This window comes from Streptomyces sp. NPDC012794 (assembly GCF_042901085.1).
Taxonomy (GTDB): domain Bacteria; phylum Actinomycetota; class Actinomycetes; order Streptomycetales; family Streptomycetaceae; genus Streptomyces.
This window is the reverse complement of record NZ_JBIBCI010000001.1, coordinates 334,252-447,368: the sequence shown is the minus strand read 5'-3', so window position 1 is coordinate 447,368 and position 113,117 is coordinate 334,252. Positions and strand designations below refer to the sequence as shown.

At 72.9% G+C, this 113,117-nt stretch carries 96 protein-coding genes and 2 pseudogenes (2 of these 98 only partly in view); 45 read left to right on the top strand and 53 right to left on the bottom strand.

Annotated elements, in window-relative coordinates:
* Both ACFY7H_RS02060 and ACFY7H_RS02055 read right to left on the bottom strand, forming a co-directional pair.
* On the bottom strand, window positions 1–303 hold the start of the coding sequence (locus tag ACFY7H_RS02060) for a S1 family peptidase (protein ID WP_388931694.1). Its footprint begins 1,344 nt before the window's first position; 303 of the gene's 1,647 nt are visible here — the first part of the coding sequence; it begins with the start codon at window positions 301–303; the stop codon falls past the left edge of the window.
* A gap of 115 nt (window positions 304–418) precedes the next feature.
* The gene (locus tag ACFY7H_RS02055) at window positions 419–943 is read right to left on the bottom strand and encodes a hypothetical protein (protein ID WP_388931691.1); all 525 of its coding nucleotides are present in this window, start codon (window positions 941–943) and stop codon (window positions 419–421) included.
* 933 nt (window positions 944–1,876) lie between these two features.
* On the opposite strand from ACFY7H_RS02055, the gene ACFY7H_RS02050 reads away from it, so the two are divergent.
* On the top strand, window positions 1,877–5,245 hold the full coding sequence (locus tag ACFY7H_RS02050) for an ALF repeat-containing protein (protein WP_388931688.1): 3,369 nt from the start codon (window positions 1,877–1,879) through the stop codon (window positions 5,243–5,245).
* A gap of 518 nt (window positions 5,246–5,763) precedes the next feature.
* On the opposite strand, the gene ACFY7H_RS02045 is transcribed toward ACFY7H_RS02050, so the two are convergent.
* A complete protein-coding gene (locus ACFY7H_RS02045; protein WP_388931686.1) occupies window positions 5,764–5,988 on the bottom strand; it encodes a hypothetical protein in 225 nt (74 codons plus the stop codon).
* 519 nt (window positions 5,989–6,507) lie between these two features.
* Here ACFY7H_RS02045 and ACFY7H_RS02040 point away from each other — a divergent pair.
* Window positions 6,508–6,990 carry a hypothetical protein gene (locus ACFY7H_RS02040; RefSeq protein ID WP_388931683.1) on the top strand — a complete coding sequence of 161 codons (483 nt, stop codon included), beginning with the start codon at window positions 6,508–6,510 and terminating at the stop codon, window positions 6,988–6,990.
* Between the two features lie 27 nt (window positions 6,991–7,017).
* On the opposite strand, the gene ACFY7H_RS02035 is transcribed toward ACFY7H_RS02040, so the two are convergent.
* A complete protein-coding gene (locus tag ACFY7H_RS02035; RefSeq protein WP_388931680.1) occupies window positions 7,018–7,212 on the bottom strand; it encodes a hypothetical protein in 195 nt (64 codons plus the stop codon).
* Window positions 7,213–7,234: 22 nt separating this feature from the next.
* On the bottom strand, window positions 7,235–9,034 hold the full coding sequence (locus tag ACFY7H_RS02030) for a cellulase family glycosylhydrolase (RefSeq protein WP_388931677.1): 1,800 nt from the start codon (window positions 9,032–9,034) through the stop codon (window positions 7,235–7,237).
* 468 nt (window positions 9,035–9,502) lie between these two features.
* On the opposite strand from ACFY7H_RS02030, the gene ACFY7H_RS02025 reads away from it, so the two are divergent.
* Window positions 9,503–11,920 (top strand): ABC transporter, encoded by a 2,418-nt coding sequence (locus ACFY7H_RS02025; RefSeq protein ID WP_388931674.1) that lies wholly within the window; start codon window positions 9,503–9,505, stop codon window positions 11,918–11,920.
* Between the two features lie 16 nt (window positions 11,921–11,936).
* On the opposite strand, the gene ACFY7H_RS02020 is transcribed toward ACFY7H_RS02025, so the two are convergent.
* From ACFY7H_RS02020 to ACFY7H_RS02005, 4 genes are all read right to left on the bottom strand, one after another.
* Window positions 11,937–12,602: a hypothetical protein gene (locus ACFY7H_RS02020; protein ID WP_388931672.1), complete on the bottom strand. Its 666-nt coding sequence runs from the start codon at window positions 12,600–12,602 to the stop codon at window positions 11,937–11,939.
* Window positions 12,603–12,811: 209 nt separating this feature from the next.
* Entirely contained in the window at window positions 12,812–13,552 is a 741-nt protein-coding gene (locus ACFY7H_RS02015) for a succinate dehydrogenase/fumarate reductase iron-sulfur subunit (protein WP_388931670.1), read from the bottom strand.
* Window positions 13,549–15,510 carry a fumarate reductase/succinate dehydrogenase flavoprotein subunit gene (locus ACFY7H_RS02010; RefSeq protein WP_388931667.1) on the bottom strand — a complete coding sequence of 654 codons (1,962 nt, stop codon included), beginning with the start codon at window positions 15,508–15,510 and terminating at the stop codon, window positions 13,549–13,551. The genes ACFY7H_RS02015 and ACFY7H_RS02010 overlap by 4 nt, the downstream gene beginning before the upstream one ends.
* Window positions 15,511–15,512: 2 nt before the next feature.
* Entirely contained in the window at window positions 15,513–16,217 is a 705-nt protein-coding gene (locus tag ACFY7H_RS02005) for a succinate dehydrogenase (RefSeq protein ID WP_388931665.1), read from the bottom strand.
* 94 nt (window positions 16,218–16,311) lie between these two features.
* Between ACFY7H_RS02005 and ACFY7H_RS02000 the strand changes: the two genes are divergently transcribed.
* Entirely contained in the window at window positions 16,312–17,190 is an 879-nt protein-coding gene (locus tag ACFY7H_RS02000) for a LysR family transcriptional regulator (RefSeq protein ID WP_267037533.1), read from the top strand.
* Window positions 17,191–17,384: 194 nt separating this feature from the next.
* Window positions 17,385–17,927, top strand: a complete 543-nt coding sequence (locus ACFY7H_RS01995) for a GNAT family N-acetyltransferase (protein ID WP_388931661.1) — start codon at window positions 17,385–17,387, stop codon at window positions 17,925–17,927.
* Between the two features lie 57 nt (window positions 17,928–17,984).
* Here ACFY7H_RS01995 and ACFY7H_RS01990 read toward each other — a convergent pair whose 3' ends face one another.
* Together ACFY7H_RS01990 and ACFY7H_RS01985 are read right to left on the bottom strand one after the other, a co-directional pair.
* Window positions 17,985–19,487 (bottom strand): class I adenylate-forming enzyme family protein, encoded by a 1,503-nt coding sequence (locus ACFY7H_RS01990; protein WP_388931658.1) that lies wholly within the window; start codon window positions 19,485–19,487, stop codon window positions 17,985–17,987.
* Window positions 19,488–19,538: 51 nt separating this feature from the next.
* Complete coding sequence (locus ACFY7H_RS01985; protein ID WP_388932257.1) at window positions 19,539–20,189, bottom strand: TetR/AcrR family transcriptional regulator; 651 nt, start codon at window positions 20,187–20,189, stop codon at window positions 19,539–19,541.
* 133 nt (window positions 20,190–20,322) lie between these two features.
* On the opposite strand from ACFY7H_RS01985, the gene ACFY7H_RS01980 reads away from it, so the two are divergent.
* Window positions 20,323–21,390, top strand: coding sequence for an FAD-dependent monooxygenase (locus tag ACFY7H_RS01980; RefSeq protein WP_388931655.1), 1,068 nt, complete (start codon window positions 20,323–20,325; stop codon window positions 21,388–21,390).
* Window positions 21,391–21,486: 96 nt separating this feature from the next.
* Here ACFY7H_RS01980 and ACFY7H_RS01975 read toward each other — a convergent pair whose 3' ends face one another.
* Window positions 21,487–23,682, bottom strand: coding sequence for a putative bifunctional diguanylate cyclase/phosphodiesterase (locus ACFY7H_RS01975; protein ID WP_388932254.1), 2,196 nt, complete (start codon window positions 23,680–23,682; stop codon window positions 21,487–21,489).
* A gap of 293 nt (window positions 23,683–23,975) precedes the next feature.
* Window positions 23,976–24,806: an SAM-dependent methyltransferase gene (locus tag ACFY7H_RS01970; RefSeq protein WP_388931653.1), complete on the bottom strand. Its 831-nt coding sequence runs from the start codon at window positions 24,804–24,806 to the stop codon at window positions 23,976–23,978.
* Window positions 24,807–25,142: 336 nt separating this feature from the next.
* Between ACFY7H_RS01970 and ACFY7H_RS01965 the strand changes: the two genes are divergently transcribed.
* The 3 genes from ACFY7H_RS01965 (at window position 25,143) to ACFY7H_RS01955 (ending at window position 27,534) form a co-directional block, all read left to right on the top strand.
* Window positions 25,143–25,814, top strand: a complete 672-nt coding sequence (locus ACFY7H_RS01965) for a hypothetical protein (protein ID WP_388931650.1) — start codon at window positions 25,143–25,145, stop codon at window positions 25,812–25,814.
* 67 nt (window positions 25,815–25,881) lie between these two features.
* Window positions 25,882–26,652 carry a hypothetical protein gene (locus tag ACFY7H_RS01960; RefSeq protein WP_388931648.1) on the top strand — a complete coding sequence of 257 codons (771 nt, stop codon included), beginning with the start codon at window positions 25,882–25,884 and terminating at the stop codon, window positions 26,650–26,652.
* A gap of 189 nt (window positions 26,653–26,841) precedes the next feature.
* On the top strand, window positions 26,842–27,534 hold the full coding sequence (locus ACFY7H_RS01955) for a hypothetical protein (protein ID WP_388931645.1): 693 nt from the start codon (window positions 26,842–26,844) through the stop codon (window positions 27,532–27,534).
* Window positions 27,535–27,722: 188 nt separating this feature from the next.
* On the opposite strand, the gene ACFY7H_RS01950 is transcribed toward ACFY7H_RS01955, so the two are convergent.
* Entirely contained in the window at window positions 27,723–28,223 is a 501-nt protein-coding gene (locus ACFY7H_RS01950; protein ID WP_388931643.1) for a hypothetical protein, read from the bottom strand.
* 353 nt (window positions 28,224–28,576) lie between these two features.
* Between ACFY7H_RS01950 and ACFY7H_RS01945 the strand changes: the two genes are divergently transcribed.
* Window positions 28,577–29,242 carry a class F sortase gene (locus ACFY7H_RS01945; protein ID WP_388931640.1) on the top strand — a complete coding sequence of 222 codons (666 nt, stop codon included), beginning with the start codon at window positions 28,577–28,579 and terminating at the stop codon, window positions 29,240–29,242.
* 87 nt (window positions 29,243–29,329) lie between these two features.
* On the opposite strand, the gene ACFY7H_RS01940 is transcribed toward ACFY7H_RS01945, so the two are convergent.
* On the bottom strand, window positions 29,330–30,202 hold the full coding sequence (locus ACFY7H_RS01940) for a polysaccharide deacetylase family protein (RefSeq protein ID WP_388931638.1): 873 nt from the start codon (window positions 30,200–30,202) through the stop codon (window positions 29,330–29,332).
* Between the two features lie 91 nt (window positions 30,203–30,293).
* On the bottom strand, window positions 30,294–33,596 hold the full coding sequence (gene lysX / locus ACFY7H_RS01935; protein ID WP_388931635.1) for a bifunctional lysylphosphatidylglycerol synthetase/lysine--tRNA ligase LysX: 3,303 nt from the start codon (window positions 33,594–33,596) through the stop codon (window positions 30,294–30,296).
* Window positions 33,597–33,656: 60 nt separating this feature from the next.
* On the opposite strand from lysX, the gene ACFY7H_RS01930 reads away from it, so the two are divergent.
* Window positions 33,657–34,118: a universal stress protein gene (locus ACFY7H_RS01930; protein WP_388931632.1), complete on the top strand. Its 462-nt coding sequence runs from the start codon at window positions 33,657–33,659 to the stop codon at window positions 34,116–34,118.
* A gap of 55 nt (window positions 34,119–34,173) precedes the next feature.
* Here ACFY7H_RS01930 and ACFY7H_RS01925 read toward each other — a convergent pair whose 3' ends face one another.
* The gene (locus tag ACFY7H_RS01925) at window positions 34,174–35,352 is read right to left on the bottom strand and encodes a CapA family protein (RefSeq protein WP_388931629.1); all 1,179 of its coding nucleotides are present in this window, start codon (window positions 35,350–35,352) and stop codon (window positions 34,174–34,176) included.
* Between the two features lie 380 nt (window positions 35,353–35,732).
* Between ACFY7H_RS01925 and ACFY7H_RS01920 the strand changes: the two genes are divergently transcribed.
* Window positions 35,733–36,266: a sigma-70 family RNA polymerase sigma factor gene (locus ACFY7H_RS01920; RefSeq protein ID WP_388931626.1), complete on the top strand. Its 534-nt coding sequence runs from the start codon at window positions 35,733–35,735 to the stop codon at window positions 36,264–36,266.
* 256 nt (window positions 36,267–36,522) lie between these two features.
* Window positions 36,523–36,984: a hypothetical protein gene (locus ACFY7H_RS01915; RefSeq protein WP_388932251.1), complete on the top strand. Its 462-nt coding sequence runs from the start codon at window positions 36,523–36,525 to the stop codon at window positions 36,982–36,984.
* Window positions 36,985–37,045: 61 nt separating this feature from the next.
* On the opposite strand, the gene ACFY7H_RS01910 is transcribed toward ACFY7H_RS01915, so the two are convergent.
* From ACFY7H_RS01910 to ACFY7H_RS01895, 4 genes are read right to left on the bottom strand one after another with little or no spacing between them, the layout of a single operon-like run.
* A complete protein-coding gene (locus ACFY7H_RS01910; protein ID WP_388931623.1) occupies window positions 37,046–37,426 on the bottom strand; it encodes a hypothetical protein in 381 nt (126 codons plus the stop codon).
* 27 nt (window positions 37,427–37,453) lie between these two features.
* Entirely contained in the window at window positions 37,454–38,314 is an 861-nt protein-coding gene (locus ACFY7H_RS01905; protein ID WP_388931620.1) for an Fpg/Nei family DNA glycosylase, read from the bottom strand.
* Between the two features lie 51 nt (window positions 38,315–38,365).
* A complete protein-coding gene (locus tag ACFY7H_RS01900) occupies window positions 38,366–40,429 on the bottom strand; it encodes a SpoIIE family protein phosphatase (protein ID WP_388932249.1) in 2,064 nt (687 codons plus the stop codon).
* Window positions 40,430–40,436: 7 nt separating this feature from the next.
* The gene (locus ACFY7H_RS01895; protein WP_388931618.1) at window positions 40,437–41,774 is read right to left on the bottom strand and encodes a DUF6777 domain-containing protein; all 1,338 of its coding nucleotides are present in this window, start codon (window positions 41,772–41,774) and stop codon (window positions 40,437–40,439) included.
* A gap of 210 nt (window positions 41,775–41,984) precedes the next feature.
* Here ACFY7H_RS01895 and ACFY7H_RS01890 point away from each other — a divergent pair, with 210 nt between their 5' ends.
* On the top strand, window positions 41,985–43,424 hold the full coding sequence (locus ACFY7H_RS01890; protein ID WP_388931615.1) for a lipase maturation factor family protein: 1,440 nt from the start codon (window positions 41,985–41,987) through the stop codon (window positions 43,422–43,424).
* On the opposite strand, the gene ACFY7H_RS01885 is transcribed toward ACFY7H_RS01890, so the two are convergent.
* The 3 genes from ACFY7H_RS01885 to ACFY7H_RS01875 form a co-directional block, all read right to left on the bottom strand.
* Window positions 43,410–44,393 (bottom strand): NAD-dependent epimerase/dehydratase family protein, encoded by a 984-nt coding sequence (locus ACFY7H_RS01885; protein ID WP_388931613.1) that lies wholly within the window; start codon window positions 44,391–44,393, stop codon window positions 43,410–43,412. The genes ACFY7H_RS01890 and ACFY7H_RS01885 overlap by 15 nt on opposite strands.
* Before the next feature lie 180 nt (window positions 44,394–44,573).
* Window positions 44,574–44,750, bottom strand: a complete 177-nt coding sequence (locus ACFY7H_RS01880; RefSeq protein ID WP_388931611.1) for a hypothetical protein — start codon at window positions 44,748–44,750, stop codon at window positions 44,574–44,576.
* A gap of 550 nt (window positions 44,751–45,300) precedes the next feature.
* Window positions 45,301–46,776 (bottom strand): SDR family NAD(P)-dependent oxidoreductase, encoded by a 1,476-nt coding sequence (locus tag ACFY7H_RS01875; protein ID WP_388931608.1) that lies wholly within the window; start codon window positions 46,774–46,776, stop codon window positions 45,301–45,303.
* On the opposite strand from ACFY7H_RS01875, the pseudogene ACFY7H_RS01870 reads away from it, so the two are divergent.
* Window positions 46,658–47,773, top strand: a pseudogene (locus ACFY7H_RS01870) (DMT family transporter); the annotation flags it as partial. The gene ACFY7H_RS01875 and the pseudogene ACFY7H_RS01870 overlap by 119 nt on opposite strands.
* On the opposite strand, the gene ACFY7H_RS01865 reads toward ACFY7H_RS01870, so the two are convergent.
* The 5 genes from ACFY7H_RS01865 to panD all read right to left on the bottom strand — a co-directional run bounded on the left by ACFY7H_RS01865 (window position 47,695) and on the right by panD (window position 51,393).
* Window positions 47,695–47,868: a hypothetical protein gene (locus ACFY7H_RS01865; RefSeq protein ID WP_388932296.1), complete on the bottom strand. Its 174-nt coding sequence runs from the start codon at window positions 47,866–47,868 to the stop codon at window positions 47,695–47,697. The pseudogene ACFY7H_RS01870 and the gene ACFY7H_RS01865 overlap by 79 nt on opposite strands.
* 25 nt (window positions 47,869–47,893) lie before the next feature.
* Window positions 47,894–49,240 (bottom strand): transglycosylase family protein, encoded by a 1,347-nt coding sequence (locus ACFY7H_RS01860; RefSeq protein WP_388931606.1) that lies wholly within the window; start codon window positions 49,238–49,240, stop codon window positions 47,894–47,896.
* 760 nt (window positions 49,241–50,000) lie between these two features.
* On the bottom strand, window positions 50,001–50,621 hold the full coding sequence (locus ACFY7H_RS01855) for an arylsulfatase (RefSeq protein ID WP_388931603.1): 621 nt from the start codon (window positions 50,619–50,621) through the stop codon (window positions 50,001–50,003).
* A complete protein-coding gene (locus ACFY7H_RS01850) occupies window positions 50,615–50,956 on the bottom strand; it encodes a GNAT family N-acetyltransferase (RefSeq protein WP_388931601.1) in 342 nt (113 codons plus the stop codon). Before ACFY7H_RS01850 ends, ACFY7H_RS01855 begins: the two co-directional genes overlap by 7 nt.
* A gap of 17 nt (window positions 50,957–50,973) precedes the next feature.
* Window positions 50,974–51,393, bottom strand: coding sequence for an aspartate 1-decarboxylase (gene panD / locus ACFY7H_RS01845; protein ID WP_388931599.1), 420 nt, complete (start codon window positions 51,391–51,393; stop codon window positions 50,974–50,976).
* Between the two features lie 141 nt (window positions 51,394–51,534).
* Here panD and ACFY7H_RS01840 point away from each other — a divergent pair, with 141 nt between their 5' ends.
* The 6 genes from ACFY7H_RS01840 to ACFY7H_RS01815 all read left to right on the top strand — a co-directional run bounded on the left by ACFY7H_RS01840 (window position 51,535) and on the right by ACFY7H_RS01815 (window position 56,522).
* Complete coding sequence (locus ACFY7H_RS01840) at window positions 51,535–51,843, top strand: hypothetical protein (protein WP_388931596.1); 309 nt, start codon at window positions 51,535–51,537, stop codon at window positions 51,841–51,843.
* Window positions 51,844–52,297: 454 nt separating this feature from the next.
* Window positions 52,298–53,713 carry a sensor histidine kinase gene (locus ACFY7H_RS01835; protein WP_388931594.1) on the top strand — a complete coding sequence of 472 codons (1,416 nt, stop codon included), beginning with the start codon at window positions 52,298–52,300 and terminating at the stop codon, window positions 53,711–53,713.
* Window positions 53,714–53,733: 20 nt separating this feature from the next.
* Window positions 53,734–54,123 carry a roadblock/LC7 domain-containing protein gene (locus tag ACFY7H_RS01830; protein ID WP_388931591.1) on the top strand — a complete coding sequence of 130 codons (390 nt, stop codon included), beginning with the start codon at window positions 53,734–53,736 and terminating at the stop codon, window positions 54,121–54,123.
* 38 nt (window positions 54,124–54,161) lie between these two features.
* Complete coding sequence (locus tag ACFY7H_RS01825) at window positions 54,162–54,476, top strand: DUF742 domain-containing protein (protein ID WP_362055927.1); 315 nt, start codon at window positions 54,162–54,164, stop codon at window positions 54,474–54,476.
* Entirely contained in the window at window positions 54,457–55,080 is a 624-nt protein-coding gene (locus ACFY7H_RS01820; RefSeq protein WP_388931588.1) for an ATP/GTP-binding protein, read from the top strand. Before ACFY7H_RS01825 ends, ACFY7H_RS01820 begins: the two co-directional genes overlap by 20 nt.
* A complete protein-coding gene (locus ACFY7H_RS01815) occupies window positions 55,077–56,522 on the top strand; it encodes a cytochrome P450 (protein WP_388931584.1) in 1,446 nt (481 codons plus the stop codon). The genes ACFY7H_RS01820 and ACFY7H_RS01815 overlap by 4 nt, the downstream gene beginning before the upstream one ends.
* A gap of 20 nt (window positions 56,523–56,542) precedes the next feature.
* Here the strand turns inward: ACFY7H_RS01815 and ACFY7H_RS01810 are convergent, their stop codons facing one another.
* Window positions 56,543–57,655 carry a hypothetical protein gene (locus ACFY7H_RS01810; RefSeq protein WP_388931581.1) on the bottom strand — a complete coding sequence of 371 codons (1,113 nt, stop codon included), beginning with the start codon at window positions 57,653–57,655 and terminating at the stop codon, window positions 56,543–56,545.
* Between the two features lie 745 nt (window positions 57,656–58,400).
* Between ACFY7H_RS01810 and ACFY7H_RS01805 the strand changes: the two genes are divergently transcribed.
* Window positions 58,401–59,594, top strand: coding sequence for a threonine aldolase family protein (locus tag ACFY7H_RS01805; protein WP_388931578.1), 1,194 nt, complete (start codon window positions 58,401–58,403; stop codon window positions 59,592–59,594).
* 393 nt (window positions 59,595–59,987) lie between these two features.
* Here the strand turns inward: ACFY7H_RS01805 and ACFY7H_RS01800 are convergent, their stop codons facing one another.
* The 3 genes from ACFY7H_RS01800 to ACFY7H_RS01790 form a co-directional block, all read right to left on the bottom strand.
* Window positions 59,988–60,650 carry a DUF6098 family protein gene (locus ACFY7H_RS01800; RefSeq protein ID WP_388931575.1) on the bottom strand — a complete coding sequence of 221 codons (663 nt, stop codon included), beginning with the start codon at window positions 60,648–60,650 and terminating at the stop codon, window positions 59,988–59,990.
* Window positions 60,651–60,775: 125 nt separating this feature from the next.
* Window positions 60,776–61,324 (bottom strand): DM13 domain-containing protein, encoded by a 549-nt coding sequence (locus ACFY7H_RS01795; protein WP_388931573.1) that lies wholly within the window; start codon window positions 61,322–61,324, stop codon window positions 60,776–60,778.
* 169 nt (window positions 61,325–61,493) lie between these two features.
* Window positions 61,494–64,055: a DUF6185 family protein gene (locus ACFY7H_RS01790; protein WP_388931570.1), complete on the bottom strand. Its 2,562-nt coding sequence runs from the start codon at window positions 64,053–64,055 to the stop codon at window positions 61,494–61,496.
* Window positions 64,056–64,292: 237 nt separating this feature from the next.
* On the opposite strand from ACFY7H_RS01790, the gene ACFY7H_RS01785 reads away from it, so the two are divergent.
* The 4 genes from ACFY7H_RS01785 (at window position 64,293) to ACFY7H_RS01770 (ending at window position 67,703) form a co-directional block, all read left to right on the top strand.
* Window positions 64,293–64,676, top strand: a complete 384-nt coding sequence (locus ACFY7H_RS01785; protein ID WP_388931567.1) for a hypothetical protein — start codon at window positions 64,293–64,295, stop codon at window positions 64,674–64,676.
* 71 nt (window positions 64,677–64,747) lie between these two features.
* Window positions 64,748–65,374, top strand: coding sequence for a hypothetical protein (locus ACFY7H_RS01780; RefSeq protein WP_388931564.1), 627 nt, complete (start codon window positions 64,748–64,750; stop codon window positions 65,372–65,374).
* A 213-nt stretch (window positions 65,375–65,587) separates the two neighbouring features.
* Window positions 65,588–66,307: a DUF4142 domain-containing protein gene (locus tag ACFY7H_RS01775; RefSeq protein WP_388931562.1), complete on the top strand. Its 720-nt coding sequence runs from the start codon at window positions 65,588–65,590 to the stop codon at window positions 66,305–66,307.
* A 4-nt stretch (window positions 66,308–66,311) separates the two neighbouring features.
* Window positions 66,312–67,703: a DUF1996 domain-containing protein gene (locus ACFY7H_RS01770; protein ID WP_388931559.1), complete on the top strand. Its 1,392-nt coding sequence runs from the start codon at window positions 66,312–66,314 to the stop codon at window positions 67,701–67,703.
* Between the two features lie 129 nt (window positions 67,704–67,832).
* On the opposite strand, the gene ACFY7H_RS01765 is transcribed toward ACFY7H_RS01770, so the two are convergent.
* On the bottom strand, window positions 67,833–69,083 hold the full coding sequence (locus ACFY7H_RS01765) for a PucR family transcriptional regulator (RefSeq protein WP_388931556.1): 1,251 nt from the start codon (window positions 69,081–69,083) through the stop codon (window positions 67,833–67,835).
* A 454-nt stretch (window positions 69,084–69,537) separates the two neighbouring features.
* Here ACFY7H_RS01765 and ACFY7H_RS01760 point away from each other — a divergent pair, with 454 nt between their 5' ends.
* The 5 genes from ACFY7H_RS01760 to ACFY7H_RS01740 all read left to right on the top strand — a co-directional run bounded on the left by ACFY7H_RS01760 (window position 69,538) and on the right by ACFY7H_RS01740 (window position 75,472).
* A complete protein-coding gene (locus ACFY7H_RS01760) occupies window positions 69,538–70,536 on the top strand; it encodes a hypothetical protein (RefSeq protein ID WP_388931553.1) in 999 nt (332 codons plus the stop codon).
* Window positions 70,533–71,984 carry an NADH-ubiquinone oxidoreductase-F iron-sulfur binding region domain-containing protein gene (locus ACFY7H_RS01755; RefSeq protein ID WP_388931550.1) on the top strand — a complete coding sequence of 484 codons (1,452 nt, stop codon included), beginning with the start codon at window positions 70,533–70,535 and terminating at the stop codon, window positions 71,982–71,984. Before ACFY7H_RS01760 ends, ACFY7H_RS01755 begins: the two co-directional genes overlap by 4 nt.
* A 153-nt stretch (window positions 71,985–72,137) precedes the next feature.
* Window positions 72,138–73,157, top strand: coding sequence for an SCO0930 family lipoprotein (locus ACFY7H_RS01750; RefSeq protein ID WP_388932246.1), 1,020 nt, complete (start codon window positions 72,138–72,140; stop codon window positions 73,155–73,157).
* A gap of 107 nt (window positions 73,158–73,264) precedes the next feature.
* Entirely contained in the window at window positions 73,265–73,711 is a 447-nt protein-coding gene (locus ACFY7H_RS01745; protein ID WP_388931547.1) for a hypothetical protein, read from the top strand.
* Between the two features lie 189 nt (window positions 73,712–73,900).
* The gene (locus tag ACFY7H_RS01740) at window positions 73,901–75,472 is read left to right on the top strand and encodes an alpha/beta hydrolase (RefSeq protein WP_388931544.1); all 1,572 of its coding nucleotides are present in this window, start codon (window positions 73,901–73,903) and stop codon (window positions 75,470–75,472) included.
* Window positions 75,473–75,589: 117 nt separating this feature from the next.
* Here ACFY7H_RS01740 and ACFY7H_RS01735 read toward each other — a convergent pair whose 3' ends face one another.
* The 7 genes from ACFY7H_RS01735 to ACFY7H_RS01705 all read right to left on the bottom strand — a co-directional run bounded on the left by ACFY7H_RS01735 (window position 75,590) and on the right by ACFY7H_RS01705 (window position 85,561).
* Window positions 75,590–76,330 (bottom strand): class I SAM-dependent methyltransferase, encoded by a 741-nt coding sequence (locus tag ACFY7H_RS01735; protein WP_388931542.1) that lies wholly within the window; start codon window positions 76,328–76,330, stop codon window positions 75,590–75,592.
* Between the two features lie 141 nt (window positions 76,331–76,471).
* Entirely contained in the window at window positions 76,472–76,885 is a 414-nt protein-coding gene (locus ACFY7H_RS01730) for a PaaI family thioesterase (protein WP_388931539.1), read from the bottom strand.
* A 56-nt stretch (window positions 76,886–76,941) separates the two neighbouring features.
* A complete protein-coding gene (locus ACFY7H_RS01725) occupies window positions 76,942–78,966 on the bottom strand; it encodes an FAD-dependent oxidoreductase (RefSeq protein ID WP_388931536.1) in 2,025 nt (674 codons plus the stop codon).
* Window positions 78,967–79,258: 292 nt separating this feature from the next.
* Window positions 79,259–82,282 (bottom strand): alpha-mannosidase, encoded by a 3,024-nt coding sequence (locus ACFY7H_RS01720; protein WP_388931533.1) that lies wholly within the window; start codon window positions 82,280–82,282, stop codon window positions 79,259–79,261.
* 122 nt (window positions 82,283–82,404) lie between these two features.
* A complete protein-coding gene (locus ACFY7H_RS01715) occupies window positions 82,405–83,247 on the bottom strand; it encodes a carbohydrate ABC transporter permease (RefSeq protein WP_388931530.1) in 843 nt (280 codons plus the stop codon).
* Window positions 83,244–84,137 (bottom strand): carbohydrate ABC transporter permease, encoded by an 894-nt coding sequence (locus ACFY7H_RS01710; RefSeq protein ID WP_388932242.1) that lies wholly within the window; start codon window positions 84,135–84,137, stop codon window positions 83,244–83,246. Before ACFY7H_RS01710 ends, ACFY7H_RS01715 begins: the two co-directional genes overlap by 4 nt.
* Before the next feature lie 89 nt (window positions 84,138–84,226).
* Complete coding sequence (locus tag ACFY7H_RS01705) at window positions 84,227–85,561, bottom strand: ABC transporter substrate-binding protein (protein ID WP_388931527.1); 1,335 nt, start codon at window positions 85,559–85,561, stop codon at window positions 84,227–84,229.
* Window positions 85,562–85,887: 326 nt separating this feature from the next.
* Here ACFY7H_RS01705 and mdlC point away from each other — a divergent pair, with 326 nt between their 5' ends.
* Genes mdlC through ACFY7H_RS01675 form a run of 6 tightly spaced genes read left to right on the top strand, consistent with a single transcriptional unit; the run spans window position 85,888 to window position 93,831 of the window.
* On the top strand, window positions 85,888–87,498 hold the full coding sequence (gene mdlC / locus ACFY7H_RS01700) for a benzoylformate decarboxylase (RefSeq protein ID WP_388931524.1): 1,611 nt from the start codon (window positions 85,888–85,890) through the stop codon (window positions 87,496–87,498).
* A 56-nt stretch (window positions 87,499–87,554) separates the two neighbouring features.
* Complete coding sequence (locus ACFY7H_RS01695) at window positions 87,555–88,970, top strand: FAD-binding oxidoreductase (RefSeq protein WP_388931522.1); 1,416 nt, start codon at window positions 87,555–87,557, stop codon at window positions 88,968–88,970.
* Window positions 88,967–90,319, top strand: coding sequence for a cytochrome P450 (locus ACFY7H_RS01690; RefSeq protein ID WP_388931519.1), 1,353 nt, complete (start codon window positions 88,967–88,969; stop codon window positions 90,317–90,319). The genes ACFY7H_RS01695 and ACFY7H_RS01690 overlap by 4 nt, the downstream gene beginning before the upstream one ends.
* Before the next feature lie 12 nt (window positions 90,320–90,331).
* Window positions 90,332–91,696 carry an alpha/beta fold hydrolase gene (locus ACFY7H_RS01685; protein WP_388931515.1) on the top strand — a complete coding sequence of 455 codons (1,365 nt, stop codon included), beginning with the start codon at window positions 90,332–90,334 and terminating at the stop codon, window positions 91,694–91,696.
* Window positions 91,697–91,705: 9 nt separating this feature from the next.
* On the top strand, window positions 91,706–93,622 hold the full coding sequence (locus ACFY7H_RS01680; protein WP_388931513.1) for a peroxidase family protein: 1,917 nt from the start codon (window positions 91,706–91,708) through the stop codon (window positions 93,620–93,622).
* Complete coding sequence (locus ACFY7H_RS01675) at window positions 93,619–93,831, top strand: hypothetical protein (protein WP_388931511.1); 213 nt, start codon at window positions 93,619–93,621, stop codon at window positions 93,829–93,831. Before ACFY7H_RS01680 ends, ACFY7H_RS01675 begins: the two co-directional genes overlap by 4 nt.
* An 81-nt stretch (window positions 93,832–93,912) precedes the next feature.
* On the opposite strand, the gene ACFY7H_RS01670 is transcribed toward ACFY7H_RS01675, so the two are convergent.
* The 3 genes from ACFY7H_RS01670 to ACFY7H_RS01660 form a co-directional block, all read right to left on the bottom strand.
* Window positions 93,913–94,272: a hypothetical protein gene (locus ACFY7H_RS01670; protein WP_388931508.1), complete on the bottom strand. Its 360-nt coding sequence runs from the start codon at window positions 94,270–94,272 to the stop codon at window positions 93,913–93,915.
* A 125-nt stretch (window positions 94,273–94,397) separates the two neighbouring features.
* The gene (locus ACFY7H_RS01665) at window positions 94,398–95,318 is read right to left on the bottom strand and encodes a serine/threonine dehydratase (RefSeq protein WP_388931506.1); all 921 of its coding nucleotides are present in this window, start codon (window positions 95,316–95,318) and stop codon (window positions 94,398–94,400) included.
* 25 nt (window positions 95,319–95,343) lie between these two features.
* The gene (locus ACFY7H_RS01660; protein ID WP_388931504.1) at window positions 95,344–96,000 is read right to left on the bottom strand and encodes a TetR family transcriptional regulator; all 657 of its coding nucleotides are present in this window, start codon (window positions 95,998–96,000) and stop codon (window positions 95,344–95,346) included.
* 213 nt (window positions 96,001–96,213) lie between these two features.
* On the opposite strand from ACFY7H_RS01660, the gene ACFY7H_RS01655 reads away from it, so the two are divergent.
* The 3 genes from ACFY7H_RS01655 to ACFY7H_RS01645 all read left to right on the top strand — a co-directional run bounded on the left by ACFY7H_RS01655 (window position 96,214) and on the right by ACFY7H_RS01645 (window position 99,960).
* Window positions 96,214–97,899, top strand: a complete 1,686-nt coding sequence (locus tag ACFY7H_RS01655) for a ricin-type beta-trefoil lectin domain protein (protein WP_388931501.1) — start codon at window positions 96,214–96,216, stop codon at window positions 97,897–97,899.
* A gap of 206 nt (window positions 97,900–98,105) precedes the next feature.
* On the top strand, window positions 98,106–98,285 hold the full coding sequence (locus ACFY7H_RS01650) for a hypothetical protein (RefSeq protein ID WP_388931498.1): 180 nt from the start codon (window positions 98,106–98,108) through the stop codon (window positions 98,283–98,285).
* A gap of 67 nt (window positions 98,286–98,352) precedes the next feature.
* Complete coding sequence (locus ACFY7H_RS01645; protein WP_388931496.1) at window positions 98,353–99,960, top strand: molybdopterin-dependent oxidoreductase; 1,608 nt, start codon at window positions 98,353–98,355, stop codon at window positions 99,958–99,960.
* A gap of 249 nt (window positions 99,961–100,209) precedes the next feature.
* Here ACFY7H_RS01645 and ACFY7H_RS01640 read toward each other — a convergent pair whose 3' ends face one another.
* Entirely contained in the window at window positions 100,210–101,010 is an 801-nt protein-coding gene (locus ACFY7H_RS01640) for a hypothetical protein (RefSeq protein WP_388931494.1), read from the bottom strand.
* A gap of 141 nt (window positions 101,011–101,151) precedes the next feature.
* Here ACFY7H_RS01640 and ACFY7H_RS01635 point away from each other — a divergent pair, with 141 nt between their 5' ends.
* Window positions 101,152–102,075 (top strand): SDR family oxidoreductase, encoded by a 924-nt coding sequence (locus ACFY7H_RS01635; protein WP_388931492.1) that lies wholly within the window; start codon window positions 101,152–101,154, stop codon window positions 102,073–102,075.
* Here ACFY7H_RS01635 and ACFY7H_RS01630 read toward each other — a convergent pair.
* A pseudogene (locus tag ACFY7H_RS01630) lies at window positions 102,066–102,636 on the bottom strand (class I SAM-dependent methyltransferase); the annotation flags it as partial. The gene ACFY7H_RS01635 and the pseudogene ACFY7H_RS01630 overlap by 10 nt on opposite strands.
* Before the next feature lie 230 nt (window positions 102,637–102,866).
* Here ACFY7H_RS01630 and ACFY7H_RS01625 point away from each other — a divergent pair.
* Complete coding sequence (locus tag ACFY7H_RS01625; protein WP_388931489.1) at window positions 102,867–103,610, top strand: TetR/AcrR family transcriptional regulator; 744 nt, start codon at window positions 102,867–102,869, stop codon at window positions 103,608–103,610.
* 156 nt (window positions 103,611–103,766) lie between these two features.
* Here the strand turns inward: ACFY7H_RS01625 and ACFY7H_RS01620 are convergent, their stop codons facing one another.
* Complete coding sequence (locus ACFY7H_RS01620; RefSeq protein ID WP_388932239.1) at window positions 103,767–104,843, bottom strand: enoyl-CoA hydratase/isomerase family protein; 1,077 nt, start codon at window positions 104,841–104,843, stop codon at window positions 103,767–103,769.
* A gap of 131 nt (window positions 104,844–104,974) precedes the next feature.
* Entirely contained in the window at window positions 104,975–106,015 is a 1,041-nt protein-coding gene (locus ACFY7H_RS01615; RefSeq protein WP_388931487.1) for a saccharopine dehydrogenase family protein, read from the bottom strand.
* A gap of 120 nt (window positions 106,016–106,135) precedes the next feature.
* Between ACFY7H_RS01615 and ACFY7H_RS01610 the strand changes: the two genes are divergently transcribed.
* Entirely contained in the window at window positions 106,136–107,107 is a 972-nt protein-coding gene (locus ACFY7H_RS01610) for a helix-turn-helix domain-containing protein (RefSeq protein WP_388931485.1), read from the top strand.
* 16 nt (window positions 107,108–107,123) lie between these two features.
* On the opposite strand, the gene ACFY7H_RS01605 is transcribed toward ACFY7H_RS01610, so the two are convergent.
* Window positions 107,124–107,603, bottom strand: a complete 480-nt coding sequence (locus ACFY7H_RS01605; protein ID WP_388931483.1) for an ATP-binding protein — start codon at window positions 107,601–107,603, stop codon at window positions 107,124–107,126.
* Between the two features lie 15 nt (window positions 107,604–107,618).
* A complete protein-coding gene (locus ACFY7H_RS01600; protein ID WP_388931480.1) occupies window positions 107,619–107,984 on the bottom strand; it encodes an STAS domain-containing protein in 366 nt (121 codons plus the stop codon).
* 521 nt (window positions 107,985–108,505) lie between these two features.
* On the opposite strand from ACFY7H_RS01600, the gene ACFY7H_RS01595 reads away from it, so the two are divergent.
* The gene (locus tag ACFY7H_RS01595; RefSeq protein ID WP_388931478.1) at window positions 108,506–109,978 is read left to right on the top strand and encodes an amino acid permease; all 1,473 of its coding nucleotides are present in this window, start codon (window positions 108,506–108,508) and stop codon (window positions 109,976–109,978) included.
* A 123-nt stretch (window positions 109,979–110,101) separates the two neighbouring features.
* On the opposite strand, the gene ACFY7H_RS01590 is transcribed toward ACFY7H_RS01595, so the two are convergent.
* Together ACFY7H_RS01590 and ACFY7H_RS01585 are read right to left on the bottom strand one after the other, a co-directional pair.
* A complete protein-coding gene (locus tag ACFY7H_RS01590; protein ID WP_388931475.1) occupies window positions 110,102–111,214 on the bottom strand; it encodes a glutamate--cysteine ligase in 1,113 nt (370 codons plus the stop codon).
* Window positions 111,215–111,276: 62 nt separating this feature from the next.
* On the bottom strand, window positions 111,277–111,813 hold the full coding sequence (locus ACFY7H_RS01585) for an isochorismatase family cysteine hydrolase (RefSeq protein ID WP_388931473.1): 537 nt from the start codon (window positions 111,811–111,813) through the stop codon (window positions 111,277–111,279).
* A 134-nt stretch (window positions 111,814–111,947) separates the two neighbouring features.
* Here ACFY7H_RS01585 and ACFY7H_RS01580 point away from each other — a divergent pair, with 134 nt between their 5' ends.
* Window positions 111,948–112,184, top strand: coding sequence for a hypothetical protein (locus tag ACFY7H_RS01580; RefSeq protein WP_388931471.1), 237 nt, complete (start codon window positions 111,948–111,950; stop codon window positions 112,182–112,184).
* Here ACFY7H_RS01580 and ACFY7H_RS01575 read toward each other — a convergent pair.
* A protein-coding gene (locus ACFY7H_RS01575; RefSeq protein WP_388931469.1) for an NAD-dependent epimerase/dehydratase family protein crosses the window boundary here: on the bottom strand, window positions 112,162–113,117 show its 3' portion. Its footprint extends 79 nt past the window's final position; the window shows 956 of its 1,035 coding nt (coding positions 80–1,035); the start codon falls outside the window, past its right edge; it ends in the stop codon at window positions 112,162–112,164. The genes ACFY7H_RS01580 and ACFY7H_RS01575 overlap by 23 nt on opposite strands.

Sequence of the window (113,117 nt, the reverse complement as noted above, 5' to 3'; positions counted from 1 at the left end):
GTCGCCCAGGGTGACGACGGACTTCATCGCCGGCTTGCCGGCCGGAACCGAGGAACCGGGGGTGCTTGCGAAGCAGCTGGCGGCCGTGATGATCCAGTTGTCGTCGAGCAGGGCTCCCGTGCAGCCACGGGAGTTGGTCTCGTCGCCGATGACCAGCCTCACTACGGCCTTGTTCGTGAACTGGTCCGGAGCCTCGGGGCCGGCTACCGCGAGGGCGGGGACGGCCGAGATCAGTCCTGCGGTGATCGCCGTGGCGGAGAGCAACGCGGTGATCCGCGCCGGGCGCGAAAGAGGTGCGAGCATGGTCTTCCTTCGGTGAGCGGGTGCATGGGGATGCGATCGAGTGCCGGCCGGACGCGGAGCCGGACGCCATGCCTGGCGGCGGTCCCGGCTAACCCCTGCCAACGGGGTACGAGCACTACTTGGAGGTCCGGATCTCCATGAGCATGAACTCGCGGCCCTGCTCGTCGGCACTCTCGCCGACGGCGGTCCAGGAGTTCTTGTTCACGTCCCACGTCTTGTCCTCCTCACCGACCTTCATGTCGACCTGGGCGGAGTAGTCGTTGCCCTTGACGGCGAAGACGGAGGGGATCTGCAAGGTCAGGTAGCCGGTCGTGCCGGTGACCTTGAAGCAGATCTTGTCCTTGGCGCGGGACCAGACCTCGAGGAGGTCAGTCGCGCTCGCGCAGTCGGCGAGGAGGATGTGGCCGTCACCACGTTTGAGAGTGATGTTCTGCTCGGCGAGGATCTTGTCGGCGTTCGGGTAACCGAAGTCCTCAATGCCGTAGCCAGGGCCTTCCTCGGCGATGCCCTTCATCGCGGTGGAGTCCGTGACATCGCTTCCCGCGGCGGCACCGTTGGCGCCCGTGATCGCCAGCCATGCCAGCACTCCGCCGACCGTGGCCGCGGCCACCGTGCGGACGAGTTTCTTGCGTGCCTTCATCCCTACCCCAGTCTTCGGTTCCGGATACTGCCCCGGAAAATTCCATACGGATGCGAAGGCTCATGCCCAACCAACAAGGGATGCGCCAAAGACCGGCGATCCCTCATGGGAAGCCCCCAACTTCCGACGGGATCTTAACCGCACACCCCGAGTGAAAATCAAGGCCAGAAACGGAGTTGAAAGTCCGCGGACCCATTTCGCACACATCGCCTTCGGGCGTTGGCCCCAGGGCGGCATCTCGCTTCTCCCCGTGGCGCGATCGGTCCCTTTTCTGGCATGCACTGTCCTAGGCCATGGACGTGCGAGGTCATATGGTGGCGTCGTTCTGAGGCGACAACCGTAGGCCCAAGTGCTCCGCGGCAACGCCTGCAAAAGCATCTTTCATTGGGGGCCTCTGCAGTGACCTTCGCCTTATGAGGGAGACCCATGAGGTTCACCCGAGCGGCCTTCGTACCGACCACTGGCGCCGTGGCCCAGGCCCGTCACTGAAGGGACCGGCTGCGCGTCTCGGCACGGAGGTCACCGAGAGCGGTGCGGTGCGGCCTCTTCTCTCGCAACGCTGATTCCGAGGGGTGGATCGACGCCGCGCCGTTTCAGGCGTCTACGGTGACAGCAGTTGCCAGTCGCCAAAACAGCCTTGCAGGTGAACCCACCTTACAGTTGATCACCCACCTCGTGCTGGGATTGTCCACCCGATGACCGGCCAGACCTGCCCCACCGGTTAATGGAGGGCCTGTAGTGCCGTCAAACGGGTGTTGATGACGCATCATCTTGCGACTGGTCATACCCGTCCGCGCGGCTCAGGGTCGGAATGCGTGCCACTCCGACCCGTCATGCGCCCACGTTCCGATGAGTGAATCGCGACTCTTGTCTTGCTGCCCTGACCCAAGCCGAATTGTGCCGTGCGCCAAGGGCTCACAGTAAAGGACCGTTATGGACACAACCTACTGGAGCAGGCGGCGCATTCTCGGCGCCATCGCGGCCACCACCGCCGCCGTCACCGCTTCCAGCCTCGTTCTCAATCCCACGGCGGCATGGGCCGACACCGTTCCTCCCCAGGACGACCCCTTCCTGCTGCCCGACACTGACCGAGCCAAGGTCGTCAAGGCATGGGTGCTGGGCGGTCCGGCCGTCCGTGCTGCCGCCGCTGCCGCGCTGACCGGGTCCGAGGCCGATGTGCAGAACTTTCTCGCCGTCAAACTGGCGTCCGAGACCGCTGCGGACAAGCGCGCCGCGCTCCTGAACAGTCTCGCGGTGGCCGGCAAGGGGACCCGTCGTGAGGCGAGCGCCGCGCTCAACGGTGGAGACTCCGCCATCACCGCGTTCCTCGCGGGCGGTTTCACGTCCGCCCACGTGGAGGACCTACGGGTGGCCACCGCCACGGTCATGGCCACCAGCGGAAAGGCGGTGACCAAGGCGGGTAACGCCGCCCTCACCGACGGGTCCCTCGCCGTGATGGAGAAGTTCCTCACCGAGGGCCAGTTCACCGCCCGCCTGGAGGACTTGCGTGTCGAGACCTCCAAGCTCTTGATGCTGGCGGGCCCCGAGGTGCAGAAGTACGCCAACAGGGCGCTGTCGGGTGCGGAGTACGAGATCGAGTGGTTCCTCGACACCGGCCAGCACATCGCCCGCGCCCGGGACCAGGAGCGGTCCAAGATCGAGGAGCTCCTCGCCGTAGCCCAGCGTGAGGGCAAGACGGCCGAAGCGAAGACGAAGCAGGCAGAAGAGGCCTCCGCCCGGGCCGTGGAAGCCGCGGCCAAGGCCAAGGAAGCCGCGGAGGCCGCGGAGGCCGAGGCCCGTCTGGCCGAGAACGACGTGGTGAAGGCCGCTCAGGCGGCACGCAAGGCGGCCGTAGCCGCGAGAGGAGCGTCCGACGCGGCTCGGATGGCCACCAATGCCGCCCATGCGGCCATCCAGGCTTCGCATCGCGCCGCGAACGCCGCGATGGCCGCGAGCCAGGCGGCAGCCGCTGCGGGCACCGCCGCTTCAATGGCGTACAGGGCGGCCATCGACGCCTCCAAGGACGCCGCGCTCTCCGGCAAGGCCAAGGATGCCGCCGTCTTCGCCCGGAACGTCGCCGCCAAGGCCCGGGCCACGGCGGATCAGGCCGAGCAGGCCGCCAACGTCGCGCAGCAGTGCGCCGACATCGGCGCCAACGCCGCCGGCGCGGCACGCCAGGCCGCCGCAACGGCGGAGGCGGCTCGGAGGTCCGCGGAGCAGTCGTCCGGTGTGGCTCAGTCGGAGGCCGCGGAAGCCACGCGTCAGGCACAGATCGCCACCACAAACGCCGCGATCGCCACCAACGCCGCCGGGACGGCGCAGGCTCTCGCGAGCGCAGCCTCGGCCGCCGCGCGTAACGCCCGGAACGCCGCCTACAGCGCGGCCGCCCACGCGATCAAGGCCGCTGAGGCCTGCGACTGGGCCGTCACCTACGCCGGCCAGGCGGTGGACTACGCGAACAAGTCCACAGAGTTCGCCAACGAGGCGACGAAGGCCGCCGACAAGGCCACGGCAGCGGTCGTCGAGGCGATCGCTGTGGAGAAGAGCGCGCGCGAGGCCGAACTGCAGCGGCTGGACCACGAAACGCATCGGGCGATCGAGGAAATGCGCCTGTTCGCACAGTCCGACCTCCGCTGGAAGGCGGAGACCGAGGCGAAACGCAGCCAGGCGGAGCAGGCGTCCCAGGCGACGAAGGACCTCATCACGCAGGCAGAAACTGCGCTGCGGGCCGGAAACCTCACAGCGGCCGCCGCCGCGGGCCGCAAGGCGGCCCTCGCCGTCATGGACTCCCACGGCGTGTGGTCCCGGGAGGCGGCGCAGTTCGCCCTGGCCGGTACGGACGCGGACGTTCACGCCTGGGTCGACAGCGACCGGCAGATCGCCCAACGGCAGGACGACCGGGAGACCACCGTCCACCTTGCCCGGATCTCTTCCTCGAAGGTCGCCTTCGCCGCGACCGAGGCACTCAAGAGCACAGACCCGGGCGCTGCCACGACGTTCCTCCGCACCGGTGCCATCCAGGCGGCGGGGGCAGACAACCGCGTCATTGTCGCGCGTTTGCTGGCGCAGAAGCCCGGCCGCGCGGTGACCGAGGCCGCCAACGCCGCGATGGACACGGGAACACCCGAGGCGCTGCACAAGTTCCTAGCCGTCACGTTCGAGAAGGCGCAGCAGGAGGACGACGCGGTAGCCATTGCGACCCTCCTTCAGACCGCGGGCCCCTACACCAAGGCCCATGCCCAGGCAGCTCTCGAGGGCCCCGCTTGGATGCGCCGGAAATTCATGGCCTCCGTCCAGTACGAGACCGCTCAGCTGGACCACGACTTCGCCACTCATGTCGCGGCGATGCAGGGTGCCATCGCCGCCGCCGCGAGGATCGCCGACAAGGCTCAGGAGGATGCCGCCCGCGCCCAGGAAGCCGCGGCCACGGCGCGCAACGCCGCCGCGGAAGCGGTGGAGTGGGCAGGGAAGGCGCAGCAGGCGGCCACTCGGGCCGTCGCCTCCGCCGAGCAGGCGAACGCCTTCGCGAACCAGGCCGAGGCGTCCGCTCGCAACGCTCAGGCCTCGGCCGACCAGGCGAAGCAGGCAGCAGTCGCCGCCCGCGTCGCCGCCCGCTCGGCGAACTTCTCCGCCAACCAGGCCATCAAGTCCGCTCGGACCGCGATCTCCTTCGCCGCCAGCGCGAAAGCGTCGGCGACTGAGGCCCGTGCCTCCGCGATCCTGGCCGGCAGGAACTCGGCGGAGGCGGCCGGCGCGGCCGGTGAAGCTCGCCTGGAAGCGGTGCTCAAGCGAGAAGCGCAAGACAGGGTAGAAGCCGAGCTCGCCGCAGAGACCATGGCGATGGCGGAGGCGGCCAAGACGAACCCGGCCGACGCCCCCGAACACGACGAGGTCGTGTGGGGTGTATCCACGTCGGAGTGGAAGGACGCTGCCCACAACGCCCATGAAATGGCCTTCTTCGCCGGCGTCGGCAGTATCGCGGCCGGTGCCGGCGGTGTGGCTATCGGCTTCACCGGATACGGCCTTCCCGTCACCCTGGCTCTGGAGCAGGTGGCGCTCGTCCTGAGCGCGACCGCCGTCGTCTTCGACTTCGCGGCCGCGTTCTACACCGGGATGGGCTACGGATTCGGCACCGAAAAGTTCCGGAGATCCCTCGGCATCGCAGGGCTCAGCCTCATCACCTTCGGTAAGGGCAGAGTGATCGCCAACCTGGCGAGGGAGGTCCCCCACGCGGCCAGGGAGCTCACAAGCGCCGCATATGACGGCTTCAGCGCGATCGTCAACCGGCTGACCTCTCACTGAGCGGAAGACCCTTCGAGGGGGCGGCGGGCATGCCGAAGTCCCCTCGAAGGGCCGGCACCGGAGCGTTCTCGTCCTCGTCTCGTGTGCTCGCTGGCGCGGACCGGCGCCGGCCGTCCCGCGCAGACAACCCACGGACCGGCGCCAGTCCCGCGCCGGTCTCTGCTGCCGCGTCGGGTCGGTGGCCGCAGCCGCGAGCCCAACGCCAGGCTGCGCAGACGGAGCGACGGTGAAGCGCGGCGACCTGAGCAACCCGTACGGCGTGGCGGCAGAAACAGCCGGGCCTAGGACTTGTCCGGGCGATTATGTGACTACTCCGCGCCCGACCCCCGAGGCGGCCGACGGCACAGGCGGTCACCGCGGCCGGCACCTCGGTCAACGCACCCATGGCCTCCGCCGGGCGTTCCCAAGTGTGGGTACTGGAGGAAGGGGCGGCCGGGCGGTATGCCTGCACCGCGTCGCCCGCTACCGCCTGCGGCGGGGAACGCAGACATGGCGGCGCTGTGCCGCGCCGTCCGGACTCAGCGCTTGATGATGACGTAGATCTTTTCCGGCTCGCGTAGCGCCATCAGGCCCCCCGAGACCAAGCAGGCGATGAAGGAAACCAGCATCCCCTGCGGCGTCCACGTGACGATCGAGATGATCAGTCCGAGGAAGCTGAGCCCCAGCATGTACGGGGACAGCCACACGAGCAAGCCTAGGATGACGAATCCGATGACGATGTCGAACCAAAGCATGCCGGTCATCTCTGAGTCCCCCACAATTTCTCACGTACTTCACCTCATCGTATTACCCGGTGTGACGGGACCATCCAGTCCCCCGAACTCAGCCAACGGCCAGACCCTGGTCGCCCTGGCCGTCGGGCCGTACTGCCGCTTCCGCACCGGGACCGCACCGCCCGAGCCGATCTACACGTTCACGCCGGCGGCCTGCGCCAGCATCGGTTCCACCGGTGGCGGGAGATGCCGTTTCGCATCCCGGCCGGCCTCAGTCCCTGCGGCTGGCTACCGTTCCCGCACAATGACCGCCAAACCTTGATGTGATCGGCCGGACAGATCCCAGCAGGTCCTGCCGAAGCTGACGTTCCACCAACAGTCCGTCCCAGTCGACAACCGGCGCCGACACCTCCGCCTGACCTGCGACGATCATCCGGAATCCAGACAAACGGGCGGTGATCAGGCCCGGATCACCCGGTCAGCGGCCTCGTCCGAGATCAGCCGCACCCCGCTGTGCGGTCCTTGCTGGGCAGCAGGGATGATGCCTCCGTGGCGACCGCCCTCGAGCTCTTCGCGGACTACTTCCAGGTCCACGTCCTGGACGAGGGATCCGAAGGTGATTTCAGCGGCGTGTGGACCGAACAGACCGTCGTGGACGGACTCGGCGTCATGGAAGATGCCCTGGCCATCGGCACCGCCGTCAACGACACCGTGGCGGTCAGCGTCCATGTCCTCGCAGATCAGCCGCACTACGACAGCGACGACTTCGACCACATCGTCGAGGCGAGCCTCCATGTGCCCTCGGGACGGCTGATCGTGATGGGCTGCACCGACTACCTCGACGACGCGGCACGGTTCGAAGTGCCCGCAGGCCGGACCCGAGCCCGAGCCTCTCGGCGGAACCTCGCCGCTGCCGTCCGCCGGCTCGAGTCGGACGAGGAGCCCGAGGCGACCGAGGAGGTCCGGCTGCAGACCTGGCCCGCTCCGTTCTCCGTACCGCACATCGTCAAGCGATGGACCCAAGCGCAGTAGCCTCCGACTCGGTACGGCTCTTCGTGCTCACCGCGTCTGGTTGGCCTCGGTCGCCTCGATGCCTTCGGTGCGCAGGTGGCGGGTCAGGGCGGCGCCGTATGAGCCGGTGCACTCGACGCCGGCCCGCCGCAGCACGCCGAAGGATCGGGCCCCGTGGCGGAGTCGGCGATAGCCGGCGGCGGTCGCGGGGAAGCTGCGACCGTCCAGGGCGGAGCCGAGCACCGTAAGTTGGCAGTGGCTGTAGTCAGGTTGTGGTGCAGGTCCTGCCGCCGAGGGTGAAGGTGGTCGGGGCGGTGTTCGTGGCGCCCCTGTTGGCGATGAAACCGAGAGTGACGGAACCGCCGGCGGTGATGGTGTCGGTGTAGGAGGCGGGGGTCACGCTCACGGAGCTGCCTGTCTGGGTGGGGGTACCGCCCCACATGTTGTTGATGGTCTGGCCGTTGGTGAAGGTGAAGCCGAGCTTCCAGTTGCTGACGGCGACGGCACCGGTGTTGCGGATGGTGATCTCGCTCTGGAATCCACTCCCCCAGTCCCCCACCAAGCGGTAGCCGACGGAGCAGGTGCCCGCAGGGGTGACGGCGGTGGTAACGGTAACGGTGGCCGAGCGGGTGGAGCGGTTGCCGGCCGCGTCCTTGGCGTAAACGGCGAAGGTGTAGGCCGTGTTGCCGGACAGCCCTGTGACCGTGGCCCGATTGGACACCGAGCCGGCCACCTGTGTCTCGGTGCCGCCGGTGACAAGGACGACGTCGTAGCCGGTGACACCCACGTTGTCCGTGGAGGCCGCCCAGCTCAAGGTCGCGGAGGCGGCCGTCACCTCGGAGGCGGTGGGGGTCCCCGGAGCGGTGGGCGCAGCGGTGTCACCGCCGGGATCACCGGGCGTCTGGCTGAGCAGGTGCGCCTTGAACCCCTCACCGTAGGTGCGGGTCGGTGTGCCGTTCCAGTCCTCGATGAGCACATTGCCACCGCTGCAACCCCAAGGGTTCCAGGTCCAGGCCGTGTACCCGACCGTGTTGGCGTCCGCCCAGGCCATCACCTGGTCGATGTAGTCATGGGCGCAGGCGTTCTGACCGATCTCGCCGGCCTGCACCGGTACCTGGGCGGCGACCGCTCCGATGTTGCTGTCCCAGCAGGAGGCGGTCACGCAGCCGTTGAAGTTGTAGGAGTGCCATGAGGCCATCAGATTGCCGGTGGGGTCGGCCGGCTTGAATTCCAGCCACCGACTCAGGTTGTTCGTCCACTCCAGACCGCCCGACATGATCACGTTGGTGGCACCGGTGGCGCGTACCGCGTCGACGAGGGTCTGCATGCCGGCGACCGGGTAGGTGATCCCGGCGCAGGTGCCGCCGTCACGCAGACAGGTCCATGCGGCCGTGGCGTCGGACCAGTTGTTGGCCGCGTCCGGGTACGGCTCGTTGAACAGGTCGAAGATGACCGCTCCGTTCCCCTTGAACATCGTGGCCACCTCGGACCAGAACGTGGGGGTGTAGCGCGCGTCCGGCATCGGCTTCTGACAGGTGGCCGCGACGTCCGGGCACCCTCCGCCGGGACCGGTGTACTCGCCCCAGGTCCAGTGCAGGTCAAGGATCACGTTGATGCCGTTGGCCACGAGGAGGTCCGCGTAGGTCTTGACCGCCTGCTGGTACGCCGCCGCGCTGGGCGCTGTCGGAGGTAGGTTCCCGGTGCCCAGCCAGCACTCCTCGTTCAGCGGGAGCCGGACTGAGTTGATCTTCCATGCCTTCATCGCGTCGACGGCCGCCTGGTCCGTCGGCCCGTCGAATATCTCCTTGCCCTGAACACATCCGAACTCCCCGCCGGACCGGTTGACGCCCAGTGGGCGGAACGTGGCATTGGACCCGGTGACCAGGCGGTTGCCCGACACGTGCAGTGCCGGTGCCGCGGCGACCGCCGATGCCCTGCCGTCTGCGGCGGACTGACCGGCGGGCGGCGAGGCGACCGCGGAGGCCGGGCCGCCGAATCCGGCCGCCGAACCCGCCAGAAGCACTCCGACAACGCCAAAAGCCCGAAGGGCTCCTCGCATGCTCATCACACTCTCCCTCAACGCACCTATATGACCGATCACGCCATATGGGCGCCGCCCGGCGAGAGACCAGCCTCGAAAGCGAGTTCCACGGTGGCAATGCGCCTTTACCTGGCTGGATGACCTCCGGTCCTGCACATGACACTGTTCCGACGGGTGTGGGAGCGCTCCCATAACCAGTGAGCGTAGACGCGCCGGGCTACCGGACGGAAGCTCTCTGCAGGACTTGTTTCTGACGTTCATGAGGGCCTCACCGCCTCAGCGCACCTGCGGGTGCCCAGGCTGATCGGCCGCCCCAGGGTCACACCGGACAGTGGCGCGGCCCGGCCGCTCGCTTCGACAAGGACGCCACCACCTGCCTCGCCGGACGCCACCTCACCACCGTCTTCATCTGGTCGGCGCGATGGTCCGAAGGAGAGGGTCTGGACACCGGTCGTGCGCTGCCGGTCCACAGGGAGCCGTAAACTGGGACGAATGCACCACTCCCCCGATGTGCCCGCCGGGCCCGAACGGCCGGGCGCCGCCGCCCGAGACCCCTGCGTACGGGTGCGCGGCGCCCGGGAGCACAACCTGCGCGGGGTCGACGTGGACATCCCGCGCGACACCCTGACCGTCTTCACCGGCGTGTCCGGCTCCGGGAAGAGTTCCCTGGCCTTCGGCACCCTCTACGCCGAGGCCCAGCGGCGCTACTTCGAGTCGGTCGCCCCGTACGCCCGGCGGCTGATCCACCAGATCGGCGCCCCGAAGGTCGACTCGGTGACCGGGCTGCCGCCCGCCGTCTCCCTGGAGCAGCGCCGGTCCGCTCCGGGCTCGCGGTCCTCGGTGGGGACGGTGACCCTGCTCTCCAACTCCCTGCGGATGCTGTACTCGCGGGCCGGAACCTACCCGCCGGGCGCCGAGCGGCTCGACTCCGACGCCTTTTCCCCCAACACGGCGGCCGGCGCCTGCCCCTCCTGCCACGGGCTGGGCCGGATCCACCGCACCAGCGAGGAACTCCTCGTACCGGACCCCGGACTGTCGATCCGCCAGGGAGCCGTCGCCGCCTGGCCGGGAGCCTGGCAGGGCAAGAACCTGCGCGACATCCTCGAGGTGCTCGGCCACGACGTGGACCGGCCCTGGCGGGAGCTGCCCGCGAAGGACCGCGAGTGGATCCTGTTCACCGAGGAGCAGCCGGTGGTCACCGTGCACCCGGTGCGCGACGCGGCCCGGATCCAACGGCCTTACCAGGGCACGTACACGAGCGCCCACCGCTATGTGATGCGGACGTTCGCCGACACCAAGAGCGCCACCCTGCGGGCGCGCGCGGAGAAGTTCCTCACCGATGCCCCGTGTCCGGCGTGCGCGGGGCGCAGGCTGCGGCCGGAGGCGCTGGCGGTGACGTTCGCGGGCCGGACGATCGCGGAGACGGCGGCGCTGGCGCTGAGCGACCTGGACCGCCTGCTGGCCACGGCTCCGCTGGAGGGGGAGGCGGCGCGGGTGCTGGCCGGGGACCTTCGGGCACGGATCGCGCCCGTGGCGGAGCTGGGGCTCGGCTATCTGAGCCTGGACCGGACCGCGCCCAGCCTGTCGGCGGGCGAGCTCCAGCGGCTGCGGCTGGCGACCCAGCTGCGGTCGGGCCTGTTCGGGGTGGTGTACGTACTGGACGAGCCCTCGGCGGGGCTGCACCCGGCGGACACCGAGGCGCTGCTCGGCGTTCTGGAGCGGCTGAAGCGGGCCGGGAACACCGTCTTCGTCGTGGAGCACCAGCTGGACGTGGTGCGCCGCGCGGACTGGGTGGTGGACGTGGGGCCGCTCGCCGGGGAGCACGGTGGACGCGTGCTGTACAGCGGGCCGCCCGGGGAGCTGGCCGCCGTCGCGGAGTCGGCGACGGCACGGCACCTGTTCGCTCCGGCCGCGCCCCGGGGCCGGGAGCGGCCCCCGCGCGCGGCCTCCGGTGCCGTCCGGCTGACGGGCGTCGACCGGCACAACCTGCGCGGTGTGGACGTGGAGTTCCCGCTGGGGGTGTTCACGGCGGTGACGGGGGTGTCCGGTTCGGGGAAGTCCACGCTGGTGGGACAGGTGCTGGCGGGCGAGGTCGCCGGGCGGCTCGGGGAGGCGGACTTCCCGGTGCGGCGGCTGGTGGAGGTGGACCAGAAGCCGATCGGGCGGACGCCCCGCTCCAACCTGGCCACGTACACCGGCCTGTTCGACGTCGTGCGCAGGCTCTTCACGGCCGCTCCGGAGTCCAGGGAGCGCGGCTGGAAGGCCGGCCGGTTCTCCTTCAACGTGCCGGGCGGGCGCTGCGAGACCTGCCAGGGCGAGGGCTTCGTCTCGGTGGAGCTGCTCTTCCTGCCCCGTACGTACGCCCCGTGCCCGGGCTGCGCGGGCGCCCGGTACAACCCCGAGACGCTGGAGGTGCGTTACGCGGGGCTGAACATCGCGGAGGTGCTGGGTCTGACCGTGGAGGCGGCGGCGGGCTTCTTCGCGGAGGTCCCGGCCGCGGCGCGCAGCCTGCGGGCGCTGGAGGACATCGGCTTGGGCTACTTGCGGCTGGGGCAGCCCGCGACGGAACTGTCGGGCGGGGAGGCGCAGCGCATCAAGCTGGCGACGGAGCTCCAGCGGCTGCGCCGCGACCACACCCTGTACCTGCTGGACGAGCCGACGACGGGGCTGCATCCGGCCGATGTGCGGGTTCTGCTGCGGCAGTTGCACGGGCTGGTGGACGCGGGGCACTCGGTGGTGGTCGTGGAGCACGACATGGAGGTGGTGGCGGAGGCGGACTGGGTCATCGACCTGGGGCCGGGCGGCGGCGCGGAGGGCGGCCGGATCACGGCCGCCGGTCCGCCCCCGGCGGTGGCCGCCTCGCCGGACGCCCGCACGGCCCCCTACCTGGCGCGGGCGCTGGGTCTGTAGGGGGCTCCGGGGCGGATCAGGCGTCTCCGGGCAGGAGGTCCTGCGGCAGTTCGCGGAAGGCCCATGCGCCGCGGGTGCGGGTCAGGGTCCAGACGAGGTCGTAGCGGTCGGGCCAGACGGCGGGCACGCCGAGGACCCGGTGGGCGCCGAGGGCGCGGATCAGGCGGGGGATCCCGGCGGGCTCCCAGCACACGAGGACGGGCGTCCGGGCCTCCAACGCGGCCCGGGCCAGGTCCGTTTCGGCTCCGAGGGCGTACCGCGCGTTTACGGGGACCCGCAGGGCGGCGGCCAGGGGCGCCAGGGTCTGCCTGCACCGGGCGGGGGCGGATTCCGGCCCGCCGGTCGCGAACAGCGCGGCGGGCCGGGGCAGCCGGGCACTGTGGGCGGGGCCGAAGAGCCGGGGCAGCTCGTCGGCGCGGCGGCGGCCCCGTCCGGCGAGGAAGCCGGGGTCCTCGTTGCCCTCGTCGTCCTCGCCGGTGGCTCCGGCGTAGGGCTTCTCCGCGTGCCGGATCACCATCACGAGGGCGTCCTTGCCGGGGGCCTGCCCGCCGGGGGCGGGGCGGGGCGCCCTGTGGCGGGTGGCGGTGTCGTGGGCCGTGCAGCCGGCCGGCGCCAGGCAGGCGAGGGCGGCGGCCAGCGCGGTGCGGCGGCGCGGTCCGGACCCGGCGGGGGCGTGGGGCATGGGGTCCACTGAACCCCACGCGCCGGACCGGGCCGGGGCGCGGCGCGGCGTACCGGCTGTACGAGCGCCCGGTCGGCGGATCGGGTCAGCCGATCGGCCCAGGCCGGGGGCGGGGGCAGGGGCTCGGGCCAGGGTTCGGGGTCCGGGGCCGGGCTCCTGCGGGGGCTGGGCGGCACACGGGCGCGGCCGCCGCCCCTCCGCAGGGAGCGTCAGGTCTTGCGCAGGGCCCGCAGCCACTCCTTGTTCATCGCGGCGATCGACGGCAGCGGAATGCCCTTGGGGCATGCCGTCGCGCATTCTCCCGTCAGGGTGCAGCCGCCGAATCCCTCGCCGTCCATCTGCGCCACCATGTCCAGCACCCGCGTCTCGCGCTCGGGCGAGCCCTGCGGGAGCACGTTCAGGTGGTTGATCTTGGCTGAGGTGAACAGCATCGCGGAGCCGTTGGGGCAGGCCGCCACGCACGCGCCGCAGCCGATGCACTCGGCGTGCTCGAAGGCGTGGTCGGCGGCCGGCTTGGGCACGGCCGTGGCGTGCGCCTCGGGGGCGGAGCCGGTCGGCGCGGTGATGTAGCCGCCGGCCTGGATGATGCGGTCGAAGGCGCTGCGGTCCACCACGAGGTCCTTGACCACGGGGAAGGCCGAGGCGCGCCACGGTTCGACGTCGATGGTGTCGCCGTCGTCGAAGGACCGCATGTGGAGCTGGCAGGTGGTGGTCCGTTCGGGGCCGTGGGCGTCACCGTTGATGACGAGGCTGCACGCGCCGCAGATGCCCTCCCGGCAGTCGTGGTCGAAGGCGACCGGGTCCTCGCCGCGCAGGATGAGGTCCTCGTTGAGCGTGTCGAGCATCTCCAGGAAGGACATGTCCTTCGAAATGCCGTCGACCTCGTAGGAGGCCATGGCGCCGGGGGCGTCGGCGTTCTGCTGGCGCCAGACGCGCAGGGTGAGCTTCATGCGTAGCTCCGCTGGGTGGGGTGGACGTACTCGAAGACGAGGTCTTCCTTGTGCAGGACGGGCGCGGCCCCGGTGCCGGCGTACTCCCAGGCGGCGACGTAGCCGAACTCCTCGTCGCGGCGGGCGGCTTCGCCGTCCGGGGTCTGGGATTCCTCGCGGAAGTGGCCGCCGCAGGACTCGGCGCGGTGGAGGGCGTCGAGGCACATCAGTTCGGCGAGTTCGAGGTAGTCGACGATGCGGTTGGCCTTCTCCAGCGACTGGTTGAACTCCTCGCCGCTGCCGGGGACCTTGATACGCCGCCAGAACTCCTCGCGGATCTCCGGGATGCGGGCGAGGGCCTTGCGCAGGCCTTCCTCGGTGCGGGCCATCCCGCAGTACTCCCACATGAGTTCGCCGATCTCCCGGTGGAAGGAGTCGGGGGTGCGGTCGCCGTCGACGGCCAGCAGCCGTTCGAGCCGCTCGCGGGTCTCGCGTACGGCTTCCCGCGCCTCGGGGTGGGTGTCGTCGACCGCGCCGGTGCCCTCCCCTGCCGGGCGGCGGGCGAGGTAGTCGCTGATGGTGGAGGGGAGGACGAAGTAGCCGTCGCCGAGGCCCTGCATCAGCGCGGAGGCCCCGAGGCGGTTGGCCCCGTGGTCGGAGAAGTTGGCCTCGCCGATGGCGAACAGGCCGGGGACGGTGGTCTGGAGGTCGTAGTCGACCCACAGTCCGCCCATCGTGTAGTGGACGGCCGGGTAGATCCGCATCGGGACCTCGTACGGGTCCTCCGCGGTGATCCGCTCGTACATCTCGAAGAGGTTGCCGTACTTCTCGGCGACCTTGTCCCGGCCCATGCGGCGGATGGCGTCGGCGAAGTCGAGGTAGACGCCCTGGCCCCCGGGGCCGACGCCGCGGCCCTCGTCGCAGACGTTCTTCGCGGCGCGGGAGGCGATGTCGCGCGGGACCAGGTTGCCGAAGGAGGGGTAGATCCGCTCCAGGTAGTAGTCGCGTTCGGCCTCGGGGATCTGGGCGGCGGGGCGGGTGTCGCCCTTGGCCTTGGGGACCCAGATGCGGCCGTCGTTGCGCAGGGACTCGCTCATCAGGGTGAGCTTGGACTGGTGGTCGCCGGTGCGCGGGATGCAGGTGGGGTGGATCTGGGTGAAGCAGGGGTTCGCGAAGTAGGCGCCGCGCCGGTGCGCCCGCCAGACGGCGGTCGCGTTGGAGTTCATGGCGTTGGTGGAGAGGTAGAAGACGTTGCCGTAGCCTCCGCTGGCCAGGACCACCGCGTCCGCGTAGTACGTGTCGATCCTGCCGGTGATCAGGTCGCGGGCGACGATGCCGCGCGCCACCCCGTCGACGGTGATCAGGTCGAGCATCTCGGTACGGGCGTGCATCTCCACGTTGCCGGCGGCGATCTGCCGGGACAGCGCCTGGTAGGCGCCGAGCAGCAGCTGCTGGCCGGTCTGGCCACGGGCGTAGAAGGTGCGGGAGACCTGGACGCCGCCGAAGGAGCGGGTGTCGAGGAGGCCGCCGTACTCGCGGGCGAAGGGGACGCCCTGGGCCACGCACTGGTCGATGATCTCGACGGAGATCTGGGCGAGGCGGTGGACGTTGGACTCGCGGGCGCGGAAGTCGCCGCCCTTGACGGTGTCGTAGAAGAGCCGGTGTACGGAGTCCCCGTCGTTGCGGTAGTTCTTGGCGGCGTTGATGCCGCCCTGTGCGGCGATGGAGTGGGCGCGGCGCGGGGAATCGCTGAAGCAGAACTGGACCACGTGGTAGCCCTGCTCGGCGAGGGTCGCGCCGGCGGCACCGCCCGCCAGGCCGGTGCCGACGACGATCACGGTGTGCTTGCGGCGGTTGGCCGGGTTGACCAGCTTCGCCTCGAAGCGGCGGCGGTCCCAGCGTTCGGCGATCGGGCCCTGGGGGGCCTTGGTGTCGCGGACGGGGGCGCCGGTGGTGTAGGCGGCGTACTCGGTGCTCATGGTCAGCTCACCACTCCGGTCATGACGGCGAGGGGCACGGACACGAAGCCCGCGAAGAGGACGAGGGCCAGGACGTTGGCCAGGGACTTCAGCGCCCGGTCGCGCCGGGCGTTGCCCGCGCCGAGGGTCTGGGCGGCGCTCCAGAAGCCGTGGCGCACGTGCAAGCCGAGTGCGGTCATCGCCACGATGTAGATGGTGTTGCCGTACCAGGTGGAGAAGGTCGAGAGGACGTTCTCGTAGGGGTGGCCGGCCCAGGCGCGCTCGTTGACGGTGAGCGTGGTGAAGTCGAGGAGGTGCCAGACGATGAAGAGGCCGAGGATGACGCCGCCCCAGCGCATGGTGCGGGTCGCGTAGCCGGCCCGGCGGCGCTTGCGGGCGTACTTGACGGGGCGCGCCCTGATGTCGCGGCGGCTGAGCTGGTAGGCACAGACGGCGTGCGCGACGACGGCCGCGACCAGGATCACGCGGACGATCCACAGGGCCCACTCGTGGTGCAGGAAGGGGGAGCCGAGCGTGCGCAGCCAGTGGGCGTAGCCGTTGAACTCGTCCGCCCCGAAGAAGATCTTGAGGTTGCCGAGCATGTGCGCGACGAGGTAGCCGAGCATGACCAGGCCTGATGCGGCCATCACGGACTTCTTGCCGACGGTGGAGTCCCAGAGCGTGCGCGTGGTGGACGGCCGTCGTGCCGTCCGCGTTGCCAGAGCCATGGAATGACCGTAAGGACGAAGGCACCGAGAGGTCCAAGACATGGTGGAGCTGATCGCGATAGGTGCAGCCTATGGTGGGCGGTAGCCTGGGGGCATGCAGTTCCAGCAGCTGGTCTATTTCGTGGCCGTCGCCGAGACCCGGCACTTCACGCGCGCCGCCGAGCGCGAGCACGTGGCCCAGCCGTCGCTGTCCCAGCAGATCAAGGCGCTGGAGCGCGAGCTCGGTGCCGAGCTGTTCAGCCGGGCGCGCGGCAACATCGCGCTGACCGACGCCGGCGAGGCGCTGCTGCCGCTGGCACGGCGCATCCTGGCGGACGCGGACACGGCACGGCTGGAGGTGCAGGAGCTGGCGCAGCTGCGGCGGGGCCGGGTGCGGCTGGGGGCGACGCCGAGCGTGTGCACGGGCCTGCTGCCGGCCGTGCTGCGCGCCTTCCACACGGCCCACCCGGGCATCGAGCTGCTGATCGAGGAGAGCGGCTCGCTGGACCTGGTACGCGAACTCGCCCGCGGGGTGCTGGACCTGGCCCTGATCGCGCTGCCGCTGCCGCCGTCGGCGCCCGCCCTGACCACGGTGGAACTGCTCACCGAGGACCTGGTGGTGGTGTCGTCCGCGGACCTCCCGCCCCCGGCGGGCGGCGGGGAGCTGACCATCGCCGACCTGCGCGAGGAGCCGATGGTGATGTTCCGCCACGGCTACGACCTGCGGGACCTGACGGTGGGGGCGTGCCGGGCGGCGGGCTTCGAGCCGGTGTTCACCGTGGAGGGCGGGGAGATGGACGCGGTGCTGGGCTTCGTACGCGCCGGGCTGGGCATCGCGGTGGTCCCGGCCATGGTCGTGGACCACGCCGGCCCGGGCCTGCGCGCCACCCCCCTGGCCGGCTCCCCGCTGCGCCGCACCATCGCCCTGGCCCACCGTACGGACGTCGCGCCCCCGCGGGCGGCCCGGGAACTGAAGCGGATCCTGGTCGGCTGAGACGGCCCCCGGCGGGCGGCGGCGGCTCGCGCGGGGCGCGCGGCAGGTGGCGCGCGGGGCGGCGGGCGCAGGCGGCTCACACGGAGCGGCGGGCGCAGGGGCCGCCGCGCGCAACCCCGCCGGCGCGGCCGCTCATTGGTTTGCCGACGGTTAATGGTTTGCCGCCTGCCAGTCCGGCCGGATAGGAAGCTCCTATGCTCATAGGCGGCAAGGTCGGGCTCAGGGCCCGGCACGACGATGACATCCCGGTCCTGCGGGCCGAGCTCTACGACGACGTGGTCAACTCCTCCCGGGCCGAAAGCGGGCCGTGGCGACCGATCACGCCCGGCTCGAAGGATCCGCGGCTCGTGGTGGACGACACGAGGGAGGGAAGCGTCCAGTTCTCCGTGGTGGAGCTGGACGGCGACACCCTGGTCGGCACCGCGACGCTGTGGGGCATCGACAACCACAGCCGGTCCGCGCACATCGGGCTGGGACTGCTTCCGTCCTGCCGGGGCAAGGGCTACGGCACCGACGTGGTCGCGGTGCTGTGCCACTACGGCTTCGTCGTGCGCGGCCTGCACCGGCTGCAGATCGAGACGCTGTCGGACAACGCCGCGATGCTGCGCTCCGCCGAGCGCAACGGTTTCGTACGGGAGGGCGTGCTGCGCTCCTCGGCCTGGGTGCTGGGAGAGTTCCTGGACGAGGTGGTGCTCGGGCTCCTCGTCCACGACTGGAAGCAGCACGCGCGGCGATAGGACGGCGTCCGGCGGACCACGGCCGGGCCGGCCCTGCTCCGCCGGAGCTTCCTCGGGTCATGCGGGTGGCGGGGACGACGCGGTCGCGGCGCGCCGTCGCAGCCGCTGTTTGTCGGGCTTGCCCCGGTCGGTCAGCGGGATCTCCCGTTCCCAGAACACGGTGGTCGGCCGGTGCGCCGGGGCCAGCTCCCGCTCCACCAGATCACAGGCCTCGGCCGCGGACGTCCCGCTCGGCTCACGGCCGGGGACCGGGACCAGGAAGGCGCACAGCTCCTCGCCGGTGACCGGGCTGGGACGCCCGACCACCACCGCCTGCGCCACGGCGGGATGCCGTGCGAGGGACGCTTCGACGGGCAGGCAGTAGATGTTGGCTCCGTTGACGATGACCATGTCCTTGACCCGGTCGTCGAGGTAGAGGTAGCCGCCCTCGCCGACGTGCCCGACGTCCCCGGTGCGCAGCCACCCCTCACGCAGGACTTCGGCCGTCAGGTCAGGCTGGTTCCAGTAGCCGGCCATCACCGTCCCCGAGCGGACCCACACCTCTCCCCTGTGTCCGGGGGGCAGTACGTCGCCCCCCTCGTCCCGCACCTGGAGCTCCACCCCGGACGCGGGCCGGCCCGCCGACGCCAGCAGCTCGGGGCGGCCGGCCACCGCCGCGTCGTGGTCGGCGGGGGTGAGCCGGCTGATCACCCCCGCCTCGTTCATCCCGTAGCCCTGCCGCCACTTCACGCCCCATCGGGTCACGGCCTCACCCAGACGTGCGGGGAGGACGGGCGAGGCGCCGTACGAGACCGCCTCGAGTCCCGGAATCCCCTGGGCGGTCGCCGGGTCGTCCAGCAGCCGGTAGAGCATCGGCGGCGTCAGGTACGTGGACACCCGCCCCAGGCGCCGGCAGGCGGCCGCGAACTCCCGCGGCTCGAAGGGATCGAGGATCTCCGCCCTGCCGCCGGCCCGCAGCTGCTCCAGGCACCGCCCGCCGGAGCGCTGGGCCAGGGTGGTGACCGAGAGGTACACCGACTCGGTCCACCGGGCCCCGCGGCCGCTGTCCCGCGCGGCCAGCGCGCCGAAGGTCGAGGCCACACCCTTGGGGCGGCCCGTGGTCCCGCCGGTGTACATCACGCGGGCGAGGTCCTCCTCCCTCGCACGTACCGGCACTTCGGCGGCCTCCCGTTCGGCCGCCGCCGCGAGCAGCCGGTCCAGGCGGAGCCGCGGGGCACCGCTCTCCGGCACCGGGACGTCGTGCACCACCAGGGCCGGCCGGCAGTCCCGCAGGATGAAGTCCACCCCGTGCACGGCCGGACCGCCCACGACCTGGGTGAGCCGCGCGCCCAGCACGTGCGCCGCGATCCGCACGAGGAGTGCCTCCGGCCGGTTGCCGCCCGTCACGCAGGCCAGCCCTGTGCCCCGCCGGACACCGGCCTCGTCCAGCGCCCCGGCCAGCCGGTACACCGTGTCCAGCACTTCGGAGAACCGCAGGAAGTCCGCCCCGGCCCCGATCGCGGGCCGCTCCCCGTACCGCTCCAACGCCCCGATCAGCTCGGTGACATACCTGGCGCCCATGCGCGCTCCCGCCTCCGCGATTCGAGTCACCGGCGATCCCGTGCGCCGGTGTCAGGAGGGTATGAACGGCCCGAGGGTCCGGTCGAGTCCGTCGGCCAGCATGGTGAAGGCACGGTCGGCTTCGGCGACGGCGGCCGGGTATGCCTCGTCGGCGCTCTGCCCCGCCGAGAGCCGGTGCCAGTTCTCCCGGCCCAGCTCCTGTCGGACGGTCACCAGGTGCCGGGCCGCCAGCCGGGCGGTGAACGGGGGAATCTCTTCCGCCTCCAGGACCGCCGCGAGCAGTTCCACCTCGCGCGCCGTGTAGTGGGCGAGCCGGGTCTCCAGGCTGGCGGTCGAGTACAGCAGCCCCTGGAACGCGAGGACGTTCGGGTGGTCGCAGAGCCCGGTGATCGGGTCCCGCTCGGCGAGGGCGGCCAGGAAGTGCTCGTGGACCGCCCGGACCGGGGTCAGGCCCGCCGGACGGTCGCGCACGATGCGCGCCGCCTCGTCCTGATGGTCGGCGAACCGGTCCAGCACCAGGTCCTCCTTGCTCGGAAAGTACCGGAACAGGGTGGGCTTGGAGACCTCGGCCGCGGCGGCGACGTCGGCCACCGACACGGCGTCGAAGCCGCGCTCCAGGAAGAGCTCGAGCGCGGTGGCCGCCAGCTGGTTCTTCGTCCGCAGTTTCTTCGTCTCGCGCAGCCCCGTGGGCGCAGCCGTCATGTTCTCCATGCCTCCAGCGTGGCACGAAAGAACAACCAAGTCAATTTCGTTACCGGGTTGCATTTTTGTCCGGGTCGCGCTTTCCTTGAGTCATCGACCCACCGAGGGCACCGAAGGACGAGAGGACATTCCGATGACCGACGTACTGATCGCGGGCTCCGGCCCCACCGGACTCACCCTTGCCTGCGACCTGGCCCGCCGGGGCATCCCGGTCCGTGTGCTCGACCAGCGACCCGGCCCGCACCGCGAATCCCGCGGCAAGGGCCTCAACCCGGAAAGCCTCCAGGTCCTCGCCGGACTCGGTCTGGGCGAGCGGCTGTCCGCGGCGGGCATCCGGGGGCTGGTGCTGCGCAAGTACTTCGACGGCTCGTACGTCAACGACAGCCCCTCCGGGGGCGGCCTCTTCATCGGCCAGTGGCAGATCGAGGGGATCCTGCGCGAGCACCTCTCCGCCCTCGGCGTCCGCGTCGAGTACGACGCCCGGGTCACCGGGATCGACCAGGACGGGGAGGGGCTCACCGCGCGGCTGGCGGACGGCCGCTCGATCCGCGCCGGGTACCTCGCCGGATGCGACGGCGGCCACAGCACGACCCGCAAGCTCCTCGGCATCCCCTTCGAGGGGACCACGGACGAGACCCAGCTGATGGTGATCGGTGACGTCGAGGCCCCGGGGCTGAGCCGCAACCGCTGGCACCAGTGGTTCACCTCGGACGGCGGGGCCGTGATGCTCTGTCCGATACCGGGGACGCCGTCGTTCCAGCTCCAGGCCTCACCGGAGCTCGACGAGGACGGCGCGCCGGTGCCGCCGTCGCTGGAGGGCTTCCAGCGGCTCTTCGACCGGCACGCCCGGATGGAGGGCATACGGCTGACCCGGGCGACCTGGATCTCCACCTGGCGGGTCAACGTCCGCATGGCCACACGGCTGCGCGAGGGCCGGGCCTTCCTCGCCGGGGACGCCGCCCATGTCCACTCCGTGGCCGGCGGGCTCGGAATGAACACCGGCATCCAGGACGCGGTGGCCCTCGGCCGGACTCTGGGCGCGGCCCTCACCGGGGAAGCCGGGGCTCAGATGCTCGACGTGTACGAGGCCGAGCGACTGCCGGCGGCCGCGCGGGTGCTGGCGGACACCTCCGAGCGGCACCGGCGGGTCATGGCCGCGGTGCGCGAGCCCGGCCGGGGAACGGAGGCCGGCATGGGCTGATCCGGGCGGGCCCGCCGGGCGCAACCCCGGCCGGGCCGGCGGACCCGGCGGCACCCTCGCCGGGGCCGGCCGGGACGGCGCCGGCCGGGTCCCGGTTCAGGGGGTGGGGACGGCATCCGAGAGGGTGAGGGCGTGGATCCGGTCCGGGGCGCCGGGGCGGGCGTAGTACCAGCCCTGGGCGGTGTCGCAGCCGAGGGCACGGAGCTGGGCCGCCTGGACGCCGGTCTCCACCCCCTCGACCGTGACCGCCAGTTCGAGGCTGTGGGCCAGGGCGACGATGCCCTCCACGATCTTGACGTCGACGGGGTTGGCCGGCTGCTGTTGCATCCCCTGGGTGAAGGAGCGGTCCAGTTTCAGGACGCTGACGGGGAGACGGCGCAGGTTGGCCAGGTTCGAGTAGCCGGTGCCGAAGTCGTCGAGGGCGATGTCCACGCCGAGCGCGGCGAGCCGGCGCAGTGGTTCGAGGAGCTCGTCGTCGGCGCCGATCAGCGCCGATTCGGTGACCTCCAGGCACAGGGCGCCCGGAGCCAGCCCGAAGGTCTCCAGCACGCGGACGGTGTCGGCGACCAGACCGGGATGGTGGAGCTGGGTCGGCGAGAGGTTGACGTTGACGCGCAGGGCGGCCCCGCCGTGCTGGCGCTGCCAGTTGCGGGCCTGGCGGACGGACTCCTCCAACACCCAGCGGCCCAGCGGCACGATCAGCCCGGTCCGTTCGGCGAGCGGGATGAAGCGGTCCGGGCCGAGCACCCCGTACTGGGGGTGCGACCAGCGCACCAGCGCCTCCGCGCCGTGGACGCTGCCGTCGTGCATGTGCACCAGGGGCTGGTACTCGATGAAGAATTCGCCGCGTTCCAGCGCCGCCGGCAGGGCGTTGGTCAGGCCGTGCCGGGTGATGGCACGGGCGTCCGCCTCCGCGTCCGCGAACTCGAAGCGGTTGCCGCCGGCCGCCTTGGCCCGGTACATGGTGATGTCCGCGCTGCGCAGCACCTCCGCCGGGGTGCGCTCCCCCGCGCGGCCCTCGACGATGCCGATGCTGCCGCGCACCGACAGCTCCCGGCCCTCCAGCCGGATGGGGGTGGACAGCGCCGACAGGATGCGCACCGCCAGGTCGGTCACCTTGTCCCCGGGATCCTCGTCCGTGCCGGCGGCGGGCCCCGTGGTGAGGGCCACGAACTCGTCGCCGCCGAGGCGGGCCACGACCTCGCCCGGTCCGGTGGCGCAGCTCTGCAGCCGGTCGGCGACCTCCACCAGCAGCCGGTCCCCCGCCGAGTGGCCGAGGCTGTCGTTGACCGCCTTGAAGCCGTCGAGGTCCAGGTAGCACAGGCCGAAGCGGCTGCCGGGGGCGCCTCCCAGCGCCTTCTCCAGCCGCTCGAAGAAGAGCGTCCGGTTGGGCAGCCCGGTGAGGGCGTCGTGGGTGGCCTCGTAGCGCAGCCGGAGGTTGAGGAGCCGGCGTTCGGTGGTGTCCTCCATCAGGGCCAGCTGGTACTGGGGCACGCCGTCGGCGTCGCGCAGCAGGGACACCGTCAGGTTGGTCCACAGCACGGTGCCGTCGTGCCGGTAGTAGGGCTTCTCGACGCGGTAGTGCTCGCGTTCCCCGCGGACGAGTTCCCCGTACATCCGCCAGACGTGGGGGGTGTCGTCGGGGTGGCCCCATTCGCTGACGTTCCGGCTGCGAACGTGGCCCTCCAGGCCGCCGAACATCTTCAGCAGGGCGTCGTTGACCTCGAGGACGTTGCCCTCCAGGTCGGCGATGCCGATGCCGACGGCCGCTCCCTCGAAGACCGCCCGGAAGCGTTCCTCGCTGGCGTGCAGGGCCTGCTGGGCGTCGCTGCGGGCCGTCAGCGCGGAACGGGCGATGGCCTCCTGCTCCCGCAGGGTGCGCTCGCGCAGGGCTCGGGCGAAGCCGGCGGCGATGCCGTGCTGGAGCCGGGCGCAGCGGGACCGGTACTCCTCGGTGCTGTCCGTGCCGGCGCCGTCGGGCCCTTCGGGGCCGCAGTAGAGCACCAGGTAGGACTCGACCACCCCGAGCGTGCCGGCGAGCGCCTCCGGGTCGGTGCAGTGCACGGCGACGAGCTCGGCGCCCACGCGCTGCGCGACGGACGCGTCGAAGGGACGGGCGTGCAGGGCCTCGGTCAGGGTCCGGGCGAGGGGCACGAGGTGCTGTTCGAACTCGGGGCGGGTCAGGGACGTCGCGGTGACGGGGAAGATGGCCCGGCCCCAGATGGTGGCGAAGCGGGCGATGCGGTCCTCCAGCCCGCTGCGCGGCTCGCGCAGCGGCGCACGGCCCTCCAGCGGGCCGGCCGGCGGGGCGGTGTCCGCAGGGCGGCCCTGCGCGGACCCCGGCCGCCCGGCGGGCGCCGCCCCGGCAGCACCGGGGCCGGCCGGGCCGGGCACAGCAGCTCCGGGGCCCACGGAGCCGGAGGCGCGAGGACCGGAGGCGACAGGAGCGGAGGCCATGGGACCGGAGCCGGCCAGACCGGAGCCGGCACCCGAGCCCATGGGGCCGGAGCCGACCGGGCCGGGGCTGACAGGGGCACGGCCCGCGGGGCGGGGGCCGGCGGGCGGGGGCGTCGGAGCGGGGAGTCTCACGCCTTGCGTCCCACGCCGCCGTAGCCCGAGAACGCGTACGGGTCCTCGGGCTCCTCGCCCTCCTCGAGCGGCCCGATGCGTTCGGGGCGCCAGTCGGGCATGGACACCAGGCCCGGCTCCAGCAGCTCGAAGCCGTCGAAGAAGCCGGTGATCTGCTCGTGGCTGCGCATGACCAGCGGATTGCGGATGTCCCGGTAGACGCCGACGGCGCCGCCCGCGACCTCCTCGGTGAGCGGAATGCCCTCGTAGGAGGCGTGGGTGAGGATCAGCAGGCTGCCCGGCGCCAGCGCGTCGCGCAGCTCGGCGACGGAGTCGTACGGCTGGTCGGTGTCCTCAAGGAAGTGCAGGACGGCGACGAGCAGCAGGGCGACGGGCCGCTCGAGGTCCAGCAGCCGGCCCACCTCGGGCGAGCCGAGGATGTCCTGCGGCTTGCGCAGGTCGGCGGGGACGACGCCGGTGCGGTCGTCCCCGGCCAGGACGGCCCGGCTGTGGGCGACGGCCACCGGGTCGTGGTCCACGTAGACCACGCGGGCCTCGGGGCTGGCGGCGCGGGCGACCTCGTGGACGTTGCCGAAGGTCGGGATGCCGGAGCCGATGTCGAGGAACTGGGTGACGCCCTCGGCCACGGCGTGGCGGACGGCACGGCGCATGAACGCCCGGTTGGCCTGCATGATCTTGGGCAGGCCCGGCATGAACTCCATGGCGCGGCGGGCCGCCTGGCGGTCGACCTCGAAATTGTGGGAGCCGCCCAGGTAGTAATCGTAGATGCGGGACACGCTGGGCACCGATATGTCGATGCCCGGCGGGGCCCAGGCGGGGCGTTCCATCGGGGTCTCCAAGCCTCGTCATGCCATGGTCGGGCGGGGTCGTCCGGGGGGTGGGACGGTGGTCGGACTGCTGTCCGAGCCGAATGTACTGATCATTTCCCAACAGGGCGAGCAAAAGCGGAAATTGGCGGTCCGTTCTTGGTCACACACCAAAGGCACGTGCGGCCCCCGTCACCGATGAAGGAGAAACCGACAAATACCATTTGAGATTTCGACTGCGAACGATCAGAAGCGACCCAAAGCTGGCTCAAACATCTACGCTCCATGCTCCACCCGATCAGGCGAACCGACACCGCGCTCCGCGTGCGCGGGCGCGCGCGGGCCCATGCTCGCCCAGTGAACAGAGCCTGTGCCAGACGCCTGCTGGCGGTCCCGGTCCTGCTGTGGGCGGCGCTCGCCACCACACCGGCCCTGGCCGATAGCTGCGCCTACGCGACGATCGGCACCTTCGACGGCGGACCCGCCGCCGAGCTGTACGCCTACGCCGGCAGCGGCGGCGCCGGGGCCGGCCGGGGTGGCGGACATCACGGCGGTCACGGCCACGGCCACGCCTGCGGCCACCGCGGCAAGGGCCACTCCGGCGCGCACCACTGCCCGCCCCCTCCCCCGCCCTGCCCGCCCAAGCCGACTCCCAAGCCGCCGCCACCGCCGCCGCCCACGCCGCCGCCCACGCCGCCGCCGCCGAAGCCCACCCCGCCACCGCCGTCCGAGCCGGCTCCCGCGCCGCCCGTACCGGCCCCGAAGCCGCCACCGGCGCCCAAGCCGCCGCCGCCCCCGCCCCCGCCACCGCCACCGGTGCGCGCCGCCCCCGCCGCGCCGCCGCCGAAGCCCGCGCCCGAGCCGCCGGCACCGCCATCGGCGACGGCTCCCACGCCCAGGCCGGTGGCCCGTCCCGCGTACCACACCCGCGCCCGCAAACCGCTGGAGCATCACATCTCACCGGTCACCTTCACCCTCATGACCGCCGCCCCGGCCGTGCTCGCGATCGTCGCGCTGCGCCCGCGCTAGGCCGCCCACTCGCCCACCGCCCGCTCGCCCACCGCCACTGCCCACCGCCCACCGATTGGGAGTCGTCTTGTCGGAATGGCTCGTCCTGTCCCTCGCGATGGCCGCGGCCTGCGCCGTGGTGCTGTCCATCGCCTTCTTCAACCACCGCAGGATCGGCGAGGACGACGATCCGAACGAAACCCCGGACGTCATCGAATACATGACGATGATGATCGGGGTGATCTACGCGATCGTCCTGGGCCTGGCGATCGCGGGTGTCTGGGAGGCCCGCGGGGCCGCGCAGGAGTACGTACGCCAGGAAGCCCAGGCCCTGCACGAGATCAGCGTCCGCTCCCAGGTCTACCCGGCCGAGGTCCGTACGAAGATCCGCTCCGACGTCGACGCGTACGTGACCTACGTGGTCGAGACGGAATGGCGGAAGATGGCCGACAGCGGCGTCATCACCGAGCGCAGCGGGGAGCTGCTGGAGACGATCCGCAGGGACGTCACCGACTACGAGCCGCGCACCGACCACGAGGGGCAGGCCTACCAGCCGCTGGTCGACCAGGTCGCGCTCGTGGACGACGCCCGGAACTCGCGCGGCCAGAGCGCCGGCGCCACCATGCCCGGCGTGGTGTGGTTCGGGCTGATCGCCGGGGCCATGGTGACGGTGGGTCTGATCTTCACCCTGCAGATCCGCCGTTCCTTCCGCGAAATGCTGCTGGCCGGCCTGTTCAGCGCGCTGATCGCCTTCCTGCTCTTCCTCATCTGGGACTTCGACGCGCCCTTCGGGCGGGGGATCTCCGCCACCGCCGAGCCCTTCCTCGCCCAGTTCCCGCACCTGGGGCTCACACACTGAACGCGCGCCCGCTCCCGGGAAACCGGGAGCGGGCTCCCGTCGCCGGTTCGGCCTACGGCCGTGCCCCATTCGCCCGTTCCTGATCGCGGGTCGCCGGACCGGCGCCTAGCGTGGCGGACATCGAGGTGCACGACCCCCCACGTGCGGAAACGCTGCGCGACTGCTCCTCGGGGATCCGGAGGACCCACCATGGGTGCGATACGCGGCTCCGCCACCGTCCTGCTCAGCGCCGGCGCCTTCCTCGCGTTCGGCGCGTTCGGCGTGCCCGCCGCCGTGGCGGCCGAGGCCGCGCCGGTCACCTCCTTCGGCTTCGCCGTCACTCCCTCCACGATCGCCCCCGGCGGCCAAGTGGTGCTCTCCGTCACCGGCTGCGACGCCGCGTACGCCACCGCCTCCTCCGGCGTTTTCGACACCGTGAGCATCGCGCGCGGGCAGACCGCCCGGGTCACGGTGGACCGCGACGCCCGGCGCGGAGCCCTGTACTCCGTCACCTTCACCTGCAACGGGGAGAACGGCTCCGCCGACCTCACCATCACCGGCGGTACGACGACGCCCACCACCAGCTCCACCACCGGCGTCCGGCCCACCCCCACCACGGGCACCACCGCCGGCGTCCGGCCGCGCACCACCACCCCAACCCCGGCGCGCACCACCCCCACGCCCGCCCGCACCGCCCCGGCCGCACGGATCCCGCCCACCGCGCGCGGCTCCGCCGAAACCTCCCGCAGCGCCGCGGCCACCCTCGGGGTGCGGGGCGGTCTCGGCGGCAGCGTGGCCGGGACGGACGCCGTGGAGCTGGGGGCGGGCGCCGCGCTGTTCCTCGCCGCCGCGGGCGGAACGGCGTACGCCCTGCGCCGCCGCCGGCCGGCCCGCGGCCACTGAGCCCGCGCCGCGCCTCTTCCCCAGAGCTCCGGGAGCGCCCGCGACCCCCAGAAGCCCCGGACACCCCAGGAACCCCCTGAGTCCACAAGCCCGTGGAAGCCCCGGAAGCCCCCGCCCCGCCGCGGAACCACCGGTCGCGCCCCGGGTCGCGGACCCGGGGCGGCCCGTGGCCGCGGCGCGCGGGCGCGTCAGCCCCGGGAGCCGACCGGACGGCGGCGGCGGATCACGTGCGCGCCCGCGCCGACCGCCGCGATGCCGACGAGCCCGGCGCCGATGGCCGTCTCGGCGGCGGACGGGCCGATGGATCCGCCGACGCCGCCCTGCGCCCCGTTGCCCCGCAGGATCGTGAACCGGTGCGTGGCGACCAGGCTGTTGTCGTGGCACTTGACCGACAGCGTGTGGTTGCCGGGCGAGGCGTGGTTGAAGATCCGGACGGTCGCGAAGCCGATGGAGCCGGCCGACAGGTTGGTCTGCGGAAAGTTGCCGTTCGACCAGACCGTGCCGCCGTGGCCGCAGCCCGCGGCGCTGACCTGCATCGAGGCGCCCTGGTGCACGGAGTACGGGTTGACGGTGACGTTGCTGGGCCCGTTGCCGCCGCCCTGCGGCGGGTTCGCGCCGGCGAACGGGGCACTGAGGCCGATCGCGGCGCAGGCGCCCGCGGTCACGGTGAGAGCGCGCAGAACACGCATGGTGGAACCTCCATCGGGAAGCGCCCCGGAGCGGTGGCCCGGGCAGATCGACGAGAACGCCTCCCATCACGAACCCTCGGGGCACTGCGCAACCAGCGCATTTCCGTCTTTGGGCCGCCCGGTTGAGCGACACGCCGGAGCGCGTGGAGATCATCTGACGGATCCGCAGGTCATGAGCCGTCAGTCATTTATGTGACGAATACCTGGATGGACGCACCCCGACCGGACGTACCACCCGTTCGTCCCTTCCCCGATCGCCGTCCCGGGCGTGCACCCTTAGCGTGCGTGAAGAAGGGCGTACCGGGGAGGGACTGGAACGCGGGTCGGGACCCCCGCGTCGGGAAGGGAGAGCCATGACCGAGGACGAGTACGAGCAGCGGCCGAGGAGACGCTCCCCCTGGGGAGCGCTCGCGCTGGTCATGCTCAGCGGCCTCGCCATGATGAGGAACGGGGCGAACGCCGAGGACGGGCCGCCTCAGCCCGCCGCCGCGGCGGCGGTCGCCGCGCGCGCGGACCACCTGCCGGCCGCGGCGCCCACTCCGCCGGCGGACTTGGAGGTGCTGGAGCACTCGTCGGTCCAGCGGATCCGGATTCCGACGATCAACGTGGACGCGCCCGTGATGACGGTCGGGCTGGACGCGGAGGGCTACATCGACGCCCCGCCGCCCCAGGACCGCAACCTGGCGGGCTGGTACCTCAACGGCATCTCGCCGGGCCAGCAGGGCTCCTCGGTGATCGTGGGCCACGTGGACAACGCGCAGGGCCCGGCGGTCTTCTACGGGCTCGGCTCGCTCAGGCACGGGAGCCGCATCGAGGTGGAGCGCTACGACGGGCGGACCGCAGTCTTCGAGGTGTACGGGGTGGAGGTGTTCTCCAAGGAGGCCTTCCCCGGCTCCCGGGTGTACGGGGACACCGGCCATCCGGAGCTGCGCGTGATCACCTGCGGTGGCAGCTACTCCAAGGCCAAGGGTTACGACGGCAACGTGGTCGTCTTCGCCCGGATGGTGGCGGCCCGCTGACGGAACGATTCACCAATGCCCCCGGCGGCCCCGCGCTCCCCCGGGCCGCCGGGGAAGCGCGCCGCCGGGGAAGCGCGCCGCCGGCCCTCAGCGGGCCGGCAGCGTCATCCGGTAGCCGCGCCCGAGCAGCTGGGGCAGGTACGCCTCCAGCGCCCGGACGGTCTGCGAACGGTCGCCGCCGGCGTCGTGGTTCAGCACGATCACCCCCGGCCCGGCGCCCGAGAGCACCCGGGAGATGATGGTGGCGCTCCCCGGCTCCTTCCAGTCGAGGGTGTCCAGGGTCCAGGCGAAGGGCTCCATGTTGAGCTCGGCGCCGATCTCGAAGGCGGCCCGGTTCCACGCCCCGTACGGTGCCCGGAACCACAGCGGGGCCTGCCCCACGGCTTGCTGGACGACCTCGCTGGTGCGCCCGATCTCGGCTTCGAGGGCGGGCCGGCCGAGCGTGGGGATGAGCGGATGCGTCCAGGTGTGGTTGCCGATGACGTGGCCCTCGGCGGCCATCCTGCGCAGCAGGTCACGGTTCTCGGTGGCCATCTCCCCGCAGACGAAGAACATCGCGCGCACCCCGTACCGGGCGAGGGTGTCGAGGACGGCCGGGGTGTAGCGGGGGTCGGGGCCGTCGTCGAAGGTGAGCACCATGGCGCTGCCCGTGCTCGGGTCGGCCGGCAGCTCCAGGATGGGCCGGGTGCGGACGGCGGGCTTGGCGACGGGGGGCCGGGCGGGGCCCTCGGCGGTCATGGGCCGCAGCCGGTACGACTTGTCCGGGGGCCCTTGGGGGCGCAGCCCGGGTGCTCCGGGCGCGGGTGCGCCGGGGGCGCCGGGAGCGGGGCCGCCGGCCGTGACCCCGCCCCCGGGGCCGTCCTCACCGGCGGTGAGCAGTCCGGAGGCGGCGGCGATTCCGAGGAAGACGGCGGTGCGCAGGAGCACGCGTCGTCCCACTGTCGGCTCGTCATTTTTCATTATTACTACGTATCAACGACATCGCGGAAGATGTCGAGGGGCGCGGACGCGCCCCGCTCCCGTCACCCCCTCGGACCAGCCGCCCCGCCGATCAGCCCTGCCGTACCAGGGGGAACGGCAGGGTCTGGCGGATCGTCAGACCCGTGAGGAACATGACGAGCCGGTCGACGCCGATGCCGAGGCCGCCGGTGGGCGGCATGGCGTACTCCAGGGCGTCGAGGAAGTCGTTGTCGAGTTCCATCGCCTCCGGGTCACCCCCCGCCGCCAACAGTGACTGGGCGGTCAGCCTGCGGCGCTGCTCGACGGGGTCGGTCAGCTCCGAGTAGGCGGTGCCCAGTTCGGTGCCGAAGGCCACCAGGTCCCAGCGCTCGGCGAGCCGGGGGTCCTTGCGGTGCTGCCGGGTCAGCGGCGACACCTCGGTCGGGAAGTCCTTGTAGAAGGTGGGCAGTTGGGTCCGCTCCTCCACCAGCCGCTCGTACATCTCCAGCACCACGTCGCCCCGGGTGTCCCCGGGCGCGTGGGGAACGTGTGCCCGGTCGCACAGCCCGCGCAGCACGTGTTCCTCCGTATCGGCGTCGACCTCCTCGCCGAGCGCCTCGCTGATGGCCCCGTACATCGTCTTGACCGGCCAGGGCCCGGAGATGTCGTGGACGGCGAGCTTGCCGCCCGGGCCCGCCCTGTGCGCGACCGGCGAGCCGAAGGCGGCCGTCGCCGCACCCTGGATCAGCTCCCGGGCGAGGTCGAGCATCACGTCGTAGTCGGCGAAGGCCTGGTAGGCCTCCAGCATCGTGAACTCGGGGTTGTGCTTGTAGGAGACGCCCTCGTTGCGGAAGGTGCGGCCCATCTCGAAGACCTTCTCCATGCCGCCGACACACAGCCGCTTGAGGTACAGCTCGGGCGCGATGCGCAGGTAGAGGTCGAGGTCGTAGGCGTTGATGTGGGTGCGGAACGGCCGGGCGTTGGCCCCGCCGTGGATCTGCTGGAGCATCGGCGTCTCGACCTCCAGATAGCCGCGGTCGAGCAGCCCCTGGCGCAGGGCCTGCACCGCGCTGGAGCGGGCCCGTACGACGTCCCGCGCGTCGGGGCTGGCGACGAGGTCGAGGTAGCGGCGCCGGACCCGGGCCTCCGGGTCGGCCAGGCCCTTGCGCTTGTCGGGGAGGGGGCGCAGGCACTTGCCGGTGAGCTGCCAGGCGCCGACCACCACGGACGGCTCCCCGCTGCGGCTCGCGCCGACCTCGCCGGTGGCCACCACGTGGTCTCCGAAGTCGGCCTGGGCCGTGAAGGCGTCCAGCACGTCGGAGCCGGACTCGTCACGGGTGAACATCAGCTGGGCGTCGCCGGTCCAGTCGCGCAGCACGGCGAAGACGACGCCGCCGAGGTCCCGTACGACCATCACCCGCCCGGCGAGGGTGACCCGCTCGCCGGTGCGGCTGCCGGGGGTCCGGCCCGGGTGGGAGGCCCTCAGCTCGGCGGCGGTGTGGGTGCGCTGCGGGATCCCGACCGGATAGGGGTCGGTTCCGGCGGCCCGGATCCGGTCCAGCTTGGCGTGGCGCACCCGGACCTGCTCGGGCAGCCGTTCCGCCGGGGTCCGCTCGCCGCCCTCCCCGACGAGGTCGAGGCCCAGGGAGTCGATGGAGGGCAGCCCGGCGGTGTTGGCGGGGGCGGTAAGCCCCTTGGCGTGGCCGTTGCCCCACAGCTTGCGCATGCTCGGTACGGAGACGAAGCCCTCGGCGATGCCCGAGGCGAGGCTGACCCGGGCGAGCGAGCCGGCGTCCTGGTAGCACAGGAACCTCGGGTACCACTCGGGGCCGTACTTGACGTTGGAACGGTACAGGGCCTCCAGCTGCCACCAGCGGGAGAAGAACAGCAGCAGCCGGCGCCACAGCTTCAGCACCGGTCCCGCGCCGATCCGCCCGCCCTCCTCGAAGGCGGCGCGGAACACGGCGAAGTTGAGGGAGATCCGGCGCACCCCGAGGCCGGGGGCGGCCGCGCACAGCTCGGCCACCATGAACTCCATGACCCCGTTGGGGGCGGAGCGGTCGCGGCGCATCAGGTCCAGGGAGATGCCGTCCCTGCCCCAGGGGACGAAGGAGAGCAGGGCGATCAGCTCGCCGTCGGCGTCGAAGGCCTCGACCAGCAGGCAGTCCCCGTCCGCGGGGTCGCCGAGCCGGTCCAGGGCCATGGAGAAGCCGCGCTCGGTCTCGGTGTCCCGCCAGCGGTCGGCCCGGTCGACGATGGTCCGCATCTCCTCCTCCGTGAGGGCCGAGTGGCGGCGGATCACGGTGGTGGCCCCGGCCCGCCGGACGCGGTTGACGGCCTGCCGGGTGACCCGCATGTCACGGCCGTCGAGGTCGAAGTGGGCGACGTGCAGGATCGCCTCGTCGCCGAGCTGGAGGGCGCTCAGGCCGGAGCGGGCGTACGCGGTCGCCCCGTCCTCGGAGGCGCCCATCACGGCCGGCTGCCAGCCGTGGCGGCGGGCGACGGCCAGCCAGGCGTTGATGGCGGGGGTCCAGGCGCCGGGGTCGCCGACCGGGTCGCCGCTGGCCAGGCAGACGCCGGCCTCGACGCGGTAGGTGACGGCGGCCTTGCCGTTCGGGGCGAAGACGACGGCCTTGTCGCGCCGGGTGGCGAAGTAGCCGAGGGAGTCGGCCCGTCCGTACGCGCCCAGGAGGGCCCGGATCCGGGGCTCCTCGTCCCCGTGCAGGGCGGCGGTCAGCCGCTGCGAGCGGAACAGGGTCGAGGCCGCGTTCAGCAGGGCGAGGGCGCCGAAGAGGCCGAGCAGGAAGGAGAGCGGGCGGGCCGGGCGGCCGTCGAACTGCCGGGCGGAGAAGAGCCCGCCGAAGACCTGCTTGGCGGCCCAGTCCAGCCACTGGCCCTTCGGCAGGGTGCCGGGGAACAGGGCGACGAGGGCCCAGCCGAGGAGAACGGCACCGAGCAGCCCGAGGCCGAGCACGAGCATGGCCCGCCAGACGGCGCCGGGGCGCGAGGCCGCGTAGAACTCCCCGCGGGCGGCCACCAGGATGCCGAGCGCGGCCACCGCGAGGACCATCGAGGGGCCGCCGACCCAGAAGTCCCCGTCGGCGATGATCAGCAGGTCGACCAGGATCAGCAGCGCCAGGTAGGTGACGACGATCCACCAGGCGATCTTCTTTCGGGTGCCGAGGGCGGCGGCGAGGAGGAAGAGGAAGACGGCGTACGCGAGGTTCTCGCTGACCGGCACCACGAAGTCGTCGAGGAAGCGGACCACGGGCCGCAGCAGCCCGCGCAGCGTCGGAGAGAGCGCCAGCAGCGCGCACACCAGCCCGAGCGCCCCGAAGAACGCCCCGAAGGCGTCCGGGACCCGGTGCAGGAAGCGGTTGCGGGTCCCGCGGGTCTCCTCCAGCGTGGCACTCATGCTTGGCACTGTAGGGAGGCCCGCGCCGGTCCGCGCGCCGAGCCCGATAGCCTCGGGAGGGTGACGGAGCACGTGGATTCGGGATTCGAGCGCGGTACGGACGGGCCGAAGGTGATCCTCGCCGGGATCGACGGCTCGGAGTCCTCGCTGCGGGCGGCGGCCTACGCCGCGGGGCTGGCCCGGCGGCAGAACGCGCTGCTGGCCCTGGTGTACGTCCAGCCGCTGATGGCCGCCGGGGCCTCCCTGGGCGCTCCGGTGGCGGGCACGACCGGGGAGATCGCCGAGGGCATCGCCGCCGAGGTCCGCGCCTCGGCCGAGCGGCTGAAGGGCGTCTTCGAGGTGCGCTGGCAGTTCCACACCTTCCGCGGGGATCCGTACGCGGGCCTGGTGAGCGCAGCGGAGGAACTGCGGGCCGACGCGGTGGTGGTCGGCGCGTCCGAACGGGCCGGCCACCGCCTCGTGGGCTCGGTCGCGGTCCGCCTGGTCAAGGCGGGCCGCTGGCCGGTGACGGTGGTCCCGTAAGGGCCGCCGACGGCACCGGGGAGCCGGCCGGGCACCGGCCCACGCGCGCGGCGGGCTACCGGGCCCGTTTCAGGCCGTCCTTGGCGGCGCCGCGGCTGAGCACGGCCTCTGTGACGGCCTCGTCGGCGCTCTCGTACTCCTCGTCGCCTGGGTCGGCGGCGAGGGCGGCGGGCAGGTTGACGACCCTGCCGAGGGACAGGTCCATCATCTGCGGGACGAACTCGGCCTTCACCACCTGCCAGCGCTGGCCGGGGGCGGCGGGCGGGGCGAAGGTGAAGCGGCCGATGGAGCCGTAGTTGCCGCGCATGTCGCGCGCGCCGGAGTGGTTGAACATCTCGCCGGCGACCTGGTCGCCCATGCCGTAGACGATCCAGGTCCCGTTGACCTTCTCGTAGGCCTGCGGGACGTGCGCGTGCGTACCGAGGATCATGTCGATGTCGGGGCGGCCGCCGCTGTGCGACGCGGTGAGCGCCTTCCCCAGGGAGAGCTGCGTGCCGTCGGGTTCGGTCTGCCATTCGGTGCCCCAGTGGAGGCTGACCAGCACCACGTCCGCGCCGGCCTTCCGCGCGGCGCGCGCATCCGCGATGATCTTGTCCTGGCGCATCAGGCCGACCGCCCAGGGCCGGCCGTCCGGCATGGGGTAGCCGTTGGTGTCGTAGGTGTACGCGAGGTGCGCGACCTTCGCGGAGCCGGCCGCGTAGAGCGTGGTGCGCGCCGCCTCGGCCGCGGTGCGGGCGGAGCCGGCGTGGCCGAGGCCGACCTTGTCGAAGCGGTCGAGGGTCCGTTCGATCCCCTCGGCGCCGTCGTCCAGGGTGTGGTTGGAGGCCGTGGAGCAGCCGTCGTACCCGGTGTCCTTGAGGGCGTCGGCGACGGTGGGCGGGGAGACGAAGGCCGGGTAGCCGCTGAAGGGACCGTCGTCCTCGCCGTAGATGGTCTCCATGTGGCACAGCGCCAGGTCGGCGGCCGAGATCACTGGCTTGACTCCGGAGAACATGGGGCGGAAGTCGTGGCCGTCGCCCCCCGCGTCGGCCGCCGCACGCTGGATGACCGAGGTGTGCGGCAGTACGTCGCCGCTCGCGACCAGGGTGAACCCCTTCGCGGCGGGGGCCGTGCCGGCGGCGGTGGGGCCCAGGCGGGCCGGCGTCCGGTCCCCGGCGGTGGAGCAGCCGGCCGCCGACGCCGGGAGCAGGAGGGCCGACAGCAGGGCGAGGGCCTGCCGGGTGCGCTTGGTCATCTGTCCCAGCTCCCTCTTATAGGACTGTCGGATCAACCGAAATCCATAGGAGAAGGGGGCGCAAGTCAAGGAGCGGCGCCGTCCGCGGCCTTCTTCCCCCTCCGACGGCCCATGGCCGTTCGCCGCGCCGTTCGACCGTTCGTCGCCCGGCGCGGCCGCCCACCGGACGACCCGGGGCCTTGGGCGCAACGCCCCCGCCGGACGGTTCCCGGGCGGCTCCGTGCAGGTGAGGGTGAGTGGGACGCCACAGCCCGGCACGCGGCCCGGGCCACGGCCCGTCCACCGCCCGCGGCCCGCAGCCCGGGCCCACGGCCCGGCGGACGGCCCGGCCGCCCGCGAGCCCGGCACCCCAGCGGACCCCGGACCCGGAAGGAGCACTCGTGTCGCCCTCCCCCACCCTTCAGCGCACGGAACCCGAGGCGCTCGCCGCACTCCAGCGCGACCACGGGCGGGCCCTGTTCGGCTTCCTGCTCGGCCTGACCGCCGGGGACGCCCAGCGCGCCGAGGACCTCGTCCAGGAGACCCTGGTACGCGTCTGGCAGCACCCGGAGGTGTTGGCGACCGGGCACGACTCCATGCGGCCCTGGCTGTTCACGGTGGCCCGGCGGCTCGCCATCGACGCCCGCCGGGCGCGGCTGTCGCGGCCGCAGGAGGTGGACCCCGACGGACTGGAGCAGGCACCCGCCCCCGAGGACGCGGTGGCCGGCTCGGTCACCGCGATCGACGTGCGGCGGGCGGTGGGCAGCCTGGGACCCGAGCACCGGGCCGTGCTGATGCAGGTCTACTTCCGGGACCGCTCGGTGGCCGAGGCGGCGGCGGAGCTCGGCATCCCCGCCGGGACGGTCAAGTCGCGGACGCACTACGCCCTGCGCGCCCTGCGCAAGGGGCTCCAGGGGTACGGGCTCGGGGCCTGACCGGTCCCCCGCACCGGCGGTCCCGCCGCAGGGCCCGTGGAGAAATACTCAGGGAACGCCCTCGATGGGCACGATCCGGACATGAAGCACACCGATATGGGCACCAGTCCGTGCAAGTTGAGTAAACATCCCCCGTCGCGCGAGCCGTCCGGTGAAGGCTCGGGGATGACGGCGGCAGGCTCGACACGCGGGAGAGGGTGGAACGGTGCAGCCCGAGGGTACGAACGGCACCAGTGACGGCGGACTGGCTGTGCCCATGGCGTGGCTCTACGCGGAGTACATCGCCGACGAACTGCTGCGCACCGGCCGGCTGATCCCGGCGAGCACGCTGGAGTTCCGGGCCGGGCGCGACACGCTCGCGCTGACGATCTACCTCTCGGACGCGGCCGGCGAGCTCTCCGGCATCCGGGTGGTCTCGCAGCTCGACGAGTGGCTCTCCCTGACGGCGTACGGGCACCCCTGGCGCGACTGGGTCCACACCCGGTTCCTCGCCCTGGGCGAGGAGGCCCGCGAGCGCGGCCGCGGCGAGGACCCGGACCTCGAACTGGCCCGGGCGGCATGGCGCTGGCTGGACCGCACGGAACTCTTCGCCACCAACCTCGACCCGGGCCGCCCCGGCCACGACACCCCCTCGGCGCTGGACGAGAACGCCCGCGTCTGGACCCCGGCCTGGCAGCTCGGCCTGCCGCTGGGACACCTGGCCATGCACCTGTTCTAGGCCCTGTCGTCCGGACGGCCCCCGCGACCGAGAGGGCCGTCCGCGCCGGGGCGGCGGCCGCTCAGGCGGACTCGGCCGGGTCCGTCACCAGCCCCGTGAAGTCGGCCTCGTTGCGCTCGGCCCGGCCCACGTACCAGCGGGCGATCAGCCACATCACCGGGTACGCCACCAGCCCCAGGGCCACCCACAGCAGCGGGCCCGCGACCGGCCGGGGCAGCAGGAAGCACAGCGGCAGCAGCCCGAGCACCAGGGCGAGCACCGCCAGCGCCCCCAGTCCGGCCCGCAGCTGGCTGCGCATCAGGGCCCGTACGTAGGTGGCGCCGAGGCTGGTCTGCTCGGAGATCTCCGAGCGGGCGGGGGTGTGCGCGGGCGGGCGGCGGCGTGCACCGCGCGGAACGCCGGTCACGATCTCCCGCCTCGGCGGCTGCTGCTGCTCGGCCATGGTGCCGGAGTCTACGCAGCGCGCCGGCTACTTGAGGAGACGGGAGAGCCTGCGGTCCGCGAGCGGCTTGCCCCCGGTCTGGCAGGTGGGGCAGTACTGGAGCGAGGAGTCCGCGAAGGACACCGAGCGGACGGTGTCCCCGCACACCGGGCACGGCTCGCCGTCCCTGCCGTGGACCCGCAGCCCGCTCTTCTTCTCCGCCTTCAGCTCCCCGGCGGCCAGTCCGTGCGCCCGCTCGACGGCCGCCCGCAGGGTGTCCCGCACGGCCCCGTGGAGGTGCGTGACCTGCTCCTCGTCGAAGGAGGCCGCCAGCTTGAAGGGCGAGACCCGGGCGGCGTGCAGGATCTCGTCGCTGTAGGCGTTGCCGATGCCGGCGATCACGCTCTGGTCGCGGAGCACGCCCTTGATCTGCCGCCGCTCCCCGGCCAGCAGGGCCGCGAAGGCCTCGCGGTCGAAGCCCTCGGCGAGCGGGTCGGGGCCGAGCCGGGCGATGCCCGGAACCTCCTGGGGGTCGCGCACGACGTAGACGGCCAGGCGTTTCTGGGTGCCCGCCTCGGTGAGGTCGAAGCCGCCGCCGCCCTCCAGGGCCAGGCGCAGCGCGAGCGGACCCTTGCCGGGGCGGGGCGGCCGGTCGGGCAGGGTCTCCCGCCAGTGCAGCCAGCCGGCCCGGGCCAGGTGGGTGACGAGGTGCAGCTCGCCGATCCGCAGGCCGAGGAACTTGCCGTACCGGGCCACGGGGCCGGCGGGCTGTCCTTCGAGGGCGGTCGGGGGAGGGTCGTACGTCTTGAGCACGCTGACCGCGAGCGGGAGGACGCGTTCGACCACCCGCCCGGCGAGGTGTTCGTCGAGGAACTCCCTCAGGGCCTCGACCTCCGGCAGTTCGGGCACCCTCCCAGCCTCCCGCCCCGCCCGCCGCCCCGCGACCGGAGCCACGGGGACCTACCCCATCACGAACTCGCACCACACGCACTTGCCGCTGCCCCGGGGCTCCACGCCCCAGACGTCCGCCAGCCGGTCCACCAGCATCAGGCCCCGCCCCGACACCCCGGCCTCCCCCGCCTCACGGCGGCGCGGGAGGGCGCTGGAGCGGTCCTCCACCTCCACCCGCAGCCGCCGCTGCGGGCCGGCCAGTACGCGCAGGGTCACGATCGCGGGGCCGTCCGTGTGCATCAGGGCGTTCACGATCAGCTCGTCGGCGACCAGTTCGATCTCGTCGGCCCGGTCCCGCGCGCCCCACGAGCGCACCGCCGCGCCGATCATGTGCCGGGCGGCGACGAGCGCCTCGGGGTCCCCGGGAGCCACGTGCTGCTGGAGCCGGCCGCCGCCGGGCCGGGGGTCCTCGCTGTGGCGGCGCAGCAGGAGCAGGGCCATGTCGTCGTCGCCGCCCCGGTCGTCGACCACCTCGCACAGCCGGTCGGCGAGCCGCTGGAGGTCGGCAGGACCGCTCCGGACCAGGGAGGTCAGCAGGGTGACGCCGTCGTCCAGGTCGGCGCCGGGCTGTTCCACCAGTCCGTCGGTGCACAGCAGGAGCGTTTCCCCGGGGCCGAGTTCCACGGTCGTCACCGGGTACTCCAGCCGGCCGAACTCCGCCGAGAGGCCGAGCGGCATCCCGCCCTCCACCGGCAGTCGGCGGCACTCCCCCTCGCTGGTGCGCAGGAGCGGGTCGAGGTGGCCGGCGCGCACCAGCTGGAGCACTCCGGTGGAGAGGTCGGCCTCCACGTAGGTGCAGGTCGCGAAGCGGTCGGTGTCCAGTTCGTGCAGGAAGACCGAGGCCCGGGCCATCACGGTGCCCGGAGAGTGGCCCTCGGCGGCGTAGGCACGCAGCACGATGCGCAGCTGGCCCATCACGGCCGCGGCGTGGGTGTCGTGTCCCTGGACGTCGCCGATGACGGCGCCGACCCGGCCTCCGGGCAGCGGGATGACGTCGTACCAGTCGCCGCCGATGTCCTGGCCCATCCGGGCGGACCGGTAGCGCACGGCGATCTCCGCGCCGGGAACGGACGGGATCCGGCGGGGCAGCATGGCCTGCTGGAGGCCCTCGGCCAGGTCGTGCTCCTGTTCCAGCAGCATGGCGCGCTGGAGGCTCTGCGCGATGCTGCTGCCCAGGGCGACGAGGAGGTTCCGCTCGTCCTGGCTGAAGCCGTCCTTGTCCTGGTAGAGCAGCCCGATGGCGCCGATCGGCCGGGCCTGCGCGATCAGGGGCAGGTAGGCGGCGGCCGATATGTTCATGTCGGAGATCTTCGACCAGAGGTCGGGGTAGCCCTTGGCGAACTCCTCGGCGGAGTCGAGGAAGCGGGGCTGGAGGGAGCGGACGACCTCGCTCATCGGGTACTGCTCGTCCACGCGGGTGTAGCGGGTGCCGGGCACGAAGCTGTCGGCGGGGCCCTCGGCCACCAGGTGGATCCGGCCGGCCTCGACCAGGCCCATGACCATGCCCATGGAGCCGAGCCGCTCCAGGCCGTGGGCGTCGCCGATGACGTCGATGACGTCGCGCACGGTCCGGGCGTGGGCGAGGGCGGCGGTGGTGCTCTCGACGACGGAGGTCTGGCGCCGGCGCTCCTCGTCGAGCCCGAGGCGTTCGGCGGAGTGGCTCAGTTCCTCGGTCGCGTCGCGGACGATGCCGATGATCCGGTACGGGCGGCCGTCGCCGCCGCGCATGACCCGGCCCTGGGTGTGGGTCCAGCGCAGGTTCCCGTCGCGGCGGCGGATGCGGAAGTACGCGCCGTACGTGTCGACGCCGCTCTTGAGGGCGCTGGAGACGAGGGCGTCGAGACGGGCGGCCTCGGCGGGCGGGACGCGCGGGGAGAGCGATCCCGGCCGTCCGTCGTACTCGTCCGGGGTCGTGTCGAAGACGTCGAGGGCCGCCGCGTCCATGTGCATGAGTCCGGTGACCAGGTCCCAGTCGAAACTGCCCATCCGGTTCAGGGACAGGGACCGGCCCGCGTGTGCGGGCCAGTCCTCCGGCAGCGATACGGTGCTCGGCACCGGTCCACCATGACACAGCGGCCCGTCAGGCGCTCTCCAGGTAGGCGGGCTGGTCCGTCTCCGGCTGCCCGTCGGGCGGGCCGTCGGGGGCGGCGGGATCGGCGGGATCGGCCGGCTCCGGGGGCAGGGCCGGGTCGTTGCCGGTGCCCGGGCCGTCGTCCGGGGTCAGGGACAGCCCCGGGTCGGGTGCGCCGGAGCCGGGGAGGTCGCCGCCGGCGTCGGGCGGGGTGGCGGCGGGGCCGTCGGACGGGGGCAGGCCGCCGCTCGGGAGGTCCTGCGGGGAGGCGGGAGCGCGCGGCACGGTACCGGCCCCGGGCGGGCAGGGGGAGGCCGACGGGGCGTTCGGGGGCGGCGTGCCCGGGGCGTTCGGGGCGGGCGGGTCGGCGGGCACCGCGGAGGGGGCGCCCGAGGGCGGGGCCGGCGGCGGGTTCGGAGGAGTCGTGCGGGCGAGGCCGTTGGGGTCCGCGGGGGCGCAGGGGTCGGCGGGCGGGTCCTCGGGCGGGGTCGGAGGGCCGTTGGGGATGCCGCCGGCGGGGTCGTAGGGGGGAAGCACCCTCGGGGGCTTGTCCTGGGCCCCGTCGTCGCCGGCCTTCCGTTCGATCCAGGTGTTGTCGGCGATGTTCACGATGACCAGCCGGTTGATCGTCTGGATGGTCGGCTCGATGACGATGACCTGGGTGGGCTGGTAGCCGTTCCACTGGTCGCCCTTGAGGACGGGGCTGCCCTTGGGGGCGCGCGGCGGTCCGAGGGGGTTGCCGCAGGCGCAGCGGACCCGGGGCATGCCGTGGTCGTCGACGAGGACGGCCGTGCCGGCCTGGAGCACGGCCTGGTAGCCGTCGGCCCGGCCGTCGCGGAAGCCGTGGTTGGTGACGCGGGTGTCGGCGCGCAGGACGACCGGGGTGAGGGCGCGCAGGAAGTCGGGGAGCTTCTCCTGTTCGATGCCGGCGGCCTGGGCGAAGGTGCGAGCCTTGGCGTCGTCGGAGGTGAGGAAGGCGACCTGGCGTTCCACGTCGCAGCTGCCGAGCCGGCTGGTTCCGCCGTAGAGGCCGGGGGTGGCGGCGCCGACCGTGCGGATGCCCCGGCCGCTCGGGTTGGGCAGCGGGGGCTGGACGGGGGCCGACTCGGCGGTGGCGGAGGAAGGGGTGAAGGGGTCCGGTCCGGCGGCTCCGACGGGCTGGAGGGTGAGCGCCTGGCTTTCGGGGACCGGCCCCTTGGTCTGTTCGGGCCCGGCGCCGCCGCAGCCGGCGGCGATCAGGGAGAGGAGGGCCAGGATGGCCGTGCGGGCCGGTACGTGACGGCGCGGTGCCTGACGGCGCGCTGCCTGACGGGATGTCGGTGCGGGCACGTCGTTCAGGTCGTTCACGCTGATCTCCCTTTTCGCCCCGGTTGCTCCCTCTTGTCTGCCGCATGTCCCCGGGCACCGCAACCGGAGCGCCCGGCCGCTCCTCCCGGGCGGCGCGGCGCCGCGGACGGCCGGTGAACGCGTTCGAAGCCCCCGGCGGCCCGCCCCCGGCCGCCCCGGGCGCGTGGCGCGGCCGCGCGAGCGGGGCGCCCGGGGCCGATACTGGAGGGGATGGACTGGTTCACCGCGCCCGGCTACTGGCTGAGCCGGCTGGTCTTCCAGCGGGCCCTGGCCGGTGTCTACGTCTTCGCCTTCGCCGGGGCCGCCCTGCAGTTCCGGGCACTGATCGGGGCGCACGGCATGCTGCCCGTCCCGCGCTACGTGCGGTACGTGCCCTTCCGCCACGCCCCGAGCCTGTTCCAACTGCGGTATTCCGACCGGCTCTTCGCCTGCTGCGCCTGGGGCGGGGCGGCCTTGGCCGCCGCCCTCGCCGCCGGGGCGGGGGATCTGGTGCCGCTGGGCGCCGCCATGGGGATGTGGGCGGTGCTGTGGCTGCTGTACCTGTCGATCGTCAACGTCGGCCAGACCTGGTACTCCTTCGGCTGGGAGTCCCTGCTGCTGGAGGCCGGCTTCCTCGCGGTCTTCCTCGGCAACGCGCGGGTCGGGCCGCCGGTGCTGGTGCTGTGGCTGCTGCGGTGGGTGCTGTTCCGCGTGGAATTCGGCGCGGGGCTGATCAAGATGCGCGGCGACGCCTGCTGGCGCCGGCTGACCTGCCTCTACTACCACCACGAGACACAGCCGATGCCGGGCCCGCTGAGCTGGTTCTTCCACCGCCTGCCGAAGCCGCTGCACCGGGTGGAGTGCGCGGCGAACCACTTCACCCAACTGGTGCTCCCGGTCCTGCTGTTCACTCCCCAGCCGGTGGCCTCGTACGCCGCCGCGATCATCGTGGCCACCCAGCTGTGGCTGGTACTGTCCGGCAACTTCGCCTGGCTGAACTGGCTGACGATCACGCTCGCCCTGTCGGCGGTGGACTTCACCGGGCTCGCCGGTCCCCCGCCCGCCGCCGCCTCGCGGGGCGGGCCCGTCTGGTACGTGGTCCTGGTGTGCGCCGTGACCGTGCTGGTGCTGGTGCTGAGCCGCAATCCCGTGGCCAATCTGGTCTCGCGCCGCCAGGTGATGAACCGCTCATTCGACTCCCTGCACCTGGTCAACACGTACGGGGCGTTCGGCACCGTCGGCCGGACCCGCGACGAGGTGGTGGTCGAGGGCACCGCCGACCGCGTCCCGCACGAGGACGGCGACTGGCGCGAGTACGGCTTCAAGGGCAAACCGGGCGAACCGGGCCGGATGCCGGGCCAGTTCGCCCCGTACCACCTGCGGCTCGACTGGCTGATGTGGTTCGCGGCCCTCTCGCCCGGCTACGCGCGGGACTGGTTCGGGCCGTTCGTGGAGCGGCTGCTGGCAGGCGACCGGGACACGCTGCGGCTGATCCGCCACAACCCCTTCCCGGACGCCCCACCCCGCTTCGTACGGGCCAGGCTGTACCGCTACCGGTTCACCACCTGGCGGGAGCTGCGCGAGACGGGTGCCTGGTGGCACCGCCGGCTGGTGCGCGAGTACATGCCGCCGACGCGTCTCGCGGAAGTCGCCTCCTCAGAGCCCGAGTAGCGCCGCCTCGCGTTCCGCGGAGATCCCCTTCTCCGGACGGTCGGGGCGCTGCGGGGCGACCCCGCCGATCGACCGGAGCCAGGCCCAGGTGTCGGCGACGGTCTCCTCGACCGGCCGGCAGACGAGGCCCGCCTCCAGGGCCTTGGTGACGTCGGCGCCGAACACGTGGTCGTACAGCTCGCCTTCCGGGAGCCAGATGGGCAGTTCGGTCCAGGGCTCGATCCCCGCCTCCAGGATCGCGGCCGCGTCGGTCCAGCGCGGGTCGAGCGCGGTGCCGGTGGCGGCGGCGCAGGCGTCCAGGAGGCTGCCCATGGTGGCGTGGCCGGCCGGGGAAACCAGGTTGTGGGCCCCTCCGCGGCCGGCCTCGGACGCGTCCAGGGTCCAGCGCGCGAGGTCGCGCACGTCGATGTACTGGAGCGGCAGTTCGCGGGGACCCGGCGCGAGGAGGGGGCCGCCCCGGGCGACGCGGTTCAGCCACCAGGCCAGCCGGCCGACGTTCTCGTACGGGCCGAGGATCAGCCCGGCGCGCACGAGAAGCGCCCGGTCGCCGAAGGCGTCCAGGACGGCGAGCTCGGCGCCCCGCTTGTCCTCGGCGTACGCGGTGGAGCCGGCGTCGGGCGAGCCCTCGACCAGCGGGCCGTCCTCCGCGAGACCGGCCGGGGCGGGGTAGGCGTGCACCGAACGGCTGGAGATGTACGTGTACCGGCCGACGCGGTCCGCCAGCAGGCGGGCACTGTCGCGGACGGCCGTGGGGGCGCCGCTCCAGGTGTCCACGACGAGGTCCCACTCCCCCTCGGCGAGGGCGGCCGGTCCGCCGGGGGCGGTGCGGTCGCCGTGCAGCACGGAGGTTCCGGGCGGGGGCGCGTGGTGCCCCCGGTGGAAGACGGTGACGTCCCAGCCACGGTCCAGGGCGTCTTCGGTGATCGCGCGCCCGACGAATTCGGTCCCGCCCAGCATCAGAAGTCTCATGCGTCCGACCCTGCCGGATGGGGCGGGGCCGGAGAAGGCGTGATCGCCGACAGCGATGACGCTGACGGCGTAGGAACTCCGGGAACCGGCGGGCGGGGACCGCGGGCATGCCGCGCCCCCGTCGCCGTGGGGCGCGGGGGCGGGTACGGGGATCCGGCCCGGGGGCCGGTGCCCGTGTCGTCAGTCGATGCCGGGCAGGATGTGCGGCTCCGCCAGGTCGTCCTCGTAGCCCGCCAGCCGGATGGGTGCGGATCGGGCCCAGACCTCGAGGCTGCCGAGTTCGTCGGACCGCGTGCTCGTGCTCGGCCCCCGTCCCGTGCGTTCCAGAGTCGGTTCGGGCTTCTTCGTCTCAGTCACCGCGCACTCCCTATGTGTCGCGTAACCCGGCGGGCGAGGCCGCGCGCCGGATAGGAGGGAAATCAGATGGTCGTCCGGACGCGGTGGCGCCGTGGTGGAGCGGCGCCCGGGTGGGGCACCTTGCGCCTTAGGGTACACATATGAGCGGGGGTCCGCTCGATGGAACGGTAAAATCCGCGCCGGACCGATCGTTTTTCGCCCCGGTTCCCGGAAGTCGTACGTCGGCACGCGCACCGGGCCGGTCTGGCCGGCGGTGGTGGCGCGTGCGCGCGGACGGCGGAGCGGGCCGGTGCGGCTATGTCGGAGTTGCCCACGGTCGACAGTGTCGGCGAGCCGGGGGAACTCCCGCACGCCCACCGGGGCGGCCACGCGCTCGGGACGGCGGCTCAGACGCGCCGCCGGGGCGCCGGGAGGGCCGGTGACCACTGCGGGAACCGGCCATCGCCGGGCCCGTCGAAGCCGGTACGGGGTTCGCCCGTACGAGTGAGGGGCCGGCCCCGTCTCGTCGAGACGGGGCCGGCCCCTCAGGGGTGTTCGGGCGGGCGGGTGCCTACCAGTTGGCGGGGGCGTAGTCCTTCAGGAAGACCCCGTACAGGTCGTCGCCGGCCTCGCCCCGGACGATCGGGTCGTAGACGCGCGCGGCGCCGTCGACCAGGTCGAGGGGCGCGTGGAAGCCCTCCTCGGCGAGGCGCAGCTTGTCGAAGTGCGGGCGCTCGTCGGTGATCCAGCCCGTGTCGACCGAGGTCATCAGGATGCGGTCGGTCTGGAACATCTCCTGGCCGCTGGTCCGCGTCACCATGTTCATCGCGGCCTTGGCGGCATTGGTGTTCGGGTGCCCGGCGCCCTTGTAGCCGCGGCTGAACACGCCCTCCATCGCGGAGACGTTGACGACGTACGCACGCCCGCTGGACGCCTTCCGGGCGGCCTCGGCCATGGCCGGCCGCAGGGCGCTGATCAGGATGAACGGCGAGGTGTAGTTGCACAGCTGGGTCTCGAGCAGCTCCACCGGGGAGATCTGGTCGATGGTCTGCACCCAGGTGTTGCTCTCGACGACGTCGGGCAGCAGGCCGCCCGCGTCGATGGCTGTTCCGGCGAGGTGCCGCTCCAGGCTGGCGTTGCCCGCGACCAGGGCGAGGTCGGCGACCTTCTGCGCCTCCAGCCCGCTCACGCCGACGGGCAGCGCCGCCAGGCCGTCGACCGCGCCGGAGTTGAAGGCACCGATGACGTGGTGGGCGGGGAGCTCGCCGGCGGGGAGCGGGGCGCTCTCCCCTTCGACCAGCGCGGCGTACGCGGTGGGCAGGCGGCGCACCGTCTGCGTCGCGTTGTTGATCAGGATGTCGAGCGGGCCGGCCTCGGCCACCTGCTCGGCGAGCGCCACGGACTGGCCCGGGTCGCGCAGGTCGATGCCGACGACCTCGAGGCGGTGCAGCCAGTCCGCCGAGTCCTCCATCGCCTTGAAGCGGCGGATGGCGTCCTTGGGGAAGCGGGTGGTGATCGTGGTGTGCGCGCCGTCGCGCAGCAGGCGCAGCGCGATGTACATGCCGATCTTGGCCCGGCCGCCGGTGAGCAGCGCGCGCTTGCCCGTGAGGTCGGCGCGGGCCTCCCGCTTGGTGCGGTTCTCGGCGGCGCAGGCCGGGCAGAGCTGGTGGTAGAAGTAGTCGACCTCGACGTACCGCGTCTTGCAGACGTAGCAGGAGCGGGGGCGCTGGAGTATCCCGGCGATCCGGCCGGCCTCGGTCACGGAGGAGGGCAGGATGCCCTCCGTCTCGTCGTCGATGCGCTCGGCGGAGCCGGTCGCGGTCGCCTCGGTGACGGCCCTGTCGTTGGCGGTCTTGGCCGCGCGGCGCTCCTGGCGGCGGCGCTGCTTGACCGTCCGGTAGATACCGGCGGTGGCACGGCGTACGGTGATGGCGTCGGGGTGGTCGACGTCGATCTTGTCGAGCTCGTCGAGCACGCTGAGGCAGACGGCGAGGCGCTCGGGGTCGATGCCCGGCCCGTATGCGTGGTTGTCTTCGGTCACCGTCATGGCCGCTGCCGTTCCTTGCTCGCTCGTCCGCGTCCGCCTGCTGCGGAAGTCCTCAAAACCGCAACTGTACGGATCCGACACGCCCGGAACCAAACCCGTGCCCGCCGGCTTCACCGACCGCGAGCGCGCTGTCACGGTATGGAAGGGCTCAAGTGTCTTCGTCCCCCTCGGGCGGCTTGCGCGTACTCCCGCTGGTGTATGTCAGGAGGATGACTCGGCCCGTGATCAAGACTCCTCCGGGCGGATGAAGAGCGTCTCCCGTTCGGGCATGGTGGATCTCATGAGTGCCCTGGCCCTGTCGGTTCTGCTCTGCCTGGTCTCCGCCGTCGCCTACGCGGCGGGCGCGATCGTCCAGGAACACGTCGCGGCGAGTTCGCCGGACCGCCCCTCCGCCCCGCTGCGCCGTGCGGGCTGGTGGGCGGCGGTCGCGCTGAACGGCCTGGGCGCACTGCTGCACGTGGTGGCGCTGGCGTACGGGCCGCTGAGCCTGGTCCAGCCGCTCGGCGCGCTGACCATCGTGTTCGCGCTTCCGATGGCGGCCGTCTTCGTACGGCGCCGGGCGGGCGCGGCGGGCTGGCGCGGGGCGCTGCCGGCGACGGCGGGCCTGGCCGGGCTGCTCGCCCTGACGGGCGGGGACGGCCGCGGGGACCAGGCCCTCTCGGGCGGTGAGCGGAGCCTGCTGCTGACGGTGACGGCGGCCGCGGCGGCGGCGCTGGTCCTTGCGTCGGGGCGGATGCGGCGGGCGGTGCTGCGCAGCGTGCTGCTGGCCGCGGCGGACGGCACGGCCTTCGGGATGGGCTCCGTGTTCACGAAGTCGGTGGCCGAGGGCTTCTCCCCCGGGGCCCCGGGCTCGCTGTGGCCGGACCTCGCGGCGATCGCCGCGCTGGCGGCGGGCGGGCTGCTGCTGTCCCAGGCCGCCTACCGGGGGGCGGGGCTGACCGCCCCGCTGGCCACGGTGACCGTCGTCAACCCGGTGGTCGCCGCCGCGGTCGGGGTCTCGCTGTTCGACGAGGGGTTCCGGTACGGGACCGCCGGGGCGGTGGCGGCGCTGGTGTGCGGCGCCGCGGCGGCGGCCGGCCTGGTGCTGCTCACGGCCGTGCCGCCGCACGTGCGCGGGTCAGATTCCGACGCCCTTGCCCCGGAGGTACTTCAGCGGGTCGATGTCGGATCCGTAGCCGGGTCCGGTGCGCATCTCGAAGTGCAGGTGCGGCCCGCTGGAGTTGCCGGTCGAGCCGGAGCGGCCGATCCGCTGGCCTCCGGACACCTGCTGGCCGGCCTTGACGCCCAGCGCGGACAGGTGGGCGTACTGGGAGTAGCGGCCGTCGGTGTGCTTGATGACGACCTGGTAGCCGTACGCCCCGGCCCAGCCGGCCGACTGGACCGTGCCGGGTCCGACCGCCTTGACGCTGGTGCCGGTGGGCACCGGGAAGTCGATGCCCGTGTGGTATCCGCTGGACCAGGAGGATCCCGCGACGCGGTAGGCGGTGCCGATGCCGGAGTCGACGGGCGAGGTGAAGGCGCCGCTGCCCGAGGCGGGCTTCTGCTCCGCTGAGACGGGCTTGCCGGCGGGCTTGGCGGCCGGCTCGGGCCTGGGCTTGGGCGTCTCGACGGGCTTCGGCTTCTCGGCCGGCTTGGCCTGTTCGGGCTTCTGCTGCTCGGGCTTGGCCTGTTCCGGCTTGGCCTGCTCCGGCTTGGGCGCGGCCGGTTCCACGGGCTTGACCGGCTCGGCGGTGCGCGGCGGCTTCTCCGGGTTCTGGGCGGGCGGGGCGGTGGTGATCCGGAGGGTGAGCCGCTGACCCGGGAAGATCAGGTTCGGGTTGCCGCCGACGGTCGACCGGTTCGTCTCGTACAGGGCCTGCCAGCCGCCCTCCACGTGCTGCTCGGAGGCGATCGTCGAGAGGGAGTCCCCGGGGGCGACGACGTACGGGTTCGGCAGGACGGAGGTCCCGGTCGGGCTGGGCGTGCTGACGGGGGCCCCGGTGGTGGCCTTGGTCGGCTGGATCCGGTCCTTGGGCGCCTGTCCCTGCGGCGGCTTCGCCCGCGCGGAGGGTTTGGCGGGAACGGCGCCGGTCTGCGGGGCGGCCGCGCTGCGGCTGAGTCCGGCCTTGGGCCCGCAGGCGGGCCACGCCTTGGGCCCCTGCCCCTTGAGCACCTTCTCGGCGACCGCGATCTGCTGGTCCTTGGTGGCCAGGTCGGCCCGGGGGGCGAATGCGGTACCGCCGAATTCGCGCCAGGTGCTCTGGCTGAACTGGAGACCGCCGTAGTAGCCGTTCCCCGTGTTCGTCTTCCAGTTGTTGGTGGACTCGCAGGCGGCGACCTTGTTCCAGGTGTCCCCGGAGGCGGCCTGAGCGTCCACGGCTCCCATGAGGGGGAGCGCGATGCCGGCGCCGCCGGCGGTGACGGCGAGCGAGGCCCGGTTGATGCTGCTCGGCTGGTACCGGCGGTGCCGGCCCCGTACACCCATGGGAGCCCCCCTGGAAGACATCAGGAACCGCACAACCTAACGGCGGCCCGATGGTCTGACAAGGGCGACAACCAGCCGTCCCGCGAGGCGAGTTGACGCTCACGCGGGAGTCGGACCCCGGTCGGCGCACACCGGGGACAGGGGAGCTGTGGGGCCGGGGGCCCCTACCGGATCCGGCGGCTCGCCACCGCCACCGGCCTGGTCAAGACGGTCAAGGAACGCGGCGCACGGACGTTCCGTCGGCGCGGAGGACACGCGCGCCTCGCTCCTCCACGAGTACGCGGGCGTGGTCCAGCAGACGGGAGCCGACCGGCCGCGCCTTTCGGCCACCGCCGGCCTGCCGGGCCCGAAGCCCGGCGCCGTCATGGCATGGATCTCGGCATCGGCGTTATGCGGCCGGCGGGCCCCGGTGCCGGTCAGGGGCAACCTGTCGGCATGGGGTCTCCGGCTCCCGGCCCGGCACGGGCCAGGAGTACGGGCGCACGGCAGGGTCGCGCACGGGCCCGGCGAGGTCACCGTACGGGTCCTGCCCCGCACCCGGACGTCAGCTCAGCGGCCCCGGCTGCGGGATCGGCGCGGGCCCCGGGGGCGGGGGCACGGGGTCGGGCTCGGGTACCGGCCCCGGTACCGGTGGCACGGGGCGCGGCACGGGCTCCGGGTCCGGCAGCGGCGGGAACGGGTTGGGGCCCGGTCCGGGGTCCGGTACGGGCGGCTGCGTCTGCTCAAGTTTTCGCACCATACCGCCCACCTTCCCCCGATCTCAGCCGGTACGCCCCCCAGCGAGGGCGGCGGCCAGCCCCGCCGCGGGGCTGGACAGCACCGGGACGCGGGTGCGTACGAGGGCGGCGGCCCCGGCCATGGAGACCTGCGCCAGCACGATGACGTCGGCGTCCGTGACGGCGTCCGCGGCCTCGGCGACCGCGGCGAGGTACCCGTCCTCGTCCCCGGCCGCGAACCGCTCCCAGGCGCCCGGCACCACCCGGCTGCGCACGGCCCGTGCCCCCTCCTCGGCCAGCAGGGCCCCGGTCGGCGCCAGGGTCGACTCCACCGAGGCCAGTACGACGATCCGCGGGCCCTTCCGTACGGCCTCGGCTGCCATCGGCCGGTCCACCCGGAGCACCGGGAACCCGAGCTCGGGAGCCAGGGACTCCGCGACACCCGCGATGCTCGAGCAGGTGACCAGCACGGGCCCGCCGCACTCCGCCAGCACGGCCCGCACCTCGGCCTCCACGGCCTCCGGCCCCCGCTCCCGGGCCATGTCCAGCAGCTCGGGAACCACCAGATGCCGCAGTACGGCCCCCGGGTGCTCGCGTTCGCGCAGCGCCTCGAAGACCGGGACGTGCACCGGGGAGGTGTGGAGCAGCGTCAGCGCGGTCACCACAGGTCGGCGTCCCGCTCCAGCTGCGCCCGGGCGGCCTCGACGACCGTGGCCGGCGCCTCGGGCGCCTGCTCGGGATGCCGGCCGGCCCAGCTCGCCGCGTACGGACAGAGCGGCACGACCGGCACCCCCTGCGCCGCGGCGATCCCGTAGAACCCCTTGACGAGCTCCGCGCCGATCCCCCGGCCCTCCTGCCCCGGCTCCACGACGGTGTGCACCGCCACCAGGGCGTGGGGTTCCGCCGCGAGCACGAAGTACGCGATGAACCCGACCACCCTCCGGTCCTCGACGGCCAGCAACCGCCCGGCCTTCCGCTCGTCCACCAGCTCGATCACCACGGCCCCGCTCCTTCAGCTCAGACAGCCACGGAATGAGGGCTGCGCTCCTGGTCCGTCCCGGGCACCGGGGCGGACGGGTCCGCCCCCAGCTCGACGATCCTGTTGTCCCCGTCCACGTGCACGACGCGCGGCTTGAGCGCCCGCGCCTCGACGTCGTCCACCTGGGCGTAGCTGATGAGGATCACCAGGTCCCCGGGGTGCACGAGATGCGCGGCGGCCCCGTTGATCCCGATGACCCCGGACCCCCGCTCCCCCTCGATGACGTACGTCTCGAGCCGCGCCCCGTTGGTGATGTCCACGATGTGGACGAGCTCCCCGGGCAGCAGATCGGCGGCATCGAGCAGATCGGCATCGATGGTCACGGACCCCACGTAGTGCAGGTCGGCCTGCGTCACGGTGGCTCGGTGGATCTTGGACTTGAACATGGTACGAAGCATGCGAATACTCCCGGTGTGTCTGCTCCCTGCCTGCTCATTGCAGGTCAAGGGCGGTCCCCGCAGATTACAGCCATTCGCATGTCCGGTCAGCTCTCCCCAGCTCTCTCAGGACTCGCACTGACCGACTGATGAACCTTCGCCATGGACTCCGTGGCACTCCTGGAACACGGCAGCGTGGTCGACTTCTGTTCCACGGCGGCAGCCGTCGGCGCCACCCCACCTCGCCGCCCCGAAGACGCAGACGCCGACCTGCCCGTCGGCGACGACATGGCCCTGGCCCTCCCCGGCCAGGTCCTGCCCGCCGAGGACGGCCGCGTCTCGGCCCCCGCGCCGCCCCGGCAGCCGTCGCAGTCGACCGCAAGCGCCTCGTGGACGGGGCAGCCAATGCGCGTGAACTCGCTCAAGCGCACGGACCTAAGAGGCGCCGGAGGCCGGAGCTGGGAGCCATGAACAGCAAGCTGCTGGATACGGTCGATTCCATGCATGCGCAGTGCGTGACATGGCGGTGATCGATCAACTACGGGCCCAGACCGATCAACGGAGACTTCCGTTCCAGTCAAGGCCACCTGGCGTACCCGAACTGACTATGCTCGCCTCGCGTGTTGCACTGCACTCACCGTGAGTCCAGCGTCGCATTGCGTGCAGACGGAGCCCGGCCGCGGGAGGCGTGACCACCGATGCGATCTCGAACCGGCCCGTCCGGCGCACTCATTGGAACATCTCTGCCCGGTCGAGCGAAGTCCCGACCGTTCTTGTCGGCGCGCCGCATCACGCCCAGTCCACCAATTCCAGACTGTTTAGGGACCCTTAGATGGTTCGTGCAGGTTCAACCTCCAGAGCGCTGCCACATGCGGTGGCTCCAGCATGGCTCATCCCCCCTGTTGTTCTGGCCGGGGCCTGCGTTGTGGCGCTGATCTTTGTTTCCGCCCAGATACGCACGCCGGTTGCCTGGTGCGGCCTCGTCGCGGTCGTCCTGACGGCCATCACTTCGGCTGAGACGGCGCGCCGGACGCACTCGGCGGAGGCGGCCCGCTACGCATGGGCCAATGCCGAGGTGCAGCGGTACTACGCGCAACGCGAGACCGTGCTGCTCGCCCGCCTGTCCGATCAGCGGGCCACCACTGTATGGCTCGCCGAAGAGCTCCTCCCCGCGGCTGTCGCCCGCCTGCAGAAGGGTGAGCCCCCTTCTGAGATCCTGCAGTCCGTCCCGTTCGGGGAACATCTCGACAGCGAGTTCGCCGAAGCGCTCCGGGCAGCTCTGCGGACGCTCCTGGAAGCCGTGGAAGCCGAGGAACGCACACGGGATTCGTCGCAGCGGGCACTGGTGGCGATCGCCCGGCGGGTCCAGGCGATCGTGCATCAACTCGCCAAGGACCTGCGCGACATGCAGATCCTGCATGGCACGGATGTAGTGGTCTCCCATGGCCTGCAGGACATCGACCATCGCAACGCCCTGATCGGGCGCCTTGCGGCCAGCATCGCGGTACTGGGTGACGCCCGGCCCGGGCGTCAGTGGTCGAAGCCGATCCCTCTCTACGACATCGTGCGAGGGGCCATGTCACGCATCGTGGACTATCCCCGCGTGAAGCTGCAGTCGGTGACAGAGGTGGCTGTGATCGGCCAGGGAGCCGAGCCGCTGATCCACCTGCTCGCCGAGTTGCTCGACAACGCCACTACCTTCTCACCGCCGCACGCCCCGGTCGAGGTGACCGCGAGCGAGGTGCCCTCCGGTGTCGCGATCGAGATCGAGGACCGTGGTGTCGGGCTCACCGAAGAAGCACGCCAGCGCGTCGACCGCGTGATGGCTCAGGCATCGTCCGGCATGGATCTGGCCGACCTGGGCGAGGCGACGCAGCTCGGCCTGCCCGTCGTCAGCCGGCTGGCCCGCGAGCACGGCCTCGACGTCGACCTGCGGACCTCCGCGTACGGGGGCGTGCGGGCCGTCGTGCTCGTTCCGCGGCGCCTGATCACCACGGTTCAGCAGCCTGCCTCGAAAGTCCAGCAGTTCACGCCGAGGCCCACGGGCACACCGGCCGCGCCGAGGCCGACGATGACGATGACGATGGCGCACGATGCCGCAGCGGGTTCCGTCGAGGCCGAAAAGACGGTGAACGGACTGCCTCAACGGCGACGCGAGTCACCCGTCCCCACACCGGTCGTCCGCACGGCCCCCCATCCGCCGGCCGCTCCGGCCGCCACCCCGGCAACGGCCGACGCACCCCGGCAGCCGGGCCTGATGTGGGAGGCGTTCAGCGGCGAGAAGAGGCCGAGTGCGGGCCCTTCCATTCGAACCAACGAGCCATCAGACGAGGGTGAGTAACCGTGCCGCCACTGCCCAACATGGACTGGATGCTCAAGGAGCTGGCAACCAGCGTCCCGTACGTGCGACACGTGGTCGTGTTGTCATCGGACGGTCTGTGCATCGGTCAAGCGAACACGGAGCCCGACACCGCTGACGCGATCGCCGCTGCCTGCTCGGGAATCCAAAGCCTGGCGAAGGCCATCGCACAGAAGTTCCCGCACGGAGACGGCTCGACCCACATGGTGGGAATCGAAGTCGACGGCGGGTACTTCTCCCTGATGGCGGCCGGTCCCGGGGCCTATCTCGCGGTGCTGGCCGACGCGGAGGTGGACGCGGGCCTGCTGGGCGATCGCATGCGTACGCTGGTGGTCCGGATCGGCCAGCACATGACCAGCCCGCCTCGTGAGGACGTCGGGCAGGCGATGTGACGTCACAGAACCAGAAAGCATGGGACGAAGGCAGTCCCGTGCCGCTCTATGTCATCTCCGGTGGCCCGGGTTCCTCCGCCAAAGCCTTCAACCTGGTCACCCTCATCTCATCGAGGTCCGCACCCGAACCCGGTATGCAGCCCGAGCAGGCGGCCATCCTCACCATGTGCCAATACCCGCTGTCGGTGGCCGAGATCTCCGCGTACCTCAGCCTGCCGTTCAGCGTCATCACGGTGCTGCTCTCCAAGCTCGTGGACAACGAGCGGGTGCAGGCCACTGCTCCCGTTCCTGTCGCGGCGGTCCCCGAACTCGGCCTTCTGGAGGCGGTGATCCATGGACTACGCAGGCTCTGACGCTCCCGCCGCCGGCCCCCACCGCTCGGAGGTGCTGCTGCCGCACGGCGCCAGGGGGGTCAAGGTCGTGATCGTCGGCGGCTTCGGGGTGGGCAAGACGACCATGGTCGGGGCGGTGAGCGAGATCCCGCCCCTGACCACCGAAGAATCCATGACTCAGGCCGGCGTCGGGATCGACCACAATCCCGGTGCGGAACGCAAGAACACCACGACCGTTGCTCTGGACTTCGGTCGCATCAGCATCAACGAGGAGCTGATCCTCTATCTCTTCGGGACGCCGGGACAGGAGCGCTTCTGGTTCCTGTGGAACGGCATCTTCGAAGGCGCGCTCGGTGCCGTGGTCCTCGTCGACACCCGGAGGATCGAAGTCTGTTTCGAGATCATCACCCGTCTGGAAGACCGCCGCGTCCCCTTCGTCGTGGCCGTCAACACCTTCCCCGAGGCGCCGCAGCACCCGGTAGCAGCCCTGCGTACCGCTCTGGCGCTCAACGAATCGGTGCCCATCATCACCTGTGACGCACGCGACCGGTCGTCCAGCCGCGACGCGCTGCTCGCGCTGATGGGCTACCTGTGCACCCTCGCCGCCGCTCAGGAGTCCGTATGACCGTCCCACCCACTGACCACACCTCCACGGAACCAGGGCTCACCCCGCCCCCGGGTTGCCCGGCACACACCGCCACGGGATTCGACGCGGCGACCCCGCTCTGGGGCGCCGCGGCCGAGACCGACCCCATGGGCCTGTACGAGAAGCTGCGTGCCGCCCACGGTCCGGTGGCGCCCGTCCTGCTCGACGGGGGCGTACGGGCCTGGCTCGTCCTGGGGTACCTCGAGAACCGTGATGTGGCCAGCCGCTCCACCCAGTTCTCGCGCGACCCCCGCACCTGGCACGGCTGGAAGAGTGGCGAGATCGACGCCACCACCTCGCCACTGGTGCCGATGATCGGCTGGCGACCCGATTGTGTATGTGCGGACGGCGAAGAGCACCAGCGCCTGCGGGGCGCGGTCACGGCCGGCCTGAACCAGTTCGACCAGCGCGGAATCCGCCGCCACATCACCCGCTTCGCGCACCAGCTGGTCGATGATTTCTGCGAAACGGGCAGGGCGGAGCTGGTCGGTCAGTTCACCGAGCACCTGCCCATGCTCGTTCTCACCCACCTGCTCGGAATGCCGGACGAGTACGGTCCCAAGCTCGTGCACGCCGCCCGGGACCTCTTCAAGGGAACCGAAACGTCGCTCGCGAGCAACGCCTATGTGCTGGAGACCCTCGAACAGCTCGTCGTCGCCAAGCGCGCTCTGCCCGGGCAGGACATCGCATCCGTGCTGATGTCCCACCCGGCCGGCCTCACGGACGAGGAGGTGCAGCACCACCTGCGTCTCATCCTGCTCGCGGGCTATGAGACGACTGCCAATCTCATGTCCAACGTACTGCGAATGGCGGTCACCGACCCGCGGTTCCGCGGGTCGTTGGCCGGCGGCCAGATGACCTTGCCGGAAGCAGTGGAGCAAGTGCTCTGGGACGAGCCACCGCTGATGGTGTGCCCTGGCCGCTGGGCCACCGGTGACACCTCCCTCGGAGGACAGCAGATCAAGGCGGGAGACATGCTCCTGCTGGGCCTGGCCGCCGGGAACGTCGATCCCGTGGTCCGCCCGGACCCCTCGACCCGCGTGCACCACAACCGCGCGCACCTGTCCTTCAGCGCCGGCGCCCATGAGTGCCCCGGCCAGGACATCGGCCGTGTCATCGCCGACACCGGCATCGACATCCTGCTCACCCGGCTTCCCGACATCAGCCTGGCCGTACCCGAGGAAGAGCTCACCTGGCGCTCCTCCACCTGGTCCCGGCATCTGACGGCGCTACCCGTGAAGTTCGCGTCCCGCCGTCCGGAAGCCCATGATGTCCTGACACCGCTGCCGGCCGCGCCCCCGCCAAGCAGCGGCATTCCGACGGCGCCCCAATGGCCGCTGCCCGAGGACGAGTTGCCGCGCCCGACCGAACCCCGCACCTCGTGGTGGGCGCGGCTGAGGTGGTTCCTGCGGAGGCTGTAGGCCCCGCAGCCCGCATCAGTTCACGCGCGCGTCGACGTCGTGAATCCTGATGACGCTGAGACACACCGCTCGACGTCGGGCGCAGCGGCGGCGGAAGTCCGTTGCGCTGGGGACGGACCTTCTGCCGGAGCGTAGCGGGGCGCCCCGGTGTACCACGCGTGGAGGCCGGACAGGAAACTGCGGGCTCCCCCGAGCCACGCTTCCAGCTCGATCCGTTCGCCGTGGTTCAACCCGGCTCGCTGGACGACCGGGGGCAGTTCGCTCCGTGTGAGGTGCTCGAAGTGGCGCAGCCGGGCGGTCACCAGATCGGCGGCCGCGTGCATCGCCTCCTGGACAGTGATGCGCAGGGAGGTCTGGAGGACTATGACGAGGTTGTTGACGTCGTGTTCGTCATGGACTTCCCGCTGATAGGAGGCGATGTCGTTCGCCATTCCCATGTAGTCCATGAAGGCGTCGAGCAGTGCGCGGAAGGCTCGGCTGTGCCGGATCTGCTCAGGGATCCGTGCTCCGGTGGAGAGTTCGACGGAGTAGGGGGCGGTATAGGCGGCAAAGCTTTCACGGCGGAACTGGGCATACTCGATGAGGTCCGGGACACGTCCGGCGCGGCTGTTGGCCAGTTCCTGAACTCCCGCGTCGATGTACCTTGCCAGGGCACGGTTGAGCCCCTGCTGCCAGTGCGCCATCCTCGGGGGGAACAGCCGCTGCTGGAGGTAGGCCATGCCCCTTTCGACGGCATTGGTCGGCTCCGGCAACCGGGCGCCCGGCTCCGGCGGTATGAAGGCATGGAGGCGGGCGGTGAAGGCTTGTGCGCCTGTGAGGTCGCCCGTCCGTTTGAAGGCGGAGGCGAAGTAATCGTCCCAGGCCAGAGCCCAGAGGTTGAGCCGGTGGTTAAGCCGGAGGTCGGTGAGTGAGGCGTCAGGAAGAGCCCAGGCGGTCAGCTGGTCCACGGCCATGGCGTGGAACTGGGACAGGGTCCAGATCGCCCGGCGGGCCGGGGGTGCTCCGCCGCTGTCCAGCATGCCCATCTCTCGCGCCCACGTCTCGGTCTCCTCGCGCAGGGCCAGCAGGTACGGATTCACCCGCACCGGGTACGGCATCCTCAGTATGGGCAGCTTGATGGCCTGCACTGTCATGAGATCCCTGCTTCCCTTTCGCTGCGCCTCGTTGTGTTGCGTGTCGCCCCGGCGCGCCCTGCGCGATTGCAGGGGCGGACGTCAGAACCCGCGCGGGGGGCGAGCTCCAAAACGTGCGCCCACCCCGGCCATTCCGCAACCCCGCGCAGCCGTCATCGGACCGTGATTTGGGCCGGTTTGAGGGGAATGAAACGATCTTTCTGGGTCAACTTGGCTCAAATTCGATCCAGAAGCCGGCCATGATCAACCAACGACCGTCAGTCGGCATGCACGACCGTGCGGTCCCACGAGACGGGACGCCCTTCTAGACGACACCACGGGCGGTCTGGATGCCGGTCCCGAGGACGGTGTCCGGCGGGGACCCGACCCGCGGCCCGGCCGCGGTCGCCGCGTCGATCACCGCCGCGGCGTCGGCAGCGGGAGCACGGCGGCTTCACCGGCACAGGAGCCCTGCCGAACCGTTTCCGTTCAGAAAAATATGCGGTTCAGGTACGCTCGCGCAGATGTTTTTGCGGTGATCCATTGACCGGCTCAAGGCGCCCGGCTAGAAAGAGCACGATCAGGACCGCGATCACCGTTCCGGTCCGTACAGCTCTGCCCGGGACCTGGACGGGGCTGCGGTCGTCGTCGCCACGGGGTCGCCCGTGCCGCGGTTGGTGCGCGGCCTGGAGAAGCCCGGCGCGGCCGGCGCCCGCCCGAGCCTCATCTGTCACACCCGTACAACCGAAACAGGTAAGCGAGCACCATGACCGTACAGCGACGGCACGACCCGGACGAGCGCGGCTTCGCCAGCGACAACTACGCGGGGGCGCACCCGGAGGTCCTTGCGGCGATCGCTCTGGCCAACGGCGGCCACCAGGTCAGCTACGGCGCCGACGTCTACACCGAGCGCCTCCAGGAAGTGGTGCGCGGTCACTTCGGCCCCACCGCGCAGACGTACCCGGTCTTCAACGGCACTGGCGCGAACGTGGTCGCGCTCCAGACCATGCTCGACCGCTGGGAGGCCGTGGTCTGCGCCGAGTCGGCCCACATCAACGTCGACGAGGGCGGGGCGCCCGAGAAGGTCGCCGGGATCAAACTCCTGACGGTGCCCACATGGGACGGCAAGCTCACCCCCGAGCTGATCGACCGGCAGGCATGGGGCTTCGAGGACGAGCACCGGGCCCGGCCCAAGGTCGTCTCGATCGCCCAGTCCACCGAGCTCGGCACCTGCTACACGCCGGACGAGATCCGTGCGATCTGCGACCACGCGCACGGCCTCGGCATGCTCGTCTACCTGGACGGGGCCCGGCTCGCCAACGCCGCCGCCACCCTCGGTGTGTCCCTGCGCGAGATGACCACCGACGTCGGCGTGGACGTCCTCTCGCTCGGCGGCACCAAGAACGGGCTGCTCTTCGGCGAGGCGGTGATCGTGCTCAACGAGGACGCGGTGCGCGGCATGGCTCACCTGCGCAAGACGAGCATGCAGCTGGGCTCCAAGATGCGGTTCATGTCGGTGCAGTTCGAGGCGCTGCTGGGCGGTGACCTCTGGCTGCGCTCGGCGGCCCGCTCGAACGCGATGACCCGGCGGCTGTACGAGGCGGTGCGCGAACTTCCGGGCCTGGAGATCGCCCGCCCGGTACAGGCCAATCAGATCTTCGCCGTCCTGCCACCGGCCGTGACCGAGCGTCTTCAGAAGCGTTTCCGCTTCTACACCTGGGACGAGCAGGCCGGCGAGGTCCGCTGGATGACCTCCTTCGACACCACCGAGGCCGACGTGGACGCGTTCGCGGCGGCGATAGCGGAGGAACTGGAGGTGGAGCGGGGCGATGGGCCGGCGGGCGGGCTGACCACGGCCGAGCGGGAGGAACTGGTGCGGCTGCGCCGTCAGGTCCTCGAGATGGAGGCGACGATCGAAGCCCTGGGAAAAACGCCCCCCTTCTCCGCGAACCGCCCGTAGACGGCGGCGGAGGCCCGGGAGGCCGGGCGAGCGTCCCGGGCTCCGGGCAGGAGAAGCGCGGACAGGTCGTCCGGTGCCGGCTCCCACGGCTCGCAGGCAGGCTCGGTGATGGTCTGAGGAGGCTGCTCCGCCGCTGCCGCCGCCGGTGACGCGGTCGTACGCCCGAGAGGCGGCCTCCGCCTCCGCCTCGAGGGAACCGTCGGCGGGCACACAGGTACCGTCTCCGGCGGCTGCCCGCGGTCGGCCGTCAGGCCGCGGACACCGTTCCTCCCGCGTTGCGCAGGTATTCCTCGTCCGAGACCTCGGCGGGCACATGTCAGCGGCCGGCCCGCTGGGTCTCGGGGGCACGGGCGTGTGACCAGCACCTCCGCGTACGCCCGGCGCCGGCCGTGCTCACGGGTGGCCGGGGCGCTGTTCCGGAGGGGCGGGGGCTCCAGTCCGTGACGGGTCCTGCTGTTCCTTTCCCGTCTTCTTCGGTCGGGCCGCCTTCAGGTGGCGGCTGTCCTGGGGGGTGGCGGCGCCCTTTCCGCCGCGCAGTGCTTCGGGTTGCCGAGCACCACCCAGGATCTTGCTCCTCATGGCTGTGCCGTGCGCGTCGGGGCTCCCGAGGCGATCGATGGGCCCCCACGCGCCGTCCTGTCGTCCGATTTCCCGTTCGGCTTCGGTGATCACGCTCTCGTCGATCCAGCCGATCGGTTCCACATCCCGGACCAGGGGCTCGTTGTCGGGTCCGCGGCCGGCCTCGGTGCCGTGCAGCAGCCAGGGCTTGACGCGGCCGTCGCGGACCCGTGGGAGGTGGGAGTAGTCGTACAGACGCCGGGCGGCCCACGTGCGCAGCGGCCGGTCCCGCCACCATTCCTCGACGTCGAGGGGGTTGGCGGACAGTCCGGGGAGTTGCACGCCGGTCAGCTCGTCGCGGCTGGAGGGAGAGGCGAGGTCGGTGTGCGGGCCGAGGGACCAGCGCACGTAGAGACCCCGCCGTTCCGAAAGCAGACCGGCCAGCTCGTCCAGCGACCCGACAGTCATGAGGCGCGTCCGGTAGTCGGTCTCGTTCATGCCAGGCGGCTACCCGGCTCCGCGCCCGTCACTCTTCCTCACCCGCGCTGGCCCTGGCCTGGTGCGGACGCCGGAACCGTACGGCGGGACCGGGGCCTGCACGGGCGGGCGGCCGGGGAGCGGCATCAGGCGGCGGTCAGGGCGGCGGCGCCGAAGGAGACGTCGAAGCGGTCGCACCAGATGGTGACGCTGGTGTACTCGGACAGCGTCACGTCGGCCGGAATCGGGTAGTTCTGGTCGCCCTTGTTGCCCTTGAGCCCGCCGAGGCTGACGTACTTGCCGTCGTCGAAGACGCGCCAGCCGGCGGTGCCCTCCTTCACCGGGGCGTCGGTCAGCCAGACCCGCAGGTCCGGCCCGCTGCTGGTGTCCAGGCCTTCCAGCCGGAGGGTGTGCGAGCCGTCCGCGAGACGGACGATCCGCACCGTGCCGGTGGTGGTGTGTTCGTGGCTGATCAGGGTCCCCCGCGCGAGCGTGCGCGGGCCACCGGGGGCGGCGGACGTGGCGGGGGACGGTGCGGTGGCCGCTGGAGCGGCGCTGGGCAGGGCTTCGCGGACCGTCCGGTTCTGCCAGAGTTTCCACGGCTGGAACCAGTAGAGCCCGGCGGCGACGAGCACCGCCGCCAGCGCCGCCGCGCCCGCCACCAGCGGTCGGCGCCGCCTGTTCCCACGGCCCATGACCCGCTCCTTCGTCGTCGTCCAGAAGGCATTCAACGGCATGCGGAGCGTGCGGGCCACGGGTGGGCCGGTGACGGAATCCTCACGGCGGCGCCCGGGGCGGAGCCGGGCGGGGTGCGGTGCTCCTGCTGGTCGACGCGGAGCAGGCGGCCGAGAGGACCGGGCGTCCCTACTTGGGACGGAAGTCGCTGCCGGCCAGACTGCGCCAGACGCTCACGACGATCGCCAGCTGGGCGGCGAGATAGGCGACCTGCGTGGACAGTCCGCGCAACTGGTAGACCGAGAGGAGCAGGCCGAGGCGGCTGGGCCAGAACCGCCTCTCCTCGCTGAAGGTTTCCATGTCCATCCAGATGCTGGTGAGCGTCAGGACGAGCAGCATGAGCGCGACGTGCAGGAAGACGTACCCGAGTTCCGTGTCGGTGATCTGGGTGAGCAGCGCGCCCACGCAGACGGGGAGGGCGTAGGCGGCGGTCAGGCTGAGCGCGCGCACGGGGCTGCGGCGCCCGGGCAGCACCCGCCACAGCGCACCCAGGGCCAGGCCCGCTCCGGCCCACGCCACCTGCCAGGCCAGGCACTTCGCCACGATCTCCGGTACTCCGGAGAGGCTCTGGAACGTGGCCATCTGAGTGCGGTCGTCCTTGAGGTAGCTGAGCCAGACGAGGGCGATGCTGGCCGGGAAACCGAAGCAGAAGGCCAGGCGCGCGGCGCTCCGCGCGTTCTCCCACCAGTCGCCGCCGGGTCCCCAGCTCAGCGCGGCGTCCAGTACGGAGATCTGGTGCCGTGGACGGCCTCCGGACCACCCGTCGAACAGCCAGTGGTGCAGCCCGTCCAGTCTCTTCTCCAGTTCCTCGCGCGAGAGGTCCCCCTCGCCCCGGCCCCGGTCCAGCGCGTACAGCTTGTGGTGCAGGTTGCGGAACTCGTGGGCCTTGTTGAGGAGGACGTGCCGGCGCCGCTTCGATCCCAGCCTCCGGATGCGGAACTCCTTCTCCGTGCGGCCCAGTACGGAGAACCGCCGGCCGATCACGACCACGGCGTACAGGGACGCGATCATCAGCAGGAGCCAGGCTCCGAACAGCACGTTGGAGCCCGCGAACTCGACCTGCCGGAATCCCACGCACAGGGCGAAGACCGCGACCGTCAGCAGGAGGTCGGCTCCGGCCGGCCCTAGCGGAGGCCCTTCGCCGTCGGCGTCGGCCCCGGCCAGCCGCGCCTTGACGCGGGTCCGCAGCAGCGCGACGAGCGCGATGCCCGTCAGCAGCCACGCGTAGGCGTAGACCCAGGTGAGCCCGGCGTAGGGGAACTGCTTCAGGAATTCCACCCACTCCCGGTGCCGGTCGGTCCGTGACTGGTCGACGAGCCAGTACGCCCGTCTCCACCAGCGCTCGTGGGTCCACCAGAAGGAAGCGAGCAGGGCGGCCGCGACCGTCGCCAGTACCGCCGACGCGACCACCGTGCAGCGGACGGGCGCCCCGTCCCACGCCGCGTTCCAGGAGTGCCGGACCATCTCACCCTCGCGTACGAGGCGCCACGCCCATGCCGTCATCGCGGCGAGCCACAGCCACAGCGTGGCCAGCGCCACCAGGGTCAGCCCGGCGACCCCGGCGGGGGCCGCGACGGCCGGCACGGCTCCGGTCACCGCGACGGCCGAGGCGGTCAGGATCACCGCCCGCCTCCGGCGCCGGACGCGTCCGGGGCCGGAGGCCTCCCGCCCGGTGGGGGAGGCCACCGACGCGGAGGCGAGGGGGCGCCACGGGCGGGCGGCGAGCACCAGCGCGAGTCCCAGTGCGAGGGCGACGAGGGAACGCGCGGGCGGGGGGAGGGACGCGGGATGGTCCACGATCAGCACCCGCAGCACCGCGGCCACGACGACGCTGACCGATGCCCACAGCAGGATCACCCGGGCGAGGCCGTCTCGTGCCGGCGGTCCGGGCGGGGCGGCGGAATCCGGACGGCCGGACGGTCTCGGCCGCGCCGCGTAGCCCACGGCCAGCGCGCTCACCGCCGAGGTGAACACCCACCACGAGGCGACCCCCACCCAGCCCAGGGACCACCACTGCTCGCCCACGTTGAAGGAGCGCTGCCAGGGCGGGTCCACCTCCACCCGCACGTTGAAGGGCTTCGGCTCGGACCACACCAGACGGTCCCGGTCGGCGGAAGAGGGCGAGGGGAAGACGTTGGTGGCCTCCAGCCCGTCCAGCCGGATCTCGACCGGCCCCCATGCGGCGTTGCCCAGTGTCCCCGGCGGCCGCAGGAAGACGCGCCAGCTCTCCCCCTTGGAGTCGACGTCGATCTTCCACGGCCCAAGCAGGAACGGTCTGTTCTGCTCGATCCACGCGGTCGCCTCGTAGTCCACGGTGACCACGTCGCCCCGCACCCTCACCCGCGGGTCCTGGAACCGCCACTCCCGGCTGCGCGGGGTCTCTTCGTCGCCGCGCAGGAGGCAGCGCATGGCCTTCCGGTACGGGGCCGTCTTCTCGCTGAGCGCCAGATCCGTCGCGGGGGGCCATTCCTTCGCCGAGACGCTGACGGTCAGCTTCGAGATCACCTGGGCGTAGCTGCGGTCGTGGTAGTCGAAGTCGAGCCCGGCGGTGACCCTGCGGGCCTTCAGCTTCCCGGCGTCACAGGGGTCGGCCCCGTGTGCCCGGGCCGCCCCTCCCGAGGCCACCACGGCAGCGAGCAGCAGGAGGAGCAGGCACCACCAGCGGGTCTTCACGTCGCGCCCCGTCCGCATCGCCGTCCAGCACCCCGTCCGTGCAGCCTTAACACCGGGCCGCACCCCCTCGCACGCGGACACGCGGCCGCCGGATCGGCACTCACCTGCCCGGCCGCCGCCGGCCGGAGCACGGCCGGCGGATCACGGCCGACCGGATCGCGGCCGTGCCGAGCGCGGGCGACCCGATTGCGGCCGCGCCGGGGGCGGCCAATGATGGATTCAGGGGCTCCAGCCGATCTCGCCCCGGGACACGCCATGACCCAGCCGAAGGAAACCGCCACCCGCAAGCCGCTCCCCCGCTTCGAGGAGGCCGAAGGGCTGGGCCCCTCGGACGCGGCTTTCGTACGGGACCTCGTCGAGGTGTTCGAGAAGCACGGGAACCTGGACCGCTTCGGCCTGTGCCTCCTGCACGACCACTTCCCGCTCGGCCCGGACGAGGTGATGGTCGAGACGAACGACCCCGCGACGCGCACCCTGCACGCCCACGTGGAGAAGAAGGACCGGACACGGCACGTCAAGCCCTCCCAGTGGAGGTTCGCGCCGCACGGCGCGGAGCCCGACGGGGGCGGCCCGTACCAGGTGGTCATGCTCTGCGACCCGCTCGACCTGTGCCCGGGCGACGGGGGCGGCCGCCGGTGACGGTGGGGCCGACCGGATGGCCTCGCCCGGCGGGCCGTCTGGTGGCGCGCGTCGCCGGGTAGTACCGGTACGTGCTCTCCTTGCCTGCCGACCACCGCGGCCTACGTGAGCGTTTCGCCGCGGAAGGCTACGTACCGCTCCCCGGACTCGTGCCGCTCGACCGGCTCCCCCTGCTCCGGCGCGAGATCCGCCGCCTCGAATCGATGGCGGCGCACCAGGACCCGGCGACCCCGCCCCGGCCGATGACCACCCTCGGCGGACGGATCATCGCCGAGGAGTCCGAGCTGATCCCACGCGTCTACCACGACCCGGCACTGATCGGGCTGGTGCGCGGGATCTCCGAGCTGGACGCCGTGACCGTCGCCGATCCGCTGGAGCGGCACGTGGTCGACATCCTGCACCCGCACGGCGACGCGCACGGCGCGCACCACCACGCCCACCCGCTGGCCCTGGTCGTCTTCACCGAGGCGCCCGGGTCGGCCCGCGACGGCGGGCTGCTCCAGTACGGGCCCGCCGGCGGTGCTCCGCCGGCATCCGACGAGCTCGCGCGCCGGGCTCATCACCGCCCAGGCGACGGCTACCTGCTGCGCAGCGACACCACCGCCCACCGGGTGACCGGGCTGCGCCGGCCGGGACTGCGGCGGGTCGCGCTGAACTTCGCGTACACCACGCCAGACCGGCAGACGGCGGCAAGATAGCAGCCCTCCGAGGGCTTGCCCGGATGTTTATCCGATGGTGATGGTCCTTCCGCGGCGCCCCCGGACGGGGCGCTAGCGTCCCGTGGCACCCCAGGAGTTCGGGTGCGCACCGCAGGGCGCCTGCCGCCGCTGCCGCCCCGCTCCTCCTGCCTGCCCACGGAGCGAGGAGGCACTGTGCTGTCACTGCGACGGCGATCCGTCAGCGGCTTGTCGGTGGCCACGAGGTACACGATCGGGAGCGCTCTGGTCATCACCGCCCTGGCCGTGACGCTCATCGCGCTGCTGATCCCCGTCTCGAAGTTCGGCGACCGGGACCCGGCCGCCGTGGCGGGGGCGGCCGCGGCTCCCGGTACCGACGACGACGGCGCCGGGACCATGAGCACGGCGTACGGGCCCCTGACCGCCGCGGACCGGGACTTCGTCCGCAAGGTGCGGCTCGCCGGACTGTGGGAGGGCCCCGCCGGGCGGCAGGCCCAGCAGCGCGGGACCCGCTCCTCGGTGCGCACGGCCGGGACGCACCTCGTGGAAGGCCACGCCGACCTGGACCGCCAGGTGATCCAGGTCGGCCAGGCCCTCGGCGTGGACCTCCCGGACGGGCCCAGTGCCCAGCAGCAGGACTGGCTGAACCAGCTGACGAAAGCCCCCGGCGGCGAGTACGAACGGCTCTTCGTGCAGTTGCTGCGCCGCGCGCACGGCAAGGTGTTCGCCCTGCTGGCGCAGATCCGGGCGCAGACCCGCAACTCGATGGTGCGCGCCCTCGCCACCTCGGCCAACGCCACCGTGCTGGACCACATCACGGTCCTGGAGGAGACCGGGCTGGTCGACTTCGACTCCCTCTCCGACGCGGGCCGGGCGCCCGCCTCCCCCGCCCCGGTCCACCACCAGGGGGCCGCGCCCCCTCAGATGTCCGACCGACGAAACGAAGTGAAGTGATCGCATGAGTCACAAGGGCCACAGGCGCCCCCGGTTCAAGCTCCTCGCGGTGGTCTCCGCCCTGGTGCTGGGCGGTGGCGGCGCCGCCGTCGTCGCCGGCAGCGCGAACGCCGGCCAGGACGGCCGCACGGGGCAGGTGACGGCCACCATCGACTGCCCGGACGTGGGCGACCGCCTCACCTCCGTCCCCGACCAGGCCAGGGGCGAGGTCGACGAGAACCTCGCCCAGCTGGACGTCCAGGTGGCCGACGCCTACCGTCAGCTCGCCTCCGGGCAGGTACGGGACGAGAAGCAGAAGGACGCCCTCCTCGGGCGGCTGCGGGACCAGCGCGCCACGACCATCAGCCGGGTGTCCGACGCGATAGGCCGCTCCTCCGGACGCCCGGAAGGGCTCGAGGAGCTCAGCGGGTGCGAGATGAAGGAGGCACCGGCCGCCCCCGACGAGGAGGCGCCCGACGCGGCGGCCGCCGCGGCCGACGGCCCGGACGCCGCCGCCCGGAGCTTCGGGCAGAGGGGCGGCCCGGCCCGGAGCGACTTCGTGGACATCACCAAGGTGAAGCCGAACGTACGCACCCCCGAGCCCCGGCGGGGCGCCTCCAAGGGCTCCTTCACCTCCGAGTGCGGCCGCAACGAGAACGGCCACTTCAACCCCGACAACGTCATCGTCGCCCCCGGCGTCTCCAACGGCGCGCACCACATGCACGACTACGTGGGCAACAAGACCACCGACGCCTTCTCCACCAACGACAGCCTCGCCGCCTCCGGCACCACCTGCGGCAACGGCGACCAGTCGACCTACTACTGGCCCGTGCTGCGGCTGCGCGACGGCCGGGCGGAGAAGGACGCCAAGGCCCCGGGCGGCGGGCAGGACGCCAACGTGGGCACGATCCTGCGGCCCAAGCAGGTCACGATCAGCTTCAAGGGGAGCCCCGTAGGCCAGGTCAGGGCGATGCCCCGGTTCCTGCGGATCATCACCGGTGACGCCAAGGCGTTCAGCAACGGCACGGCCAACGCCAACGCCTCCTGGAGCTGTACCGGCTTCGAGGACCGCCAGCTGAAGGACAAATACCCGGTCTGCCCCAAGGGCAGCGACGTGGTGCGCACGTTCACCTTCCAGAGCTGCTGGGACGGCCGCAACACCGACAGCGCGAACCACCGCACGCACGTGGACTTCGCGGACGGCGACGGCCGCTGCAAGAAGGGCTTCACGGCCGTGCCGCAGCTGGTGCAGCGCATCACCTACGGCGTGGCACCGGGGGCGCGCTTCGCCGTGGACAGCTTCCCCGAGCAGCTGCACAAGCCGGTGACCGACCACGGCGACTTCATCAACGTCATGTCGGACGCTCTGATGGCCAGGGCCGTGGCGTGCATCAACAGCGGGCGCAGCTGCCGCTGAACCGGCGCGGTCCCTCCCCTGCGTACGGGCGGGGGGGGGGGGGGCGGGGGGGGGGGCGGGCCCCCCCGCCCCCCGCCCCCCCCCCCCCCCCCGCCCGTACCAGTGCGTCCGAGGACGGGCCGCCGCGTCTCACAGCCCGTTGACGCGTGCCATCCGTCCCGCCGGAGGGGCGAAGTCGGCGGTGACCACCCGTCCGTTCCTGCGTCCGGTACGGGAGTTCTGGCGCCGCACCTGCGCCATCAGCCGGCGGCTGCGCAGGGCCATCTCCAGCTCGAAGCGGGTCCGGGGGTCGCGCAGGCCGGGTCCGAAGAGCTTCTCCAGCTGCCGCATCCGGTAGCGCACCGTCTGCGGATGCACGCTCAGGGCCTTGGCCGCCTCCGGGGCGCCGCCGCCCTCCAGCCAGGCGAGCAGCGTGACCTCCAGCCGCTCGCTCTGCCGCGGGGTGAGGTCGGCCAGCGGCTTGAGCCAGCGGGCGGCCAGGGCGTGCGCGAGGGGTTCGTCCTGGAGCAGCAGCAGGGTCGAGAGGTGGTCGTCCACGAAGACGGCCCGGGCGTCCAGGCCGCCGCGGTGGGGCGTCAGCGTGAGCAGGCGCAGCGCCCAGCGCATGGAGGAGGCCGTGTCGCGCAGGGGAACGGCGTGGCCGACGGCCGCGAACCTGCCGCGCAGCGGGAGTTCGAGGGCGGCGCGGGCGTCGGGGTCGGAGCTGGGGAGCAGCAGGCAGGGCCGGCCCGCGAACATGCCGGCGAGGGCGTCGTCGAGCACGGCCGCCAGCTGCTGGGTCTCGCCGGGGGTGGCCAGGGCGACGGCCCGTACGGCGGGCGGCAGGGGCCAGTGGGCGGCCTCGGCGAGTTCGCCGAGGGAGTTCTCGCACGGGGAGCGGTCGTCGGTGAGGGCCCGGAAGAGTTCCTGCCGCGCCCGCTCGGGCGGGGCGGCGGGATCCTGGCGGGGCGGGTGGCCCGGGCCGGGGTCGGGGCCACCCGCGGGGTCGTGCTCGCGCGCGGTCTCGCGTACGTGCTCCCGTACGCCGGCGCGGGTTTCCTCGACGCGGCCGTCGTGGCGGTCTTCGTCCGGAGCCGCGACGGGGGTCGCGAGGGGAGCCGCGGCGGGGGGTGCGACGGGTTGTGCGGCGGGGGGCGGACCCTGGGGGCCCCGTTCGCCCGCGTCGCGGTATCCGAGAGCGCAAAGAAGGGCTTCCTCCACCCTCAGCCTGAGCAGATCGTCATCGATGGCATCGTTGTCATCGACAAGTGCGGAAAATCCCGGAATTCCATGCAGAAGCTCCTCCACTATCTCCGCGGCCAGCGCGGGGAGTTCCCTGCGCAGGACACGGGTCCACTCTCCGCGCGGGCGGGACCAGATGCGGTTCAGAAGTTCGCACATCGTTTCCTCGTTCTTGCCGGGGTGAGGCCTGTCCGGTGCAGGGGTGACAGACCCTCCAGGGTTGCCTGCCTCGCCAACAACCCTGTCTGCCAAGAGAGTTGCAGCCACGGCATCCCCTTCTGGAGGGTTCCGGCCACTTTGCTCCCCGCGGGTTTGCCTTGTTTTTGCTCTCGGGGACGCATGGATGACCGACGACGCGGTGGCCTGTCACGACCTCCACTGGAGGGGAATCTTCCGGGGTTGTTCGATGCGCCGTAGACGCGGCGCGAGAAATTATCACGTTTCGATAAATCCTGTGGAGATGCTGCGCAGCTCCACGATGCTGCTGCACTCCGGCCCCCGAGCCCTTCGGCCGGCGCGGGAATTCGCAGCGCTGCCGGCCGTCCCCGTCCCCAACCCCCGGGTGCCGAGCGCCAGGTGGACCGCTCGGAGCCCGGGTGCTCAGGAGAACCGCATGCCCCTGCCCCAGCCGCACATACCCCGCTCCCACAGGGCCCGACGCAGGAGTCGCCACGCGGCGGAGGCCGCCGCGGCTCCGGCCGCCGGCCGGCGGGCCGTCCGGCGGCCCCCGCTGCTGCCCGCCCCCGGAAGGCTGCGCACCAGCGCCCTGTGCGCCGCCGGCGCCGCCCTCGTCTCGCTCCTCGTGGCGGCCCGTGCGGGCGCCCTGACCCGCCTGTGGGAGTTCCTCGACTTCGGGGCGGGCGTGCTCTCGCTCGTCTGCCTGACCGCCACCGTCCTGTGGGGGCTGGTGGCCACCGACCGGGTGCTGCTCGGGTCCGGTCACCGGCTGCTGGCCCAGGGCGTGCACCGCGGCCTCGCCGTGGCCGGCCTGGGCTTCCTCGGCCTGCACGTCTGGGTCAAGGTGGCCGAGCGGCAGGCGGCGGCCGCCGCCGCCGTGGTGCCGTTCGCGGACCCGGACCGACCCGTCGTCATCGGCCTGGGGACCCTGGCCGGATATCTCTTCGTGGCCGTGGCGGTCTCCGGGGCCCTGCGTAGTGTGTTCGCCACCAAGAGCCGGTCGCTGTGGTGGCGGGCCCTGCACATCGGTGCCTATCCGGCGTGGGGCGCGTCACTGCTGCACGGACTGAAGGCCGGCCGCGCCGCCGACACCTGGGTGACGGCGGCCTACGGACTGTGCCTGGCCGGGGTCATCGGCCTGCTCGCCTTCCGCCTCCGGGCCCGCGGGCTCGGCGCCGCCTGGCGGCCCTCCGCCCCGCAGCACACCGGGGCCGGGGAGGCGCCCGCCCAACCCGGCCGCGTACGCCCGTTCTTCATCCAGGACGTGCCGCTCGCGGACCTGCTGGTACGTCCCCGTCCGAGCAGGGGCGCGGCTCCCGTTCCCCCGCCGCGTACGCAACCGCCCGGGCCGGCGCCGTACGCGGGCGCCGCGGCGGGTCCCGGCGGCGCCGGACGGCGGGCCGGGCGGCGCGGCGAAGGGGAGCGGTGGTCGTGAGCGGCGCCGCCCGCCCCGGCCTCGGCTGCGTGGGCACCCCCCGGCTGCTGGCCGGGCTCGACCGGGATCCGCGGCTCGACCGCGACGCCCATCTGGCGGCGCACGGACCGCTGCCCCGTTACTCCCCGGAGGAACTCGCCGCCCTGGCCGCCGACATCGACCTGCGGGGCCGCGGCGGAGCCGGCTTCCCCTTCGCCCGGAAGCTGCGTGCCGTCATGGGCTCCGCCCAGGAGCGGGAGGGGCCGACGGCCGTCGTGGTCAACGGCAGCGAGGGCGAGCCGAGTTGCCTCAAGGACACCGCCCTGCTGCTGCACGCCCCGCACCTGGTGCTCGACGGCGCGCTGCTGGCCGCCGCCGCGGTCGCCGCGCAGGAGGTGGTGGTGGCCGTCACCCGGGCGGACGTGGAGCGTTCGGTACGCGACGCCGTGGCCGAACGCGGCCCGGGCGGACGCCGGGTCCGCGTGTCACGGCTGCCCGAGCGTTTCGTGACGGGCGAGGGAACGGCCCTGGTGGGCGGGCTGAACGGCGGCGCGGCCCTGCCGTCGGGGCGGCGGGTGCGGACCAGCGAACGGGGTCTGGGCGGGGTGCCGACGCTGCTGTCGAACACCGAGACCTACGCCCAGCTCGCCGTCGCCGCCCGGATGGGCGCCCCCGACTACCGGACGGCCGGCCTGCCCTCCGAGCCGGGCACCGTGCTGCTGACCGTCGCCGGCCACACGGTGGTGGAGACCCCGACCGGGACCTCGCTGGCGTACGTCCTCGACCTGTGCGGCACCCGTACCGGCCAGGGCGTACTGGTCGGCGGATACCACGGGCGCTGGCTGGATCCCGGGGCGGCCCGATCGGCGAACGTGTCCCGGGGGTCCCTGTCCGCCTTCGGCGCGGTGCTGGGGGCGGGGGCGGTGCTGCCGCTTCCGGAGGACACCTGCCCGGCCGGGGAGGTCGCGCGGGTGACGCGCTGGATGGCGAAGGAGTCGGCCGGGCAGTGCGGGCCCTGCGTACGGGGACTGCCCGCGCTGGCCGACGTACTCGAGGACGCCGTACGGGGCGGGGGGCGCGGCGCGCTCGACGCCGTGGAGGCGCGGCTGAGAGCCGTACGGGGCCGCGGCGCGTGCAGCCACCCCGACGGCACCTCGCACTTCGTGGCCTCCGCGCTGGCCGCGTTCCCCGACGAGTTCCGCGACCACGCCCTCGGCAGCGGCTGCGGGCGCCGGACCGTGGGGGCACTGCCGCTGCCGCGGGACGAAAGCCCCCTGGAGCGGCTGGTGGTGGACTGGACCCTGTGCAAGGGGCACGGGCTGTGCGTGGACGTCCTGCCCGAGGTCGTACGGCTCGACGCGGACGGCTACCCGGCGGAGGCGTCCATGCCGGTGCCGGGTCCGCTGCGGCCCAAGGCGCTGCGGGCGGTGCGGCGCTGCCCCGCGCTCGCGCTGCGCATCCAGGAATGAGCGGGCGCACGTGCGCGGGACGCTCCCGTGTTCATTCTTGGCGCGATCTGACAAATTCCCGCGGATATCGGCTCCGGCGGCTTTTCGCCCCGTATCAATGACCCAGGAAACGAGCACCACGGGACCGAATCCCAAGGAGAGATCGTGAAGACAATGCGCCGGGAGAAAATCGCCGGGTCGGCGGTCGCGGTACTGCTGCTGACGGCCGGTTGCGGTGTCGCCGACAAACCCGCTTCCAAGGCGAATGCGGTCCAGCCCGCGGGATCCGGAAATCAACTCGGCGCATACGGCTCCGACGGCGGCTCGGGATACGGTCCGGGCGCCGGATCCGGGTCCGGCGAGGGCTCCGGCGCCGCCCCGGCGGCCGGCGCCGGGCAGAGCGGTCCGGCCGGGCAGCTCCAGGTGCGGGAGACGGCGAACGTGGGCTCCGGCGTCACCGACGGCGAGGGGTTCACCCTCTACCGGTTCGACAAGGACACCGCCAAGCCGCCCAAGTCCAACTGCGAGGGCGACTGCGCCAAGGCCTGGCCGGTCGTCCCGGCGGACGGGGCCTCGGCGGGGGCGGGCATGGACGCGGCCCTGCTCGGTTCCGTCACCCGGGCCGACGGCACCACGCAGCTGACGGTCGGGGGCTGGCCGGTGTACCGCTACGCCAAGGACGCCAAAGCCGGGGACGCCCTCGGTGAGGGAGTCGGCGGCACCTGGCACGTCCTGGGGCCCGACGGGAAACCGGCCGGCTCCGCGAAGGCCCCGGGAATGCAGGGACACGGAACGGAGAAGGAAGGAGGAACGGGAACGGAGGAAGAGGGGAAAGCCGCACTTTCGGTCCGGAAGGATCCCCGGCTCGGCACCATCGCCCAGAATGCGGAGGGCTGGACCCTCTACCGTTTCGACAAGGACAGTGCCTGGCCGATGAAAATCGGCTGTGTGGATTCCTGTACGGACAGCTGGAAGCCCGCCGGCCCCGTCGACCCGTCCGAGGTGTCGGGAATCGACGCGAAACTGGTCGGTACGGTGAAACGGCCCGACGGTACGGAGCAATTGACGATCGACTGCTGGCCGGTCTACACGTTCACCGGTGACAAGGCCCCCGGGGACGTCAACGGGCAGGGCAAGCAGGGTCTGTGGTGGGCCGTCACCGACAAGGGGAAGAAGGCCAAGGCGGCCGGCTGAGCCGGCCCGGAACACCCGAGAGCCGTGGTGCCCGGCCCCCTCCCCTCCCCGCCGGGCACCACACCCCTTCTCCTCCCGCCCCTCCCCCGTCAGTCAGTGAGGTCGCCATGCCCCCGTACGACCGCCGAAGCCTCCGCGTCCTCGCGGCCGGTGCCGCGCTGTGCGGTGCGCTGCTGACCGGTGGCTGCGCCGGAGGTCCGCCCGCGCACGGCGGCGCGGCGGCCCACGCGGACGGGGCGAGCGGCGGCCCGTCGGGGAGGACCGCCACGGTGGAGGAGCTCGCCGCCGCCCTCGGCTGCACCGCCGACGTGAGCACGGAGGCCGACGAACTGCGCCAGGGGGCCTGTTCCACCGGCCAGGGCGCCTACCGCCTGACCACCTTCGCCGCCGAGCGGGGCCTGCGGTCCTGGCTGGCCGAAACACGGGTGTACGGCGGCGTCTACCTGGTGGGGAACCGATGGGTGGTCACCGCGCCGTCGGCGGACGCCCTGGCCGGGCTCCGCGAACGCCTCGGCGGCACTCTGGAGTCCGGCACGGAGCACTCCGGGCACTGACCGGCGGAGGCCGTCGGCGTGCCGGTCCCCCTTCAACGGGCCCGGCGCGTCGGCCAGTTGTCCGGATCTTCCTCATTCGCGAGGTGCAGGGAGACGCACGAGAGCCGCCCTGAGGGATGATTCGCCCCGCCGCCGGCGTACCCCAAGGTGGGCAGGGACCCGCCCCCTCTCCGAAAGGAACGGCTCTTCGTGCGCATGAAACGGCTCGCGCCCCTGCTCGCCACCGCCGGCCTCCTCGCGACCTCCGTCCCCCTGCTCTCCGCCACCCAGGCGGCCGCCGCCCCCGGTCCCGACGACTACCGTCCGCGGCAGCCCGCCTGGCACCGCTGCAGCCCGGATCAGCCGGCCTCGTACGAGTGCGCCACCCTCACGGTGCCGCTCGACTACCAGCGGCCCCGCGGCCGGACCATCGACCTCGCCATATCCCGGGTCAAGAGCCAGAACCCGGCCAAGCGGCACGGGGTCATGCTCCTGAACCCCGGCGGTCCCGGCGGCCCGGGGCTCGATCTGCCGCTGATGATGGACCAGGCGATGCCCAAGGAGGTCAAGGAGCGGTACGACCTGATCGGCTTCGACCCGCGCGGCGTCGGGGCCAGCAGCCCGATCAGCTGCGGGCTGAACGAAGCGGAGCAGAACTTCCAGCGCCCGTACCGGCCCGAGACCTTCGCCTCCGACGTCACCTGGGCGCGGACCGTCGCGGACAAGTGCCGGGAGAAGGCCGGTTCGGTGCTCCCGTACATCACCACCCGCAACACCGCCCGCGACATGGACGCGATCCGCCAGGCCCTGGGCGAGCGGAAGATCTCCTACGTGGGCTACTCGTACGGGACGTACCTCGGCGCGGTCTACACGCAGATGTTCCCGTCCCGGACCGACCGCTTCGTACTGGACAGCGGGGTCGACCCGCAGCGGCTGTGGCGCGGCATGTTCCAGGTCTGGGCCACGGAGGCCGAGCCGGCCTTCGCCCGCTGGGCGCGGTGGACGGCCGAGCGTGATGCCGAGTACCGGCTGGGGGCGACGCCGGAGGCGGTGTCGGCGACGTTCTGGGGGCTGGTGGCCCGGGCCGACCGGGAGCCGGTCGAGTTCCAGGGGATGAAACTGACAGGTGATGACATCCGGACGATGCGCCCGCTGTTCTTCTCCCCGCAGCAGGCCGCTCCCTTCGTCAGCGCGCTCAAGGCGGCCGCCGAGGGCGCCCCGCAGCCCGCCGGCCTGACGGTGCCGGACCTGAGGAAGGTGCTGCGCGCCGCGGACCCGGCGTCCGACAACGGCACGGCCGTCTTCTGGTCCGTCGTGTGCGGGGACACCGATTCCTGGCCGCGCGATCCCGGCCAGTACGCGCGGGAGGCGGCGCGGGACAAGGCCCGGTACCCGCTGTACGGGGACTTCGCGTCCAACATCAAGCCCTGTGCCTTCTGGCAGCGGCCCGCCGAGGCGGCCACGCCGATGAGGACCCGGGCGAACGTGCTGACCGTCCAGAACGAGTGGGACTCGCAGACCCCGCTGGTCAGCGGGCAGGGCCTGCACCGGGCGCTGACGGGTTCGCGGATGGTCCTGGCGATGGGCGGTGAGGGTCACAGCGTGTACCTGGCCGAGCCCGGCTCGTGCGTCAACGCCCCGGTCAACTCCTACCTGTCGACGGGCCGGCTGCCCGCCCGGGACGTGACCTGCCGGTCGGTCCCGGCCCCGGCGCAGCGCCAGGACGTCCGGCCGTCGCCGGCGTCGCCGCTGCCGTTCCCGGCGGGACCCCTGCGGTTCTGACGGCGGCCCCGCCGCGCGGCCGGCCCGCGCGCGTTCCGCCGTACGGAACGCGCGCGGGGCCGCGCGTGCGGTCACCGCGCGTGCGGGGGCCTCTCGTGCGGGGACCGGACCCCGGGGTCAGGCGCGGCAGCGCAGCATGGTCAGCGCGGGGTTGGCCGCGAAGTCGGCCCAGAACTCCTCGCCGTACTCGCGCAGGCCCGCCTCGGAGATCTCCAGCGGGACCCAGGTCAGCTCGGTGAAGCCAGCCGCCCGCAGCGAGTTCTCGTAGACCTCGCGGCGGGGCGGGTGGACGGTGAACGAGATCGGCGGGTCGAGGAGCGCGGTGACCCGCGTGTGGGGCCCGATCTCGTTCTCCCCGCCGACGGCCTCGCAGGTGAACCCGTACTTGGCCAGGGACGGACCGCCGAAGCGGAAGTCAGGGTTCTGGCCGAAGAGGAAGAACTCGGCCCCCTTCGCGAGACTGCGGTGGACGGCGCGGCACATCCGCTCGATGGTGGCGACGCTGTCGGCGTAGTTGAACGCCTGGACCGCGATCCCGATGTCGAACGGCTTCTCGAACGCCCGCAGTTCGGCGATGTCACCGACCTCGTAGGAGATGCCCAGCGGCTCCTTATCCTCGATGGACCGGGCGGCGGCGATCATCTCGCCGGAGATGTCGACGCCGAAGACCTCGGACGCGCCGCGGCGCTTGAACTCCCGGCTGTAGAAGCCGGTTCCGCAGGCCAGGTCGAGGACGGACCTGTCCTTCACGTCACCGACGAGGGCGAGGAAGCCGGGCACCTCCCCGTAGCGCGCGAGGGGGAGGGTCTTGAAGCCCTCGAACGCCTCGCCGATCTCGTCGTACAGCTGACCGCTCATCGTACTGCTCCCCGTGTTCATGGGCGGCGGCCCTTCCCGCGGGCCGCGGCTTCTGACGGAGAGTCTTCACTCTGGTCGGCGGAGCGCCGTACTGGCGGAAAGCACGAATACCGGCGGTCTTCGTGCTCGTATCGAATGACGTCAGCCGAGCAGGGCGTAGACGGTGGAGGCCTTCGCCGCCGGGTCCTCGGCGCCCTCGGGGGTCATGGTGATGTCGGCGAAGGCCATGCGCTTGCCGAGTTTGGTGATGCGCACGTCGATCAGTACGTCGGCGCCGGTCACCGGGCGCTGGAAGCTCGTCGACTGCTGGACCGTGGTCATCGGGCCGTACGCCCCGCGCGCGGCGCAGACCGCGATGACGGTGGCGGTGTCGGCCGCGGCCATCAGGGCCTGGCCGCTGAGACCGCCGCCGTCGCGGGCCAGGGAGTCCGACCAGGGCAGCCGCAGGACCGCGTGCCGCTCGCCGGTCTCCTCGACCCTGAGGCCGAGGGCGAGCACCCAGGGGGCGAAGTTGTCGGTGAGGATCTTGTCCGCGTCTGCCGGTGTCAACGTCACCCGCCGATTGTGGCGGCCCGGTGCGGGCCGCCACAACTCCCCGTAGGGAGACGGCCTCAGAAGCCGGCGGCCAGTTCGGTGCCCTGGCGGATGGCGCGCTTGGCGTCGAGTTCGGCGGCGACGTCGGCGCCGCCGATGAGGTGCGCCTCGATGCCTTCGGCGCGCAGCGCCTCGTACAGGTCGCGGCGCGGCTCCTGGCCGGTGCACAGGACGACCGTGTCGGCGGGCACGAGGCGCGGCTCGCCGTCGACGGTGATGTGCAGGCCCTCGTCGTCGATCCGCTCGTACGTCGCGCCGGCGACGGAGACGACCCCGCGGTGCTTGAGCTCCGCGCGGTGGATCCAGCCGGTGGTGGTGCCGAGGCCCGCGCCGACCTTGGTGGTCTTGCGCTGGAGCAGGGTGACCCGGCGCGGCGTCGCGGGCCGCTCGGGGGCGGTGAGGCCGCCGGGGCCGGCGTAGGCGGTGTCGACTCCCCAGTGCCGGAAGTAGACGTCGGGGTCCTGGGCGGCGCCCTCTCCGCTGTCGGTGAGGTACTCGGCGACGTCGAAGCCGATGCCGCCGGCGCCGACGACTGCCACGCGCTCCCCGACGGGCGCGCCGTCGCGCAGTACGTCGAGGTAGCTGACGACGTTGTCCCGGTCCACGCCCTCGATGGCCGGGGTGCGGGGGGTGACGCCGGTGGCGACGACGACCTCGTCGTAGCCGCGCAGGGCGTCGACGTCGGCGCGGGTGTCCAGGCGGACGTCGATGTCGTGGGCGGCGAGCTGGGTGCCGAAGTAGCGGATGGTCTCCTCGAACTCCTCCTTGCCGGGGATGCGGCGGGCCACGTCGAGCTGGCCGCCGATGTGCCCGGAGGCCTCGAAGAGGGTGACGGCGTGGCCGCGTCCGGCCGCGGTGACCGCGCAGGCGAGGCCGGCCGGGCCCGCGCCGACGACCGCGACGCGCTTCTTCGTCCGGGTGGGCGACAGGACGAGTTCGGTCTCGTGACAGGCGCGCGGGTTGACCAGGCAGCTGGTGATCTTGCCGCTGAAGGTGTGGTCGAGGCAGGCCTGGTTGCAGCCGATGCAGGTGTTGATGGTCTCCGAGCGGCCGGCGGCGGCCTTGGCGACGAAGTCGGCGTCGGCGAGGAAGGGACGGGCGAGCGAGACCAGGTCGGCGCGGCCGTCGGCGAGGATCTCCTCGGCCTTCTCCGGGGTGTTGATGCGGTTGCTGGTGACGAGCGGCACGCTCACCGCGCCCATCAGCCGCTTGGTGACCCAGGTGTAGGCGCCGCGCGGGACGGAGGTGGCGATGGTGGGGATGCGGGCTTCGTGCCAGCCGATGCCGGTGTTGATGATGGTGGCGCCGGCCGCCTCGATCTCCTTGGCGAGGTGGACGACCTCGTCGAGGGTGGAGCCGCCGGGGATCAGGTCCAGCATCGAGAGCCGGTAGATCAGGATGAAGTCGTCGCCGACGGCCGCGCGGGTGCGCCGGACGATCTCCAGCGGGAAGCGCACGCGGTTCTCGTACGCGCCGCCCCAGCGGTCGGTGCGCTTGTTGGTGGCGGCGGCGATGAACTCGTTGACGAGGTAGCCCTCGGAGCCCATGATCTCGACGCCGTCGTAGCCCGCGAGCCGGGCGAGGCGGGCGGCGCGGACGAAGTCCTCGATGGTGCGCTCGACCTCGACGTCGGTGAGCTCGTTCGGGACGAAGGGGCTGATGGGGGCCTGGATCGCGCTGGGGGCGACGAGGTCCTTGTGGTAGGCGTAGCGGCCGAAGTGGAGGATCTGCATCGCGATCTTCCCGCCCTCGGCGTGCACCGCGTCGGTGATCACCCGGTGCTCGGCGGCCTCCTCCTCGGTGGTGAGGCGGGAACCGCCCTCGAAGGGGCGCCCGGCGTCGTTGGGCGAGATGCCGCCCGTGACGATCAGGCCGGCGCCGCCGCGGGCGCGCTCGGCGTAGAAGGCGGCCAGGCGCTCGAAGCCATGCGCGTGCTCTTCGAGGCCGGTGTGCATCGACCCCATGATCACGCGGTTCGGCAGGGTGGTGAAGCCGAGGTCCAGGGGGCTCAGCAGGTGCGGGTACCGGCTCTGGGAACTCATGAGGGGGCGCCTCCTCGCGCGGGGGTGATGAACCTGTTCTAGCGAGGAGGACACCGTTTTGCAACTAAGTGCATAACCGGGCGGAGGCGCCGGAGGCCCTCCGCGCCGGTGCCACGGGCCCGCACGGACCGGGCTGTGGCGCAGTTCACGCGCGGAGGGGGCGGCGGGCCGGGGCGGGCGGACGCCGGCGGACACCCCGGAGCGGCGCCCGGGAGCAGCCGGGGCGTCGCCGGCGGTGGCACCGGGTTGCCGCCGGGGAGCCGGGCCGCGGGCCGGCCCGGCTCCGCGGACCTCACCCGCGCCGGAGGCGGACCGTGACGATCTGGAACGGCCTCAGGGTGAGGGGCACCCCGCCGTCCGGGGCCGGCGGCCCCACCGCCGTACCCGCCAGCGGGCGCTCCAGCAGGTCGCTCTCGACCGCCGCCTCGACAGGGAAGCCCGGTGAGAGCGTGGCCCGGGCGCGGCCGCCCCGGGACTCGTAGAGCCGCACGACCACGTCCCCGCTGCGGTCCTCCGCGAGCTTGACCGCCTCCACCACCACCGCGTCGTGGTCGACGGCCAGCAGCGGGGCGACCGGGCCCGCGCCGGGCAGGACCCGTTCGGGCAGGTTGAAGGCGTGCCCCTCGCGCACCGCGTCCCCGATGTCCGCGCCGGGCGCGAGGGAGAAGCGCAGGGTGTGCCGGCCCTGGTCGGTCTCCGGGTCCGGGTAGCGGGGGGCGCGCAGCAGGGAGAGGCGGACGGTGGTGGTCTGGCCGCCGTCCGCCCGGATGTGGCGGGTGACGTCGTGCCCGTACGTGGAGTCGTTGAGCAGCGCCACGCCCCACCCGGGTTCCCCGGCGTGGATCCAGCGGTGGGCGCAGATCTCGAACTTGGCCGCCTCCCAGGAGGTGTTGGTGTGGGTGGCGCGTTGGACGTGCCCGAACTGCGTCTCGGAGGCGGTCCGCTCGGCCTTGACGTCCAGTGGGAAGGCCGCTTTGAGGAACTTCTCCGTCTCGTGCCAGTCCACGTCGGTGGTGATGTCCACGGTCTTCGCCCCGGCCCGCAGGGTGACGGCCTGGGTGACGGCGGAGGAGCCGAAGGAGCGGGTGACCGTGACGGTGCAGGAGTCCGGTCCCCGCTCGGTGACCTCCAGGGAGTCGAGGGCGGTGAGGTCGGTGACCTTGTTGCGGTAGAAGGAGTCGATGTCCCAGGCGTCCCACATGTTCGGGAAGTCGGGGTGGATCTGGAGCAGGTTCGCCGCGCCGCCCGGGGCGAGCGCCTCGCGGCCGCCCTCCAGGTCGTACGCGGAGACGATCAGCCCCCGCCCGTCGATCTCCACCAGCAGCCGCCCGTTGGCCAGGACGTGCCCGCCGCCGTGCCGCTCCTCCACCGTGACCGGCTGCCCGGCCGGCCGGGCCCGGCCCGCGCCGCCGGCCGGGACTCCGCGCCGCTCGTGGGGGGCGCAGTTGAAGACCAGTTCCTCCTCGCCCCGTCCCGCGAGGGCGGTCTGCGCCGCGAGGGTGAGGGCGGTCAGCTCCTCGCGGACCCCCTCGTACACCGCGCGCGCCTCTCGGTGCACCCAGGCGATGGAGGAGCCGGGCAGGATGTCGTGGAACTGGTGCAGCAGGACCGTCTTCCAGAGGCGCTCCAGGTCCTCGTACGGGTAGCGGAAGCCCGGGACGCGGACGGCGGCCGTCGCCGCCCACAGCTCGGCCTCGCGCAGCAGCGACTCGCTGCGCCGGTTGCCCTGCTTGGTGCGGGCCTGCGAGGTGTAGGTGCCGCGGTGGAGCTCCAGGTAGAGCTCGCCGGCCCAGACGGGTGCGTCCTCGTACTCGGCGCGCGCCTTCTCGAAGAAGGCGTCGGGCCGCTCGATCTCCACGCGCGGGGAGCCTTCGAGGTCCCGCTGGCGCCCGGCCCGGGCCAGCATCTCGCGGGTGGGGCCGCCGCCGCCGTCGCCCCAGCCGAAGGGCACCAGGGAGCGCGAACCGCGCCCCTTCTCGCGGTAGTTGCGGGCGGCGTGACCGAGCTGGGCGCCGCCGAGGTCGCTGTTGTAGGTGTCGACGGGCGGGAAGTGCGTGAAGACGCGGGTGCCGTCGATGCCCTCCCACCAGAAGGTGTGGTGCGGGAACTCGTTGACCTGGGACCAGCAGATCTTCTGGGTGAGGAACCACTGCGCGCCGGAGAGCCGGACGATCTGCGGCATCGCGGCGGTGTAGCCGAAGGAGTCGGGCAGCCAGACGTTCCTGGTCTCGACGCCGAACTCCTCCAGGAAGAACTTCTTGCCGTAGAGGAACTGGCGGGCCATGGCCTCGCCGCCGACCATGTTGGTGTCGGACTCCACCCACATGCCGCCCACGGGCACGAACTGCCCGTCGGCCACCTTCTTCTTCACCCGTTCGAAGAGTGCGGGCCGGTGGGTCTTGATCCAGTCGAACTGCTGGGCCTGCGACATGGCGAAGACGAACTCGGGGTGCTCGTCCATCAGGGCGAGCATGTTGGAGGTGGTGCGCGACACCTTGCGGACGGTCTCGCGCAGCGGCCACAGCCAGGCCGAGTCGATGTGGGAGTGCCCGACCGCGCTGATCCGGTGCGCGGAGGCGTGGGCGGGGGCGGCCAGCACGCCGGCGAGACGGGCACGGGCGGCCGCGGCGGTCCCGGCGACGTCCCCGAGGTCGACCTCGTCGAGGGCGGAGTCGACGGCGCGCAGGATCGCGTAGCGGCGTGCGTCGTCCTCGCCGAGCTGGATCATCAGGTCGTGGAGGACGTCGAGGTCCTGTACGAGTTCCCAGACCTCCGTCTCGAAGACGGTGAGGTCCATCCGGGCGATCCGGTACAGCGGCCGGTCCCCGCTGGTGAGCCGGTCGCCCTCGTAGGTGGGGGCGTGCTCGACCAGGACGGGGTTGGAGGCGGCCTCCACGTACCACTCGATCCGCTCGCCGCCCGCCGCGGAGTCGGCCACCCGCACCCAGTCGTTGTACGGGTTGAGGGCCTTGACCTCGCCGCCGTCCGCCCGGTGGACCAGCGCCTCGCACTGGAAGCCGGGCATCATCCGGTCGAAGCCGGGGTCGAGGACGGCCTCGACGGTACGGCCCGCCCAGTCGGCGGGTACCGCGCCGGTGACCTTGAACCAGGTGGTGCCCCAGGCCGGGCCCCAGGCCTCGCCGGCCGCGCAGGGCGTGTACGGGGCGGCCAGTGCCTCGGCGACCGGGACCGGTTCGCCGGGGGCCTCCCAGCGCTCGACGGTGAGGGGGACCGGGCGGGAGTGGACGGCGGGCCGGATGCGCTCCTTGAGGACCCGGCGGAGGCGGTGTTCGGTGATGCTGCGGTCGTCGTGCATGACGGCGGCTCCAGGAGGTCGTTCGGCGACGTGGACGGACGGCGGACGCGGACGCGCTGCGGACGGCTGGCGGCTGGGAGCGGCGGCGCGGGGCGGATCGCGGGCCGGAGGGGCGGGCGGGTTCAGGTCTTGACGGCCCCCTCGCCCACTCCCTTGAAGAAGAACCGCTGGAGGGCGAGGAACAGCAGCATCATCGGCAGGAGCGCGGCCATCGCCCCGGCGGCGACGATCCGCTGGTCGCTGGTCGTGGTGGCGCCGGCCAGGGTCTTCAGACCGAGCTGGAGGGTGTAGTGGTCGCTGTCGGTGAGGACCAGCAGGGGCCACAGGAAGTCGTCCCAGGCGCCCATGAAGCTGGTGATGCAGACGACGGCCAGGGCGCCCCGGGCCCCCGGGAGGAACACCCGGGTGAAGCGGGTCCACTCCCCCGCGCCGTCCAGGACCGCGGCCTCCTCGATCTCCCTCGGGACGGCGAGGAACGCGGCCCGCATGATCATGACGTTGAGGACGGAGACCGCGCCGGGCAGCCACACCCCGACGAGGGTGTCGACCAGGCCCATCTCCCGGACCGTGAGGAACATCGAGATCATCACGGACTCGAAGGGGAACATCAGCGTCGCCACGAGGACGGTGAAGACCGCCCCGCGCCCCTTCCAGCCGGCCCGGGAGAGGGCGTAGCCGCCCATCGCCGCGAACAGCGTGTTGGAGGCGACCGCCAGCAGAGCCACCACCAGGGTGTTGCCCACGTACTGGGCGAGCGGGAAGGACTCGGCGACGCGCAGGTAGTTGTCGAGGGTGGGCCGCGAGGGCAGCAGGCCGTCGTACACGTTCTCGGTGCGGCCCCGGACCGAGGTGAGGAACTGCCAGACGATCGGCCCCAGCATCAGCACGAGCATGAGCAGCAGTACGGCGTACCGGGCGGCGAGGCCGCTCCGGCGGCGCCCGCGGCCCGTCCCGGTGGCGCTCACGCGTCGTCCCCCTTCGACAGGCGGCGGCCCAGCAGGCTGAAGACCAGGGTCAGCAGGAAGAGCAGCAGCGAGATCGCGCAGGCGTAGCCCGTCTCACCGGCGAAGCCGAGGCCGACCTGCCGGATGAGGAAGGGCAGGGTGCGGGCGCCGCCACCGGGGCCGCCGCTCTCGCCGCCGAGGACGTAGACCTCGGTGAAGACGCGCAGCGCCGAGATCGCCGAGAGGGTCCCGACGAGCAGCATCATCGGCTTCACCTGGGGGACGGTGATGCTGAAGAACCGGCGGACGGCGCCCGCGCCGTCGAGGGCGGCCGCCTCGTGGAGGGAGGCGGGGACGTTCCCGAGGGCCGCCAGGTAGAAGACCATGTAGTAGCCGAGGCCCTTCCACACGGTCACGAGCATGGCGGAGAACAGCAGCATGGTGCTGTCGGTGAGGAAGGGGATCGGCTCGGAGATGAGGCCGAGCGCCCGGAAGACGGTGTTGACGAGCCCGTCGCTGCGCAGCACCCACTGCCAGATCAGGCCCACGACGACGGCCGAGGCGATCACCGGGGTGTAGAAGGCGGAGCGGAAGAGGCCGATGCCGGGGACCTTCGCCTGGACGAGTACCGCGAGGGCCAGCGGCAGCAGCACCAGGCAGGGGACGACGACCACCAGGTACAGCACGCTGTTGCCGGTGGCCGTCCAGAAATCGGGATCGGCGAAGGCCCGGGTGTAGTTGTCGAAGCCGACGAAGGAGCCGCCGCTGAGGATGCGGGCGTCGGTGAAGGACAGGACGACGGTGTTGAGGAACGGCCAGACGCTGAACAGGGCCACCATCACCAGGCCGGGGGCGAGGAAGAGGTAGGGGGTCCACCAGCTGCGGTGGACCAGGCCCGGTTCGGCCTCCATGGCCCGTCGGGCCCGGCGGCGCCGCTTCGCGTCGGGCCGGCCGGACGCCGTGACGGGGTGCGCGGCAGCCGGTGCGGGGGCGGGAACGGTCACTTCCGCGTCCCGGCGGCCAGCAGCCGGTTGGCCTCCTCCTGGGCCTTGCGCACCGCCGTCCGGGCGTCCTGCTCGCCCTGGATGGCCTTCTGCACCTCCCGCACCACCGCGTCGCCGACCTGATTGGTCCACTGGACGGGGGTGTTGGCGTCGAGGTCCGCCGTCTTGAGCTGCTCGGCGCCGATGGCCCGGGCCAGTGTCTCGGCGTCCTTGCCGTCGCCCCGGTCGGCGAAGCGCGCGTCGGCCAGGCCCTTGGCGTTGGAGGGGTAGATGGTGGCGTTCTTCGAGAACTCCACCTGGTTGGGCCCGTTGGTGACCCACTTGGCGAACTCGGCGGCCGCGTCCGGGTGTTCGGTGTCCTTGCGGATGCCGAGGGACTGGGCGTAGATGCCGATGTGGCCGAGCGTGCCGGTGACGGCTCCCGCGACGCCGGTGCGTTCGTAGACCTGCGGGGCGTTCTGCCTGATGTCCCTGACGAAGCCCGGGGAGCCGGGGCCGAAGACGAGTTTGCCGGCGCCGTAGAGCTGGTTGATGTCGTCGGCCTTCAGGAGGGACTCCTTGGGCATGGCGCCCTTCGCGTAGAGGTCCTTCATCCGTTCGACCCAGGCGACGGCGCGGTCCGTGTCGAAGGTGAACCGGTCCCGCGCGTCGTTGAGCAGCGGGACGCCCATCTTCTGCCAGTCGCCGGGGAGCCGGCCCTTGGGGTCGGCCATGAAGGCGGCGTACTGGCCGCCGGAGCGCGCGGCGATCTGCTCGGCGTAGTCGAAGAACTGCTCGACGGTGACCGGCGGCCTGTCGGCGTCCAGGCCCGCCTTCGCGAAGAGGTCCTTGTTGTAGGTGAGGATCTCGGGGGTCACGTACCAGGGGTAGGCGTACACGCCGTCGCCCTTGCCGGGCAGTTTGAACTGTTCCCAGGCGCCCGGGACGTAGTCCTTCGCGACCTCGCCGTCGAGCCGGGCCACGTCGGCGAGCATGCCGCGGTCCCCGAGGAGCTGGAAGGAGTCGGTGGAGAGGTTGACCACGTCGGGCAGGGCCCCGGCCTGGGCGTCGGCGACGAGCTTCTCGTTGTAGCCGTCGCCCGGCACGTCCTCCCATTTCACCCGGACCGCGGGGTACTTCGCCTCGAAGGAGTCGATGACGCCCTGCACGTAGGCGGTGAACTTGGGTTTCAGCTGGAGGGTCCGGAAGGTGATCTCGCCGCTCACCTCGCCGGTTCTGCGGGCCTCTTCGGCGCCGGCGCCGCCTCCGCTCAGACCGCATGCGGACGCGGTGAGGAGGCCGGCGGCCACCAGCGTGGCGATGGCCGTGCGGGTCACGGGGGAACGAGTCATCGTCGCCGCCTTCGGGGAGGTTCCGGCTGCGCTGCCGGAGGGCGGTGCCCACGCTGGTCGCGCGGCGGGAAGCCGTCAACGAGGCCCGCGCCATGATGGCCTAAAGCGGTTTATCCGACGCACCGCCACCGCGCGCCACGCCCCCGCCGCGTTCGCTCCGGCCGGCCCCGGGGCGGCTCCGTCCGGACACCCCCTAACACGCGTGGCGGGCGGCTGCCGGGCCTTCTTCGGCGTCCGACCCGAACGGATCATGGATTTTGCCTTGATCAACGCAATGTGATGGATTGATCACCCAATGCTTCCGCCCGCTCCGCGAAGGAACGCCCATGCGCACGGTCCGAGAGTCGGTCCTCGACGTCCTCCGAACCCGTGGGATGACCACGGTCTTCGGCAATCCCGGATCGACCGAACTGCCCATGCTCAAGCAGTTCCCGGACGACTTCCGCTACGTACTGGGGCTCCAGGAGGCCGTGGTCGTCGGCATGGCCGACGGTTTCGCCCTCGCCTCCGGCACCACCGGCCTGGTCAACCTGCACACCGGCCCGGGCACGGGCAACGCCATGGGCGCGATCCTGAACGCCCGCGCCAACCGCACCCCCATGGTGGTCACCGCCGGCCAGCAGGTCCGCGCCATGCTCACGATGGAGGCCCTGCTCACCAACCCGCAGGCCACCCTGCTGCCACAGCCCGCCGTGAAGTGGGCGTACGAGCCCCCGCGCGCGGCGGACGTCGCACCCGCGCTGGCCCGCGCCGTGCAGGTCGCCGAAACCCCGCCGCAGGGCCCGGTGTTCCTCTCCCTGCCGATGGACGACTTCGACGTGGTCCTGGACGAGGCCGACGACCGGGCCGCCCGGCGGACCGCGGCCCGCACCGTGACGCACGCCGCCGCCCCCTCCGCCGAGGCGGTCCGGCAGCTGGCCGCCCGCCTGGCCGGCGCCCGCAGCGCCGTCCTCGTCACCGGCAACGACGTGGACGCCTCCGGGGCCTGGGACGCCGTCGTGGAACTGGCCGAGCGCACCGGCCTGCCCGTCTGGTCGGCGCCCACCGAGGGCCGCGTCGCCTTCCCCAAGTCCCACCCGCAGTACCGGGGGACGCTCCCCCCGGCCATCGCGCCGCTGTCCCGCTGCCTGGAGGGCCACGACCTGGTCCTGGTGATCGGCGCCCCGGTGTTCTGCTACTACCCCTACGTCCCCGGCACCTACCTGCCCGAGGGGGCGGAGCTGGTGCAGCTGACCCGGGACGCGGACGAAGCCGCCCGCGCCCCCGTCGGGGACGCGCTGGTCGCCGACCTCGCCCTGACCGTACGGGCCCTGCTCGCCGAGCTGCCCGTCCGGCAGGCCTCGGCCCCGGCGGCGAGGATCGAGCGGGCCGAGTCCCTGGAGGAGGCCGACGGGGTGCTCACCCCGCTCGCCGCGATGACGGCCATCGCCCAGGGAGCACCCGCGAACACCCTCTGGGTGAACGAGTCCCCGTCCAACCTGGGCCAGTTCCACGACGCCACGCGCATCGACACCCCCGGCTCCTTCCTCTTCACGGCGGGCGGCGGCCTCGGCTTCGGCCTCGCCGCGGCCGTGGGCGCCCAGCTCGGCGCGCCCGGCCGGCCCGTGGTCTGCGTGATCGGCGACGGCTCCACCCACTACGCCGTGCAGGCGCTGTGGACCGCCGCCGCGTACAAGGTGCCGGTCACCTTCGTCGTCCTCAGCAACCAGCGCTACGCGATCCTCCAGTGGTTCGCCCAGGTGGAACAGGCCCAGGGCGCCCCCGGACTCGACATCCCGGGCCTGGACATCACCGCCGTCGCCACCGGCTACGGGGTCCGCGCCCACCGGGCGACCGGCTTCGGCGAACTGACCAAGCTCGTCCGAGAGTCGGCCCTCCAGCAGGACGGCCCGGTGCTCATCGACGTACCGGTCACCACCGAGCTCCCCACCATGTAGCCCTCCCCCACCCCTGCGCCCCGTTCCGCCGCACCACACCGCCCCGGAAGGTCCGCATGCCCCCCACCAGCGACACCACCTCCCCGCTGCTCGACAGGCTCCGCTCCGCGCTCCCCCCGGAAGCCCTGCTCACCGGCCCGGCGGAACTCGCCGCGCACTCCCGGGACTCCGCCCCCTTCTCCAAGTGCGGCACCCCCGCCGTGATCGCCGTCCCGCGCACGGCCGAGCAGGTCGAGCACGTCCTGCGCACCGCGTACGCACTGGACGTCCCCGTCGTCCCCCAGGGCGCCCGCACGGGCCTGGCCGGCGCCGCCAACGCCGTCGACGGCTGCGTGGTGCTGTCCACCGCCGCGATGGACCGGATCCTGTCCGTCGACCCCGCCAACCGCCTCGTGCGCTGCGAGCCCGGGGTCACCACCCGGCGCCTCGCGGAGGCCGTGGCCGAGCACGGGCTGACGTACCCGCCGGACCCGGCCTCCCGGGACCGCTGCACCATCGGCGGGAACATCGCCACCGGCGCGGGCGGCATCTGCTGCGTGAAGTACGGGGTCACCGCCGACTACGTCCTCGGGCTGGACCTCGTCCTGCCCGACGGGCGGCGCCTGCGCACCGGCCGGGACACCGCCAAGGGCGTCGCCGGATACGACCTGACACGGCTGATCGTCGGCTCGGAGGGCACCCTGGCGGTGGTCGTCGGCGCCACCCTCGCCCTGCGGCCCGCCCGCCCGCCGGCGCTGTCGCTGCTGGCCCAGTTCCCCAGCCTGACCGCCGCCGGGAACGCCGTCGCCGCGATCACCGCGGCCGGCCACACCCCCTCCGCGCTCGAACTCCTCGACCGGGCCACGACGCAGGCGATCGTGGACCTCGGCACCCACCCGCTGCTGCGCCCCGGCAGCGCCGCCACCCTGATCGTCGAAAGCGACACCGCCGACCCCTCCTCGGACCTGTCCGCCATGGAGATCCTCTGCAAGGAGGCCGGCGCCGAGCACATCGCGGGCTCCGCCACCAGCGAGGAGGCGTACGAGATCATCGAGGCGCGCCGGCTGGTCAGTCCGGCCCTCGCCGCGTACATGGCCGCCCGGGGCGGAGGCCTCACCGCCTTCATCGAGGACGTAGCGGTCCCGCGGACGGCCCTGCCCGGGCTGATCGGCCGGATCGAGGAGATCGCAGAGCGGTACCGGCTGAAGATCTTCACCCTCGGTCACGCCGGGGACGGCAACCTGCACCCCACGGTCGTCTTCGACGAGTCCGACGCGGACGAGCTCCGCCGCGCCCAGGAGGCGTATGACGCCATCATGGCCGCCGGCCTCGAACTGGGCGGCACCACGACCGGCGAACACGGCATCGGCACGCTGAAGCGGGACTGGCTGGAGCGCGAGCTGGGCCCGGTCTCCCTGGAGCTCCAGCGCGGCCTCAAGCGGCTCTTCGACCCGAAGAACCTGCTCAACCCCGGCAAGGTGGTCACGGTATGACGCAGTCCATCGACGCCCCGGACAGCGCGCGCGGCGAGGCGCCGGCGCTGCCCCCCGTCCGGGCCGGCCTGGCGGAGACCGTCCGCTTCGTCGCCACCCACACCCTGCCCGTCTTCGTGCGCGGAGTCGCCAGCCCGCGCTTCCCGGTCATGGCGCTGTACTCCCGCGTCAACCAGCCGGCCTGGTCGAACGCCACACTGCGGGCGATGCGGGCCCGGCACCGGGGCGCGCCCGTGATGGTGCGCGCGCTCTCCGGCGAGATGCTGGTCCTGTTCGACCAGGCCGACATCCGGCGGTTCTTCGAACAGCCCGTCTCGGACCTCGCCATGGACGCGGACGACAAGTACGCCAGCCTGTCCGTCTTCGAACCCACCGGGGTGATCTGCTCGCACGGCCGGGTGCGCGAGGACCGCCGCCGGGTCAACGACCACGCGCTCGCCGCGGACCAGCCGGTGCACCCCTCCTGCGCGGAGTTCCGGACCGTCGTCGAGGAGGAGTGCCGGCGGCTCACCTCCCGCTCCGTCGTCGACTTCCCGCTGCTGTGGAAGACGCTGACCCGCATCTCCCGGCGGGTGGTCCTCGGCGACCAGGCCTCCGACGACCAGGAGCTGTCCGACTGGCTCGCCACCCTGCGCGGCCATGCCAACTGGATGGGCCGCAGCAAGCCGGAGGCCGCCAAGGCGCTCTACTCCAAGATCGAGGCCCGGATCACCCGGTACGCCGCCGACGCGCCCGCGCACACCCTCGCCGCCCGCGCCCTGGCCGAACCCTACCCGGAGGGCACCGACCCGCTGGGCCAGACCCACCACTGGCTGCTGGGCATCGACCTTTCCGCGCCCGTCGTCGCCCGGACCCTGCTGCTGCTCGCGCACCACCCGGCCGAGCAGGACGCGGCCCACGCCGAGGCGGCCGACCGCGTCCCCGGGCTGCCGCGCCTGCGGGCCTGCCTGGAGGAGTCGGTGCGGCTTTACCCGATCGTGCCCGATCTCGTACGGGTGACCCGTACGGAGACCGAATGGCGCGGGGTGCGCTACCCGGCCGGCACCAACGTCCTGGTGCCGATGGGGTTCCACCAGCGCGACCCGGAGCAGGTCGACGGCGGGAACCTGTTCGCGCCGGGCCGGTGGCTGGCTCCGGACGTCCACCGGGACACCCGGGTCGCGCCGTTCAGCCACGGCGGCGCCCGCTGCCCGGGCGAGTACGTCGCCCTGCTGCTCACCTCCCTGGTCTGTGCCGAGGTGCTGCGCGGCCACCGCCTCACCGGGGCCCGCCCGGTGCTCGACCCGGGGCGTCCGCTGCCGGGGATCCTCGACACGGCGGGCATCCGGCTCCGCCTCGGCCGGCTGTAGGAGGAGCCCGACATGACCGAAGCCGACGCGTCCGTCACCCAGCCGGACATCGCCTCCCTGCACCACGTCTGCCGCGAACTGGCCGAAGCGGCCGACGCCGTACGCGACGCCGCGCGCTACGCCTCCCGGATCGCCCTCGGCTCCCGGCTGCCGCTGGCGGCGGCCGGTCCTCGCCGGGCCCGCGCCGCCCAGCGCGGCCTGCTGCGGACCCTGATGGACCCGGAGGGCCTGGGCTGGGCCCCGCAGGGCGGCGGCCCGCTCGCCGGGGCGCTCTGGCTGGCCGGGGTGCTCACCAGCCGCGAGAGCCTGGCCGTCAGCCTGGCCGTCGCCGGGCTCAAGGCGCGGATCCGGGCGGCCGCCGTGCGCCACCCCGAGCTGCTCGACAACCCCACCACCTCGCGGCTGCTGCGCGCCATCGACGAGGACCGCCAGGCCGAGGCGGTACGCCTCTTCAGGGGGCTGCTGACCGAGAAGGGCGCGGAGTACGCCCTGGCCCTGCTGGCGCCGTCCTTCACCGACATCATGGCCTGGAACGCGCTCACCGACGAGAACCCCTTCAACGACACCGCCGGCTGGCAGATCGCCACCGGCCGGCCGCTGACCTCCGACTACCTCCTCGGGGTCGGCAACTCGGTGTGGACGTTCCTCAACCGGGGCCGCGGCCGCGCCGAACCGCACACCCCCTCGGCCGCGCTGCTGGGCAGCATCGACACCTCGGGCACCATCGTCGGCTACGTGCGCAACATCGGCCGGATCGGCTCCCGCGGCATGCTCCTCGTCCAGCAGGTCTCCGGGCCGGACGGCGAGCGCCGGTTCGTCGTCCAGCTCCCCGGAATGGGCCCGAGCTTCAACCAGGAGAGTCCGCAGGACCTGCTGGGCGCCATCGACGCCGTGGGCGCCCTCGACACCACCTACACCCGCGCGGTGGTCAGGGCCCTGCGCCGACTCGTCCCCTCCGGTTCGCAGGTCGCGCTGGTCGGCCACAGCCAGGGCGGGATCACCGCGATGAACCTGGCGGCGAGCCGCGACTTCAACGCGCTGTACACGGTGACGCACGTGGTGGCGATCGGGTCGCCCATCGACCAGAAGCGGGCCGCCGATCCCCGCACCCGGGTGGTGTCCCTCGTCAACGAGCACGACATCGTGCCGAGCCTGGAGGGCCGCTCCTCGGTTTCTCCGTACGAACTGCCCAAGCAGTTCACGGAGTTCACCTGGACCGACGACACCCACGCCTTCCCGCTGTGCCATGCCGCCGAACGGTACGCGCACAACCTCGAACACGACGTCCCGCACGCGCGCACGCACGTCGACTCCGAGCTCGCCGCCTTCCGCGGCCGGGTCACCGGCACGCACCTCTTCACCCTCCACGACCGCTGAGGACGCCGTATGACCGACACCGACCCCCGCACACCCCCGACGGATACGGCGCCGGCCGCGCCGGAGCTGCCGTCGCAGACCTCCCGCCGGCACCAGCCGCCGCCCGCGCCGCCGCAGCCGTACGGCCCGCCCGGCCTGCTGGAGCGGCTGGAGTCGGCGGCCTTCGCCCGGATCAACCGCACCCGCGAGTGGTACGAACTGCCGGGCCCGCTCGGGCTGCTGAACCTGTCCGTGATCCGCGGCGACCTGCGCCGGCACAACCTGCACGACACCTTCGGGGCGGGCGGTGAGCGCGACCGGCGGCCCACCAAGGACCTCGCGCCGTACCGCTCGTACGACGGCTCGGGCTACGACCCGTACGACGAGGACATGGGCCGGGCCGGCACCCGCCTGGACCGCAACACGCCGCTGCACATGGCGTACCCGGACGGGGACGAGGCGCTGATGACGCCCAGTCCCCGCGAGGTCAGCCGGCAGCTGCTGGCCCGGCGCGGCTTCACCCCGGCTCCCACCCTGAACCTGCTGGCCGCCGCGTGGATCCAGTTCCAGAACCACGGCTGGGCCAACCACGGGGACAACGAGGAGGCCGAGCCCTTCACCGTCCCGCTCGCCGCCGACGACGACTGGGCCGAGCGGGGCGGCAGCTGCCCGATGCGGGTGCACCGCACCCGCCCCGACCCGGTCGCGCACACCACCCCGCACGTCCCGCCGACGTACGAGAACACCGTCAGCCACTGGTGGGACGGCTCGCAGCTGTACGGATCCGACGAGGCCCGCTGCCGTTCCCTGCGCACCGGGGAGCACGGGCACCTGATCGTCGCCGGCGGGCGGCTGCCGGCCGATCCGCGGCCCGGGATGGACTGCCTCGACGCCACCGGGATGAACAGCGACTACTGGACCGGTCTGTCGCTGCTGCACACCCTCTTCGCCAAGGAGCACAACTCCATCTGCGACCTGGTCCGTTCGCACCACCCCACCTGGGACGACGAGCGGATCTTCCACACGGCGCGACTGGTCAACACCGCCCTCATGGCGAAGATCCACACCGTGGAGTGGACCCCGGGGATCCTCGACCACCCCGTGGTGCACCGTGCGATGCGCGCCAACTGGTACGGGCTGCTGCCCCGCTGGGCCACCAGGACCTTCGGGCGGATCGGCGGCGAGGCGCTCGGCGGCACCCTGGGGTCCGGCACCGACCACCACGCCGCGCCCTTCTCCATGACGGAGGAGTTCGTGTCGGCGTACCGGCTGCACCCGCTGATCCCCGACGAGATCACCGTCCGCGACCACCGGCGGGGGGAGCGGCGCGAGGTCATCGGTTTCGACGACATGCAGGGCGCGACCACGCGCACCGCGATCGACGCCTACGGGATGAGCGACCTGTTCTACACCTTCGGCGTCTCGAACCCGGGGGCCCTGGTCCTGCACAACCACCCGGACGCGCTGCGCAACCTCAAGCGGCTCTCCGGCGAACACCTCGACCTCGGGACCGTGGACGTCCTGCGCGACCGCGAGCGCGGCATCCCCCGCTACAACGCCCAGCGGCAGATGCTGCGCAAGCGGCCCGTCACCTCCTTCGAGGAGCTGACCGGGGGCCACCCGGGCGACACCCCGCTGCTGCGCGAGCTCTACGACGGCCGCCTCGACCGGGTGGACACCCTGGTCGGGAACCTGGCCGAGCCGCGGCCGGCGGGCTTCGGCTTCAGCGACACCCTCTTCCGGGTCTTCGTCCTGATGGCCAGCCGCCGGATCAAGAGCGACCGGTTCTTCACCACGGACTACCGGCCGGAGGTCTACACGGCCGAGGGGCTGCGCTGGATCGACCGGAACACGATGGTCACCGTGCTGCTGCGGCACCACCCCGAGCTGGCCCCGGCCCTGGCCGGAGTGACCAACGCCTTCGCGCCCTGGAAGGAGCGGTCGTGAGCGGACACCCCGCCGACGGCCTGCGCAGCCACGCCGCCGCCCTGCGCGAGCGGGCGGACCGGCTGCGCGGTGCCTGTGACGTCCTGGAGTGGAAGGGTCCGCAGGCCGATGCCTTCCGGGCCCGGGTCGAGGAACTGGCCCGGCGGTGCGCCACGGCCGCCGACGGCCTCTCCCGCTCGGCCGCCCGGCTGGACGGCCGGTCGGGCTGAGGCGGAGGGCGACGGCGAGGCCGGGGAACGTGGGCGGCGTCGAGGGCGGACGGGGAGGTCCGGCCGCGCACGGTGCGGGTGCTACTTCATGCGGTACTGGGCCTTCTCCGCGAGCCTGCCGTCCTTGAAGCAGAAGCGGAGCACGTCCTCGGTCTGCCCGTCGGCGGCGGAGAGGTACCAGGCACAGACGCTGCCGGCGGGCTCGGCCGGGCCGCCGTCCTTGAGGGCGTCCTTGACGAAGGTGTCGCCCGAGGGCAGCTTCGCGCGGACCTCGCCCTCGGCGTCGCCGACGCGCACCTCCTCGTAGACCTTCGGGTCGAGCAGGGTCTTGTCGGCTATGTCGAGGACCTTGGCCGCCCCGAAGAAGAGCGCCACGAGGAGCCCCACCCCCACCACCAGGGCGATACCGCACCCGATGAGACAACCCTTGCGCTGAGCCATGGCCCCGTTCCTCCGTGCCCTCGACGTGGCGGTGCGGTGCGCACCGACGCGTCAGAGCCTCGCAGGGACGGGGCGGGCGCGCCGTACTCGAAAGTCGCGGGGCGGGGCGACCATCGTCGCTGCGTTCAGAGGTCCCGGGGGTCGGTGTTCGCCCCGCACAGGACGACGGCGACCCGCTCGCCCAGCGGCTCCGGCGCGGTGCGCAGGGCCGCCAGGGCGGTGGCGGCCCCGGCCTCGACCACGATGCGGTGTTCCTCCCACAGGGCCCGGCGGGCGGAGCCGATCGCCTCGTCCGGGACGAGCACCGACAGGGTGTTGCCGTGCCGGGCGGCGGCGTAGGCGTCGGCCGAGACCCGGGTGGCGCCGAGGGAGTCGGCCGCCACGGAGGACACGGGGACGTCCACGGGCCCGCCCGCCTCCAGGGCGGCGTTCAGGGCCCGGCAGTGTTCCGGTTCGGCCGCGACCACACGGACGCCGTGTTCGCGGGCGGCGGTGGCGACGCCGGCGAACAGCCCGCCGCCGCCGACCGCGACGACGACGGTGTCCAGGCCGGGCAGCGCGGCCCGTACCTCGTCGAGCAGGGTTCCGGCGCCGGCGGCGACGAGCGGGTGGTCGTAGGCGTGGCTGCTGAGCGCGCCGCTCCGGTCGGCGAACTCCCGGCAGGCGGCGAGCGCTTCGGCGTACCGGTCGCCGACGAGCCGTACGTCCGCCCCGTAGCCGCGCAGCCGGTCGACCTTGACGCGCGGGGCATTGGCGGGGAGGAAGACGGTGGCGGGGACGCCCTGCGCGCGGGCCGCCCAGGCGCAGGCCAGGCCGGCGTTGCCGCCGGAGGCGATGGTGACCCCGGCGGAGGGGAGGACGCCCGCCTCGCGGTGCGCGGCGAGGAAGTTGTGCGCGCCGCGGGCCTTGAAGGAGCCGGTGTGCTGGAGGTACTCCAGGGCGTACCAGACGCCTTCGGCGGCGGGTACCACGGCGGCGGGCCGGACGGCCCCGGCGGTACGGACGGCCGCGGAGCGGACGGCGGCGTAGTCGAGGTGCTGTTCCATGGTGGGGCGGTCCGCCTTTCGCGGTTCAGGACGCGGGCCGCCGGCCGGCGGGCCGGGCTGCCTCGATGAGCTGGCGCAGGGCGCCGTAGTACACCTCGTGGTCGGTCAGCGGGGGTAGTACGTCGCCCAGCGCGCCCGTGAGGACCGGGAACGCGGCCGGGTCCAGCGCGGCGAGGGCGGCCCGGGAGGCCGCGGTGGCCCCGGCCGGGTCGCGGTGGTCGACGAAGGCGGCGCTGCCCAGGGTGAGCAGGTACATCCGCCGGTAGACGGTCATGGCCTCGGCCGGGGTCATCCCGGCGGCGACGCTGTCGGCGAGGGCGGGTTCGACGAGGCGGGCCAGCAGCTGCCGGCCGAGCCAGGGCCGTCCGCCGCGCAGGACGAGCAGTCCGGGGTGGGCGGTGAGCAGCCGGTAGAGGGCGCCGAAGCGCAGCTCGGCGGCCTCGGCCCAGTCGGTGCCGGCGGGGATCTCGGGCAGCTGCCCGGCGAGGTGCTCGGTGCACAGGTCGAGCAGGCCGGCGAGGTCGGTGCAGCGGCGCTGGACGGTGGCGTGGGAGACGTCGAGCCGCTCGGCGAGGGCGCGGAAGCTGAGGGCTCCGGGGCCTTCCTCGTCGAGGAGGCGCAGGGCGGCGGCGGCGATGGCCCCGGGGGTCGCGCGGTCCAGGGCGGCTGATCTCCTCGGCATGGGATACAGCGTATCAGCCGCCGTATCAGCCGACGTATCGGCGGTGGTCGCGGTCCGCGGGCTCCAGCGCGCCGGCCACGGACGTGTGACATCGACTGCGGCCATATTGCTGGTCATCAAGCCATAACCATCGACTTATGTTGACAGCGGGTAGTCGCACCGCTGCACTGGGCACGAATGTCCGCCGGTACTCCCCCACGCCAAGGAGGCCCCGTGCCGCCTCGCCCGCGCGCCTCGCTCCCCTGTCTGACCGCGGCCGCCCTGCTCGCCCTCGCGCTCGGCCCCGCCCCGGCGGCGGCCGAGCCGACCGCGACCTGGGACACCCCGCTCGCGCTCACCCCTCCGATGGGGTGGAACAACTGGGCGCACTACATGTGCGACATCGACGAGGCCACCGTGGTCGCCAACGCCGACGCACTCGTCACCAGCGGCCTCGCCGCGAAGGGCTACGACACGGTGACCGTGGACGACTGCTGGATGCTGAAGGAGCGCGACGCGCGGGGGAACCTGGTCGTCGACACCCGGAAGTTCCCGCACGGCATGGCCTGGCTCGGGGAGTACCTGCACGCCAAGGGGCTCAAGTTCGGCATCTACGAGGACGCCGGCTCCCTCACCTGCGAGCGCTACCCGGGCAGCGGTTCGCCCGAGGGCGGCGGCCCGGACCACTACGCCCGCGACGCGCGGCAGTTCGCGTCGTGGAAGGTGGACTACGTCAAGATGGACGGCTGCAACCTGTGGATCCCGCCCGGGAAGACCAAGGAACAGGCCTACCGGGACGCCTACAACTCCGTGGCCCGGGCCCTGCGCGACAGCGGCCGGCCCATGGTGCTGTCGGCCTCCGCGCCCGCCTACTTCCAGCAGGGCGAATGGGGCGGCTCCGACTGGCACAAGGTCCTCGACTGGGTCGGGGAGACGGGCCAGTTGTGGCGCGAGGGCCGGGACATCAAGGTGTACGGCCCGAACGCGCCCGCCACCTCCCGGTGGAGCTCGGTGCTCGGCAACTACGGCTACAACCGCTGGCTGGGCCGGTACGCGGGCCCCGGCAACTGGAACGACCCCGACTTCCTGATCGCGGGCGCCCCCGGCCTCACGGACGCGGAGAGCCGCAGCCAGGTCGGGCTGTGGGCGATGATGGCGGCCCCCTTCATCCTGTCCTCCGAGGTGTCCGCGCTCACCCCGGGCGGGCTCGCGGCACTCGGCAACACCCGCCTGATCGAGCTGGACCAGGACCCGATGGGCCGGCAGGGCGCCGTGGTCTCCTCCAACGCCACCTTCGAGGTGCTGGCCCGGCCGCTGGCGAACGGCGACCGTGCCGTGGCCGTGCTCAACCGCTCCGGCAGCACCCGGGACATCTCGGTGCCGCTCGCCGACATCGGACTGCCCGCACCCTGCGCGGTGGACGCCGAGGACCTGTGGAGCGGGCGGCGCGCCAGGGTGGCGGACTCCCTCACCGGACGGCTCGGCGCGCACGACACGATGGTCTGGCGGCTCACCCCGCGCGGCTGTGCCGAGGCGGTGCCGACCGGGCAGATCAACGGGCTCGGCGCCAAGTGCGCGGACGGGGCCAGTAGCGCCGGGGCGGGCGCGGTGGTCCTGGGGACCTGCACCGCCGGGGCCGACCAGCGCTGGACCCTGGGCGGCGGCGGACGGCTGCGGCTGGCCGGAGAGTGCCTCACGGCGCGCGCGGGCGGCCTCGTGGAACTGGCCGACTGCGCGCCGGGCCGGCAGGCCGGGCAGAGCTGGAGCCACCGGCGCGAGGGGACCCTGGTCGAGGAGACCAGCGGGCAGTGCCTGACCGCCCCGGCCGCGCCCGCGACCCCCGACGCCCCGGCCGAGCGGCTGCGGCTGACCGCCTGCGGCGACCACCAGGTGGACCAGGCCTGGTCCCTGCCGGTCTGAGGCTGCGGCCGCTCCCGCCGCTCCGGCGGGGGCGGCCGCCCGCACCGCGCCCCGCCCCTCACCCTTCCGGGGGAACCTGGGCCCGGCCGCCCCCGCCCGGCCGGCGCGCTGGGTTCACTGGCCCGGGCCGGGGGCGGCCGCCGGAACGATTCGGCGGGCTCCCCCTCCCACGTCCCAGGGCCACGAGGCGACAGGAGAGCACCGACATGTCCGAGACCGCGCACGAGCTCACCCGGAACCCCGCACCGGCCGCCGGCATCACCGACGGTGTCGTCGAGCTGCGCAAGCGCCGCCCCGCCGGCCCCGCCCCGGAGGCGCGCGCCGCCGCAGGGAGCCGCGGACGCGAGACCGTGCGGGCACAGCCGCCCGGGGCCGCGCACCGGTGACGGCGCCGGCGCTACCGTGACAGGACGGGGGGAGACGGCCGACCCGTCCCGGCGGAGGTGGCTCCGGATGACTCGTACGCGGCATCGGCCGGGGCGCGGCCCGTCGGCCCGGGCGGGCGCCGTCGGCGGACCGGCCGCCGCACTCGCCGGACTGGCCGCCGCGTTCGCCGGACTGGCGGCGGCGGAGCCGGCCGCCGCGCTCGTACGCCCCGAGGCGGCCCCGCTCACGGCGGTCGGCGGGGCCGTGGTGGACCGCACCCCGGCGGCCGTCAGGGAATGGGCCGTACGGGCCTTCGGCACCTCCGACAAGCTGGTGCTGACCCTGGGGACGCTGGTCCTGCTGGCCCTGACGGCCGCCGCGGCCGGGATCCTCGCGGTACGCCGTCCCCGCGCGGGCTGCGCGCTCGCCGCGTCCGTGGGGGTGCTGGGGGCGGTGGCCGCGCTCAGCCGCCCCGGGGCGGCCTGGCAGGACGCGCTGCCCTCGCTGGCGGGCGGGGCGGTGGCGGCCGCCGTGCTGTACGTCCTGGCCGCCGCCCTGCGCCGGCCCCGCCCGGGCGCGGGCCGCTCCGGCGGGACCTGGCCGCTGGACCGGCGCGCCTTCGGCCGGCTGCTGGCGGCCACCGTGGCCGCCTCGGCGGCGGCGGGATACGCGGGCCGGCGTCTCGGCGCCCACGGCGCGGCGGGGGCCACCTCCTCCCGGGCGGACCTGGTCCTGCCGCCCCCGGCCGTCCGGGCGGCGCCGGTACCCGCCGGGGCGGACCTGGGCGTGCCGGGCCTGGGGCCGTTCATCACCCCCGCCCGGGACTTCTACCGCGTGGACACCGCCCTGGTGGTGCCCAGGGTGGACGCGGACGCCTGGCGGCTCGACATCCACGGGGACGGGGTCGCCACACCGCTGACGCTGACCTTCGCGGAGCTGCTGGCCCGCCCGCTGACCGAGCACGACATCACGCTGTGCTGCGTCTCCAACGAGGTCGGCGGCCCCTACGTGGGGAACGCCCGCTGGCTCGGCGTACGCCTCGCGGACCTGCTGCGCGAGGCCGGGGTGCGGCCGCCGTCGCGCGGCGGCCCCGCCGACCAGCTGGTGGCCCGCTCGGTGGACGGGATGACGATCGGCACCCCCGTCGAGACGGTCATGGACGGCCGGGAGGCGCTGCTGGCCGTCGGGATGAACGGGGAGCCGCTCCCCTTCGCGCACGGCTTCCCGGTACGGATGGTCGTCCCGGGCCTCTACGGGTACGTCTCCGCCTGCAAGTGGCTGCGCGAGCTGCGGCTGACCACCTTCGACGCGTACGACGCCTACTGGGTGCGCCGCTCCTGGGCGCGGCGGGCGCCGGTCAAGACGCAGTCCCGCATCGACACCCCGCGCGCCTTCTCGCGGTTGCCGGCCGGCCCGGTGGCGGTGGCCGGAGTGGCGTGGGCGCAGCACCGGGGAATCGCCCGGGTGGAGGTACGGGCCGACGGCGGGCCCTGGCGGGAGGCCCGGCTCGGTGCGGCGGACGGGGTGGACACCTGGCGGCAGTGGGTGTGGCCGTGGGAGGCGGCGCCCGGGCGGCACACCCTTCAGGTCCGGGCCACCGACGGACAGGGCGCGGTGCAGCCGGAACAGCGCCGGGGCACCCTGCCCGACGGGGCGACGGGCCGGCACTCCGTCACGGTGGACGTGCGCCCTTGACGGGGCTGCGCCCGGCAAAAGACGTTGCACGCGCAGGCGGCCGTGTGGGTGCCTCGATGGGCGGCGTGATCGGCCTGCATCTCCTCGCCAGTCACCCGAGCGGCTGACGACGCCCGTCGCCGGCGGCGCCCACGCCGGCCCGGTCACCGTCGGGCCGGCGGAGACGGAGGCGGAAGCCGCCGTGTTCCTCACCGGCCGGAAGGCTTCCTGAGCTTCGCTTCGATGAGACGCGACCAAAGTTCCGCGTCGTCAGAGACCCGCCCGGCCCGCGGGGCGGGCCAGGTGGAGCCGGGTGTGGAAGTGTCCCGCCGACTCCTTCCCTTCGGGGTCCTCGCCGAGGGCGGTGGCGGCGGCCTCGGCGAGGGCCTGCTCGCGGGGGTCGGTGAAGCGCCGCTGGGGACGGGTGTCCGGGGCGCGCACGACGGCCAGCCCGTACGACTCCAGGCAGGCGGTGACGGCCCGGTAGTCGTGGGTGCGCAGGACGAAGGCCGCCACCGGGACGGGGGCGCCGATGGCCGTGAGCAGCCGGGCGAAGGTGCGCCCGGTGAGGAAGGTGGTCCCGCCCGTGACGGTGATCAGGCCGACGCCGGGGAGGGAGCGGCGCAGCGGCTCCCCCGGCTCGGCGGCCTCCAGGTCCTCCGCGTAGCCCTCGTCGAGCAGCCCGGCCGCCAGGGCGTACCGCACGGCGGGACCCGAGATGTCGGTGCCGATGACCCGTACGGCGTCGGGGCGGCGGCGCCCGGCGTAGAAGTCCCGGTCGCGGAGGATGAGTTCGGCGGTGGTCAGGCGCTCGGCGGACGGTGAGGTGTAGTGCGCGTACAGCTCGTCCAGGGTCACGTCGTGGTTGAGGAGCGCCGCGTTGATCCCGTACGAGCAGCAGACGTCGAGCACCGTGCGCCGGCCCGGTGCGAGCTCGCCGGCCAGGGCGCGGAACACCGGCTGGGCGTGTGCGGGGGTCTGGTAGGCGTACGGCTGGAGCCGGGTGAAGTAGCCGCGCGGGTCGGGCAGTCCGTAGACCTCGTCGAAGCCGGTCATGGCGGGTGCGTTCATCGGCCTGTGCCTTCCTGGGCGGGCGTGCGGGGGCGGGCTTCGGGGGCCGGGGCTCCCACCCCATCCAGCCGTACCCGCGCCACGCCGGAAAGAGCGCCGATCCGGCCACGGTGCGCGGGGCGGCGGGCGTAGGGTCGGGGCGTGCGGGACGACGAGCGGGACCTCGAGGGCAGGGTGGCCCTGGTGGCCGGGGCGACGCGGGGCGCGGGGCGCGGGATCGCCGTCCAGCTGGGGGCGCGGGGGGCGACGGTCTACGTGTCGGGGCGCAGTACCGCCGGGCGGCCCTCGGAGTACGGCCGTCCGGAGACGATCGAGGGGACGGCCGAGCTGGTGACGGCCGCCGGCGGGCGGGGCGTCGCGGTGGTCGCGGACCATCTGGTGCCGGACCAGGTCGAGGCGCTGGTGGGGCGGATCCATGCCGAGCAGGGCCGTCTCGACGTGCTGGTGAACGACATCTGGGGCGCGGAGCACCTCTTCGAGTGGGAGAGCCCCGTCTGGGAGCACGACCTGGACCGGGGGCTCCGGCTGCTCCGGCTGGCGATCGACACCCATGCCGTGACCAGTCACTTCGCGCTGCCGCTGATGCTGCGCGAACCGGGCGGTCTGGTGGTGGAGATGACGGACGGTACGGCCGAGTACAACGCGACCCGCTACCGCAACTCCTTCTTCTACGACCTCGCCAAGTCGGCGGTGCTGCGGATGGCGTTCTCCCTCGGGCACGAGCTGGGTCCGCGCGGGGCGACGGCGGTGGCGCTGACCCCGGGCTGGCTGCGTTCGGAGATCATGCTGGACACCTTCGGGGTGACGGAGGACAACTGGCGGGACGCGCTGGAGAAGGTCCCGCACTTCGCGATCTCCGAGACCCCCTCCTACGTGGGCCGCGCGGTGGCGGCGCTGGCGGGCGACCCGGAGGCGTCCCGCTGGAACGGGCAGTCCCTCTCCAGCGGGCAGCTCGCGGGCGTCTACGGGTTCACGGACCTCGACGGGAGCCGGCCGGACGCCTGGCGGTACCTGGTCGAGGTCCAGGACCGGGGCCTGCCGGCGGACACCACCGGCTACCGCTGAGCCGCCGACGGTCTCCGGAAGAGGGCGGTCCAGAGGAAGGGCTCGCCGAAGAGCGGGGAACCGGCGTCCTCGTCACGCATCCGGCGCAGTTCGGTCTCCTCCAGCCCGGAGAAGATCAGGCGCAGGGACTCGGGCGTGTAGGCGAGACCGCCGCCGAGACCCCCCTGCCGGTAGAGGTCGGCGTCGGGCACCTCGGAACCCATGGCGCCGGAGGCGAAGCAGGTGAGGGCGAAGTGGCCGCCGGGGGCGAGGACGCGTTCCAGGAGGGCCAGGTAGCTGATGCGGCGGTGGGGCGGCAGGTGGTGGAAGCAGCCGGAGTCGTAGACCAGGTCGTACGGGCCGGCCAGTTCGGCCGTGGTGAGCCGGAAGGCGTCGCCGCAGTGGAAGCGGATGCCGGTGGCGCCGGCTTGGCGGGCGCGCTCCTCGCCCCAGGCGATGGCTCTCGTAGCCCAGGGAGGCCAGGTGGAGTGCGTTGCGTCCGGGGCCGCAGCCCAGGTCGAGGGCGCGGCCGGGTCGGATGAGCCCCCGGTCGGCGTACGAGGCGAGGTTCTCGCTCCCCTTTCTCCAGCCGGAATCATAGCCGGATGAGGGCACGTATCCCCAGGTCGGAGGGGGTGCGCACAGGTTGCGGCGGGTTCGTGGAGGCCTGGGGCGGGGGCGGTGGGCCGGGGCGCCCCGGCCGGGGTGCGCGGGGCCGTGCGGCCCGCTGGAGGGGCCTCACGGGCGGAGGTGCCGAAACGGGTGTACGCATGGTGCGTACACTGTGCGCAGAGGGGGTTAGGGTGGGGGGTATGTCCTCTCCAGAGCAGCAGACCTCCGCGCCCGTGCCCTCCGTGTGGACCCGGCCGCGACGCCAGAAGGAACAGCCCGCGCTCAGCCAGGAGCAGATCGTCGCCGCCGCCGTGCGGCTCCTGGACGCGGCGGGCATCGAGGCCCTGAGCATGCGCAGGCTCGGCGCCGAGATGGGCACGGCCGCCACCTCGCTGTACCGGCACGTGGCCAACAAGGACGAGCTGATCGAGCTGGTCGTGGACGAGGTGTACGGGGAGCTGGAGCTGCCCGAGGGCGGCGGCCCGGACGGGTGGCGCGAGGCGCTGTCGCAGTGCGGGCACAGCCTGCGCGACATGGTGCTGCGCCACCCCTGGGTGGCCTCGGTCCTCGGCCAGGTCGGACTGGCGTACCTGGGACCGAACCTGATCCGGATGTCGGACCGGCTGCTGAGGCTGGCCCTGTCGGCCGGGTTCCCGGCGGCCGAGGCGGACCTCGCGGTGAAGGCCGTCATCTCCTACGTCATCGGCGCCACGACCAGCGAGGCCTCCTACCTCTCGCTGCTCGCCCGCAGCGGGAAGAGCGAGGCGGAGTGGCTGGAATCGCTGCTGCCCGCCGCCGAGGCGGCCCTGGAGGACCACCCGGTGGTGAGGGACCACGCCTACTCCAAGCACGGCAGGGATCCGGAGCGGCTGCGGGAGGAGAACTTCGACTACGGGCTCCAGCGGGTCCTCGACGGTCTTGCGGCCCGGCTCGAGCGGGGCTGAAGCGGGAGCCGCGGCCGGACGGTCCGGCCGGCCCGGTCGCCGGGGGCGGGAAACGCGGAAACCAGGGCCCGCGGGCGGGGGGCCGCCGGGGCTGACACGGGAGGCCGGGTGGCACGGGCCGGCGCGCGGCCGCTCCGGGACGCCCGGTGACCCGGATCAGCCGCGGCCGGCCGGCCCGTGCTCCGGGAAGGTCAGCTCGCGGCCCTCGCCGAGCGGGGCGAAGTGCCGTTCCACCGAGGCCTGCCGGACCTGGAAGAGGGCGGCCGGGGACCAGCGCGGGCACCGGTCCTTGTCGATCACCTGGGCCCGGATGCCCTCCACCAGGTCGGGGGTGGACAGCGCGGCGGCGGAGACCCGGTACTCCTGCTCCAGCACGCGCTCCAGCGAGTCCAGTTCACGGGCGCGGCGCAGCGCGGCCAGGGTGACCTTGAGGGAGGTGGGCGACTTGGCGTGCAGGAGCTCCGAGGCCTCCCGCGCGGCCGACAGACCGGAGCCGCGCAGCCGGGAGTGGATCTCCTCGACGGTGTCGGCGGCGTAGCAGCGGTCGATCCACTCCCGCTCGGCGGCGAGCGGGGACCCGGGGAGGGTCGCGCCGCCGAACTTGGGCAGCACCTCGGCCACGGGCGCGGCGGTCAGCTCCCGGGTGAACTCCTCCAGCCAGTCGGAGGGCAGGTAGTGGTCGGCGAGTCCGCACAGCATGGCGTCGCCGGGGCCGATCGCGGTGCCGGTCAGGGCCAGGTGGGTGCCGAGTTCGCCGGGGGCGCGGGAGAGCAGGTAGGTGCCGCCGACGTCTGGGACGAAGCCGATGCCCGTCTCGGGCATGGCCACGCGGGAGCGTTCGGTGACGATGCGGACGCCGCCGTGGGCCGAGAGCCCAACGCCGCCGCCCATCACGATCCCGTCCATGAGGGCCACGTACGGCTTGGGGTAGCGGGCGATGCGGGCGTTGAGCCGGTATTCGTCCCGCCAGAAGTCGAGGGAGCCGGTGGTGCCGGCCTTCGCGTCGGCGTGGATGGCCCTGATGTCCCCGCCCGCGCACAGGCCGCGCTCGCCGGCCCCGCGCAGGAGGACCTGGCTGACGGCCGGGTCGTGCTCCCAGGCCGTCAGGACTTCGCCGATCCTCAGCACCATGGAGTGGGTGAGTGCGTTGAGGGCCTGGGGACGGTTGAGGGTGATCAGCCCCGTACAACCGTCGGTCTCGATGAGAACGGTGTCTTCGGTCACGTCCGTCAGTATGTCGCTTCCGTCGCCATATGAAGATCGTTTCTAACGATCTTGTCAAGTCTGATCGGGTTTGCGGCGAACGGGCGCACGGGCACCGGCGGTCCGGCGAACGCGCGCGCGGACCGGCGCGGTCCGGAGGCTCAGGACGATCCCTGGGGAGACATTTCCAGCCAGATGTGCGGGGACAGTGCGCGCAGGAAGCCGGCGGCGTCGAACATCCGGCCCGCGGAGGCGACGCCGACCGCGCGGGTGCGGCCGCCGAGGACGCGGTCGAGTGCTTCCACGACGAGGGGCGCGGTGACGGCGTAGATGTCCTGCCCGCGCGCGACGGCGCGCCGTTCGGCGCCGCCCGACCGTACGACGGCGTCGACGAGGAAGGTCTGGTCGGACCGGCCGCTCTCGTCGGCGGCGGCCGGCGCGGGCGTGTCGGGCGAGACGACGTCGCGGGCCGCCTCGGCGGTCATGTACGTGGTCACGTCCGGGATGGACAGGTGGCTGGGGATGGTCACGACGTCGGCCATGGTGAACTCCCCGATCACCCGGCGCGGTCCCATAGGCTCGGGGAAGGACCATTCCAGGGCGGGCGGGGCATCGGTGCGGCGCTCCCAGCGGCCGCCGGTGTAGCGCAGGCGGTGGTCGCCGCGCCGCTCGCGGGAGACCGCGCCGGACAGCCGGGTGCCGGCTGTGGGGTGCCAGTGGCTCAGTCCGTAGGCGACGTGTGCCGAGTCGGCCTCGGTCCAGTCGCCCATCGCCGCCGTGGCCAGCAGGTCGCCCAACCCGCCGAAGAACGCCATCGCCGGGACGACGAGCGCTCCCGCTTCGCGCGCCCGGCCGGAGAAGTGCGCGAAGGTGTCGAGGTTGGCCTCGATCTCGGCCGCGACGTCCAGGTACGGAATCCGCGCCCTCAGGGCGGCCTCGATGACGGGGGCCGTCGTCGACGCGAAAGGCCCGGCGCAGTTGATCACGGCGGACGTACCGGCCAGGGCGCGGTCGAGGGAGACCGGATCACCGGCCGCCGCCACGCGGGCGTCGAGGCCGGCCTCGTGCGCCGTCGCCTTCAGCTTGTCCGCGTCACGCCCGCTGAGCACCGGGGTGTACCCGCGCCCGAGCAACTCCGCCACGACGAACCGTCCGGTGTGCCCGTACGCGCCGAAAACCGCCACCCGCTGCTCCGACCCCATGAGTCGCTCCCCGTGTCCGCTGGTCCGCGGCTGCTCCGCGGTGTTCCGTCATGGACATCCTGTCGTCGGGCAGCCCCGCCCACGAGCGTCCGGAACGACACGCCTCGTACACTTCCGGACATGCATACCGTCGCGCTGGCCGTCACCGACGGCATGCTGCACTTCGAAATGTCCCTGGCGACCGAGGTGTTCGGCTCGGACCTGACCCACCTCGTGGACCCCTGGTACGACTTCTCCCTCTGTGGCCCCGGCTCCGTGCGGATCGGCCGCTACCACGTGGACATGGACCACGGACTCGATCACCTCCCGCACGCCGACACCGTGATCGTCCCCGGCTGGGCCGACACGGACGTCGAGCCGCCCGCGGCACTCCTCGACGCGGTGCGCGCGGCCCACGCGGCGGGCGCACGCGTGGTGTCCCTGTGCACGGGCGCGTTCGTGCTGGCCGCCGCGGGCCTGCTGGACGGCAAGCGCGCCACCACGCACTGGGCGCATACCGGGGAACTCGCCCGGCGCCATCCCCGCGTCACGGTCGACCCGGACGTGCTCTACGTCGACGACGGCGACGTGCTCACCTCCGCCGGCAAGGCCGCCGCCATGGACCTGTGCCTCCACCTCGTCCGCCTCGACCACGGCTCGGCGAACGCCAACAAGATCGCCCGTCGGCTGGTCGTGGCACCGCATCGCGACGGCGGGCAGGCCCAGTTCATCTCCACCCCGGTTCCCGATCCCGGCAGCCATCCCCTCGCCGGCCTCTTCCCCTGGGTCCTCCGGCGCCTGGACGAGCCGCTCACCGTGGAAGACCTGGCCCGGCAGGCACGGATGAGTTCGCGCCATCTGGCCCGCCACTTCACCTCGCTGACCGGCACCACCCCGCTGAAGTGGCTCCACGCCCAGCGCATCCGCCGTGCCCAGGAGCTGCTGGAGACCACGGACGACACCATCGAGGCCATCGCCGGCGCCACCGGCATGGGCACCTCCACCACCCTGCGACGGCACTTCCACCGGACCGTCGGCGTCCCCCCGGACACCTACCGCCGCACCTTCCGCTCCGGCACCCGCCCCGGGCCCGAGCGCTTCGGCAGCGGGTGACACCGCACGGGCGGGGTCAGCTCCAGCCGCGGGACCGTCGCGGCGCGGGAGGACCTCCGCCGAGGGCGGCGGGGCACGCCACCTCCAGCCAGACGCACTTGCCGATCACCCCGGGCCGCGAACCCCACCTCCGGGCCAGCCGGTCGACGATCATCAGCCCGTGCCCGCCCGGCTGCCGCGGGTCGCCGCCCTTCCGGTCGGCGGGTCGCCTGGGCGGCGTGGGACTGCTGTCGGTGACCTCGATCCGCAGCCGTTCGTCCGTCCAGTCCAGGACGAGGGCTCCGGGTCCGCCGCCGTGCAGGCAGGCGTTGGCGACCACCTCCGACACCAGCAGCACCACGTCCTCCGCCGCCTCCCGTGCGGCCTGCCCCTTCGCCGGCAGCCAGTGCCAGGCCGTCAGCGCCCGCCGGGTGAAGTCACGGCTGCGCAGGACCGGGTCCGGCATCCCTTCGAGAACCAGGAGCCAGTTGCGTCCGGCCGCGCCACGCTGCTCCACGGCTCCCGCCCCCTCTCATCGGCCCCGTACGGATCCCAGCGCCTGGTCCACATCGGCGTGGACCGGGAAGACCCCGTCCGCGCCGGTGATGCGGAACATGCGGGCGACCGGGCCGCTCAGTCCGGCCAGCTCCAGGCTCCCGCCGGCCTCCTGGACGGCGAGGCGGCCGTGCAGGAGGGCGTTCAGGCCGGTCGAGTCGCAGAACTGCAGGCCCGCCATGTCCACCAGCAGCCGGCCGCCCCGGGCGGCCGCCGCGTCCAGGGCCTCGCGCAGCGGGGCCGCCGTGTCGTGGTCCAGCTCCCCGCCGAGGGTGAGCAGTACGGCGTCGTCCACCGTGCGCACCGCGACGGTGAACCGCTTGTCGTCCGTTCCGGAGACCATCCGGCATCACCTTCCGTCAGCTGCCCCCTACGCCTTCCCCGGCCCCGGCGCTCTATGCGGCGTCGCCGGACTCCCGGCGACCTTCCCGGGTCCCTCGGCGTTGCCCCCGAGGGGGCAGGCCGGCGCCGGAGCCCGGGGCTCCGTCGGCGCGGGGGCTCCTCGCTCACGCTGGGTGACCAGGGTACGTGAGGCGGACGGACGACGGTGGCACGTGTTGCCTCGAGGTCATTGCGCGTTCGCTCAGCGGAGGCTCAGATCCGGATAACGATGACATCACCGCGCAAGGGTCTTTGGGCCTGGTCACGGGCGAATGGCCGATTTGCCGGTGATGTTCGCCACGGTGCGGAGCCGGACACCGTGGTACATCTTCTCGACCGCCTGCCGGACCGCCCACGTCCGGGCAGGGGCGCTGAAGTCGGCCGACCGCCGGCATGCAACTCCATCAGCATCCGGGGGATCGGAACCCGGTCCGCAGCCGAGCACGGCGCGGATCGGCATGGAGCGGAAAGGCGCACCAGAGCATGACCTCGACGCAGGTCGAACACCACCACGGCGACGACAACGCCACCCCGGGCACCACGCCCGAGGAGGGCTACGAGCGCGGCCTCGGCAGCCGCCAGGTCCAGATGATCGCCATTGGCGGCGCCATCGGCGTCGGCCTCTTCCTGGGAGCCGGGGCGAACATCGCCAAGGCCGGACCCAGCCTCATCCTCATGTACGCCCTCGCCGGCGTCATCGTCTTCTTCATCATGCGAGCGCTCGGCGAGCTGCTCCTGTACCGCCCCGTCTCCGGCTCCTTCGCGGAGTACGCCCGCGAGTTCCTCAGCCCGTTCTTCGGGTTCGTGACGGGCTGGACGTACTGGCTCATGTGGGTGGTCACCGGCATGGCCGAGCTGACCGCCGCGGCGATCTACATGCACTACTGGTTCCCGAGCGTGCCCCAGTGGGTGACCGCCCTGATCTTCCTGGTCGTCCTGTACGTCGCGAACCTCATCTCGGTGAAGATCTTCGGCGAGATCGAGTTCTGGTTCTCGATGGTCAAGGTCACCGCCCTGATCGGCATGATCGTGATCGGCATCGGTGTCGTGACCTTCGGGTTCAGCGCGGCCGGTGACACCGCCGCGGTGTCCAACCTGTGGGCCTTCGACGGCATCTTCCCCAAGGGCGTCGGCTCCAGCCTGATGACCCTCCAAGGCGTCATGTTCGCCTACCTGGCCGTCGAGCTCGTCGGCGTCACCGCGGGCGAGTCCGAGAACCCGGAGAAGACGCTCCCGAAGGCCATCAACACCCTGCCGTGGCGCATCATCGTCTTCTACGTCGGTGCCCTCAGCGTGATCCTGATGGTCGTCAAGTGGACCGAGTTCCAGCCGGGCGTCAGCCCGTTCGTAGCGGCCTTCGCCAAGATCGGCATCCCGGCGGGCGCGGCCATCGTCAACTTCGTGGTGCTCACCGCGGCCCTGTCGTCCTGCAACTCCGGCATGTACTCCACCGGCCGCATGCTGCGCGACCTGGCCGCCAACTCCGAGGCGCCCAAGCTGCTGGGCAAGCTCAGCTCCACCAAGACCCCGGCCGTGGCCATCACCCTGTCCGCCGCCCTCATGGGCATCGGCGTGGTGCTGAACTACATCGTCCCGGAGAAGGCCTTCGGCTACGTCATGTCGGTGGCCACCACGGCCGGCATCTGGACCTGGCTGATGATCCTGGTCAGCCACATCCTGTACCGCCGCGCGGTGGTCGCGGGCAAGCTGCCCGCCTCCTCCTTCCCCGCGCCGGGCGGCACGATCTGCAGCTGGATCGCCGTGGCCTTCCTGCTGCTGGTCACCGTGATGATCGCGATCGACCCCGACAGCCGCGTCTCCCTGTACGTGGGCGCCGGCTGGGCGGTCTGCCTGGCCGTCGGCTGGGCCGTGCTGAAGTCGCGCAACCCGCAGATCGCGGCGCGTGCGGCGGCCGGCACCGCCGACGAGGCACTGGAGCCCGCGGCCCGGTCCTGACCGCTGACCGCACTCCCTCGGCGGGGGCGTGCCGGCCCACTCCGGCCGGTGCGCCCCCGTCGGCGTACCCGGGCCGCGTACCCGGGCCGCGCGTCCGGGCCGCGTACCCGGGCCCGGGGTGCCTCAGGCCGCCTCGACGGCGAGGCTGCCCGTGGCGGCGTTCAGGCTGTCGACCACCGCCTCCAGGCTGCCCGTCGCCGCGTACACGGCCCGCTGGCGGCGGGCGCCGGTGCCGCGCCGGCGCAGTGCGGCCCACAGGGCTTCCACCGCGCCCAGGTCGCCGGCCTTCTCCAGCCCCGGCGCCGCCCGTTCCACCAGCCGGTCGACGAGCAGGTCGGCGTGCGCCGGACCGCCGGTCCACACGTCCACGCCGGGTCCGTCGATCCCGTGCCGCGCGGCCAGGCGGTGGGCCACCCGCAGCACGCGATCGGGCGGCTCCGGCGGCGGTACGCCCGCGTCCGCCTCCTCGAGCAGCACCGAGGCGAGGCCGCGTACGAGGACGGCCGTCAGGACCACGGTGTCGAGATCGGCGTTGACGTCGGAGATGCGGATCTCCAGCGTCGGCACGTGTTCCGAGGGGCGGGCGTGCCAGTAGATCATCTTGCGGTCGAGCAGCACCCCCGCGCTGATCAGCCCGTCCACGTGCGCGAGGTACTGGCGCTCGTCGAGCAGCGGCGGCGGTCCCACGGTCGGCCAGGAGGAGTAGGCCACCGAGCGCCAGCTGTCGAGGCCGGTGTCGCGGCCGCAGACGAACGGGGAATTGCCGGTGATCGACTGGAGCACCGGCAGCCAGGGCCGCATCTGGTTCGCCAGCGCGAGGGCGCGGCCCCGGTCCAGCGAGCCCACGTGGACGTGGCAGCCGCAGACGAGGCGCTCGGGGCCCACGAGCCCGGAGAACCGGCTCGCCATCAGGCGGTAGCGGGCGTTGTCGGTGATCGTGAGCGGCTCGTGCGGCATGATCACGGGGCTGCCGGAGGCGACCGCCAGGCAGCCGGCCCCGTCCGCGGCCCCGGCGACCGAGCTCCGCAGCCGCAGCAGCTGCGCGCGCAGGTCCTCCCGCTCGACGGCGGGCAGGGTGCAGACCTCCACCTGGGTCGTGTAGAACTCGGCCTGGACCTGACCGCCCAGCTCCGGGACCAGCTCGCGGATCACCTGCGGGGCCCGGTTCACCGGTGCCCTGCTGACGCGGTCGACGAGGTGGAACTCCTCCTCCACCCCCATGGTCAGAACGTCCATCGGGTCCTCCTTGCCGAGTGCCCCGTACCTACCCGCAGTCCGTGCCCCCATGCCGGGCCCGGTCAGAAGGACACGTCCGCGGCGTCGCGGACCTCCGCGTCCATGTTCGTCTCCATCATGCGCAGTGCCGCGTCCGCCAGCTCCTCGTGGATGTGGGCCACGGCGTCGCGGACGACGGTCACCTCCAGGTGGCGGATGTGGGCGTCAAGCGCGGAGTAGAGGACGCACTGCTCGGTCACCTGGCCGCACAGCACCAGCCGGCCGACGCCCAGCCGGCCGAGGAGGTACGCGAGCGGGGTCTCGTAGAAGACCGAGTGGCGCGCCTTGACGACGAAGAGGGAGTCCTCGTCGGGCCGGACCGGCTCGACGAGGTCGGCGTGCGGCCCGGCGAGGGCCGTCTCCAGGATCTCCCCGTGGTGGGAGCGCCACAATCCGAAGTTGTCGTTCACGTAGATCACCGGGACCTCCCGCTCACGGGCGCGGCGGAGGAGGGTTCCGATGCCGGGCAGGGCGCGGCGCGCGGAGGGCAGCAGCCGCTCGGCGTCGGCGTACTCATAGGTGTTGATCATGTCGATGACGATCAGGGCGCTGCCCGGCATTCCGCTCACCTCCTGGGTCCCCGGATCCGTGGGGCACCTGCCCTAGCGGCGGGCGAATACTCACGAAGGGCTCGGTAAGGCGCCGATTGTCTGTTGCACACCCTTGCTCCCCTTATCAGATCCCTTTCGGGCAGATGGCCGCCCGGGTCGCCCTGCGCCGGGGCGCAGGGCTGGTGATCGGCGTCGACCTCGTGCCGGCGCGGCTGGAGCGGGCCCGGGGTGGACGACACCCTGCCGCTGCTGGACCACTCGGACCCGCTCGGGGGGAGGGCTTCGCCACGCACACGATGGGGCTGGAGGAGGCCCCCCGGGCCGACGCGATGTTCCAGGCCCGGGAGGACGGCATGATCAAGACGCTGCTGAAGCCCTGAGCCGGTCGGGTGCGAGCGGGGCGGTGTCCATGCCCTCACCGCCCCGCAGGCCGTCGAGGAACTCCCTGACGGCCTCCACCGAGGTGTGACGCGGCTCCCACGACAGCTCCTCGCGGGCCCGCGCGGTGTCCATCAGGGGCAACCGCAGGACGGCGTCGAACAGGTCGGGGGAGGCCGGTACGAGGCGCAGCCACCAGGCCGCCGCGAGCGCCGCGCGCACCGGAGCGACGGGCACCGGCAGGCTCCGGGCGCCGAGGATCCGGCCGAGGACGGCGGCGTCCACCGGCGGGTCGGCGGCCAGGTTGAACGCCCCGCGCACCGGGAGCAGGACGGCCGCGCGGTAAGCGGCGGCGGCGTCGTCGGTGTGCATGGCCTGGAAGCGCAGCCCGGGCAGGCCGGGCACGGCGGGCACCAGCCCGGGCCGCACCAGGCGGCCGGGCAGCAGCCGGCCCGCGAAGATGCGGCGCTGTTCGGAGGCGGATTCGCGCTTGAAGAGGAAGGCGGGCCGCATCCGCACCACGCGGACGCCGGGGTGGGCGGCCTCGTAGGCGTCCAGGACCCGTTCCAGGTAGGCCTTCTCGCGCGTGTACGCGGCCTGCGGCCAGCCGTGCGTGGGCCAGGACTCGTCCACCGCGCGGTCCTTCGGGCCGGGCGAGTACGCCCCCACCGAGGAGGCGTGAACAAGAGCGGGGACGCCAGCGGCGGCGACGGCGTCGAAGACGCGCATGCCGCCCAGGACGTTGGTGCGCCAGGTCTCGGCGGGGTCGTGGGTGGGCTGGAACTTCCAGGCGAGGTGCACGACCGCGTCCGCGCCGTCGAAGAGCGGTTCGAGGGGGGTTCCGCCGGGCTCGACGTCCGCGGCCTCCCACCGCGTCTTCGGCGGCTGCCAGTGGGGCAGCCGGCGGGCCAGGCCCAGTACGGACTCCACGGCGG

What these genes read in the sequence shown, in the direction of transcription:
- ACFY7H_RS01690 (WP_388931519.1), top strand. Translation starts at nt 88,967, where the DNA reads ATGACGCAGTCCATCGACGCCCCGGACAGCGCGCGCGGCGAGGCGCCG.
- ACFY7H_RS01790 (WP_388931570.1), bottom strand. Translation starts at nt 64,055, where the DNA reads ATGCGGACGGGGCGCGACGTGAAGACCCGCTGGTGGTGCCTGCTCCTC.
- ACFY7H_RS01810 (WP_388931581.1), bottom strand. Translation starts at nt 57,655, where the DNA reads ATGACAGTGCAGGCCATCAAGCTGCCCATACTGAGGATGCCGTACCCG.
- ACFY7H_RS01945 (WP_388931640.1), top strand. Translation starts at nt 28,577, where the DNA reads ATGACCGAGGACGAGTACGAGCAGCGGCCGAGGAGACGCTCCCCCTGG.
- ACFY7H_RS01815 (WP_388931584.1), top strand. Translation starts at nt 55,077, where the DNA reads ATGACCGTCCCACCCACTGACCACACCTCCACGGAACCAGGGCTCACC.
- ACFY7H_RS01625 (WP_388931489.1), top strand. Translation starts at nt 102,867, where the DNA reads ATGTCCTCTCCAGAGCAGCAGACCTCCGCGCCCGTGCCCTCCGTGTGG.
- ACFY7H_RS02005 (WP_388931665.1), bottom strand. Translation starts at nt 16,217, where the DNA reads ATGGCTCTGGCAACGCGGACGGCACGACGGCCGTCCACCACGCGCACG.
- ACFY7H_RS01985 (WP_388932257.1), bottom strand. Translation starts at nt 20,189, where the DNA reads ATGACGGCTGCGCCCACGGGGCTGCGCGAGACGAAGAAACTGCGGACG.
- ACFY7H_RS01875 (WP_388931608.1), bottom strand. Translation starts at nt 46,776, where the DNA reads ATGACGGTGACCGAAGACAACCACGCATACGGGCCGGGCATCGACCCC.
- ACFY7H_RS01830 (WP_388931591.1), top strand. Translation starts at nt 53,734, where the DNA reads ATGGACTGGATGCTCAAGGAGCTGGCAACCAGCGTCCCGTACGTGCGA.
- ACFY7H_RS01615 (WP_388931487.1), bottom strand. Translation starts at nt 106,015, where the DNA reads ATGGGGTCGGAGCAGCGGGTGGCGGTTTTCGGCGCGTACGGGCACACC.
- ACFY7H_RS01680 (WP_388931513.1), top strand. Translation starts at nt 91,706, where the DNA reads ATGACCGACACCGACCCCCGCACACCCCCGACGGATACGGCGCCGGCC.
- ACFY7H_RS01990 (WP_388931658.1), bottom strand. Translation starts at nt 19,487, where the DNA reads ATGGGCGCCAGGTATGTCACCGAGCTGATCGGGGCGTTGGAGCGGTAC.
- ACFY7H_RS01940 (WP_388931638.1), bottom strand. Translation starts at nt 30,202, where the DNA reads ATGAAAAATGACGAGCCGACAGTGGGACGACGCGTGCTCCTGCGCACC.
- ACFY7H_RS01590 (WP_388931475.1), bottom strand. Translation starts at nt 111,214, where the DNA reads ATGGACGTTCTGACCATGGGGGTGGAGGAGGAGTTCCACCTCGTCGAC.
- ACFY7H_RS02020 (WP_388931672.1), bottom strand. Translation starts at nt 12,602, where the DNA reads ATGCCCCACGCCCCCGCCGGGTCCGGACCGCGCCGCCGCACCGCGCTG.
- ACFY7H_RS02030 (WP_388931677.1), bottom strand. Translation starts at nt 9,034, where the DNA reads ATGAGCATGCGAGGAGCCCTTCGGGCTTTTGGCGTTGTCGGAGTGCTT.
- ACFY7H_RS01650 (WP_388931498.1), top strand. Translation starts at nt 98,106, where the DNA reads ATGTCCGAGACCGCGCACGAGCTCACCCGGAACCCCGCACCGGCCGCC.
- ACFY7H_RS01725 (WP_388931536.1), bottom strand. Translation starts at nt 78,966, where the DNA reads ATGAGTTCCCAGAGCCGGTACCCGCACCTGCTGAGCCCCCTGGACCTC.
- ACFY7H_RS01950 (WP_388931643.1), bottom strand. Translation starts at nt 28,223, where the DNA reads ATGCGTGTTCTGCGCGCTCTCACCGTGACCGCGGGCGCCTGCGCCGCG.
- ACFY7H_RS01735 (WP_388931542.1), bottom strand. Translation starts at nt 76,330, where the DNA reads ATGAGCGGTCAGCTGTACGACGAGATCGGCGAGGCGTTCGAGGGCTTC.
- ACFY7H_RS01970 (WP_388931653.1), bottom strand. Translation starts at nt 24,806, where the DNA reads ATGGAACGCCCCGCCTGGGCCCCGCCGGGCATCGACATATCGGTGCCC.
- ACFY7H_RS01585 (WP_388931473.1), bottom strand. Translation starts at nt 111,813, where the DNA reads ATGCCGGGCAGCGCCCTGATCGTCATCGACATGATCAACACCTATGAG.
- ACFY7H_RS01805 (WP_388931578.1), top strand. Translation starts at nt 58,401, where the DNA reads ATGACCGTACAGCGACGGCACGACCCGGACGAGCGCGGCTTCGCCAGC.
- ACFY7H_RS02015 (WP_388931670.1), bottom strand. Translation starts at nt 13,552, where the DNA reads ATGAAGCTCACCCTGCGCGTCTGGCGCCAGCAGAACGCCGACGCCCCC.
- ACFY7H_RS01785 (WP_388931567.1), top strand. Translation starts at nt 64,293, where the DNA reads ATGACCCAGCCGAAGGAAACCGCCACCCGCAAGCCGCTCCCCCGCTTC.
- ACFY7H_RS01660 (WP_388931504.1), bottom strand. Translation starts at nt 96,000, where the DNA reads ATGCCGAGGAGATCAGCCGCCCTGGACCGCGCGACCCCCGGGGCCATC.
- ACFY7H_RS01670 (WP_388931508.1), bottom strand. Translation starts at nt 94,272, where the DNA reads ATGGCTCAGCGCAAGGGTTGTCTCATCGGGTGCGGTATCGCCCTGGTG.
- ACFY7H_RS01925 (WP_388931629.1), bottom strand. Translation starts at nt 35,352, where the DNA reads ATGACCAAGCGCACCCGGCAGGCCCTCGCCCTGCTGTCGGCCCTCCTG.
- mdlC (WP_388931524.1), top strand. Translation starts at nt 85,888, where the DNA reads ATGCGCACGGTCCGAGAGTCGGTCCTCGACGTCCTCCGAACCCGTGGG.
- ACFY7H_RS01695 (WP_388931522.1), top strand. Translation starts at nt 87,555, where the DNA reads ATGCCCCCCACCAGCGACACCACCTCCCCGCTGCTCGACAGGCTCCGC.
- ACFY7H_RS01980 (WP_388931655.1), top strand. Translation starts at nt 20,323, where the DNA reads ATGACCGACGTACTGATCGCGGGCTCCGGCCCCACCGGACTCACCCTT.
- ACFY7H_RS01595 (WP_388931478.1), top strand. Translation starts at nt 108,506, where the DNA reads ATGACCTCGACGCAGGTCGAACACCACCACGGCGACGACAACGCCACC.
- ACFY7H_RS01685 (WP_388931515.1), top strand. Translation starts at nt 90,332, where the DNA reads ATGACCGAAGCCGACGCGTCCGTCACCCAGCCGGACATCGCCTCCCTG.
- panD (WP_388931599.1), bottom strand. Translation starts at nt 51,393, where the DNA reads ATGCTTCGTACCATGTTCAAGTCCAAGATCCACCGAGCCACCGTGACG.
- ACFY7H_RS01640 (WP_388931494.1), bottom strand. Translation starts at nt 101,010, where the DNA reads ATGAACGCACCCGCCATGACCGGCTTCGACGAGGTCTACGGACTGCCC.
- ACFY7H_RS01955 (WP_388931645.1), top strand. Translation starts at nt 26,842, where the DNA reads ATGGGTGCGATACGCGGCTCCGCCACCGTCCTGCTCAGCGCCGGCGCC.
- ACFY7H_RS01600 (WP_388931480.1), bottom strand. Translation starts at nt 107,984, where the DNA reads ATGGTCTCCGGAACGGACGACAAGCGGTTCACCGTCGCGGTGCGCACG.
- ACFY7H_RS01580 (WP_388931471.1), top strand. Translation starts at nt 111,948, where the DNA reads ATGGCCGCCCGGGTCGCCCTGCGCCGGGGCGCAGGGCTGGTGATCGGC.
- ACFY7H_RS02055 (WP_388931691.1), bottom strand. Translation starts at nt 943, where the DNA reads ATGAAGGCACGCAAGAAACTCGTCCGCACGGTGGCCGCGGCCACGGTC.
- ACFY7H_RS01610 (WP_388931485.1), top strand. Translation starts at nt 106,136, where the DNA reads ATGCATACCGTCGCGCTGGCCGTCACCGACGGCATGCTGCACTTCGAA.
- ACFY7H_RS01800 (WP_388931575.1), bottom strand. Translation starts at nt 60,650, where the DNA reads ATGAACGAGACCGACTACCGGACGCGCCTCATGACTGTCGGGTCGCTG.
- ACFY7H_RS01915 (WP_388932251.1), top strand. Translation starts at nt 36,523, where the DNA reads ATGGCGTGGCTCTACGCGGAGTACATCGCCGACGAACTGCTGCGCACC.
- ACFY7H_RS01745 (WP_388931547.1), top strand. Translation starts at nt 73,265, where the DNA reads ATGCCCCCGTACGACCGCCGAAGCCTCCGCGTCCTCGCGGCCGGTGCC.
- ACFY7H_RS01995 (WP_388931661.1), top strand. Translation starts at nt 17,385, where the DNA reads ATGCTCATAGGCGGCAAGGTCGGGCTCAGGGCCCGGCACGACGATGAC.
- ACFY7H_RS02025 (WP_388931674.1), top strand. Translation starts at nt 9,503, where the DNA reads ATGCACCACTCCCCCGATGTGCCCGCCGGGCCCGAACGGCCGGGCGCC.
- lysX (WP_388931635.1), bottom strand. Translation starts at nt 33,596, where the DNA reads ATGAGTGCCACGCTGGAGGAGACCCGCGGGACCCGCAACCGCTTCCTG.
- ACFY7H_RS01770 (WP_388931559.1), top strand. Translation starts at nt 66,312, where the DNA reads ATGAGTCACAAGGGCCACAGGCGCCCCCGGTTCAAGCTCCTCGCGGTG.
- ACFY7H_RS01750 (WP_388932246.1), top strand. Translation starts at nt 72,138, where the DNA reads ATGCGCCGGGAGAAAATCGCCGGGTCGGCGGTCGCGGTACTGCTGCTG.
- ACFY7H_RS01710 (WP_388932242.1), bottom strand. Translation starts at nt 84,137, where the DNA reads ATGGAGGCCGAACCGGGCCTGGTCCACCGCAGCTGGTGGACCCCCTAC.
- ACFY7H_RS01765 (WP_388931556.1), bottom strand. Translation starts at nt 69,083, where the DNA reads ATGTGCGAACTTCTGAACCGCATCTGGTCCCGCCCGCGCGGAGAGTGG.
- ACFY7H_RS01885 (WP_388931613.1), bottom strand. Translation starts at nt 44,393, where the DNA reads ATGAGACTTCTGATGCTGGGCGGGACCGAATTCGTCGGGCGCGCGATC.
- ACFY7H_RS01795 (WP_388931573.1), bottom strand. Translation starts at nt 61,324, where the DNA reads ATGGGCCGTGGGAACAGGCGGCGCCGACCGCTGGTGGCGGGCGCGGCG.
- ACFY7H_RS01820 (WP_388931588.1), top strand. Translation starts at nt 54,457, where the DNA reads ATGGACTACGCAGGCTCTGACGCTCCCGCCGCCGGCCCCCACCGCTCG.
- ACFY7H_RS02010 (WP_388931667.1), bottom strand. Translation starts at nt 15,510, where the DNA reads ATGAGCACCGAGTACGCCGCCTACACCACCGGCGCCCCCGTCCGCGAC.
- ACFY7H_RS02000 (WP_267037533.1), top strand. Translation starts at nt 16,312, where the DNA reads ATGCAGTTCCAGCAGCTGGTCTATTTCGTGGCCGTCGCCGAGACCCGG.
- ACFY7H_RS01720 (WP_388931533.1), bottom strand. Translation starts at nt 82,282, where the DNA reads ATGCACGACGACCGCAGCATCACCGAACACCGCCTCCGCCGGGTCCTC.
- ACFY7H_RS01645 (WP_388931496.1), top strand. Translation starts at nt 98,353, where the DNA reads ATGACTCGTACGCGGCATCGGCCGGGGCGCGGCCCGTCGGCCCGGGCG.
- ACFY7H_RS01665 (WP_388931506.1), bottom strand. Translation starts at nt 95,318, where the DNA reads ATGGAACAGCACCTCGACTACGCCGCCGTCCGCTCCGCGGCCGTCCGT.
- ACFY7H_RS01840 (WP_388931596.1), top strand. Translation starts at nt 51,535, where the DNA reads ATGGACTCCGTGGCACTCCTGGAACACGGCAGCGTGGTCGACTTCTGT.
- ACFY7H_RS02045 (WP_388931686.1), bottom strand. Translation starts at nt 5,988, where the DNA reads ATGACCGGCATGCTTTGGTTCGACATCGTCATCGGATTCGTCATCCTA.
- ACFY7H_RS01890 (WP_388931615.1), top strand. Translation starts at nt 41,985, where the DNA reads ATGGACTGGTTCACCGCGCCCGGCTACTGGCTGAGCCGGCTGGTCTTC.
- ACFY7H_RS01760 (WP_388931553.1), top strand. Translation starts at nt 69,538, where the DNA reads ATGCCCCTGCCCCAGCCGCACATACCCCGCTCCCACAGGGCCCGACGC.
- ACFY7H_RS02050 (WP_388931688.1), top strand. Translation starts at nt 1,877, where the DNA reads ATGGACACAACCTACTGGAGCAGGCGGCGCATTCTCGGCGCCATCGCG.
- ACFY7H_RS01910 (WP_388931623.1), bottom strand. Translation starts at nt 37,426, where the DNA reads ATGGCCGAGCAGCAGCAGCCGCCGAGGCGGGAGATCGTGACCGGCGTT.
- ACFY7H_RS01705 (WP_388931527.1), bottom strand. Translation starts at nt 85,561, where the DNA reads ATGACTCGTTCCCCCGTGACCCGCACGGCCATCGCCACGCTGGTGGCC.
- ACFY7H_RS01860 (WP_388931606.1), bottom strand. Translation starts at nt 49,240, where the DNA reads ATGGGTGTACGGGGCCGGCACCGCCGGTACCAGCCGAGCAGCATCAAC.